Origin of the sequence: Uliginosibacterium aquaticum (assembly GCF_012972705.2) — a bacterium.
Classification (GTDB): Bacteria; Pseudomonadota; Gammaproteobacteria; order Burkholderiales; family Rhodocyclaceae; genus Uliginosibacterium; species Uliginosibacterium aquaticum.
Genome location: NZ_JABCSC020000002.1, coordinates 1 through 111,089, shown reverse-complemented (window position 1 = coordinate 111,089; position 111,089 = coordinate 1). Strand labels below are relative to the sequence as shown.

The 111,089-nt window shown below is 61.2% G+C and carries 113 protein-coding genes and 1 pseudogene (1 of these 114 running past the window's edge); 61 read left to right on the top strand and 53 right to left on the bottom strand.

The window, feature by feature from the left end:
- The 4 genes in view from HJ583_RS07960 to HJ583_RS07945 are tightly spaced (at most 38 nt apart) and all read right to left on the bottom strand, a layout consistent with a single transcriptional unit that may run on beyond the window.
- Positions 1–760, bottom strand: partial view of an efflux transporter outer membrane subunit gene (locus HJ583_RS07960; RefSeq protein ID WP_170021448.1) — the 5' portion only. 749 nt of this gene lie to the left of the window's left edge; only the first 760 of its 1,509 coding nucleotides appear in the window; its start codon is at positions 758–760; its stop codon lies beyond the left edge, outside the window.
- 18 nt (positions 761–778) lie between these two features.
- On the bottom strand, positions 779–3,979 hold the full coding sequence (locus tag HJ583_RS07955; protein ID WP_170021447.1) for an efflux RND transporter permease subunit: 3,201 nt from the start codon (positions 3,977–3,979) through the stop codon (positions 779–781).
- Positions 3,980–3,991: 12 nt separating this feature from the next.
- A complete protein-coding gene (locus HJ583_RS07950) occupies positions 3,992–5,152 on the bottom strand; it encodes an efflux RND transporter periplasmic adaptor subunit (RefSeq protein WP_170021446.1) in 1,161 nt (386 codons plus the stop codon).
- A gap of 38 nt (positions 5,153–5,190) precedes the next feature.
- Entirely contained in the window at positions 5,191–6,075 is an 885-nt protein-coding gene (locus HJ583_RS07945) for an alpha/beta hydrolase (RefSeq protein WP_170021445.1), read from the bottom strand.
- Between the two features lie 134 nt (positions 6,076–6,209).
- Between HJ583_RS07945 and HJ583_RS07940 the strand changes: the two genes are divergently transcribed.
- The 6 genes from HJ583_RS07940 (at position 6,210) to HJ583_RS07915 (ending at position 16,559) form a co-directional block, all read left to right on the top strand.
- Positions 6,210–7,217, top strand: a complete 1,008-nt coding sequence (locus tag HJ583_RS07940) for a LysR family transcriptional regulator (protein ID WP_170021444.1) — start codon at positions 6,210–6,212, stop codon at positions 7,215–7,217.
- Between the two features lie 229 nt (positions 7,218–7,446).
- A complete protein-coding gene (locus tag HJ583_RS07935; protein WP_170021443.1) occupies positions 7,447–7,938 on the top strand; it encodes a sigma-70 family RNA polymerase sigma factor in 492 nt (163 codons plus the stop codon).
- Entirely contained in the window at positions 7,929–8,903 is a 975-nt protein-coding gene (locus HJ583_RS07930; protein ID WP_170021442.1) for a FecR domain-containing protein, read from the top strand. Before HJ583_RS07935 ends, HJ583_RS07930 begins: the two co-directional genes overlap by 10 nt.
- A gap of 206 nt (positions 8,904–9,109) precedes the next feature.
- Positions 9,110–11,965, top strand: coding sequence for a TonB-dependent receptor plug domain-containing protein (locus HJ583_RS07925; protein WP_170021441.1), 2,856 nt, complete (start codon positions 9,110–9,112; stop codon positions 11,963–11,965).
- Between the two features lie 56 nt (positions 11,966–12,021).
- Positions 12,022–14,844, top strand: coding sequence for a M16 family metallopeptidase (locus HJ583_RS07920; protein WP_170021440.1), 2,823 nt, complete (start codon positions 12,022–12,024; stop codon positions 14,842–14,844).
- Entirely contained in the window at positions 14,841–16,559 is a 1,719-nt protein-coding gene (locus HJ583_RS07915) for an ABC transporter ATP-binding protein/permease (protein ID WP_170021439.1), read from the top strand. Before HJ583_RS07920 ends, HJ583_RS07915 begins: the two co-directional genes overlap by 4 nt.
- Before the next feature lie 194 nt (positions 16,560–16,753).
- Here HJ583_RS07915 and HJ583_RS07910 read toward each other — a convergent pair whose 3' ends face one another.
- A complete protein-coding gene (locus HJ583_RS07910; protein ID WP_268968156.1) occupies positions 16,754–17,626 on the bottom strand; it encodes an alpha/beta hydrolase in 873 nt (290 codons plus the stop codon).
- Positions 17,627–17,662: 36 nt separating this feature from the next.
- Here HJ583_RS07910 and HJ583_RS07905 point away from each other — a divergent pair, with 36 nt between their 5' ends.
- Positions 17,663–18,259, top strand: a complete 597-nt coding sequence (locus HJ583_RS07905; protein ID WP_170021438.1) for a BRCT domain-containing protein — start codon at positions 17,663–17,665, stop codon at positions 18,257–18,259.
- A 690-nt stretch (positions 18,260–18,949) separates the two neighbouring features.
- Here HJ583_RS07905 and HJ583_RS07900 read toward each other — a convergent pair.
- Positions 18,950–19,738 (bottom strand): NAD(P)H-dependent oxidoreductase, encoded by a 789-nt coding sequence (locus HJ583_RS07900; RefSeq protein WP_170021437.1) that lies wholly within the window; start codon positions 19,736–19,738, stop codon positions 18,950–18,952.
- Positions 19,739–19,792: 54 nt separating this feature from the next.
- Here HJ583_RS07900 and HJ583_RS07895 point away from each other — a divergent pair, with 54 nt between their 5' ends.
- The 4 genes from HJ583_RS07895 (at position 19,793) to HJ583_RS07880 (ending at position 24,355) form a co-directional block, all read left to right on the top strand.
- The gene (locus HJ583_RS07895; RefSeq protein WP_217423349.1) at positions 19,793–20,731 is read left to right on the top strand and encodes a LysR family transcriptional regulator; all 939 of its coding nucleotides are present in this window, start codon (positions 19,793–19,795) and stop codon (positions 20,729–20,731) included.
- A 148-nt stretch (positions 20,732–20,879) separates the two neighbouring features.
- On the top strand, positions 20,880–21,404 hold the full coding sequence (locus HJ583_RS07890) for a nuclear transport factor 2 family protein (protein ID WP_170021436.1): 525 nt from the start codon (positions 20,880–20,882) through the stop codon (positions 21,402–21,404).
- A 179-nt stretch (positions 21,405–21,583) separates the two neighbouring features.
- The gene (locus tag HJ583_RS07885; protein ID WP_170021435.1) at positions 21,584–22,672 is read left to right on the top strand and encodes a lactonase family protein; all 1,089 of its coding nucleotides are present in this window, start codon (positions 21,584–21,586) and stop codon (positions 22,670–22,672) included.
- Positions 22,673–22,732: 60 nt separating this feature from the next.
- On the top strand, positions 22,733–24,355 hold the full coding sequence (locus HJ583_RS07880; RefSeq protein WP_170021434.1) for a methyl-accepting chemotaxis protein: 1,623 nt from the start codon (positions 22,733–22,735) through the stop codon (positions 24,353–24,355).
- Positions 24,356–24,466: 111 nt separating this feature from the next.
- Here the strand turns inward: HJ583_RS07880 and HJ583_RS07875 are convergent, their stop codons facing one another.
- The 14 genes from HJ583_RS07875 to HJ583_RS07810 form a co-directional block, all read right to left on the bottom strand.
- Positions 24,467–24,937, bottom strand: a complete 471-nt coding sequence (locus tag HJ583_RS07875; RefSeq protein WP_235943782.1) for a cyclophilin-like fold protein — start codon at positions 24,935–24,937, stop codon at positions 24,467–24,469.
- The gene (locus HJ583_RS07870; protein WP_170021433.1) at positions 24,934–25,527 is read right to left on the bottom strand and encodes a nucleotidyltransferase family protein; all 594 of its coding nucleotides are present in this window, start codon (positions 25,525–25,527) and stop codon (positions 24,934–24,936) included. Before HJ583_RS07870 ends, HJ583_RS07875 begins: the two co-directional genes overlap by 4 nt.
- 4 nt (positions 25,528–25,531) lie before the next feature.
- Positions 25,532–26,539 carry an XdhC family protein gene (locus HJ583_RS07865; protein WP_170021432.1) on the bottom strand — a complete coding sequence of 336 codons (1,008 nt, stop codon included), beginning with the start codon at positions 26,537–26,539 and terminating at the stop codon, positions 25,532–25,534.
- Positions 26,539–28,743: a xanthine dehydrogenase family protein molybdopterin-binding subunit gene (locus tag HJ583_RS07860; RefSeq protein WP_170021431.1), complete on the bottom strand. Its 2,205-nt coding sequence runs from the start codon at positions 28,741–28,743 to the stop codon at positions 26,539–26,541. Before HJ583_RS07860 ends, HJ583_RS07865 begins: the two co-directional genes overlap by 1 nt.
- A gap of 13 nt (positions 28,744–28,756) precedes the next feature.
- Positions 28,757–29,215, bottom strand: a complete 459-nt coding sequence (locus HJ583_RS07855) for a (2Fe-2S)-binding protein (RefSeq protein WP_170021430.1) — start codon at positions 29,213–29,215, stop codon at positions 28,757–28,759.
- Positions 29,216–29,515: 300 nt separating this feature from the next.
- Positions 29,516–30,490 carry an AraC family transcriptional regulator gene (locus tag HJ583_RS07850; RefSeq protein WP_170021429.1) on the bottom strand — a complete coding sequence of 325 codons (975 nt, stop codon included), beginning with the start codon at positions 30,488–30,490 and terminating at the stop codon, positions 29,516–29,518.
- A gap of 192 nt (positions 30,491–30,682) precedes the next feature.
- The gene (locus HJ583_RS07845) at positions 30,683–31,087 is read right to left on the bottom strand and encodes a hypothetical protein (protein ID WP_217423348.1); all 405 of its coding nucleotides are present in this window, start codon (positions 31,085–31,087) and stop codon (positions 30,683–30,685) included.
- Between the two features lie 39 nt (positions 31,088–31,126).
- Entirely contained in the window at positions 31,127–32,503 is a 1,377-nt protein-coding gene (locus tag HJ583_RS07840) for an MFS transporter (RefSeq protein ID WP_170021428.1), read from the bottom strand.
- A gap of 161 nt (positions 32,504–32,664) precedes the next feature.
- Positions 32,665–33,288 carry a glutathione S-transferase family protein gene (locus HJ583_RS07835; protein WP_170021427.1) on the bottom strand — a complete coding sequence of 208 codons (624 nt, stop codon included), beginning with the start codon at positions 33,286–33,288 and terminating at the stop codon, positions 32,665–32,667.
- Positions 33,285–33,614, bottom strand: coding sequence for a DUF1330 domain-containing protein (locus HJ583_RS07830; protein WP_170021426.1), 330 nt, complete (start codon positions 33,612–33,614; stop codon positions 33,285–33,287). Before HJ583_RS07830 ends, HJ583_RS07835 begins: the two co-directional genes overlap by 4 nt.
- A gap of 46 nt (positions 33,615–33,660) precedes the next feature.
- Positions 33,661–34,158 carry a ferritin-like domain-containing protein gene (locus tag HJ583_RS07825; RefSeq protein ID WP_170021425.1) on the bottom strand — a complete coding sequence of 166 codons (498 nt, stop codon included), beginning with the start codon at positions 34,156–34,158 and terminating at the stop codon, positions 33,661–33,663.
- A 74-nt stretch (positions 34,159–34,232) separates the two neighbouring features.
- Complete coding sequence (locus HJ583_RS07820; RefSeq protein ID WP_170021424.1) at positions 34,233–34,910, bottom strand: type 1 glutamine amidotransferase domain-containing protein; 678 nt, start codon at positions 34,908–34,910, stop codon at positions 34,233–34,235.
- Between the two features lie 25 nt (positions 34,911–34,935).
- On the bottom strand, positions 34,936–36,354 hold the full coding sequence (locus HJ583_RS07815) for a coniferyl aldehyde dehydrogenase (RefSeq protein ID WP_170021423.1): 1,419 nt from the start codon (positions 36,352–36,354) through the stop codon (positions 34,936–34,938).
- Positions 36,355–36,403: 49 nt separating this feature from the next.
- Positions 36,404–36,829, bottom strand: a complete 426-nt coding sequence (locus HJ583_RS07810; protein ID WP_170021422.1) for an organic hydroperoxide resistance protein — start codon at positions 36,827–36,829, stop codon at positions 36,404–36,406.
- Between the two features lie 125 nt (positions 36,830–36,954).
- Here HJ583_RS07810 and HJ583_RS07805 point away from each other — a divergent pair, with 125 nt between their 5' ends.
- The 8 genes and pseudogenes from HJ583_RS07805 to HJ583_RS07775 all read left to right on the top strand — a co-directional run bounded on the left by HJ583_RS07805 (position 36,955) and on the right by HJ583_RS07775 (position 47,715).
- Positions 36,955–37,839, top strand: coding sequence for a LysR family transcriptional regulator (locus HJ583_RS07805; RefSeq protein WP_170021421.1), 885 nt, complete (start codon positions 36,955–36,957; stop codon positions 37,837–37,839).
- A gap of 3 nt (positions 37,840–37,842) precedes the next feature.
- Positions 37,843–37,983 (top strand): annotated as a pseudogene (locus tag HJ583_RS19070) (IS5/IS1182 family transposase); the annotation flags it as partial.
- A gap of 404 nt (positions 37,984–38,387) precedes the next feature.
- A complete protein-coding gene (locus HJ583_RS07800) occupies positions 38,388–40,226 on the top strand; it encodes an amidohydrolase (protein WP_170021420.1) in 1,839 nt (612 codons plus the stop codon).
- A gap of 92 nt (positions 40,227–40,318) precedes the next feature.
- A complete protein-coding gene (locus HJ583_RS07795; RefSeq protein WP_170021419.1) occupies positions 40,319–41,350 on the top strand; it encodes a DUF1214 domain-containing protein in 1,032 nt (343 codons plus the stop codon).
- Positions 41,351–41,385: 35 nt separating this feature from the next.
- Positions 41,386–43,080: an aspartate-alanine antiporter gene (aspT, locus tag HJ583_RS07790; protein ID WP_170021418.1), complete on the top strand. Its 1,695-nt coding sequence runs from the start codon at positions 41,386–41,388 to the stop codon at positions 43,078–43,080.
- A gap of 70 nt (positions 43,081–43,150) precedes the next feature.
- Complete coding sequence (locus HJ583_RS07785; RefSeq protein ID WP_170021417.1) at positions 43,151–43,960, top strand: transporter; 810 nt, start codon at positions 43,151–43,153, stop codon at positions 43,958–43,960.
- Between the two features lie 29 nt (positions 43,961–43,989).
- Positions 43,990–45,957 (top strand): amidohydrolase, encoded by a 1,968-nt coding sequence (locus HJ583_RS07780; RefSeq protein ID WP_170021416.1) that lies wholly within the window; start codon positions 43,990–43,992, stop codon positions 45,955–45,957.
- Between the two features lie 123 nt (positions 45,958–46,080).
- Positions 46,081–47,715: an EAL domain-containing protein gene (locus tag HJ583_RS07775; RefSeq protein WP_170021415.1), complete on the top strand. Its 1,635-nt coding sequence runs from the start codon at positions 46,081–46,083 to the stop codon at positions 47,713–47,715.
- Positions 47,716–48,101: 386 nt separating this feature from the next.
- On the opposite strand, the gene HJ583_RS07770 is transcribed toward HJ583_RS07775, so the two are convergent.
- Positions 48,102–48,860 (bottom strand): SDR family oxidoreductase, encoded by a 759-nt coding sequence (locus tag HJ583_RS07770; RefSeq protein WP_170021414.1) that lies wholly within the window; start codon positions 48,858–48,860, stop codon positions 48,102–48,104.
- 239 nt (positions 48,861–49,099) lie between these two features.
- On the opposite strand from HJ583_RS07770, the gene HJ583_RS07765 reads away from it, so the two are divergent.
- Positions 49,100–49,816, top strand: coding sequence for a 5'-methylthioadenosine/adenosylhomocysteine nucleosidase (locus HJ583_RS07765; protein ID WP_170021413.1), 717 nt, complete (start codon positions 49,100–49,102; stop codon positions 49,814–49,816).
- Positions 49,817–50,947: 1,131 nt separating this feature from the next.
- On the opposite strand, the gene HJ583_RS07760 is transcribed toward HJ583_RS07765, so the two are convergent.
- From HJ583_RS07760 to HJ583_RS07730, 7 genes are all read right to left on the bottom strand, one after another.
- Entirely contained in the window at positions 50,948–51,994 is a 1,047-nt protein-coding gene (locus tag HJ583_RS07760; protein WP_170021412.1) for a zonular occludens toxin domain-containing protein, read from the bottom strand.
- Positions 51,991–52,299 carry a DUF2523 domain-containing protein gene (locus tag HJ583_RS07755; RefSeq protein WP_170021411.1) on the bottom strand — a complete coding sequence of 103 codons (309 nt, stop codon included), beginning with the start codon at positions 52,297–52,299 and terminating at the stop codon, positions 51,991–51,993. Before HJ583_RS07755 ends, HJ583_RS07760 begins: the two co-directional genes overlap by 4 nt.
- Positions 52,299–53,522, bottom strand: coding sequence for a virulence factor TspB C-terminal domain-related protein (locus HJ583_RS19320; RefSeq protein WP_170021410.1), 1,224 nt, complete (start codon positions 53,520–53,522; stop codon positions 52,299–52,301). The genes HJ583_RS07755 and HJ583_RS19320 overlap by 1 nt, the downstream gene beginning before the upstream one ends.
- A gap of 414 nt (positions 53,523–53,936) precedes the next feature.
- Positions 53,937–54,143, bottom strand: a complete 207-nt coding sequence (locus tag HJ583_RS07745) for a major capsid protein (protein WP_170021409.1) — start codon at positions 54,141–54,143, stop codon at positions 53,937–53,939.
- A 64-nt stretch (positions 54,144–54,207) separates the two neighbouring features.
- Complete coding sequence (locus HJ583_RS07740; RefSeq protein WP_170021408.1) at positions 54,208–54,402, bottom strand: hypothetical protein; 195 nt, start codon at positions 54,400–54,402, stop codon at positions 54,208–54,210.
- 18 nt (positions 54,403–54,420) lie between these two features.
- Positions 54,421–55,371, bottom strand: coding sequence for a rolling circle replication-associated protein (locus HJ583_RS07735; RefSeq protein WP_170021407.1), 951 nt, complete (start codon positions 55,369–55,371; stop codon positions 54,421–54,423).
- A 75-nt stretch (positions 55,372–55,446) separates the two neighbouring features.
- Positions 55,447–55,746, bottom strand: a complete 300-nt coding sequence (locus HJ583_RS07730; RefSeq protein WP_170021406.1) for a hypothetical protein — start codon at positions 55,744–55,746, stop codon at positions 55,447–55,449.
- Positions 55,747–55,897: 151 nt separating this feature from the next.
- On the opposite strand from HJ583_RS07730, the gene HJ583_RS07725 reads away from it, so the two are divergent.
- Complete coding sequence (locus HJ583_RS07725; protein ID WP_170021405.1) at positions 55,898–56,380, top strand: helix-turn-helix domain-containing protein; 483 nt, start codon at positions 55,898–55,900, stop codon at positions 56,378–56,380.
- Between the two features lie 14 nt (positions 56,381–56,394).
- Here HJ583_RS07725 and HJ583_RS07720 read toward each other — a convergent pair whose 3' ends face one another.
- Positions 56,395–56,931, bottom strand: coding sequence for a nitrogen fixation protein NifQ (locus tag HJ583_RS07720; RefSeq protein ID WP_170021404.1), 537 nt, complete (start codon positions 56,929–56,931; stop codon positions 56,395–56,397).
- Between the two features lie 327 nt (positions 56,932–57,258).
- Between HJ583_RS07720 and nifV the strand changes: the two genes are divergently transcribed.
- The 8 genes from nifV (at position 57,259) to HJ583_RS07680 (ending at position 62,025) form a co-directional block, all read left to right on the top strand.
- Positions 57,259–58,398 carry a homocitrate synthase gene (nifV, locus tag HJ583_RS07715; protein ID WP_170021403.1) on the top strand — a complete coding sequence of 380 codons (1,140 nt, stop codon included), beginning with the start codon at positions 57,259–57,261 and terminating at the stop codon, positions 58,396–58,398.
- Complete coding sequence (gene cysE / locus HJ583_RS07710; RefSeq protein ID WP_170021402.1) at positions 58,395–59,210, top strand: serine O-acetyltransferase; 816 nt, start codon at positions 58,395–58,397, stop codon at positions 59,208–59,210. The genes nifV and cysE overlap by 4 nt, the downstream gene beginning before the upstream one ends.
- Positions 59,203–59,538 (top strand): nitrogenase stabilizing/protective protein NifW, encoded by a 336-nt coding sequence (nifW, locus tag HJ583_RS07705; protein WP_101943678.1) that lies wholly within the window; start codon positions 59,203–59,205, stop codon positions 59,536–59,538. The genes cysE and nifW overlap by 8 nt, the downstream gene beginning before the upstream one ends.
- A 6-nt stretch (positions 59,539–59,544) precedes the next feature.
- Positions 59,545–60,000, top strand: coding sequence for a hypothetical protein (locus HJ583_RS07700; protein WP_170021401.1), 456 nt, complete (start codon positions 59,545–59,547; stop codon positions 59,998–60,000).
- Between the two features lie 19 nt (positions 60,001–60,019).
- Entirely contained in the window at positions 60,020–60,343 is a 324-nt protein-coding gene (locus HJ583_RS07695; RefSeq protein WP_101943675.1) for a (2Fe-2S) ferredoxin domain-containing protein, read from the top strand.
- Entirely contained in the window at positions 60,340–60,837 is a 498-nt protein-coding gene (locus HJ583_RS07690; RefSeq protein WP_170021400.1) for a hypothetical protein, read from the top strand. The genes HJ583_RS07695 and HJ583_RS07690 overlap by 4 nt, the downstream gene beginning before the upstream one ends.
- A gap of 11 nt (positions 60,838–60,848) precedes the next feature.
- Positions 60,849–61,091 (top strand): FmdB family zinc ribbon protein, encoded by a 243-nt coding sequence (locus HJ583_RS07685; RefSeq protein ID WP_101943671.1) that lies wholly within the window; start codon positions 60,849–60,851, stop codon positions 61,089–61,091.
- A 301-nt stretch (positions 61,092–61,392) separates the two neighbouring features.
- Entirely contained in the window at positions 61,393–62,025 is a 633-nt protein-coding gene (locus HJ583_RS07680) for a glutathione S-transferase (protein WP_170021399.1), read from the top strand.
- Between the two features lie 36 nt (positions 62,026–62,061).
- Here HJ583_RS07680 and fdxB read toward each other — a convergent pair whose 3' ends face one another.
- The 7 genes from fdxB to HJ583_RS07645 form a co-directional block, all read right to left on the bottom strand.
- The gene (gene fdxB / locus HJ583_RS07675; protein ID WP_101943718.1) at positions 62,062–62,370 is read right to left on the bottom strand and encodes a ferredoxin III, nif-specific; all 309 of its coding nucleotides are present in this window, start codon (positions 62,368–62,370) and stop codon (positions 62,062–62,064) included.
- A gap of 57 nt (positions 62,371–62,427) precedes the next feature.
- On the bottom strand, positions 62,428–62,625 hold the full coding sequence (locus HJ583_RS07670; RefSeq protein ID WP_170021398.1) for a CCE_0567 family metalloprotein: 198 nt from the start codon (positions 62,623–62,625) through the stop codon (positions 62,428–62,430).
- A gap of 44 nt (positions 62,626–62,669) precedes the next feature.
- On the bottom strand, positions 62,670–63,146 hold the full coding sequence (locus HJ583_RS07665; RefSeq protein WP_101943665.1) for a NifX-associated nitrogen fixation protein: 477 nt from the start codon (positions 63,144–63,146) through the stop codon (positions 62,670–62,672).
- A 2-nt stretch (positions 63,147–63,148) separates the two neighbouring features.
- Positions 63,149–63,550 (bottom strand): nitrogen fixation protein NifX, encoded by a 402-nt coding sequence (gene nifX / locus HJ583_RS07660; RefSeq protein ID WP_170021397.1) that lies wholly within the window; start codon positions 63,548–63,550, stop codon positions 63,149–63,151.
- The gene (gene nifN, locus HJ583_RS07655) at positions 63,547–65,007 is read right to left on the bottom strand and encodes a nitrogenase iron-molybdenum cofactor biosynthesis protein NifN (RefSeq protein ID WP_170021396.1); all 1,461 of its coding nucleotides are present in this window, start codon (positions 65,005–65,007) and stop codon (positions 63,547–63,549) included. The genes nifX and nifN overlap by 4 nt, the downstream gene beginning before the upstream one ends.
- Positions 65,008–65,232: 225 nt before the next feature.
- Positions 65,233–66,633, bottom strand: a complete 1,401-nt coding sequence (nifE, locus tag HJ583_RS07650; protein WP_170021395.1) for a nitrogenase iron-molybdenum cofactor biosynthesis protein NifE — start codon at positions 66,631–66,633, stop codon at positions 65,233–65,235.
- A gap of 266 nt (positions 66,634–66,899) precedes the next feature.
- A complete protein-coding gene (locus HJ583_RS07645; protein WP_170021394.1) occupies positions 66,900–67,217 on the bottom strand; it encodes a hypothetical protein in 318 nt (105 codons plus the stop codon).
- Between the two features lie 277 nt (positions 67,218–67,494).
- On the opposite strand from HJ583_RS07645, the gene HJ583_RS07640 reads away from it, so the two are divergent.
- The 4 genes from HJ583_RS07640 (at position 67,495) to HJ583_RS07625 (ending at position 74,806) form a co-directional block, all read left to right on the top strand.
- Positions 67,495–67,920: a response regulator gene (locus HJ583_RS07640; protein ID WP_170021393.1), complete on the top strand. Its 426-nt coding sequence runs from the start codon at positions 67,495–67,497 to the stop codon at positions 67,918–67,920.
- A gap of 8 nt (positions 67,921–67,928) precedes the next feature.
- Positions 67,929–69,716: an ATP-binding protein gene (locus HJ583_RS07635; RefSeq protein WP_235943780.1), complete on the top strand. Its 1,788-nt coding sequence runs from the start codon at positions 67,929–67,931 to the stop codon at positions 69,714–69,716.
- Between the two features lie 45 nt (positions 69,717–69,761).
- Entirely contained in the window at positions 69,762–70,310 is a 549-nt protein-coding gene (locus tag HJ583_RS07630; protein ID WP_170021392.1) for a flavodoxin, read from the top strand.
- Positions 70,311–70,573: 263 nt separating this feature from the next.
- Complete coding sequence (locus HJ583_RS07625) at positions 70,574–74,806, top strand: EAL domain-containing protein (protein ID WP_170021391.1); 4,233 nt, start codon at positions 70,574–70,576, stop codon at positions 74,804–74,806.
- A 62-nt stretch (positions 74,807–74,868) separates the two neighbouring features.
- Here HJ583_RS07625 and HJ583_RS07620 read toward each other — a convergent pair whose 3' ends face one another.
- The 8 genes from HJ583_RS07620 to rsxA are packed head-to-tail and all read right to left on the bottom strand — an operon-like array spanning position 74,869 to position 80,620.
- Complete coding sequence (locus HJ583_RS07620; protein WP_217423347.1) at positions 74,869–75,237, bottom strand: Rieske 2Fe-2S domain-containing protein; 369 nt, start codon at positions 75,235–75,237, stop codon at positions 74,869–74,871.
- A 24-nt stretch (positions 75,238–75,261) separates the two neighbouring features.
- A complete protein-coding gene (locus tag HJ583_RS07615; RefSeq protein WP_101943652.1) occupies positions 75,262–75,543 on the bottom strand; it encodes an RnfH family protein in 282 nt (93 codons plus the stop codon).
- Positions 75,544–75,554: 11 nt separating this feature from the next.
- Entirely contained in the window at positions 75,555–76,256 is a 702-nt protein-coding gene (locus tag HJ583_RS07610; protein WP_170021390.1) for an electron transport complex subunit E, read from the bottom strand.
- Entirely contained in the window at positions 76,249–76,905 is a 657-nt protein-coding gene (rsxG, locus tag HJ583_RS07605; RefSeq protein ID WP_170021389.1) for an electron transport complex subunit RsxG, read from the bottom strand. Before rsxG ends, HJ583_RS07610 begins: the two co-directional genes overlap by 8 nt.
- Complete coding sequence (locus HJ583_RS07600; protein ID WP_170021388.1) at positions 76,902–77,969, bottom strand: RnfABCDGE type electron transport complex subunit D; 1,068 nt, start codon at positions 77,967–77,969, stop codon at positions 76,902–76,904. Before HJ583_RS07600 ends, rsxG begins: the two co-directional genes overlap by 4 nt.
- Entirely contained in the window at positions 77,966–79,486 is a 1,521-nt protein-coding gene (rsxC, locus tag HJ583_RS07595) for an electron transport complex subunit RsxC (protein WP_170021387.1), read from the bottom strand. Before rsxC ends, HJ583_RS07600 begins: the two co-directional genes overlap by 4 nt.
- Before the next feature lie 11 nt (positions 79,487–79,497).
- On the bottom strand, positions 79,498–80,022 hold the full coding sequence (locus tag HJ583_RS07590) for an RnfABCDGE type electron transport complex subunit B (RefSeq protein WP_101943643.1): 525 nt from the start codon (positions 80,020–80,022) through the stop codon (positions 79,498–79,500).
- Positions 80,023–80,032: 10 nt separating this feature from the next.
- The gene (gene rsxA, locus HJ583_RS07585) at positions 80,033–80,620 is read right to left on the bottom strand and encodes an electron transport complex subunit RsxA (RefSeq protein WP_101943641.1); all 588 of its coding nucleotides are present in this window, start codon (positions 80,618–80,620) and stop codon (positions 80,033–80,035) included.
- A gap of 341 nt (positions 80,621–80,961) precedes the next feature.
- On the opposite strand from rsxA, the gene HJ583_RS07580 reads away from it, so the two are divergent.
- The 6 genes from HJ583_RS07580 (at position 80,962) to fdx (ending at position 85,768) form a co-directional block, all read left to right on the top strand.
- Positions 80,962–82,173 (top strand): IscS subfamily cysteine desulfurase, encoded by a 1,212-nt coding sequence (locus HJ583_RS07580; protein ID WP_101943640.1) that lies wholly within the window; start codon positions 80,962–80,964, stop codon positions 82,171–82,173.
- A 71-nt stretch (positions 82,174–82,244) separates the two neighbouring features.
- A complete protein-coding gene (gene iscU / locus HJ583_RS07575) occupies positions 82,245–82,685 on the top strand; it encodes a Fe-S cluster assembly scaffold IscU (protein WP_170021386.1) in 441 nt (146 codons plus the stop codon).
- 11 nt (positions 82,686–82,696) lie between these two features.
- Entirely contained in the window at positions 82,697–83,047 is a 351-nt protein-coding gene (erpA, locus tag HJ583_RS07570) for an iron-sulfur cluster insertion protein ErpA (protein WP_101943637.1), read from the top strand.
- Between the two features lie 108 nt (positions 83,048–83,155).
- Positions 83,156–83,476: an iron-sulfur cluster assembly protein IscA gene (gene iscA / locus HJ583_RS07565; protein WP_101943635.1), complete on the top strand. Its 321-nt coding sequence runs from the start codon at positions 83,156–83,158 to the stop codon at positions 83,474–83,476.
- A gap of 85 nt (positions 83,477–83,561) precedes the next feature.
- Positions 83,562–85,439, top strand: coding sequence for a Fe-S protein assembly chaperone HscA (gene hscA, locus HJ583_RS07560; protein ID WP_170021385.1), 1,878 nt, complete (start codon positions 83,562–83,564; stop codon positions 85,437–85,439).
- Positions 85,436–85,768 (top strand): ISC system 2Fe-2S type ferredoxin, encoded by a 333-nt coding sequence (fdx, locus tag HJ583_RS07555; protein WP_170021384.1) that lies wholly within the window; start codon positions 85,436–85,438, stop codon positions 85,766–85,768. The genes hscA and fdx overlap by 4 nt, the downstream gene beginning before the upstream one ends.
- Before the next feature lie 181 nt (positions 85,769–85,949).
- Here the strand turns inward: fdx and HJ583_RS07550 are convergent, their stop codons facing one another.
- Entirely contained in the window at positions 85,950–86,381 is a 432-nt protein-coding gene (locus HJ583_RS07550) for a SoxR reducing system RseC family protein (protein ID WP_170021383.1), read from the bottom strand.
- 438 nt (positions 86,382–86,819) lie between these two features.
- Between HJ583_RS07550 and nifA the strand changes: the two genes are divergently transcribed.
- From nifA to HJ583_RS07530, 3 genes are all read left to right on the top strand, one after another.
- Positions 86,820–88,463 carry a nif-specific transcriptional activator NifA gene (gene nifA, locus HJ583_RS07545; RefSeq protein WP_170021382.1) on the top strand — a complete coding sequence of 548 codons (1,644 nt, stop codon included), beginning with the start codon at positions 86,820–86,822 and terminating at the stop codon, positions 88,461–88,463.
- Between the two features lie 45 nt (positions 88,464–88,508).
- Positions 88,509–89,669, top strand: coding sequence for a GNAT family N-acetyltransferase (locus HJ583_RS18950; protein ID WP_217423346.1), 1,161 nt, complete (start codon positions 88,509–88,511; stop codon positions 89,667–89,669).
- A 70-nt stretch (positions 89,670–89,739) separates the two neighbouring features.
- A complete protein-coding gene (locus HJ583_RS07530) occupies positions 89,740–90,246 on the top strand; it encodes a hypothetical protein (RefSeq protein WP_170021381.1) in 507 nt (168 codons plus the stop codon).
- Between the two features lie 895 nt (positions 90,247–91,141).
- Here the strand turns inward: HJ583_RS07530 and HJ583_RS07525 are convergent.
- The 6 genes from HJ583_RS07525 to HJ583_RS07495 all read right to left on the bottom strand — a co-directional run bounded on the left by HJ583_RS07525 (position 91,142) and on the right by HJ583_RS07495 (position 97,354).
- Positions 91,142–91,846, bottom strand: coding sequence for a hypothetical protein (locus HJ583_RS07525; protein ID WP_170021380.1), 705 nt, complete (start codon positions 91,844–91,846; stop codon positions 91,142–91,144).
- Positions 91,847–91,964: 118 nt separating this feature from the next.
- On the bottom strand, positions 91,965–92,399 hold the full coding sequence (locus HJ583_RS07520; RefSeq protein ID WP_170021379.1) for a hypothetical protein: 435 nt from the start codon (positions 92,397–92,399) through the stop codon (positions 91,965–91,967).
- Positions 92,400–93,280: 881 nt separating this feature from the next.
- Positions 93,281–93,847: a flavodoxin gene (locus tag HJ583_RS07515; RefSeq protein WP_170021378.1), complete on the bottom strand. Its 567-nt coding sequence runs from the start codon at positions 93,845–93,847 to the stop codon at positions 93,281–93,283.
- An 18-nt stretch (positions 93,848–93,865) separates the two neighbouring features.
- Entirely contained in the window at positions 93,866–94,312 is a 447-nt protein-coding gene (locus HJ583_RS07510; protein WP_170021377.1) for a hypothetical protein, read from the bottom strand.
- A 26-nt stretch (positions 94,313–94,338) separates the two neighbouring features.
- The gene (locus tag HJ583_RS18945; RefSeq protein ID WP_217423345.1) at positions 94,339–96,942 is read right to left on the bottom strand and encodes a SagB family peptide dehydrogenase; all 2,604 of its coding nucleotides are present in this window, start codon (positions 96,940–96,942) and stop codon (positions 94,339–94,341) included.
- Positions 96,920–97,354 (bottom strand): Ohr family peroxiredoxin, encoded by a 435-nt coding sequence (locus HJ583_RS07495; protein ID WP_101943611.1) that lies wholly within the window; start codon positions 97,352–97,354, stop codon positions 96,920–96,922. The genes HJ583_RS18945 and HJ583_RS07495 overlap by 23 nt, the downstream gene beginning before the upstream one ends.
- A gap of 288 nt (positions 97,355–97,642) precedes the next feature.
- Between HJ583_RS07495 and HJ583_RS07490 the strand changes: the two genes are divergently transcribed.
- The 19 genes from HJ583_RS07490 to HJ583_RS07400 all read left to right on the top strand — a co-directional run bounded on the left by HJ583_RS07490 (position 97,643) and on the right by HJ583_RS07400 (position 109,566).
- A complete protein-coding gene (locus HJ583_RS07490) occupies positions 97,643–99,226 on the top strand; it encodes a flavin monoamine oxidase family protein (RefSeq protein WP_170021376.1) in 1,584 nt (527 codons plus the stop codon).
- A gap of 208 nt (positions 99,227–99,434) precedes the next feature.
- Positions 99,435–101,060 carry a nitrogenase cofactor biosynthesis protein NifB gene (nifB, locus tag HJ583_RS07485; protein WP_254048267.1) on the top strand — a complete coding sequence of 542 codons (1,626 nt, stop codon included), beginning with the start codon at positions 99,435–99,437 and terminating at the stop codon, positions 101,058–101,060.
- Between the two features lie 51 nt (positions 101,061–101,111).
- The gene (locus HJ583_RS07480) at positions 101,112–101,315 is read left to right on the top strand and encodes a 4Fe-4S binding protein (protein ID WP_101943608.1); all 204 of its coding nucleotides are present in this window, start codon (positions 101,112–101,114) and stop codon (positions 101,313–101,315) included.
- 7 nt (positions 101,316–101,322) lie between these two features.
- Positions 101,323–101,730: a HesB/IscA family protein gene (locus HJ583_RS07475; protein WP_101943606.1), complete on the top strand. Its 408-nt coding sequence runs from the start codon at positions 101,323–101,325 to the stop codon at positions 101,728–101,730.
- Positions 101,731–101,747: 17 nt separating this feature from the next.
- The gene (locus tag HJ583_RS07470) at positions 101,748–102,320 is read left to right on the top strand and encodes a tetratricopeptide repeat protein (protein WP_170021375.1); all 573 of its coding nucleotides are present in this window, start codon (positions 101,748–101,750) and stop codon (positions 102,318–102,320) included.
- Positions 102,317–103,108, top strand: a complete 792-nt coding sequence (locus HJ583_RS07465; RefSeq protein WP_217423344.1) for a 4Fe4S-binding leucine-rich repeat protein — start codon at positions 102,317–102,319, stop codon at positions 103,106–103,108. The genes HJ583_RS07470 and HJ583_RS07465 overlap by 4 nt, the downstream gene beginning before the upstream one ends.
- On the top strand, positions 103,101–103,508 hold the full coding sequence (locus HJ583_RS07460) for a nitrogen fixation protein NifZ (RefSeq protein ID WP_101943604.1): 408 nt from the start codon (positions 103,101–103,103) through the stop codon (positions 103,506–103,508). Before HJ583_RS07465 ends, HJ583_RS07460 begins: the two co-directional genes overlap by 8 nt.
- Entirely contained in the window at positions 103,492–103,749 is a 258-nt protein-coding gene (locus HJ583_RS07455) for a nitrogen fixation protein NifZ (RefSeq protein ID WP_101943602.1), read from the top strand. The genes HJ583_RS07460 and HJ583_RS07455 overlap by 17 nt, the downstream gene beginning before the upstream one ends.
- A gap of 16 nt (positions 103,750–103,765) precedes the next feature.
- Positions 103,766–104,125: a DUF3024 domain-containing protein gene (locus HJ583_RS07450; RefSeq protein ID WP_170021374.1), complete on the top strand. Its 360-nt coding sequence runs from the start codon at positions 103,766–103,768 to the stop codon at positions 104,123–104,125.
- Positions 104,122–105,261: a cysteine desulfurase family protein gene (locus HJ583_RS07445; RefSeq protein WP_170021373.1), complete on the top strand. Its 1,140-nt coding sequence runs from the start codon at positions 104,122–104,124 to the stop codon at positions 105,259–105,261. The genes HJ583_RS07450 and HJ583_RS07445 overlap by 4 nt, the downstream gene beginning before the upstream one ends.
- A gap of 26 nt (positions 105,262–105,287) precedes the next feature.
- A complete protein-coding gene (nifT, locus tag HJ583_RS07440) occupies positions 105,288–105,503 on the top strand; it encodes a putative nitrogen fixation protein NifT (RefSeq protein ID WP_101943597.1) in 216 nt (71 codons plus the stop codon).
- Positions 105,500–105,766 carry a hypothetical protein gene (locus tag HJ583_RS07435; protein WP_216821767.1) on the top strand — a complete coding sequence of 89 codons (267 nt, stop codon included), beginning with the start codon at positions 105,500–105,502 and terminating at the stop codon, positions 105,764–105,766. The genes nifT and HJ583_RS07435 overlap by 4 nt, the downstream gene beginning before the upstream one ends.
- A 17-nt stretch (positions 105,767–105,783) precedes the next feature.
- Complete coding sequence (locus HJ583_RS07430) at positions 105,784–106,932, top strand: DegT/DnrJ/EryC1/StrS family aminotransferase (protein WP_170021372.1); 1,149 nt, start codon at positions 105,784–105,786, stop codon at positions 106,930–106,932.
- A gap of 33 nt (positions 106,933–106,965) precedes the next feature.
- Entirely contained in the window at positions 106,966–107,802 is an 837-nt protein-coding gene (locus tag HJ583_RS07425) for an SIR2 family NAD-dependent protein deacylase (protein WP_170021371.1), read from the top strand.
- A 19-nt stretch (positions 107,803–107,821) separates the two neighbouring features.
- Complete coding sequence (locus HJ583_RS07420) at positions 107,822–108,118, top strand: 2Fe-2S iron-sulfur cluster-binding protein (RefSeq protein ID WP_101943590.1); 297 nt, start codon at positions 107,822–107,824, stop codon at positions 108,116–108,118.
- A gap of 125 nt (positions 108,119–108,243) precedes the next feature.
- Positions 108,244–108,486 carry a hypothetical protein gene (locus tag HJ583_RS07415; RefSeq protein ID WP_170021370.1) on the top strand — a complete coding sequence of 81 codons (243 nt, stop codon included), beginning with the start codon at positions 108,244–108,246 and terminating at the stop codon, positions 108,484–108,486.
- 162 nt (positions 108,487–108,648) lie between these two features.
- The gene (locus HJ583_RS07410; RefSeq protein ID WP_170021369.1) at positions 108,649–109,023 is read left to right on the top strand and encodes a hypothetical protein; all 375 of its coding nucleotides are present in this window, start codon (positions 108,649–108,651) and stop codon (positions 109,021–109,023) included.
- A gap of 17 nt (positions 109,024–109,040) precedes the next feature.
- Positions 109,041–109,391, top strand: coding sequence for a hypothetical protein (locus tag HJ583_RS07405; RefSeq protein WP_170021368.1), 351 nt, complete (start codon positions 109,041–109,043; stop codon positions 109,389–109,391).
- A gap of 7 nt (positions 109,392–109,398) precedes the next feature.
- A complete protein-coding gene (locus tag HJ583_RS07400; RefSeq protein ID WP_170021367.1) occupies positions 109,399–109,566 on the top strand; it encodes a hypothetical protein in 168 nt (55 codons plus the stop codon).
- Positions 109,567–109,861: 295 nt separating this feature from the next.
- Here HJ583_RS07400 and HJ583_RS07395 read toward each other — a convergent pair whose 3' ends face one another.
- Entirely contained in the window at positions 109,862–110,176 is a 315-nt protein-coding gene (locus HJ583_RS07395; RefSeq protein ID WP_170021366.1) for a luciferase domain-containing protein, read from the bottom strand.
- Positions 110,177–110,575: 399 nt separating this feature from the next.
- A partial coding sequence (locus HJ583_RS18940; protein ID WP_217423343.1) for a bactofilin family protein occupies positions 110,576–111,089 on the bottom strand: 514 nt, incomplete at its 5' end.

Genomic DNA, 111,089 nt, shown 5'->3' with positions numbered 1-111,089 from the left:
CGGTGCGGGCGGTGGCTAGCTCCAGCTCGCTGATGTCTCCTTCATCGAAACGGCGCTGGAAGAGGCGGGTGCTTTGCTCGCGCAGCGTGACGGTGTCTGCATACAGCGCCGCCAAGGCGTCGAGTTCGCGCAGGGAGAAGTAGGCATTTGCGACATCGGCCTGGATGGCCAGTTGCAGTGAGTGGAACAGGGCTTCGCGCTGCGCACTGGTGGCCGCCGCGGCATCGACGCTGCTGCTCACCCGGCCGAACAGGTCGGCTTCGTAGGCAACGGTGCCTTGCGCCCGCCACAACGTCGAGATGCTGGTGTCGGCGTCTGCAGCTAGCCCTTGCGAGGCTGGCGAGGGACGTTGGCGGGTGGCTCCGGCGCCGATACCGATCTGCGGGAAGAGCGCCGAACGGGCGTTCTGTTGCAGGGCACGGGCCTGGCTCAGACGGGCAGCGCCGGCCTTGAGATCCTGGTTGGCCGCTGCGGCACGGCTTTCCAGATCGTTGAGTGTCGAATCGGCAAAGGCTTTCCACCATTCACCGCGCGGGACGTTTTCGGCGGGTTCGGCGGTCTTCCATTGCGCCGCAGTGGGTGCCTCCTTGAAGGCGGCCGGCGTCTCGACCTGCGGTGGCTGATAGGCCGGGGCCAGCGAGCAGCCGGCCAGCGTCAGCAGTGCCGCCAGTAGCGGGAACAGCCGGGTGGCCGTACCCCGGCTGCGGGGCCTGACCGCCGCCGGGGCGGCATGGAGGGCGGGCGAAGTGAGATGTTTCATGTTCATTTCTCCTGGGGGTCAGACCGCACGCTGAGGGGCGGTGTGAGCCGGGGTGATCGGAGCCTCATGCGGCGCTGCGGTGTGCAGCTTGTGGCGCTTGTCGAGGGTGCGCAGCAGCACATAAAAAACCGGGGTCAGGAACAACCCGAAGAAGGTCACGCCGAGCATGCCGAAGAAGACGGCAATCCCCATGGCATGGCGCATTTCGGAGCCGGCACCACTTGAGATGACGAGCGGGATGACGCCCATGATGAAGGCGATGGAAGTCATCAGGATCGGGCGCAGGCGCAGGCGACTTGCGTCGATGGCCGCATCGATCGGGGTCGCGCCCTGCAGTTCCAGCTCGCGGGCGAATTCGACGATCAGGATGGCGTTCTTGCACGCCAGGCCCACCAGCACCATCAGCCCGATCTGGGTGAAGATGTTGTTGTCACCACCGGTCAGCCAGACGCCCGTGAGCGCGGCCAGGATGCTCATCGGCACGATCATGATCACTGCCAGCGGCAGGGTCAGGCTTTCGTACTGTGCCGCGAGTACCAGGAAGACCAGCAACAGACTGATCGGGAAGACCCAGATGCCGGCGTTGCCTGCGAGAATCTTCTGGTAGGTTAGATCGGTCCACTCGAAACGCACGCCTCGCGGCAGAGTTTCTGCGGCGATGCGCTCGACGGCTGCCTCGGCCTGGGCCGACGAATAGCCGGGTGCCGGGCCGCCGTTGATATCGGCGGCGGTATAGCCGTTGTAGCGCACGACCATTTCCGGGCCGAAGGTGGAGTGCACCTTGACCAGCGAGGAGAGCGGCACCATTTCGCCCTGATTGTTGCGCGTCTTCAGTTGCAGGATGTCCTCCGGATGGGCGCGGAACGGTGCATCGGCCTGGGCGCGTACCTGGTAAGTGCGGCCGAAGCGGTTGAAGTCGTTCACATACAGCGAGCCGAGGTAGATCTGCATGGTGTCAAACACGTCGGTCACCGAAACCCCTTGTTGCTTGGCTTTGACGCGGTCGAGATCCACATCGAGCTGGGGCACGTTGATCTGGTAGCTGGAGAACATCGGCCCCAGTTCCGGCGCTTTGGATGCTGCTGCCATGAAGGCATTGGCGGCCGCATTCAGCTCGGCGTAGCCGATGGCGCCGCGGTCCTCGATCTGCATCTTGAAGCCGCCCACCGTGCCCAGGCCCATCACCGGTGGTGGCGGGAAGACGGCGATGAAGGATTCCTGGATCGCGGCGTATTTCTGGTTCAGCGCGCCGGCGATGGCGCCTGCCGAGAGCTCCGGCCCGTGGCGTTCATCAAAGGGTTTCAGGGTCACGAACACGATGCCAGCACTGGAGCTGTTGGTGAAGCCGTTGATCGACAGGCCGGGGAAGGCAATGGTGCTTTCAACGCCCGGTTGTGCCAGCGCGATTTCACCCATCTTGCGGATCACCGCTTCGGTGCGGTCGAGCGAGGCGCCGTTCGGCAATTGCGTGAAGCCGATCAGGTACTGCTTGTCTTGGGCCGGCACGAAGCCGCCAGGTACCAGATAGGAGATGCCCACCGTCAGCCCCAGCAGCACGGCATACACGCCCATCGCCGAGGCCTTGCGACCGATGACACCGGTGACGCCGCGGCCGTAGCTCTCAGAAGCGCGACCGAAGAAGCGGTTGAAGGCTGCAAAGAAGCCGCCGAACCAGCGGTTCATCTGCCGCGTCAGCCAGTCCGGTGTTTCGCCGTGGCCCTTGAGCAGCATGGCGGCCAGGGCCGGGGACAGGGTCAGCGAGTTGAAGGCCGAGATCACCGTCGAGATGGCGATGGTCATCGCGAACTGCTTGTAGAACTGGCCGGTGAGGCCGGTCATGAAGGCGAGCGGCACGAACACGGCCACCAGGGTCAGCGCGATGGCGATGATCGGCCCGCTGACTTCGCGCATTGCCCGGTAGGTGGCGTCGCGAGGTGTCAGCCCGGCCTCGATGTTGCGCTCAACGTTTTCAACCACTACGATCGCGTCATCGACCACGATGCCGATGGCCAGCACCATGCCGAACAGCGACAGGGCATTGATCGAGTAACCGAAACCGAGCATCAGCGAGAAGGTGCCGACGATGGAGACCGGCACGGCGAGCAGCGGGATGATCGAGGCGCGCCAGGTTTGCAGGAAAACGATCACGACCAGTACGACCAGCAGGATGGCTTCGAGCAGGGTGTGGACCACGGCCTTGATGCTGGAGCGCACGAACTGGGTTGGGTCATATTCGATGCGATATTCCACCGAGGCCGGGAAGTCTTTTGCCAGATCGGCCATCGCTGCGCGCACCTGGGAGGAAACCTCGAGGGCGTTGGCGCCGGGCGATTGCATGATGCCCATGCCGATGGCGGGTTTGTTGTTGAGCAGTGAGCGCAGGCCGTATTCCGCTGCATCGAGCTCGACGCGGGCGACGTCAGCCAGGCGGGTGACACTGCCATCGGGAGAGGTCTTGAGCACGATGTTGCGGAACTCTTCCTCGCTTTGCAGGCGGCCCTGGGCATTGACCGAAAACTGCATCGGCGTGTCCGGTGCGCTCGGAGAGGCGCCGATCACGCCAGCCGCAACCTGTACGTTCTGCTCGCGGATGGCGCCCACCACTTCACTGGCAGTCAGGCCGCGCTGGGCAACTTTCTGCGGGTCTAGCCAGACGCGCATGGCATAGTTGCCGGCGCCCCATACTGAGACTTCGCCGACCCCGGAGATGCGGGCCAGCCGGTCCTTGACGTTGAGCACGGCGTAATTGCGCAGATAGGTGGCGTCGTACTTATCGTCCGGCGAGATCAGGTGCACCACCAGGGTCAGCGTCGGCGAGCTTTTCACCGTCGTCACCCCCAGGCGCTGCACATCCTCGGGCAGGCGAGGTAAGGCCTGCGAGACGCGGTTCTGCACCAGTTGCTGGGCTTTGTCAGGATCGACGCCGAGCTTGAAATTGACCGTCACCGTCAGGTTGCCGTCGCTGTTGGCCTGCGACTGCATGTAGAGCATGTTTTCGACGCCGTTGATCGACTCCTCCAGTGGCGAGGCCACCGTTTCAGCAATCACCTTGGGGTTGGCGCCGGGATACTGGGCACGCACGACGACCGAAGGCGGCACGACTTCGGGATACTCCGAGATCGGCAGCTGGAACACCGCCAGCACGCCCGCGAGCAGAAGCAGGATAGAGAGCACGCCGGCGAAGATCGGCCGGTCGATGAAGAATTTTGAGATGTTCATGACGGTGAGTCCTCAGCCCTTGGCGGCAGCCGGCACGGCGGCGCCCATCGGGACGATGTTGGGGGTGACCGGGTCGCCCGGGCGTACCCGTTGCAGACCGTTGACCACGATGCGTTCGCCGGCCTTGAGGCCGCTTTCGACGACCCGCAGGCCGTCTTGCAGACTGCCCAGGCGAACTTCCCGGTAAGCGGTCTGGTTGCCTTCGCCGACCACCAGTACGAAGCGTCTGGCTTGATCCGTGCCGACCGCTTTTTCATCGATCAGCACGGCATCACGCTGGCCGGATGCGCCGAGCCGGATGCGGGCATAGAGGCCGGGCAGCAGCTTGCCGTCCGGGTTGTCGACCAGGGCCCGCAGGCGGATGGTGCCGGAGCTGCTGTCGAGGCGGTTATCCACCGAACTCAGCCGCCCCTGAAGCGAGTAGCCCTCGTCGTTGGCGAGGCCCAGATGGATGGGCAACGCCTTACCCTGGCTGCCACTGACTACCTTCAGGTAGCTTTGCTCGTCGACATCGAAGGCGGCATAGATGCGATCGGCCGAGACCAGCGAAGTTAGCGCCGGGCCATTGCCGGGAGCGACCAGATTGCCGACGGTGACTTCCGCACGCGAGACGCGGCCGGTGATCGGCGCGGTGATGCGGGTGTATTCGAGATTGAGCTGGGCGACATTGAGCGCGGCCTTGGCCGCCTGCAGGTTGGCCTTGGCTTCGCGCGCGGCATTCTGCTTCTCGTCGAAATCCCGGCGGGCGATGGCGTTTTCGGCCAGCAGGCGTTCGCCGCGCGCCAGATCACTGGCGGTGTAGGCGACGCGGGCTTCCATCGCAGCGAGCTGGGCTTCGGCGCGGGCCACCTCGGCGGCGAAGGGGCGCGGGTCGATGGTGAACAGCAGCTCACCCTTCTTGACCAGGCTGCCGTCCTTGAAATGCACGGCAGTCAGGATGCCGGAGACCTGGGGATGGATCTCGACCCGCTCCACTGCTTCGAGGCGACCGGAATATTGTTGCCATTCGGTGACTGCGCGGCCAATGACTTCGGCGACATCCACCGTGGCCGCGGCCGGCGCAGCGGTGGACGCAGCACCGGCCTGGCCGTGATAAACGGCGAGACCAGCACCGAGACTGAAGAGGCCGGCCAGGGCGGCGGCGAGGACAAAGTTTTTTTGGCGTAGGGGCATGATGATTCCTCTGGGGGTTTGAATAATGGGAGCGGGGCTTATCGGATCTCTGACGAGGGACTGGGGGGGCTTTGGTGTTCATTGCGCAGGCCGCGCTGACCCAGCGTTTCGGGCGGCTCTGTCGGAATCTCTTGCTCTCCAAGGCGGCGGCGCAGGAAATGGGCAATTTCAGCCAGTGCCGGGCGGTGGCTGGCCAGTGCAGCGTGCTTGAGGCCGGCCAGGCGCACGACCTGGGTGGCAACGCCGGCGGCGATCAGGGCTTCGGCATAGGTCTCGGCTTCCTTGTGCAGCACGTCGCATTCAGCCGTGATGATCAATGCCGGCGGCAAGCCTGCCTGGCGTACCGAAACCAGCGGCGACGCGTAGGGGTGCAGGCGCTGGCGCGGCTGGGGCAGATACTGGCGATAGCAGTCGGCGCAGGTCGCGGCGCTGAGATCCGAGTTCAGACGGGCGCTGTCACCGAGGCGGGTCATGCTCGGGTCGAGCATTGGTCCGACCAGCACCTGGGCCAGGATGGCCGGGCCATTGCGATCACGGGCGATCAGAGTCAGGGCGGCCGCCAGGTTGCCGCCGGCATCGTCGCCGGCAACCGCCAGCCGCTTAGGAGCGCCGCCCAGTTCGAGGGCGTGCTCAACGGCCCACTGCGCAGCGGCATAGGCATCCTCGGGGGCAGCGGGGAAGGGCCGGGCTGGGGCCAGGGCGTAATCGACGGCAATGACCAGGGCCGGCGTGTGTTCGGCGATGAAAGCGGCTGCGGTGTGGGCGTCGTCCAGGCTGCCGCCGATAAAGCCGCCACCATGGAAATAGAGCACGATGGGCAAGCCCGCCCGGGCGGTGCTGGGGCGGTATACGCGCAGTGCGAGCGGGCCGGCTGGACCGGGAATGCTCAGCTCTTGCGGCGGCTGCGGGGTGGTGGCTTGCATCACATCCAGGGCAGGGGGCTGCCAAAAATTGGGATGAAGCTATTTTCTGTGTTGTTTCTGGTTGGATAAATACGTTGTTTTAAACAATACTATTCATCATTAGCAAACAATCAAAGATCTCAGGAGATCGCAGGATGGACCGTTTCCAGGCCATGCAGGTATTTACCCGGGTGGTGGACGCCAACAGCTTTACCCGTGCCGCAGACATGCTTGGCCTGCCACGGGCGACGGTGACCACCATCATTCAGAATCTCGAGGCCCTGCTACGGGTACGCTTGCTCAACCGGACCACGCGGCGCATCAGCCTGACGCCGGATGGGGCCGCCTACTATGAGCATTGCGCCCGCATCCTTGGCGAGGTCGAGGAGACTGAGGCGTCGTTTCGGGATGTGGCACAGGGGCCCAAGGGGCGCTTGCGTGTCGATGTGCCTTCGCCGATTGGCCGCCTGGTGCTGATCCCGCGCCTGTGCGAGTTCCGCGCGCGTTACCCCGATGTCGAGCTGGTCATCGGCATGGGGGACCGTCTGGTTGATCTGGTACGTGAAGCGGTGGATTGCGTCATCCGGGCCGGTGATTTGCAGGATTCAACCCTGGTGGCCCGGAGGATCGGAGCGATCAAGATGATCACCTGCGCGACACCCGATTACCTTGAACGCTATGGCGTGCCGCATAGCCTCGATGACCTGAAGCAGCATGTTGCCGTGCACTATTTTTCGCATCGAACGGGCCGCAACTTCGACTGGGATTTCATGGTTGATGGTCAGGCGACGCCCTTGAAGATGCAGGGCAGCGTTTCAGTCAATGACATGGATGCCTACATTGCCTGTGCCTTGCAGGGGTTCGGCATGATCCAGCCGGCCCGCTTTACCGTTTTGCCCTTGCTTGAATCGGGGGCGCTGGTCGAGGTCTTGCCCGAACTGGCGCCAGCGCCAATGCAGATTTCGGTGGCCTACATGCAGAATCGTCATCTGTCACCGAAAGTGCGTGCATTTGTCGACTGGGTGGCTGAGCTGTTCGGCGCCTGTCCGCTGTTGGGTGGGGTGGATAGCGGGAGCGGCGAGTGCAGTTATGCCGGTGACGCCGGGTACAACACGCTGCGGAACGAGATCGCGTTTCAGAACGTACTTGAGCAGACGGGCTAGGCGAGGCGCTTTTCTGGCCCAGGCGGCAATACCTGGGGCAGTGGCACTTGAAAAGAGTTGCGCTGTACCCGCCGGGTGGAAGCGCTTGCAAGGTCTGGCCGAGGTCGGGAGAGGTCGGGAGAGGTCGGGAGAGGTCGGGAGAGGTCGGGAGAGGTGACGGCTCTTGTGCGAAGCATCTATATAAATGATAATCATTCTCATAAATACATAATGCTTCCCCTGACACACAATGCTTGCCCTGACTCACGAAGGCCTCTATCGCGAGCACCACTCCTGGCTCAAGGGATGGTTGCGCGGGCGTTTGGGATATTGCTCGGATCGGGCTGCCGACTTCGCTCAGGAGACCTTCCTGCGCATCCTGCAGGCGGGTGAGCGGCCGCCCGAGCTGGAACAGCCGCGACAGTATCTGGCCACCATCGCGCGCGGTTTGCTGGTCGATCATTTCCGTCGTCAGGACTTGGAGCGTGCCTATCTTGCCGAGCTGGCCAGCTTGCCGGAGGCCGCGCAGCCATCGCTTGAGGAGCGGGCCATCCTGCTCGAAACCCTGCTCGAGATTGATCGCATGCTGGATGGTCTGGGTACCAAGGCCAAGCGGGCCTTCCTGCTGTCGCAACTGGATGGCTGGAGCTATGCCGAGATCGCGACCGAACTCGGTGTGTCGGTCAGCAGCGTGAAGAAGTACATGCAGAAAGCGGTGCTGCAATGCCTCCAGTGTCTCTGAAGGCAGAGCAGAGCGGCGGTGTTGCCGTGCATCTGGAGGCGGCGGCAGCCTGGTATGTACGTCTGTGCTCCGGTGAGGCGAATGCTACAGACCACGCCGCCTGGCAGCGCTGGCACGATAGTTCCCCCGAGTGCCGCGCGGCCTGGTCGCGCGTTGAACGCCTGCAGGGCCTGCTGACCCAGGCGCCCGCCCAGACGCGCCGTGCGCTGGATGCAGCGGCGTCAGGCAAGCGCCGGCGCCTTGCCGCCTGTGCCGGACTCATGCTGGCGTGTGGCCTGGTCTTTCTGTTGATGCGTGCCTCGCCCGAGGCGCCCGTCGAATGGCTGGCCACCGCACAGGGGGAGCGCCGCGTGGTGAAACTTTCCGACGGTAGCCGGCTGCTGTTGGGCTCAGCGACCACCGTCGGCATCTCTTTTGATGCCCGGCGACGCGAGCTGCGTCTGAAAGACGGGGAATTGCAGGTGCAGAGCGGCCACGATCCGGCGGCCGGTACTTCGCCCAGACCACTCCTGGTGGTGGCGCGGGACGGGCAGGTCAGGCCGCTGGGAACCCGCTTCACCCTGCAACAAGACGAGTCCGGCACGACGCTGGCGGTGCAGGAGCATGCAGTCGAGCTGACCCAGCCGCAGCGGGAAGCCTCGCCGCTGCGTATCGCGGCCGGGCAGGCCGTGCGTTTCTCGGCCAGCGCAGTCGGTGTGCCGGTAGCGTCATCGGCGGCTGATGACGCCTGGACGCGAGGCTTGCTGGTGGTGTTGGACATGCCGCTGGCGCGCTTCACGACTGCACTGGCACACCAGTCCGGCAAAACCATCGAATGCGATGCGCGGATTGCCGGCCTGCGCGTGTCCGGCAGCTATCTCGTTGATCAGCCCGCTCGCTCACTGGAGAGCGTTGCCGCTCTGCACGGACTGCGTGTCGAGACCACAGCTGCCGGTGCCTTGCGTCTCTTGCCCCGGCGCGACTGATTCGGCTGGCTAGCCACAGGCGAGCAGGCCGAGATCCGGATCGTGTTGCTCATCAGCTGCGCGATCTGACGAAGGATTGGCTTTCACTCAGGGCAGGGGGGCAGACTCCGCACCACTGTGCGCAAAATAAATTGCGGCAGGGAGTGTCCTTTTTGTGCGCTCGTTCGGCCTACCGAATGAAACACTTCTCATTCGCAGGCTACAACATGTTTTTACTTCCCCAGCGCAGCCCGTTTTCTCCCCTCGCCACGGCGGCTTGCCCAGCGCGTCCGCGGCCGCTTGTCATGGCCCTGATGGCGGCCAGTCTGGTCATTGGTCTGCAGGCTGGTGCTCATGCCCAGGCGACGCCAGCCTCCAGCCTTCAGCGTCCGTATGCAATTGCCGCCGGTCCTCTGGCCGAGGCCTTGAACCGCTTTGCAGCCGAGGCCGGTGTGGTGCTGGCTTTTGATGCGGCCCAGCTCAAGGGGCTGCAGTCCAAGGGCGTGCAGGGCCGTTTCGGCACGGCCGATGGGTTTGCGGCGCTGCTCGCGGGCAGTGGTTTCGAGGCAGCACAGACGGCTTCGGGCAGCTTCGTGTTGCGCCGCGCACCCGCATCGGCACCCGCCCGCAAGGCCGCCACGGAAAATGCTGGCGAGGTACCGGAGCTTGCCGAGGTCAAGGTCGTTGCCCGTCATCTGGCCGGGGTGGATAAGCTCGATCGCCAGATGATCCGCAACATGCCGGCGATTAACGGAGATCTCACCAGTCAGCTCAAGCTCAATCCGAACATCCAGTACAGCGAAGCCCAGCTCTCTTCGCAGACGGCTGGCGAGATAGCACCGGCGGAGATCAGCATTCACGGCGCCAAACCGTATCAGAACGAAATCCTGCTAGATGGTGTGTCGATTGCGAATGATCTCGACCCGGGCAACAAGATCGTCACCACCAATCCTGAATACATTCCGGGCAATGCCCAGGCGCTGGCGATCGACAGCAGCATCCTGTGCGATGTGGAGGTCAAGGACTCCAACGTGTCCGCGGAATACGGGCGCTTCACCGGCGGTGTGGTGGACGCCAAGATCTGCTCGGCACGCAAACGCTTTGGCGGCAGCCTCGCGATTGGCTACACCTCATCGGACTGGACTCACCTCTTCATCGATCCGGCGAAACAGGAGGAATTTGAAAACTCCTCCACAGCAGACAATCAGCCCCGCTTCAAGAAGTGGACTTACAAGACCACCCTTGAAACTCGCCCGGATCCTTCCTGGGGCCTCCTGATGAGCGTGGTTCGCAAGCAATCCGACATTCCGCTCAACCGCTTTTCGACGACCAATGCGGGCACCACCGAGAGTCGCGAAGTCACCCAGCAGCGGATCCAGGACACGCTGGTGATCAAGACCGACTTTGCACCCGCCGGCAGCGCCCACAAGGGGGATGTTTCGCTCGTCTATGCACCGACGGAGAACAGCTACTTCATCGAGAACTATCGCAACAGCGATTACACGATCAAATCCGGCGGCCTCAATCTTGCGGGGCATCTGGAGTCGAGACTGGCACCCGCCACGCTCAGCCAGCAGATCTCGTTTTCCGAAACCGACCAGTCGCGCCGCAGCGATGCCGATTACTACCGCGACTGGCGCTGGTCGGCGGACAAGAACTGGGGCGATTCCAGCCAGAGCAATGCCAGCAGCGGCGAGGGGGCCTGGGGCGATGTCGACCAGAAGATGCAGAACCTGGGCTACAAGCTCAAGTCCGCTTTTCATGAACTCTCGCTGGGCGACACCCGGCACCGCGTCAGCAGCGGCCTCGAGTACCAGCAGAAGCATGCTGAGTACACCCGCCTGAGAGACACGCGCTATTACCTGACGGTGGCTGATCTGCCAACTTCCGGTGCGATCTCGCGCTGCCAGACCAGTACCGGTGCACTCGATAGCGAAGCCTGCTCCACCACGCCGACGAAGGGCAAGACGGTGGGGCAGTACTTCCGCCGCCTGATGACCTACAAGGCTGGCAGTTTTGATGTGGATGCCAACACCTGGGCGGCCTACCTGGAAGACGAGGCCAGCTGGCGCAATCTCAAGCTGCGTCTGGGCGGTCGTGTGGATCGCGATTCGCTGACGGCAGACACCAATCTTTCGCCGCGTTCGAGCCTCACCTGGCAAGCCAGTGAGCCGTTGTCCTTGAATGTCGGTGCCAACCGCTATTACGGCCGCAACCTGTTCGCTTATGCGATGCAGGAGAAAGTCAGCTCGCTCATCTACACCCAGACTCGCAGCGGCACCCTGGCCTGGAGCAGCGCGACCCAGACCAAACCCAGCAATCGCCTCGAGGATATGCGCAGCCCGTATGACGATGAGCTGACTGCCGGCCTGAACTACGACAGCGACTGGCTCAACGGGCCCCTGAGCCTGCGCTTCACCCGCCGTGACGGGAAGGATCAGATCGTCAAGCGCTTGCTGACCAAGCAGACCGATTGCAACAGCAACCAGTGCTACGTCTACACCAATGAAGGTGGCAGCCTGAGCAAGGATCTGACACTCAGCTGGAACAGCAACAAGGCCTTCAAGTCCGGCCCGGTTGCCACCCGCTTCTGGTTTGCCGTGAACAAGAGTGATGTGAAATCCAATTACTCGACTTATGCGGATGTCTATGGCACGGCCCTCGCTAATGACGAAATCATCCAGTACGACGGCAAGTTCATCCGTTACTCCGAGATGCCGGCTGACAACTACAACCGACCCTGGACGTTGCGCATCGGTGCCATGAGCAGCCTGCCAGCCCAGCAGCTGAGTTTCACCAACATCCTGCGTATTCGCGATGGCTATCGCCAGATGTTGCAGAACGGTGAAACCACCTACGAAGGCACGACGGTGGATGTGTGGGAGCAAACCTCGTTGCCGCGCTCGATCGCACTGGATACGGTGATCAGCTGGACGCCGCGCATCCACGCCGACCAGAGTCTCGAAGTGAAGCTCACGATCGAAAACATCACCGATCAGAAGAACAAGACTTCCGCCAGTTCCACCTACGCCACCTACGAGCGCGGTCGCAGCTTCGCACTCGAACTCGGCTACTCGTTCTGACCGCCCCCGTCATCACCCGTCTCGCCGCGCCCTCTCTGGGTGCGGCAGGAGTCTTCATGCCGTTCATCTCTCGTTTCTGTTCAGCCGCCTGGCTGCGGGCCTTATTCCTGCTGGTTTCTTGCGCGCTGCCGCTGCTGGCCAGTGCAGCGCCGGAGCCCGGTGCATTCCTTTGGGATCCCCGTATCGTGCGCGGAGAGCTGGCCAATGGCTTTCCCTACTACATCGTGCCAGTGAAGGATGGCTCGGCCCAGGTCTCGATGCAGCTTGTGGTGCGCGTCGGCTCGCTGGACGAACGCGACGACCAGTCCGGCGTCGCCCACATGGTCGAGCACATGGTTTTCCATGCATCGCAGAAACATCCCGAAGGCTTACGGGACTACATGACCAATCTGGGTTGGCAAGTCGGCAGGCACTACAACGCGCAGACCAACTTCGAGCGCACGCTCTACATGTTGGCACCGGAAAAGCGCCCTGAGCGGATGATGGCCGCACTCGACGTGCTGGCGGAGATCGCCGGCGGCGCACAGATCCCGGACTCCGGTCTGGAGAGCGAACGCAAAATTATCCTTGAGGAGTGGCGGACCAAGCTGGGCCTCACCGAGCGCATGGAGCGCCAGCGCCGTGCCCTGCTGCGTGCCGGCTCGCTCTATCCGGCTCGCCCCACCATCGGCAGCGAGGCCAGCATCCGCAGCCAGCCGACCAGTGCCTTGCGCCGCTTCTATGCCGACTGGTACCGGCCGGGCAATATGGCTTTGCTGATCGTCGGGGATGTCGATCCCGCCGAAATGGAGCAGAAGATCCGTGCTCGTTTTTCCGCGCTTGAGCCGGCGGAGCTACCTGCCCGCAATCGAGCTGATCCGGTGTTGAGCACCCAGCTGCGTATTGCGCGTGTACAGGATGCCGAGAGTGGTACGAGCCAGGTGGGTTGGGTGTTTCGTTTTAAGAGTGACCCGGAGCAGAACCGGGCCGGTTTTCGCAATCGCCTGATTGATCGCCTGGCCGAACGTTTGGTGCGCCATGCAGTGCGCCAGCAGGCGGGCGCACTGCCGTCTGCGGTGGAGTCTCTCACCAGCAGCCGGGGCGAGTTGGGCGGGAACGTGGCTTCGCTCGGTTTCGCGGCAAGTGTGGCGCTCGGGGGCCATCAGGAAGGGCTGCGCCAGATCCTGCTGGCCCAGGAGCAGTTGCGGCGTGAGGGCGTGGATCGCAAGGCATTGGCCGATGAGATGGCGGAGATCCACCGGCTCAATGACAAATCGCTGGATGTTCATGCCAGGCGTGACATCAGCACCTGGCAGCAATTGCTGGGGGAGGCCCTCGTGGAGAGGCGAATCCTGCAGGACCCACAGCAGAAGCAGGCCGAGGTGAAGGCCATCATGGCCAGTATCACACCGGCCGATGTGGAGACACGCGTGCGCGAATGGCTCGCCAGCCCGGACCAGCTGCTGTTCATGCTGGCACCCGGTCTCAGCCCACTACGCCTGCCCACCCAGGCCGAGGTGGAGGCCCTGCGCGCACGCATTGCGTCCGAGCCCTTGCCGGTTCCTCAGGCGGCGCCTGCCAAGGTGGTAGCGCGGGCGCCTGAGCCGGGCCCGGTCGGTCGGCTCATGGCCGAGGAGGTGGATGAAAAGAACCAAGTCATCCGATGGAAGCTTTCCAACGGCGATGAATTCATCTGGCATCGCACGCAGGACCCGCAGCTCCGCTTTGCCGCCCGCTCGGCAGCCGGCTATCGCCAGCCGGGAGCACCGGCCTGGCAGTGGCAGATCGCGGCCCAGCTCGCGCGCGAGGCCGATCCCGCCACCCAGCCGCCGGGCAGTTTGAGCCGCTGGGCGAGCGAGCAGAAGCTGAACCTCAATCAGGATCAGAAGGACGATAGCCTGAGCTACAGCGGGCAGAGCACGGCGGCCCAGCTGGAAGATTTGCTGCGGCTTTATGCGGCTCGGCAGACGGCCAGCCGCATCGATCCGCAGGCCTTGGGTGGCAGCCTGCGCCAGCTTGCACGCCAGATCGCACGCCAGCCGGCCAGTGTCAGCGCCGCGCTGGCTCGCGAAATGGCCGTACTGCGTTTCGCCGCTGCCGAGCTCGACGCTTCCCCCACCGCCGAAGCGCTGATGGCGCTGGAGGGCGAAGCGGGGCAGGCGCGCATCGAGGACTTGGCAAGGCAGCTGTCTGCCGCGCCAGTGCGCTACTTCCTGGCCGGCGAGATCGAGCCTGAGGTGCTGCGTGGGTTGCTGGGCCGGCATCTTGCAGGCATTCCGCGCGACCCCGCAGCGGTGGCCGCCGAGCCCTTGCTGCAGCGCGCGGGCCGACATGAGTCGCGGCTGGCCATCGGCATTGAGCCGCAGGCCAGCGTGCGCGCCATCGGCAGTCAGTCCATGAATTGGTCACCCGAGCGCGCGGTGGGCGTTGCCATCCTCTCCCGCGTGGCTTACCGCATGTTGCGTAGCGAGCTTCGGGAGGCGCAGAACGGCATCTACCGCCTGAACTTCACGATGACGCTCGACCCCGCGAGCGGGCGTCTGGGCAGCGAGCTGTATTTCACCACCGACCCGGCGCGCATCGATGAGCTCTGGGGCCGCGCACACAAGCTGCTGGCCACACTGCCAACTCGGCTCGACGATGCCCTGCTCGAGGCCGAGATCCGCAACATGAAGGCCGCCGAAGGACGGCGGCGCGAGGATGCGGCCTCGCGCTTCGCCCGCCTCCAGCTGAGCTATGCGCGCTGGGGCGATGCCCGCTATCTGGCGGACAGTCAGCACCTGCTCGATGGCATGAATGCGCGGACCCTGCGCGCGCTCGCTGCCGAGCTCGCCCTCACGCGGGATATGGCCAGCGTGATCCTGCTGCCGGCGGCGGAAGGCAAGGGGGCCGGCCAATGAGCGTGCTGCGTGATTTCTGGGCGCTGGCGCGTCCGTTCTGGGGCACGCGGCACAGCCGCCTCGCCTGGCTGCTGCTGGCGAGCGTGATCGGCATTGGTGTGCTGCTGGTGCAGCTCAACGTGTGGTTCAGCTACTGGAACAAGGATTTCTACGATGCGCTGGCGGTGGTCGATACCGCCCGCATCTATCCGCTGCTGGGCAAGTATTGCGGGCTGGTCGCGGCCGCGGTGGTGATGGCGGTGTATCTCGACTGGCTGCGCAAGCTGCTGATCTTGAAGTGGCGGGCTTTCATGACCGAGCAGCTGATGGCGGACTGGTTGCGCGACAACGCCTTCTACCGCCTCGGCCTTGCCGGCGAGCCGGACAACCCCGACCAGCGTATTGCTGAAGACGTGAACCTGCTGGTGACCGACAGCCTCGACATCCTGCGCTCCTTCATCAGCGCGGTGACGCGAATCGTGTCTTTCGCCGGCATGTTGTGGGGGCTCTCCAGCGATCTGGTGCTGCCTTTCGTGGACCAGTCGGTGCGCATTCCGGGCTACCTCGTCTGGTTTGCGCTTGGCTACGCGATCTTCGGCAGCTTCGTGGCCGAGCGCATCGGCCATGTGCTGCAGTCGCTCAACTACGAACAACAACGGCGCGAGGCCGATCTGCGCGCTGAGCTCTTGCGCCGGCGCGATCATGCCGAGCAGATTGCTTTCTATGGTGGCGGGGCGCATGAGCATCGCCGGCTGATGCAACGCTTCGGCGAGATCGCAGGGAACTGGCGCGCCCTGATGAATCGCGAGCGGGCGCTGGGTTTTTTCTCGGTCAGTTACAACCGGATCAATGGACTGGTTCCAATCTTCGCCGCCTTGCCATCTTTCATGGCCAAGTCCATCACGTTGGGGGGACTGATGCAGATCAGCACCGCCTTTACCCAGACGGCCTCAGCGCTCAGCTGGTTCATTCAGGCGTATGACGAGATCGCTAAGTGGAAGGCCAGCGTGGCACGCTTGACCCAGTTCCGGCTGGCGATTGAAAACACTCGGGTGAGCGTGCGCAGCCTCGAGCAGGCCGAGCGCCTGGAAGCGCTGGGCATGAATGTGAATCTGCCGGATGGCCGCGCCTTGCTGGAGCAGGTGAGTTTCCGGGTGGAGCCCGGCAGCTGGGTGCGCCTGGCCGGGCGGAGCGGGCTGGGCAAGTCGAGCCTGCTGCGCTGCCTCGCAGGGCTGTGGCCTTACTTCGAGGGCGAGTTGCGGCTGCAGCGGGGGCGCAGCCTGTTCCTGCCGCAGCATCCCTATCTCGCCACGGCCAGTCTGGCCGACATACTGTCCTATCCCGCGGTCCATCCACTGCCGGAGGCCGCCATGCAGCAGGCCCTCGTGTTGAGCGGGCTGGGGGCCTTGCAGACACGTCTGGCGGAAGAAGCGGAATGGTCGCGGGTGCTCTCCGGCGGTGAGCAGCAACGTCTCTCGATCGCCCGGGTGCTGCTGCAGCGGCCGGATTGCGTGTTCATGGACGAAGCCACCAGCCAGCTTGATGAAAGCGCGGCAGTGGCATTGCACGAGATGCTGCGGCGTGAATTGCCGGGCATGACCCTGGTCAGCGTGAGCCACCAGAGCCGGCTTGCGAACCTGTTCGATCACGCGATTCAACTGGAGCAGGGGAGCGAGCCGAAGTCTGTCCAGCCCCACGGGCAGGAATCGGGGTTAAGCCCCTGCTACGCGACTTGAACCAGGCCTGTCCGGGCGAGCCCCGGCCAAATCGGCGGATGCATTCGGCCAGAGCGCTCGTCAGGTGCAGGCATGGAATCCCTCTCAAGCGTGGAGGCAAGCCTCGAGCATTTTGAAGGAAAAAAAACTCATTTCAGGGCGTGAGGCCTGTGAGCCGGCTTGCCATGCAGGCGCACCGGCTCAGCTCTGGGGCATTACTTCAGATGCTTGCTGAAGAAGTCTGCGATGCGGCCATAAGGAATCTTGCCCGCCTTGTTGTCGTAGAGATCAACGTGCGAGGCTCCCTTCACGATCAGCAGCTCCTTCGGCTCCGCAGCGGCCGCATAGGCGGTTTCGCTGAAGTAGCGCGAGTGCGCGTTCTCGCCGTGAATGAAGAGCACTGGGCGCGGCGAGATCTCCTTGATGTAGGTGAGGAGCGGCATGTTCATGAATGACAGGGGCGTGGTCTGCGTCCAGGCATTGCCGGAGTTGACCGCGCGCTTGTGATAGCCACGCGGGGTGCCGTAGTAGTCGTAGTAATCCTTCATGAACTGCGGTGCGTCGCCGGCCGGCTGGCTGTTGTAAGCCGGCTGGTAAGCGGGGCTGCCTTTTTCGGCATCCACCCAGCGCTGGCGGCTCATCTGCTCCAGCGCTTGCGTGCGTTGCTCCAGGGTCATGCTGTCGTTGTAGCCCTTGGACATCACACGGGTCATGTCGTACATGGTGCTGGTCACAACCGCCTTGATGCGCTTGTCTACCGCCGTGGCATTGAGCGCCATGCCGCCCCAGCCGCAAATGCCGATGATGCCTATGCGCTCGCGGTCCACCGCAGGGTTCAGGCCGAGGTAATCCACCGCGGCGCTGAAATCTTCGGTATTGATGTCGGGGGAGGCCACATTGCGCGGTTCGCCGCCACTCTCGCCGGTGTAGGAGGCATCAAAGGCCAGCGCCGCAAAGCCGCGCTCGGCCATGGTCTGCGCATAGAGCCCCGAAGACTGTTCCTTTACCGCGCCGAAGGGGCCGCCTACGGCCAATGCGGGCAATCGCTTGTTGCCGCGATCCTTGGGCAGGTAGAGATCCGCCGCCAGCGTGATGCCATACGCTCAACCGGCTATTACGATGAAGTGACGGCTGATCTGCAAAGGTTGCATGCAGTCGTCGGTGGTATTGCCTCTGATGGCGAGATCTCCGTGGCTGAGTTGCGCGGACTTCAACTCTGGCTCGATGATCATCAGCACCTCGCGCGATGCTGGCCGTATGAGGAGGTTGGAAGCCTGGTGACTTCCGTCCTCGCGGATGGGCGTGTGTCTCCCGAAGAAAGCCAGACCCTGCAAGCGTTCTTCAGTGAGTTTCCGGCGGTGCTGGACAACCGAACTATCACCTCCCCCGATGTGCTGCAGGGAGCGACTATGGTTGGCTTGTGCGCAGTGTGCCCGGACATCGTGATTCCGGGCGCGACGTTCTGTTTTACCGGTAAATCAAACCGATACTCCAGATCCAAGTTTTCTCAGGTGATTGGAGCGATGGGTGGTGTTGCCATCGACGCGGTGACGCGAGACCTCAACTATCTGGTTATCGGCGCAGACGGAAATCCTTGCTGGGCCTATGCGTGCTATGGCCGGAAGGTCGAGCGGGCTGTTGAGCTGAGAAAGGCTGGGCATTCGTTGATGATCGTGCATGAAAACGATCTGCATGACGTGATTGCGGATGCAAGGGCGTGATTTGAACTTGGCAACAATTAATTGCACTGACATACGCCGTCACAGTTATGCCCACTTCCCGTTCAAGCACGGCTGCTTAGGTCGGATATCCAGCCTAGTAGGGTGCGCACCGCGCACGCGGACCCCACGACCATCCGCGCACCCGGCTTCTTGAGCGGCCCTTGTTGTGGTTGATCCGGCGAGAGGGTGCGCAATGCGCACCCTACTTTTGCCATCCGAAAACAAGCCCGGATGAAGGTATCGCCGTAATCCGGGGCTTTTGTCTGGAGTGCCGAGCCGGTCCCCGATTCCGCTGTGCGTCACCTGAACTACGCCCTGCGCTACGGTATTCAACTGACCTCACCGCGTACGGCGGGGTAATGATGGGGTACCCGATTCAAGGGTGAGGTGCAAACCCCAGCGGAAGATTGATCGCTTCTTCCTGAATCGTAAAACCCGCATTGCAGTCTTTCAGCTTCGGGCCAGCGTGATCGCTTGCTCGGGGCAGGGCCGTAGTGTGCAATAACCGCAGGGAATTGCACCGGATGTTTCTGCACCGCCCGGCAGGGCGGGTTCGCGAAGCAACCCACCGTCAATGTGACACCCCAGGCGGTGGGTTGTTGCGCAGCTCCGAATCCACCCTGCAGTGTCACTCCACTCGCCCAATCACCAACACCATCTTTCCCGGCGCTTTGATCACACCGCGAACGTCTATTCGCGCGAGAAGTATTTGTCGGTGAGGTGAGACTGCAGTCCGGTCTGTCCGATGGCCACTTCGTCAGCCAGCACGTGGCTGTCAGGATAGTCGCCGCCGTTTTGCCGCCGGAACGGGATGGGGGCTTCGATGAAGAGTTGCGCGAGTCGGGCACGCCAGGCTTCTGTTGCGGCAGCAACGCCGGCTTCGTCGATGCGTCCGGTACCGTAGACGGCATGCGTGGGCAGAACGTCCATGCCCGTGTAAAAAAGACTGCCATGGGTCACGGGAAACAGCAGTTGCTCCAGTGGCCCGTTGATGCCACGCGGGGAGTAGTCGCGCTCGGGCCCACCGACCATCACTGACAGCAATGCGCGCTTGCCCTTCAGCATCCCATCTCCATAACGGTAGCGATTGCCTTCAGCTTTGTAGCCATAGGCGAATCCGTAGGCAAAGACCCGGTCTATCCAGCCTTTGAGCATGGCGGGCAAGCCAAACCACCAGAGCGGGAACAGCAGGATGACGGCGTCGGCCACCAGTAGTTTTTGTTGCTCGGCGTGCACGTCGGTGGTCTGCTGCCCGGTCGAGTAAGCGTGGTCGGACTCGTTGATGAATGACAGGCGATGCGGGTCTGCCCGCGCCGGGAAATCCTGCGCGTCGAAGACCGCTTTCCAGCCCATGCCGTAGAGATCGGACATCATCACTTCGGCGCCTTGTGCGTTGAGCGTCTGCGCGGCTGTATCGGCGAAGTGGCGCGTGAGTGAAGTCGTTTCAGGGTGTGCAAAGACGATTAGAACCTTTTTCATCGGAGCCTCCGGCAAGTGGGTACTGAAAGGAGTCTGGCGACGCGTACGCTATTCGTGAAATCGCAATATTTTTCCTCTACTATCCAGGAGATGGATAGCAAAAAGCTTGACCTCAATCTGCTGGCCACGCTTGAGGCTTTGCTGGCGGAACGCAACGTCACGAAGGCCGCCGCCCGCCTGCACTTGAGCCAGCCGGCAGTGAGCGCTCAATTGAACCGACTCCGGTTGCTGTTCGATGATCCCTTGCTCATCCCCGCCCATCGCGGCATGACGCCGACGGCCAAGGCGATCGAGCTGCTGGGGCCGGTGCGCGAAGCGCTCAACCAGTTACGCAGCACGCTCGCCAGCCATGCAGATTTCGATCCTGTGCAAGCCCGCATGAGCCTCAGTATTGCCTGCACCGATTATCTGCAGGCGGTTGCGGTGATCCCGTTGGTGAAAGCGCTCAGGCAACTTGCTCCAGGCATTCGGGTCGGCATATGTCATCTCTCGCCGGAATTGCTGGCAGCGCAGATGGAGCGCGGCGATGTGGACCTCGCGCTGATATCGCCCGAGATTGCGCCGCCCAATCTGCATACCCGGCACCTGTGTGACGAGCGATACGTTCTCATCGGCCGCCGCGATCATCCGCGCTTGAGTGACGCCGTCACGCTCGCAGAGTACGCAAGCTTCGAGCATGTCGTCGTGTCGCTCAGTGGTGGTGGATTCGTCACGCCAGTCGATGAAGTGCTCGCCAGATTCGGCTACACGCGAAATGTGGTGCTGTCAGCTGCGTCGTTCCTGCTCGTCCCGGAGATCATCGCGCAATCCGATTTCGTGGCCCTGGTGCCGGAACGCCTCGTGCGCGCACAGACCGACAGGCTCAAGCTGGTCAGCGTTTTCCCGCCTGTTGAAGACTTCACGGTAAGCATGGTGTGGCATGAGCGTAACCACGGGCACCCAGGGCATCGCTGGTTACGCGAGACGATGAAATCTCTTTTCTCAGAGCCCTAGGGCGGGTTCGCGAAGTAAGCCTTCGCCTTCCGTTGCGCAAGAGACGGTGGGTTGTCGCGCAGCGAAGAACCCATCCCGACACATTAGGCTGTGCCACGTGCGCTATCTTCGCGGAGAGCGGCTTCGGGGTGTTGTTCGGGGAGTAGTCATGGCTTCATTGAATTGGAGGGTTGGGGTGCGCATTGCGGGTCGATTTGTGGTGGCGTTGTGGGTTGTCGGGGGGCTGTTCGCCGGCTGCGCGTGGGGCAATGGCATGTCCGAGCGGGCGGCGATTCTCGACGCTGCGCGCCCAATGGCGGCCGAGAAAGCGGGGCAGGCGGTACGCATCAAAGTCGACAAGCTCAACATCGACTCGGGCTGGGCGATGCTGGTCGGGCAGCTTGTTGGTCCGCCGGGCAAAAGGATCGATTGGGCGAAGGCCGACGACTGCGACGCTGAGCTCGACAAGATGCTCTGGGTGGTGCTGCGCAATTCCCAAGGCGCATGGCAAGTGAAGCACATGGAGATTTGTGCCCCGGAGCCGCCTTATTGGTACCTGGAGCAGTACGACAGCTCAGCTTGGCCATGCGGCGTGTTTGCCGGGTTGGAGGCGGGTGTCGGCGAGACCCTGGAGGCACTGTGCCGCCGGGAGCGCAAGGCGCCCGCGCGACTACCTCTTTCCGCGGTTCCTTGAGTCGTTCAGAAAAGTCTCGGAGGGTGGTCTTCGGGATCTGCCGTGCGAGGGATGGGCGCCGGCGGAATCTCCCTCTCGCATCTGTGTAAAAAGCACACGCGTGATCTCAAGAAAGCGGCGCCTCTGCCGTATTAGGGGAGTTCGTACCACTTTCTGCCTAATCACTCAGGGACGTCACGATGCGCGCACGCACACTCAATCCAGGCCTGTTCAGAAAATTGATTTTCAGCTTGCTGGCCTTTTCTGCCAGCGCAGTACAGGCAGCGACCGTGGTGTATGTCGCCAATGCGGAGTCCAAGGACATCTCGGTTTTTTCCCTGAGCCGTGATGGCCAGCTCGTTGCCCTGCAGACAATGCCGGTGGGCGGCACCGTGATGCCGATGACGATCTCGGCGGACAAGGCGGTGCTGTATGCGGCCCTGCGCTCAAAGCCCTACAGCGTTGTGGCCTTGCGGATTGATCCCAAGAGCGGCCAGCTCAGCGAGCATGGCTCGGCGCCGCTGCCCGAGAGCATGGCCAATATATCGCTGGATCGCAGTGGCAAATTCCTGTTTGCCGCTTCCTATGGCGGTAACCAGGTCAGCGTGAGTCCGCTGGATGAAAACAGGGTGCCGCTGGCCGCCACCCAGATCCTGCCTACGCCACCGATGGCACACCAGATTACGGCGCAGCCCGATAACAAGATCGTGTATGCCAGTTCGCTCGGTGGGGATCAGTTGCTGAGCTTCAGCTTTGATCCGGTGAAGGGGGCACTGACGCCGAGCAGCGAACCGGCGCTGAGCTTGCCGGCCAAGTCCGGCCCTCGGCACTTTGTTTTTTCCAAGGACAACCGCTTCATCTACCTGCTGGATGAACTTGATGGCCGCCTGCATGTGTTGCAGCGCGCGAGCAATACGCCGCAACTGAAGTTGCTGCAGACCACCAGCGTCATCCCCGCTCAATTTACCGGCACACCGGCTGCGGCGGATCTGCATCTGACACCAGATAGCCGTTTTCTGTATGCCTCCGAGCGTGGCTCAAACACCCTCAGTGGCTTCCGCGTGGATGCCAAGAGTGGTGAGTTGAGCTTGATCGGCAGCTGGCCGACCGAAACGCAGCCGCGTGGCTTCAACCTTTCGCCAGACGGAAACTTCCTGCTGGCCGTGGGGCAGAAATCCCATCAGCTCAGTCTCTATCGCATCGACTCGCAGAGCGGTCAGCTGACGCTGCTTGCGCAATATGCCATGGGCAAGAATCCGAACTGGGTCGAAATCATCGAGCTACCTTGATTAACGCCATCGCCCGAGGCTGAAGCTCGGGCCGAAAGACTTTCGCTATAAGGGAACACAATGAAGCTCAGTATTGTTCAAAGACTCTGGTCCATCGTTGCCCTGGCTGTCGCAGCGGTAATCTTCGTGGGGGCTGCGGGGCTCTACACCGCATCGAACGTGAAGGGTGATCTGGATAACATCCGTCAGGATCTGTTTCCGAGCGTCTACAAGCTCAACCAGATGACGCGCGCCATCATCAACATCCGGCTCGCCGTGCTGACGCACGCCACCAGTGATTCGCCCAAAGACAAAGCGGATCAGGACAAGCGTTTTGCCGAACTCAAGACGCAGCTGATGGAGCTGACGGACGACTACGAAAAAACCCTGGTCACCAATGATGTGGACAAGCAGATGCTTGCCAAGGATCGAGAGCTTTTCAAGGAGTACCTGGAGCAGGCTGAGAAGGTGCTCGCCGCCTCCAATGCCAACAACACCGAAGCTTCCAAAGCGGAGCTGAAAAAGCTGCGTGAAGTGGCGGTACGCGTCAATCAGCAAGGTGTGACGCCACACGTCAAGCTCAATGATGAGCAGGTCGATGCTGTCAATAACCATGCTGAGCAGGTCATCAAGAATGGCGTGACGACCAACACCGTCATCATCATTGCCAGCGTTGCGCTGGTGGTCATGCTTGGCTGGTGGATCGTTCGTTCGATCACGCTGGGCATCAACACGCTGGAAAGTACGGTGGAGCATATCGAGCAACGCCTGGATCTCACGCGTCGCGTCAATTACCAGAGTGACGATGAGCTGGGGCGGATGGCAAAGTCCTTCAACCGCTTGCTTGAACGGCTGCATAACAGCTTCAAATCGGTTTCCGGCTCGGTGCATCAGGTGACGGCGGCTTCGGTTAATACCGCGGAATACTCCAGGCAGGTTGCCAGTGCGGCTGAAGACCAGAGCAGTTCAGCGACCAGCATCGCCGCGAGCATCGAGGAGCTGACGGTGAGCGTCAGCCACATTGGTGATCACGCCAGTCAGACCAGCGAGCAGGTCAGCCAGGCCGGCAAGCTGGCCATGAATGGCGAGCGCATCGTTCAACAAACCGTGGCGGATATCCAGAAGATAGCCTCGCTTGTGGATGATTCGGCCGGCCTGATCGAACAGCTCGAAACCCAGAGCAGCAAGATTGCTCAGGTGATCAGCGTGATTCGCGAAGTGGCCGATCAGACCAATCTTCTGGCCCTGAATGCGGCGATCGAAGCGGCGCGGGCAGGGGAGCAAGGCCGTGGCTTTGCCGTGGTGGCCGACGAAGTTCGCAAGCTGGCTGAGCGCACGGCCAGCTCCACGCACGAGATCACTGAAACCATCAACACCATGCGCAGTCAGGCACAAAACGCCTCGCAGAGCATGCGCAACGCGGTGACCGAAGTGGGTGGCAGCGTGCAGCGCGCGAGCCAGGCCAGCGAGGCCATTCGCGAAATCAGCAGCAGTGCGCAAGCTTCCGTGCATCTGGTGAACGAGATCAGCGATTCAATCCGTGAGCAAGGTGCCGCCAGCACCTCAGTGGCCCAGGCCGTGGAGCGCATCGCGCAGATGACCGAGCAAAGCACCCGGGCAGCCCGCTCCGGTGCAGGGGCTGCACGCGAGCTCGATGAACTCGCGCGGAAGATGCAGAGCGAAGTCTCGGCCTACGTCTTGTGAGTGGGGGCTGGTCAGCAGGAAGGGGCGCCAGGCGCCCCTTCTGCGTTTGGTCATTTCCGAGCAGCGCGTGAGCCCTGATTACGGCCTCACCGTAAGACGGTAAACAGCTTCTTACTCCACCCGCTCTACCACCACGGTCATTTTCCCCGGCTGCCTGAGCAGCGCTACACCCGACTCGATCTTTCCCAGACTCACCAGCCCGCTGGAATAGCGAAAGCCCTTGTGGAACAGCGCGAGGTTGCCCCAGGGCGCGTAGTAGGTGATGTCGCCCACTGCGGGGGCGTGGCCCTCGGGCGCAGCGGTGGTGTCGAGCTTGCGTGGTGGGTAGCCGATTTTCTCTGTGGCGGCGTAGTCTTCAAGCGTCAGCGTGAGCGGCAGCATGGTGTAGAAGTCGCGGGCGCTGGAGTTGTCGTAGAGCGTGGCGGGGATGACTTGGCCATGGATGAGCAGACGTATTTTCATCGGTTGGGTGTCCTTGCCTGGTGCAGTGACTGACTGAGCGCAGGCAAAAAGCGGGGCTGCAAACAGTGCGGTAGCGAGCGCCAGGATGTGCAGGCGGTGGCGTGCAGAGGCGTACGTCATGCGAACCCTTGAGTGGATGACAACGCCTGCAGATCGGCAGGCGTGTCGATATCCAGCAGGCAGCCGGCGTCATCCACCGGCACGCGCACGATTGCATTGGCCTGCTCGCGCAGGATGTTGCGCGCGCCGGTATCGCCGGTCAGCACGCTAAGTGCTTCGCCCCAGCGGGCGGCGAAGCCAACCGGGTGGCCGCGCTGGCCTTCATGGAAAGGCGCGGCAATATCGGCCCCCAGACGGATTGCCTTTGCGACGGCGCGAACGGTGTCCGGCTTGATGCGGGGCATGTCGCCAAGCGCTACCAGCCAGCCTGCAGCCTCGTGCGTGGCTTGCACGCCGCTAGCGAGCGTGACGCCCATGCCTTCGTCTGCGTGCATGACTTCGATGCATTCGATACCGAGGTTTGCGAGCGTGTGGCGTAGCTGTGGCTGATCAGGGCGGATCAGGGCGATGCAGCGGTCTGTGCTGGCGGCCAGCGTGCGTGCGCTGGCGGCGATGATCAGTTCGCCATCGGGCAGGCGTTGCAGCAGCTTGTTGCCGCCAAAGCGCCGGGCGCTGCCCGCCGCCAGGAGAAGGCCTACGATCTTGTTCATGTGATCAGGCGATGCTGCAGGCGAGGGCGTCGGAAGCTGTTGCGGGGGCGGCGCTCCATCGCGGCTGGGAGACGCCGTTTCGCACGGCGACCATCTCGGCCAGGATGGAAACTGCGATTTCGGGCGGGGTGTGGCTGCCGATCGGCAGGCCGACCGGACCGTGCAGACGCTGCAGTTCCTCTGGCGAGAAATCGAAGTGGCTCATCAGGCGTTCGCGACGTTTTTCGTTGTTGAACCGCGAGCCAACGGCACCGACGTAGAAGGCGGGCGAGCGCAGGGCTTCGAGCAGCACCATGTCATCGAGCTTGGGGTCGTGAGTGAGGGCGACGACGGCGCAGTGCGCGTCAGGCTTCATCTCCAGCAAGCAATCGTCGGGCATGGTAGTGACGAGTTTCGTACCGGGCACATCCCAGCCGGGGCTGTATTCTTCGCGCGGATCGCACACGGTGACGGCGTAATCGAGGGCCAGGGCCATCTGTGCGAGATAACGCGAGATCTGCCCGGCGCCAACGATCAGGAGTCGCCATTGCGGGCCGTGCACGGTGATGAGGCGTTCGCCATTCCAGCGCAGGGCATCGCCGCGTTGTGCTTCGCTCAGCGTGGTGCGGCCGCTGGTGAGGTCCACATGCTTGACGACCAGTTGCCGTGCGGCCAGGCGTGCGGCGAGTTCATCGAGCATCACCGGGTCCGGGCAGGGCTCGACGACGACTTCCAGCTTGCCACCGCAGGGCAGGCCGACGCGCTCTGCCTCTTCCTTGGTGACGCCATAAACCAGCGGGAAAGGCCGCTCCACGCCGAGGCGCCCCTCGCGCATGCGTGCGATGAGGTCGTCCTCGATGCATCCGCCGGACACCGAGCCTTCGACCAGACCGTCCTCACGAACGACCAGCCAGGCTCCCGGCGGGCGGGGCGCCGAGCCCCAGGTGTGGGCGACCGTAACCCAGGCAAAGCGCCGGCCCTCACGGGCCCAGCGCTGTGCAGTGGCAAGTACCTGCAGATCAACGCTGTCCATCAGGCTTTCAGTCCTTCGGTCTTGAAGGGCAGATCGCGCAGGCGTTTGCCTGTTGCTGCCGCGATGGCGTTGGCCAGGGCCGGTGCCAGCGGCGGTACGGCGGGCTCACCAATCCCGGTGGGCTTCTCGCCGGACGCGACGATATGCACTTCGACTTTCGGCATTTCGTTGATGCGGATCGGCGGATAGTCGTGGAAGTTCGATTGCTCGACCACGCCATCCTTGAAGGTGATCGCACCATACAGCGCGGCAGACAGGGCGTAACCGATCGATCCTTCGACCTGTGCGCGGATGATGTCCGGGTTGATCGCGATGCCGCAGTCGACCCCGCACACGACGCGATCCACGCGCAGGCTGCCATCGGGATTGATGGTGAGCTCGGCGACTTCGGCCACGAAGCTGCCGAAGGATTCATGCACCGCCACGCCGCGTGCCCGGCGATCGCCTTTTTCGCCCGGTGCGAGGGGCGTGCCCCAGCCGGCTTTGTCGGCCGCCAGCTTCAGCACGCCGGTATGGCGCGGGTGGTTTTTCAGCAGATCGAGGCGGTAGGCCACAGGATCCTGACCGGCTGCCACGGCCAGTTCGTCAATGAAGGTTTCGGTGGAGTAGGCGGTATGTGTGGAGCCTACCGAACGCCACCAGTGCACCGGCACTTGGATGTCGCTGGGTGTGTGCAGATCTACCTGGATGGCAGGGATGGCGTAGGGCAGGTTAGAAGCGCCCTCGACCGACACTGGATCGATGCCGTTCTGCACCATGCCGGCGAAAGGTGAACCGGTCAGGATGGACTGGCCGACCAGACGATGGCGCCAGGCGGTAGCGCGGCCTTGTGCATCCAGCGCGGCTTCGATGACGTGGTGGAAGGCCGGGCGGTAGTAGCCGGCCTTCATATCGTCTTCACGGAACCAGACCATCTTCACCGGCGCGCGACCCTTGATGGCCTGGGCGATGGTGACAGCTTCCAGTGTGTAGTCAGAGTCCTTGCTGCCGCGTCGGCCGAAGCTGCCGCCAGCGTAGAGCATGTTGATCTTGACCTGTTCGACCTTGATGCCGAGCAGCGCGGCAATCGCCATCTGATCGCCGGTCTGCATCTGCTCGCCGTTCCACAACTCGCATTCATCCTTGCCGAGCCGTACCACACAGTTGAGCGGCTCCATGGCGGCATGTGCGAGGAAGGGGAAGTCGTAGCTGGCACGCATCACTTTTGCAGCCTGCGCGAAGGCCGCATCGGCGTCACCCGTCTTGCGTGCGACGGCGCCCGGCTGTTTGGCCAGCTCATGGTAGCGCGCAAAGATCTGCTCGCTGCCAAGCTTGAAGGCGCTGGATTCATCCCACTGGATGCGCAGCGCATCGCGCCCCTTCTTGGCGGACCAGGTGTCCTTGGCCAGCACGGCGACACCGTTCGGGATCTGTACGACTTCGACCACGCCCTTGATGGCCTTGGCCTTCGATGCATTGAAAGACTTTACCTTGGCACCAAAGCGCGGCGGGTGGGCCACCACGGCGGTCAGCATGCCGGGCAGATGGATGTCCTGCGTGTAGACCGCTTTGCCATTGATCTTGTCCGCTGAGTCCTTGCGTGGCGCGTGCTTGCCCACCAGCTTGAAATCCTTGGGGTCTTTGAGCTTGATGTCGGCCGGCACACTCTGGTCGGCAGCCAGCTGTACGAACTCGCCAAACTTGCCCGAGCGGCCGGATGCGGTGTGACTGATCACGCCTTCGCTGACGGATATTTCCGCCACCGGCACTTGCCATTGCTGGGCTGCTGCAGCCGTCAGCATGGCGCGTGCTGCTGCACCGGCCTGACGCATCTGCATCCAGGAATTGGCCATTGCGCTACTGCCGCCGGTGCCCTGGAAGGGGCCCCAGAGTGTATTGGCGTAGCGTTTGGCGTCGGCTGGCGCGCCTTCCACGCGGACCTGCGACCAGGCAGCATCGAGTTCCTCGGCAATGATGGTGGCGATGCCGGTGTAGGTGCCCTGGCCCATTTCGATGTGCTTCGAGATAACGGTGACGACGTTGTCTGCACCGATACGCACAAAGGCGTTGGGCTCGAAATTCTGCGCCACCGCAGTAGCGTCGGGTGGGAGGCCGGGGCCCGTCGCGGCAAGCGTGCCGGGAAGATAGATCGCCAGGCTCAGCCCTGCCGCACCGTGAAGGAAACGGCGGCGGCTCTCGTTCTCAATGTGGGGGATATGGCTCATTTCATGTTCTCCCTCAGGCCAGAGCCTTGGCTGCTTCATGGATCGCGGCGCGGATGCGCACGTAGGTCGCGCAACGACAGACGTTGCCGGCCATGGCGGAATCAATGTCCGCATCGCTCGGCTTGCGGTTCTCGGTTAGCAGCGTGACGGCGCTCATGATCTGGCCGGACTGGCAGTAACCGCACTGCACCACGTCCAGGCGCTTCCAGGCTTCCTGCACGGCCTGCGCTACCTTCAGGCGATCCACGCCTTCGATGGTGACGATTTTCTTGCCGACGGCCACGGATACCGGCGTGGTACAGGAGCGGATCGCTTGTCCATCCATATGTACGGTGCAGGCTCCGCAGAGCGCCATGCCGCAGCCAAATTTGGTACCGGTCAGCTGAAGGCTGTCGCGCAGAACCCAGAGCAGCGGCGTGTCGGGTGCCACGTCCACGCGCGTGGATTTTCCATTGATGTTCAATGTGATCATTCGAGTCTCCGTTGGGGGCGCAGATCTGCGCTTTTGCATTCTGGGAAGCGAAAGCCGGATGCGCTAGATCATTTCCCCGAAGTTCTTGCCTGATTCTCCAGGCCGGAAAACGAAGGCCCTGGAGGCGCTTCAGGCAAGCGCCGGGCGACGGCTGTTGAAATCGCCGCGGCGGGGGCGGTGTCATCGATGATCGTGAGCTTCGAGAACGGCTGGCCGTCCGGCGTTCGCTCACGATGCCGCCGTTCAAAGGCGAGATCAGCTTGGCAAGTGATGAAAGTGCTTGCTCGCCTTGCTGCGCGCTCAGGCCGGAATGCTGTTTGTGGCCTCGGACATCTTTCGTGCTCCGGCACGCCCGTGGCGTAAATCTTCGATATCGCGCTTGGGGGGCGCACCGAACAAGCGGCTGTATTCACGGCTGAACTGGGAAGGGCTTTCATAACCGACGTGAAAGGCCGCGCTTGCCGCGTCCAGGTGTTCGTTGAGCATCAGGCGTCGCGCTTCGTTCAGGCGCAACCACTTCTGATACTGAAGGGGGCTCATCGCCGTCAGCTGACGGAAATGGAAGTGCAGGCTGGAAGTACTCATCTGGATGCGCGCGGCCAGCTCTTCGATGCGCAGCGGTTCGGTGTAGTGTGCTTTCAGCCAGTCGATGGCTTTGGCGATCCGCTGGCTTTGGCTGCCCAGCGAAACGATCTGCCATAAGCGCGCAGCCTGATCACTCATCAGCAGGCGGTAATGAATTTCGCGCAGGATCAGCGGGGCAAGCACCGGTATGGACGCGGGCTCATCCAGCAGGGCCAGCAGACGCTGAAATGGCTCCAGCAATTGCGGTGACAGGCTTCCCCGGGCAAGCCCCCTGTCTGCGGGGCGTTCTGTGGGGGGCGTAAGACCACCTTGCGCGATCAGTGCTGCGAGGATGCTCAGATCCAGTTTCAGGACCAGTCCGACGCAAGGTTTTTCAGGGCTGGCTTCAATCACCTGGGAGCTCGCCGGTAGATCAATCGAGTTGATCAGGAAGTGTTCCGGGTCGTACGGGAAAGCTTCGTCACCCACGAGCATCTGCTTGGCGCCCTGAGCTACAAACACGACGCTGGGCTCAACCATGCAGGCACAGGGTTCTGTAAGTTTCTCTCTCCGGAAAAAGAGCAGATCGGGAATTTCTGTGCACCGGTCCTCGTCACCACTTGTCCTGCCTGCGATAGCGTGAGCTAGTGTGGTTTGCAGCGTGCTGATCTGTGTTTTCAGTGCAGGGGCGTGAGTCTGCTGGGAAGTCATGCCGTTCTCCAGATGGTTCTGCTTTGAACTGTAGCCGGATCAATCCAGCCGCGGCTTGCCGCAGACTATCTGGTCGCAGGATCAGGCAAGAAAAACATCGGAATGAGCATGATTTCTCCGCTACTCCGGGGTAATCACTTGATCAAGGGGAGGGGGCACCGGGGACCCGATTGCAGTAAAGCCCCGTGTTTTCTACTCATGAGCTCTTCGTTTGAAGAACAGGAACAAAAACAGGAGCATGAACAGAATGTCGTTCACCCCGTAAATGCTGAAAAAAATGCCGGCCATGGCATCCTCGGCATACACGTTTGCGACGCTGTGTCTGGACATCCAGTCCAGCCAAACCACTGCATAAACCGATTTTTCAATCGCAAAAGCACCCGCAATCCATTTCGACTTGATGCTTGCGGCTGCGCCAATGTAAGCCAATCCCCACACAACGATCATCAGGAGGCCGAAGTTAGACATCACGACGGGATCTGCCACATTGATTGCAGTGTTTGTGAAGAGTCTGGAAAAAAACAGGACCCCGCCAATGTTCATGCTGGCGGCTGCTAAATAAATCCTGGTTTCCATGCTTGGGGTATGGAGCTTCATTTTTTTTCGGGTGCTTTCAGGGGTTGGCTGTTTTGAAACTTAGCGCAAGCGTTTCTGAATGAGTACGAGAGCTGCGCCCAGCACGCAAACGCATGCCAAAAAGATGAGAATTTCTTGCCCTACCTGGAGCGTGATCGGAGTGTGGCCCGATGTACCGGGACCGAAGGCGGGGACGAATGGCTGCTGGTTGCTGATATTGATCAGCCAATACTGGCTGACCAGGCCTGCGGAAAACGCACTGGCGATCAGACGCACGATGTTCTTGAGCGCATAGGCATGTGAGAAGTCTTCATGTGGAACTTCCGTGTAGGTGAGCCCCGCGATCTGAATGACCCCCAGGATCGGGAAAAGCGCCTTGAGTGCCATGGGCCCAAGCAGGCTTGGCCAGGAGGCCTCGCGGCTTGCCGCGAAGCTCAGCCAGAGCATTCCCGCACCTGCACAGGCGAAGCCCCAGGCGATCAAGCGTCTGCGATCTCCGAGTCTGGAAGCGAAGCGAAAATAGAGCGGCAGGCAAACGACGGTCACGATTGCAGAAAAAGACTGTAAAGCGCCTGTTGTGCTCAGCCCCAGGCCCAGCGCTTGATCGAACAGGCGAGGATAGAGATAGCTGGTGGCGCCATTGACGATGTAATACAAACCGTAAAACCCGAGGCCTACTAAATAGCGCCGCCCGTTGAGCACATTCAGGCGCAGGAGTGGATCAGGGTGCTGCCGAGAGCGCCAGATCGTAAAACCAAGGCAGGCCATGGCCAGACTGAGCACGGAGAGTTGGCCCGCCCCGAAGCGTGCCAACTCCAGGCCTTCCAGACCGTGGAGCAAGAGCATCATGCCCAGCGCGAAGCTCAGGCTCGTCAGCCAGTCGAGTGTGCCCAGAGAGCGAGGGGTGTGGCGCTCCGCGCGAAGCTGCAGGAGCACGATGATCAGCATCAGCAGCGCGAAAGCCGCTTGCAACAGGAAGCTCGCGCGCCATCCCCAGGCCTGGACGAGCGCGGCTGTAAGCCAGGGCAATGGGGCTACGCCGCCCAGCAGGCCGAAGATGTAGGCCCTGAGTTGGGCCGGGCGTTCGGATTGCGGTGTGACCAGTTGCAAGTACACGCGGGACATCGTGAATAAGCCCCCGCCACCAAGGCCTTGCAGGAGGCGCGCGGGAATCATCAGCCAGAGCGAGCTGCTCATGGCTGCCAGCAGGGCGCCTGCGAGATAGAGTGCAATGCCGCTCGCGATGAGGTTCCTGTAATGCCAGCGGCGGCTGGCGCGCTCGATCAGGGGCAGGGTGGCAATGCCGGAGCCCGCGTAGAGGGTGATGATCCATAGGAACTCACTGGGGCTTGCCTGCATGCCCGCTTGTATTTCCTCTGCCGCCAGCAGCACGCTCAGAGACGACCAGAAGTCCACGGCCGTGACCAGACCGAGCACGTAACCCAGCGCACGTGGCAAATGCTCCCGCGGTAAAGGCTGATGCGAGAGCGAGGCTGTCTGCTGAACAGCTGAAGTGGCGGGGGCGTTCATGTCTGGTTCTGTCTTGCGAGCGAGTCGGGTAACGAATGCTGTGGGGTGCGCGGGTGGAAACTTCCCCTTTAACCCGGAAGCTCCCCTGTGGCCTGGACGGCTCTTTTCCATGCTTCGCGGCTCTGGATGCGCTGGATGAAATCACGCAACCGGGGCCAGCGTTCGGCCTCGGGCTGCAGGGTAGCGAGCGTTGCGGGGAAGCTCAGCATCACATCGGCCCCTGTCCAGTCATCGCCCACGAAGTGGCCTGAAGCTTGCAGCTCGTTTTCCAGATAATCGAAATGCGCGATGAGCTGCTCATTGATCCGTGGGTGAAGGGGCTGAGCGGCTTCGCCCAGCCTCGCAACGTAGAGCCTGAGCAGTATCGGCGTCATTGCCGAGCCCTCGGCGAAGTGCATGAGCTGAAGGTGGCGCAGCGCATCTTGCGAGCCTGCGAGAGGCAGGAATCGCCCTTGCCCATAGCGTTCGCAGAGGTATTGCACGATGGCGCCCGACTCCTGGATCAGGATGCCATCGTCTTCAAGCAAGGGCGATTTCCCCAGCGGGTGAATCTTCTTGAGTGCTGGCGGCGCCAGATTGGTCGTGAGGTCGCGCTGATAGTGCTGAACGCGATAGCTCAGCCCCAGCTCTTCGAGCAGCCAAACAATCCGTTGCGAGCGGCTTTTGTTGAGGTGGTGAATGACGATGCTCATGGCTTGCGAACCTCTTCTGCGGGGCTTGCCGCAGCGCTGACGACTCCGTTAACCAACAGAACGGAATAGTCGGCACCTGCATTACGATGAGGCTTGGCCTTCTGGTACGCGGGGCTTTCATACCAGTTGCGCGCCGCAGCCATATCCGGAAATTCAAGGACTGCCACACTTTCCTCAGGCTGACCCTCCAGAACTTCGATTTCGCCGTAATACGCGATTGGCTTCGGGTTATGGCCAGCTCGTGCCAGTTTGGCAAGCGAGGCGTAGGTATCAAGCTCGTCGGGATTGAGTGTGTGATGCTTGATGAGGATTACGTAAGCGCTCATGTTTTTTCTCCTGAAATCGGGGGGCCTAGGAATGCCGAAGGGATGATCAAGCTGGAGTAGCACTGACGCGCACTGACAGGTAAAGCGATTCACCCAAGCGATCAAGCAAGCTCAGTTCATTTTTAAGCCAGGAAAGATGTGCCTCTTCACCTACAAGCACGTCCTCAATCATTCTTCGAGTCGTGGCGTCGCGCAGTGCCACCAAGGTTTCAATGGCTTGATTGAGTACCGGCAAGCCCGCCTCCTGAACCTGAAGATCCGCCTCCAGAATGCTTCTGAGCGTGTGCCCGATGCGTGGCTGAGCAACGGTGAATTCAGGCGTCCCACCGATGTCGAGCAAACGATCGGTCAGTGTTTTCAGCGTCAGCGGCTCATCGCTGATATGCGCCTGCATTTGATTGCTCAGATTTGTCAGGCCCAGCGCGCTGATCAAAGCGAGATGTGTCTGATGCTGGATGCTTGCACTCCAGAAGGCTCCGATGAGTTCGTTGAGTAACTGATGGGCAGGAGCCGGCGGGTTACCGCCAGTATTCTTTTCAGTCATGAGGCGCTTTCTATCCGTTGTTTGAAGGTGCGTTGCAGATGCAGGCTAGGCGCACTGCATCTGCGGCCCTGTGCTCAGGCGAGCAGTTTGATCAAGGCCTGTGCGACGCCTTCAGAGCTTGCGGGGTTCTGTCCGGTCACGAGCGTTCTGTCGCTCACGATGTAAGGCGCCCAGTCCGGGCCTTTCTCATAGAGGCCGCCCAGTGCCTTGAATTCATCCTCGATCAGGAAAGGCACGACATCGCTGAGCTCAACCGCATCTTCTTCGCTGTTGGTAAAGCCGGTGACCCGGCGGCCCTTGATCAGCGGCTCACCATTGGCGGCCTTCACATGGCGCAGTGCGGCGGGGGCGTGGCACACGAAACCAACAGGCTTGCCGGCACGTTCGAAGTTTTCGATCAACGCAATCGACACGGCTGATTCGGCCAAGTCCCACATCGGCCCATGACCACCGGGGTAGAAGACGGTGTCAAAGTCTTCGGCTTTGACGGTATCGAGCTTGACCGTGTTGGCCAGGCGTTCCTGTGCGGCAGGATCTGCCTTGAAACGATGGGTCAGTTCGGTCTGGAACTCTGGCAGGTCACTCTTGGGGTCGAGCGGAGGCTGCCCACCTGCCGGTGAAGCGAGCACGATCTCGGCGTTTGCATCCAGGAAGGTGTAGTAGGGCGCGGCAAACTCTTCCAGCCAGAAGCCGGTCTTCTTGCCTGTATTGCCGAGTTGGTCGTGCGAGGTCAGTACCATCAGAACTTTCATGTTTCTCTCCTTTTGAGGTGTGTACTTACGCGGATAAGGCAGATTCAAGTGCAGCCAGCTTGCTGGCGTAGGGCGCGCGCAAACGCAGATTGGAAGCGCCATCTGGGCTTTGCAGAACAACGGCCTTGTTGTGGGTAAAGCGCATGAAGCCGTGGATGCCGTGGTAGGCACCGATACCTGAAGCACCAACGCCACCAAATGGCAGAGTTTCGATAGACACGTGGCTCATGATGTCGTTGATTACCAGTGCGCCGGAGGTTGTGCGGGACGCGAAATGAGCCTGCCCCTCTTGCGTATCGCCGAAGTAGTAGGCCGCCAGGGGGCGCGGATGGGCATTGATATACGCAACGGCTTCCTCAGCACTGGCGCAGACCATGACGGGCAAGAGCGGCCCGAAGATTTCTTCTTGCATGATCTTCATGTCATCCGTCACGTCGAACACCAGGTGCGGAGCAATCTTGCGGGAGACCGGGTCGTGAGCAGCTTCGTCAGACGGCGCCAAGCTGACAATGCGTGCCCCTTTTTGGGCCGCGTCTTCAAGCAGGCCGAGCAGGCGCTCGTAGTGTTTCTGCGTGATGATGGAGGTGTAGTCCGGGTTGCTCTGGAGTGAGGGGTAAGCCTCCGCCATCAACGCCCGTGCAGCTTGCTCCAGTCCCGCCTGCTGTCCTGGCGGAACGATCATGTAATCCGGGGCAAGACAGATCTGCCCCGCGTTGAAAGTCTTTACCGTCAGTGTGCGGGCCGTCGCGAGCCCGATGTCAGCGTCTGCACTGACGAGCACAGGTGACTTCCCGCCCAGCTCAAGCGTGACCGGTACAAGGTTTTCCGCCGCGGCACGCATCACATGCCGGCCGACTGTGGTACTGCCGGTGAAGATCAGGTGATCGAAGGGCAGGCCACTGAAGGCTGCGCCTATGCTGGCGTCGCCGAGCACCACGCCCAACTCCATCGGATCGAAATAGCGTGCGATCAATTCGGCGAGCAATTCAGAGGTGTGCGGTGTCAGCTCGGACGGCTTCAGAAGTGCGGCGTTGCCCGCGGCCAGAACGCCCGCAAGGGGGCCGAAGGCTAGATTGATGGGGAAATTCCAGGGGCTGATGATGCCCACAACGCCCAGCGGCTGGCGTTCGATCCGTGCTGTCATGCCCGGCGCGGGAGCGGGAAGTGTTTCCGCCTGCATCCATTCCTGCACATGCTGGGCTGCGTAGTTGAGCATCCCTAGCGTTGTCGCGATATCCGCCGCCAGTGACTGGTAAATGCTGCGGTGGCCGAAGTCTGCACTCATCGCGTGTGCCAACTCATTGCGATGCTCGCGCAACAGGCGTGCTGCGCGGAGAAGGCGGTCCCGGCGCAGTGCGCCATCGGCCGGCCCCGCCGCAATGTGCCGCTGTTGCATGGCTTTGAGAATGGAGCGAAGGTCTTCCGTCTGTGGGTGGGGGTGCATGTTGTTCTCTTTTCCTTGCGTCGCCAGATCAGGCGCGCTGTGAGCGATTTCAGATGATTTCGAGTGCGACATCGACGTTGCCGCGTACTGCGTTCGAATAGGGGCAGACTTCATGGGCGTCTGCCACGAGGGCTTCAGCGGCGTGGCGTTCGATGCCAGGAAGCTGGATGCTCAAGGTGATCGCGAGGCCAAAACGACGCTCGTCCTTGGGGCCGACACCGACTTTTGCCGTGACCGTGGCGTGCTCCGGGATGCGCGGGTGTTCGCCGCTGCGAGCCACATTCTTCATGGCGCTGAGGAAACAGGCTGCGTAGCCGGCGGCGAATAGTTCCTCGGGGTTGTTGCCGAAGCCGTTGCCGCCCAGTTCTTTAGGCAATCCAAGCCAGACGTTCAGTGAGCCATCGGCCGTGCGGGCGCGACCATCACGACCACCGGTTGCGGTAGCTTCGGTCTGATAGAGGACTTTGGTTGGCATCTTGCTCTCCTGTTGTGCGGGTTGAAGCAGCATTGCTGCATGGCCTGGGCATCTTAGGAGAAGGGCATGATTGCCCGCCAACTAGGCGAGTTTGGGGCTCCCATAAATAATGTTATGGTTAGGCTATGTCGCTTATCCGTTTGCGGACCTTCGTCGAGGTCTATCGCCAGCGCTCCATCAGTGGGGCTGCCCGCAATCTCAATCTGACCCAGCCTGCTGTCTCACAGCACATCGCCGGGCTGGAGGTTGCGATCGGACGTCCCTTGTTTGAACGGCAGGTGCGGGGTGTGACACCGACCACGGCTGCGGATGAATTGGCCGCGGATATCGGCGACAAGCTCGATGCTGTCGAGGCCGCCATGTCTTCTGCCCGTGCCCGCTCGGTGGAGCTGACCGGTGCTTTGCAGATCATTGGCCATGCGGATTTTCTGGCCGAAGTCGTTTCTCCCCATTTGCTTCCTTTGCTGGAAGTAGGGATCCGTGTGCGCTTGCAGACGGGGAGCAGTGACTTCGTCAATCAGATGGTGATCGAGGGCCACTGTGACCTCGGTATCACTGCCTTTCCTACCAGCGACAAACGTCTGCACTGCGAGTTGATTCGCAGCGAACGCGTGCTTGCGGTGGCTGCGCCCAGCGTTGCCGACCGGATCACGCAAGCCGCTTCGCTGGAAAAAGCCCTCGCTCAAGAACCCTTGCTGGCGTACAACCTCGAGATCCCGTTGATTGACGCCTGGGCGGCAAAAAACAAGCTGAATCTGGGGCCGCTTGTACCCGCCTTGATAGGACAGGACTTGCGCGCACTGCGGAGCTTGTTGTGCCGTGGCTTTGGCTGGACGGTGCTGCCGGAGTACTTGTGCCAGGATCATCTTCAGCGTGGTGAGCTGAAAGAAGTGCCCGCATCAACGGGGGCGAGCGCACTCAACTACTACCTGGTCTGGACCCCGAGCGCACTCAGGCAAGCGCGCGTTGCGCACGCCAGACAAGCCTTGCTCTGGCATCTGAAAGCTTGATTCAAGCGTTTTTCTGTCGAGACTAAGCAAACAGTCAAGTTGCTTGGCGAGCCCGTCATGGCCCGCGACTTCGTTCGGCAGATGGCAGAGCTGAAAATTCTCGCTTTGCTGCTCAACCGTTTCACACAACTCGGTATGTCTTAACCGTGGGCGTGGCATGAAGTCGTCTGGGGGCAGGGGAGTTATTGCATCGGGGCTATTCGTGCAACAAAGCTGATTCGAGCTCAAACGGCAAAACGACGTAGCAGACGAAACACCGCTTTGGTCAAGAAGCGTCATGCCCTTTTGGGTGTAAATGCCAAGTGCATTAAGTGGTGAGCGAAACATACTTGAAAGTATGGGTTTAAAGGAGTGTTGCTTGAGTTCTTTAAAAGCAGCACTACGCAGAAAATCCGGAGGCGGCTTGTTTAAATCCACCTCCAAGACTAATGTCGCGCATCAGCGTCGGGCTCTTCTTGGGGGCAGAAATTTTATGCCTTCCTGTTATGCCTTCCTGCTTAGTGCCTATAGCTCCATTCGTCTTGTTGCGCTTTGAACCGGAGATCCACATGTCCCGAATTCGCACGATCATTCATGGCTTCGCCCTCAGCACCCTGGCATGCTCGATCTCATCAATCAGCCAGGCCGCGCAGCCCGTCGCAGACGTGATCTATGTAGGTGGCAAGGTGGTCACCGTCAACGATCTCCAGCCGGAAGCCGAGGCCGTCGCCATCAAGACGGGCAAGATCATCGCGGTGGGCTATCGCGACGAGGTCATGAAGCTCAAGGGGGGGCAGACAAAACTGATCGATCTGGCGGGCAAGGCCATGTTGCCCGGCTTCATCGACCCGCACGGCCACGTCTTCAACACCGGCATCCAGGCCATTTCGGCCAACCTGCTGCCCGCGCCGGATGGTGCCGTCAATGACATTCCGGCACTGCAGGCGACGCTCAAGGACTGGGCTGCCCGGAACGACAAGCTCACGGGCAAGTACGGCTGGATTGTTGGCTTCGGTTATGACGATGCCCAGCTCAAGGAACAGCGCCACCCGACACGCGAAGACCTCGATCAGGTGTCCACGGAATTGCCGGTAGTGATCGTTCATCAATCCGGCCACCTCGGGGTGATGAACAGCAAGGCGCTGCAGATGCTGGGGCTTACTGCGGCAAGCAAGAATCCTCCCGGGGGCAACATCCGTCGCAGGGAGGGGGGGCAGGAGCCGAATGGCGTGCTTGAAGAGAACGCTTTCTTCGGGCCTTTCTTCGGCCTGATGAGCAAGCTCGGGCCGGATGCCAACAAGGCACTGTTTGCCGCGGGCGTGAATCTCTACAAGAGCTTCGGTTACACCACCGCACAGGAAGGCAAGGCCTCGCTGGGTTCGGCAACAACCATGGAAGCGGTGGCAAAGAGCGGCAAGCTGGATATCGATGTGGTGGCCTATCCGGACATCACGGTCGGCGCGCAGGCCATGAAAGCGCCCTGGCTCTCGCGCAGCTATACGCAGCATTTCCGCATCGGGGGCATCAAGCTCACGCTGGATGGCTCGCCGCAAGGCAAGACGGCCTGGCTCAGCAAGCCCTATTACAAGGCGCCGAGTGGTCAGAAGGCGGACTATCACGGCTATTCGGCCTTCACCGACGAGCAGGTGAATGGCTTTGTCGAGCAGGCTTTCCAGAAGAACTGGCAGGTGCTGGCCCATGTGAATGGCGACGCGGCCATTGATCAATTCATCGCTGCCGTGCGCGCTGCCGAAGCCAGACATGGCATGGCAGATCGCCGACCTGTGGCCATTCACGCCCAGACCGCGCGTGAAGACCAGGTTCAGGCCTTCCATGATCTGGGCATCATGCCGTCCTTCTTCCCGATGCATACCTATTACTGGGGCGACTGGCATCGTGACTCGGTGCTCGGGCCGGAGCGCGCAGTCAATATTTCGCCGCTGGGCTGGGCCATGCAGCGCAACATGATTTTCACCTCGCACCACGATGCGCCCGTTGCCATGCCGGACCCGATGCGGGTCATGCACGCCACGGTCAATCGAGTGACGCGCAGCGGTCAGGTGCTTGGGCCGCAGCACCGGGTGTCGCCGCTGGTGGCGCTCAAGGCACACACGCTGTGGTCGGCCTACCAGCACTTCGAGGACAAGAGCAAAGGCTCGATCGAAGTCGGCAAGCTGGCGGATTTCGTCATCGTGGACCGCAGCCCGCTGGACGGCGACCCGATGACGATCGACACGATCAAGGTCATGGAAACGATCAAGCAGGGCAAGAGCGTTTTCAAGCGTGAAGCAACGCAGAAGACGGCCGATAACCAGCGCAGCTGCGCCGAATCGGAGCCCTGCATCCGGGTGGCGACATTGGCCCTCAACATGGCCGGCGTGATTGACATTCACAGGCACGACGACTGATTCAGCTTCTCAAAAAACGGTCGGCCCGATTTTTTGAAAATCGGATGCATCAAAAATGCACGCGCAAACGGCATATCAAGAAAGGGTTGGGCATGAGTAAAAATATATTTGTCGGTTGCGCCATGATGGTTTTGGGCACTTTCTTGCATGTGCCAATTGCTCAGGCTGCACCTGTCGAAGTGAAGCCGATTCCCGTCACAGTCGACACCTTTGTACGTGCAGAGACAGATCGCTACTTCAAGCAACGCTACGAACAAGGCGCATTTGGCAAGTTCCACCATGAGCGCGGTCCGGTGGATGTGGACAAACAACTTGTGATCCGCATGAACCGGGACACCCCTTACAGCACGGGGGTGTTCGATCTGACCCAGCCGCTCACCATCGTGAAGCCGGATACGCACGGGCGATTTCAGTCAATCCTGGTCTTCAATCAGGACCACTACATTCAGCGTGTGATTTATGAGCCGGGTACTTACACCTTCACCCAGGAGGAAATGGGGACCCGCTACATTCAGGTAACCGTTCGTACATTGGTGAACCCGAATGATCCGGCGGACATTGAGGAAATGCGCAAGGCGCAAGATGCCGTCCAGGCCATTCAGTCGGACCCCGGCAGTTTCGAGGTGCCGAACTGGGATCAGAAGAGTTTGTCCGCGCTTCGCAAGGCCATCCTGACCATGACGCCCTGGGTTCCCGATAGCCGCAGGATGTTCGGGACCAAGGCCGAGGTAGGCGAGCTGCGCCATTTCATTGGTACGGCAGGTGGCATCTTCGGCAATGCCGAAAAGGATGCGATCTATATGGTGGAGGTGCCGAAGAAAAATGATGGCAAGACGCCGTTCAAGCTGACGGTCAAAGATGTACCAGTCGATGCATTCTGGTCCATCACCGTGTACAACAAAAACGGATTTTATGAGCCGCCCACCAATGCCATATCGCTGAATAGCTATACCGCCAAGCCGAATGCTGATGGCAGCATAACGGTGAATTTTGGTGGTGATCCGAAAGCAGGCAACTACCTCAGAATCATGCCGGGCTGGAACTACCTTGTCCGGCTCTATCGTCCAAGAGCAGAAGTTCTCGATGGAAGCTGGACTTTCCCCAAAGCGATGCCAATCAAGTAGTCGCTCTTGAATGATCCAGGAGCCCGGAGGGGGTAATGCTTGATTTCGTGATCGGTGCGCTACGGCACAACCCGGAAGTGGCGGTCTTTCTCTCCATCTCTTTGGGTTGCCTGGTCGGGCGTATCCGCCTTGGCAAGTTTCACCTCGGCCCCGTCGCGGGCTCATTGCTGATCGGTCTGCTGATCGGGCAGATCGGGCTTGAGGTGCCGCACGAACTCAAGTCGGTGTTCTTTGCCCTGTTCATCTACGCGGTCGGCTTCAAAAGCGGCCCCGGTTTTTTTGGCAGCCTCAATCGGGGCACCCTCAAGCTGGTCATTTTTGCGACCGTGCTATGCGTGACCGGCCTGGGCGTGATTCTGTTGATGAATCACGTGTTCGGCTTCGATGCCGGCTTTGCCGCCGGACTCGGTGCCGGGGCGCTGACGGATACCGCGATGATGGGAACGGCATCCAGCGCATTGGGGCAACTCGACCTCGATCCGCAGAGCATTGCCGACCTGAACAGTCACATGGCCATCGCCTATGCGATTTCATATCTTTTCGGCACGGTCGGCCTGATCATCTTCGTGGGGAACATCGCACCGCGTCTGCTGGGCGTGGACCTCAAAGCCTCGGCCCGCGAACTTGAAGCCCAGTTGGCCGGTGCTCAGGGCGAACAGCGTTCGTCCGGAGAGATCACCCCCTACACGCGCATCGTGGTGCGGGCGCATCGCGTTGAGCTTGGGAAGCTGGCTTGCGGGCTGAGCATCGAAGCGCTCGAGGCGCGCCGGGAAGCTCTGAGCATAGAACGCGTTCTGCGCGGTGAGCGCGTGCTGGAGCGCGAGCCGGGTCTTGTCCTCGCTGCGGGAGATGTTGTCGGCATTACCGCCAGTCGCGATGCCGTTGGAAGCCTGGCGGCGTGGATCGGCGCGGAGGAGGACTGCCCGGCAGCCTTGTCCTATCCGCACAAGCAACTCGAAGTGGTGCTCACCTCTGCCGAGTTCGCCGACAAGACGCTTGGCGAGATCAAGCATCTGATCGGTCCGGTATCGCGGCACGGAGTCTTCCTGAACAAGGTCACGCGTCAGGGCTACGATCTGCCGCTGCTGACCAACACGGTGTTCCGGCGTGGTGACGTGGCTCAGATCTCCGGCCGCTCTGAAGCGGTCGACGTGCTCGCTGCGCGTTTCGGTCGCGTCAAGACCAGCAATTACAAAAGCGACATCGCGCTGCACACCGCAGGCATGGTGCTGGGCTCCCTGCTCGGGCTGCTTTCGGCACATGTCGGTGTGGTGCCGATCGAGTTGGGGGTGGGCGGTGGTGTTCTGCTGGTTGCCCTGATCCTTGGCTGGCTGCATTCCCGTTATCCCGCCGTGGGCGATCTGCCACCCGCAGCACAATGGGCCTTCTCGGAGTTGGGGCTGACAGCTTTTGCGGCGGTTGTCGGGCTGCTGGCCGGCCCCAAGGCCGTGCACGCCATGCAGGAACACGGCTTGGCGCTTGTACTGGCCGGCGTGGTGATTACGCTCGTGCCCCCACTCGTGGCTTTTTACGTCGGGCGCTATCTGCTCAAGCTCCATCCCATGATCCTGCTTGGCGCGCTTGCCGGCGCCCAGACCGAAGCCGCGTCCATGAACGCGATCATCGAGGAGTCACAGAGCCAGACCCCGGTCATCGGCTTCACCGTCTGTTATGCCGTCTCCAACGTGCTGTTTGCCGTGTGGGGGCCAATCATTGTCGCGCTTGCCTGACGCGGGGGCGCACCCTGCCAGATCGTATTCCGCAAGCGGATTTTCCAACTCTCAACGAAAGCCTGAAATCATGAACACACGCCTCCTTCGTACGAGCCTGATCGCAGCAAGCTTCGCCACCCTCTTCACGGCAGCGGCCCGCGCTGAAGACGATGGCCACGATCTGGCCAAACAGCTCGCCAATCCGGTTGCGGCCCTGATCAGCGTGCCCATGCAATTCAACTACGACCACAAGATCGGCAGCGCCAATGGCGAGCGTTCGGTGCTCAATATCCAGCCTGTGGTGCCCTTCAGCGTGGGGCAGGAGTGGAACCTGATTTCACGGACCATCCTGCCCCTGATCGAGCAGAAGGATGTCGCCGGGCAATCCGGCAGCCAGTCCGGCACCGGTGACATTGTGCAGAGCCTGTTCTTCTCGCCCAAAGCCCCTACTGCCGGCGGCATGATCTGGGGGGTGGGGCCGGTCTTCCTTCTCCCTACCGCCAGCGACAAGCTGCTGGGCACCGAGAAGTGGGGGGCAGGCCCCACGGCGGTGGCATTGATCCAGAGCGGATCCTGGACCTACGGTGGCCTCACCAACCACATCTGGTCCTTTGCCGGCAAAGAGTCCCGGTCTGAAGTGAATGCCACCTTCCTTCAGCCTTTCGTCAGCTACATCACGCCGACCAAGACAACCTTCTCGTTCTTTACCGAATCGACGTATGACTGGACCAGCAACAGGTGGTCCGTGCCGATCCATGCGGTAGTCAGTCAGCTCGTGAAAATCGGCGAGCTGCCGCTGCAGTTTACTGTGGGTGCGCATTACTGGGCCCAAAGCCCGGAAACCGGCCCGCAAGGCTGGGGCGGGCGCGCCGTCGTGACCCTGCTGTTCCCCCGCTGAATCTGGAATGACTTGCAAGGAGACTTCTCATGAAGCCACAACACTTTCGTCTGGCGCTCGGGCTGAGCGCCGTACTGGCCAGCCTTGCGGCGCATGCTGACGGTGCTGCCAATGCCCTGATCATGCCGGCCGAGGCCCCGGTCACGCAGCAGGCCGAGATCGTGATTTATCCCGCCAAGCGCGTTATCACCATGGAGAAGAAGCAGCCCGAGGCGGCGGCTGTGGCCGTCAGCGGCAAGCGCATTCTCGCGGTCGGCACGGTGGAAGAGCTCAAGCGCCAGGCGGGCACGCGCAGCGTGCGGGTGGATGAGAGCTTCAAGGACAAGATCATCATGCCGGGCTTTCTCGATCAGCACTTGCACCCGGTGCTCGGTGCGCTGACACTGGCCACCGAAATCATTGCGCCGGAAGACTGGGCACTGCCGGGCCGCACCGTCCTCGCAGCCAACAGCGAAGCCGAGTATCGCAGCCGCCTCAAGGCCGCCGATGCCGCCCTCAAAGACCCGAACGAGCCGCTGATCAGCTGGGGCTACCACAAGCTCTGGCATGGCAAGCTGGATCGCGCCACGCTGGATCAGATCAGCAGCACGCGTCCGATCATCATCTGGCAACGCTCCTGTCATGAGTTCATCGTGAACACCGCTGCGCTGAAGTATCTGAACATCACCGAGGCGGACGTGACCGGCAAAGGTGACGCCAGCAAGATGGCGAACTTCGCCGAAGGCCATTTCTGGGAGCAGGGCCTGAATCTCGTGGCCGGCAAGATCCTCAAGGTGATGGCCTCGCCTGAGCGCCTGAGCTTTGGCCTCAGGCAGATGGTGGCCTATGAGCACTCGCACGGGGTCACGGCCTACAACGAGCCGGGCGCGATCGTCACGCCAGACATGTGGAAGCTCTACCAGCAGATCCTCGGCGCCGACAGCGTGCCGATGTACACCACCTTCCTCGCGGATGGTCGCGCCATCATTGATCGCGTGGGCCTCGATGCCGGTCTGGACGAGGTCGAGAAAACCATCGCCCTGGCGCCCGAGGACGCGGGCGGCAAGGTGATGTTCTTCCCGAAGCAGATCAAGCTGTTCGCAGATGGCGCCATCATTTCTCAGCTGATGCAAATGAAGCAACCCTATACCGACGGCCACCACGGTGAGTGGATCATTCCGCCGGCCGAACTGGAGAAACGCGCCAAGCTGTTCTGGGATGCCGGCTACCAGATCCATGTGCACGTGAACGGCGACCTCGGGCTGGAGGTGGTGCTGGCTACCCTGAAAAAGCGCATGAAGGAAGCGCCGCGGCAGGATCACCGCTTTGTGGTGGTGCACTTCGCCAACTCGAACGAACAGCAGATTGCCAAGATCGGCAAGCTCGGCGCCATTGTCAGCGCCAATCCGTATTATCCGACCGCCTTTGCCGACAAATATGCCGATGGCCTTGGCAAGGAACGTGCGGACAAGATGGTACGTGCCGCCTCGGTGCTGAAGGTGACGCCGCATTTGTCCTTCCACTCCGATCTGCCGATGGCCCCGAGCGACCCGCTCTACCTGGCCTGGACCGCGGTCAATCGCATCACCCAGAGCGGCCGCGTGGCGGCGCCCGAGCAGCGTATTTCGGTGGACGCAGCCTTGCGCGGCGTGACAATAGAGGCCGCCTATTCCTGGCGCAAGGAAGACCTGCTCGGCAGCATCAAGCCCGGCAAGATCGCCAACCTGACCGTGCTGGAAGCCGACCCATACAAGGTCGACCCGAAGAAGCTGAAGGATATTCCGGTGTGGGGCACGGTGTTTGAAGGTCGCGTATTCCCTGTACCAGCCGCATACCGGGCAAAGCCAGGCGGTGAGATGCCGAAATTTGGGGGAAGAAATACGACAAATGCTGTGCTTGGCAAGCGGGTCTCAGAGTCGTTCCAACATGCTCATGATGATGGTGACGAGGCCTGCCATCTGGCAGAGCTTTCACAGCTTGCTGTACTCGCGTACAGCGAGAATCTGGCCGGCCGTTGAATCATTCAAGGGCTGCAGTAGAAACGGCCCGCTCACTGCGGCTGTTTCTGCTGAGAACGCGTCTCTGCGGTTCCAGAGTGGTGCGCGCACAACAGGTATGAATAAGCATCAAGGAGCGGAGAGATGGCTTCTCTAGACAAGAAACTGTACCGAGGCTGGCATGCCCGTGCGGCCGGTATCGTGGTGGGGCTGGGTGTGGCCCTGCTGGTAAGCATGCTGGGCACGCTGGGGATTCTGGCTAACGAGCGGCGTCAGGCTGTTGCCGTCCAGGCGCTTACGGCGGATCGTCTCAAGCAGGTCGTTGTCGAGCTGAACCAAGCCTTTTCCAGACTCGAGCAGAGTCGCCTCGAGCGCTGCAGTGAAGAGACTCTGACCCATTTGAGAGGCTTGCTGCTGCAATATCGTTACTTGCGTGACGTAGGGATCGTCGATGCGCGTGATCGCATTCTGTGCACGACCAGTGGAGGACTGCTGAGCGAGCCAACTCCCTTGCCGACCCCCACCAATGTAACCAGAACCGGCTTCAGGAACTGGCTTAATTACAGCGTCGGTTTTGGTGAAGGCCGTGTCGTCGTTTCGCTCACGGCGCGTGGGAATTTCATGCTTATGGTGGACTCGCATGCGAACACCGAACTCATGCAGCACTCAGGTATTGACTCGATCTGGATGGACTCTGAAGGGGTCTCTCCGGGCAAAGCGAGCCCCGTGTGGCGCGCCCCTCGCGTTCAAGAAACCGAACCCTGGGCACCGCTTCATTCCGAACTGGGTTTTTCGAGTCAACAACAGTTCTGGAGCCGAATCGACTGGCGCCGCGGCGTGCTGGCACTGGAAAGCAATGTTCCGGGCACAGGATATTTCATTCAGAACAAGATCTCTCTGCGAGAGCTCTTCCGCAATAACTCCCGCATATTTTCCGGGCTTGTCCTGCTTGCGTTCCTGACAGGAGGATTGGCCGGCGGCCTGGCACATCAACGAGCCAGACTTCTGAGGACTCTGCCGTACCGGATTGCGGATCTTTGCCGGCCGGAGAACATCATTTGCATGTACCAGCCGATCATGGAGCTTACGACCGGCCGGGTTGCGGGCTGTGAAGTACTCATGCGCCTGCGTGATGGTGGGGAGGTGATTTATCCCGACAAGGTGATCCCACTGATTCTTGAGCGTAGCCTGGGTTGGCAACTGGATCAGGCGGTCTCTCTGCGCGCACTGAGAGAGCTGGCCGATGCGCTGCCGAAAAATCCGGTTTCTACGGATGCGCGTCTCTTTAAAGTGGCGATCAATTTTTTCCCTGAAAACATTCGTTTCGAAAAACTGACTGCACTGCTCACGCCGATAAGGCCGGAAGGCGTGAGCTTGAATGTTGAGGTGACCGAATACGGCATGAGCGATGATTTGTTTGAAGAGGTCAGGTGCTTGCGGGAGGCTGATTACCTAATCTCTGTAGATGATTTCGGTACTGGCTACTCCAACCTCGGTACGGTCAAGTGCCTCTCGCCGGACTTCTTGAAAATCGACAAATCTTTCGTGTTTGATATGGAGGATGATTCCCTGCGCTCCAGCCTGATACCGGAAATCGTTGCAATAGCCCGAGCGGTCAATGCTGAGCTTATTGCCGAAGGGGTGGAGAACGAGCAGCAGGCGAATCGGTTGAGGGATATGGGCGTCCAGTATGGACAGGGGTATTTCTTTGCTCGCCCCTTGCCTATTGAAGAATTCATGGAGTTTCTGGCGAAGGCTACATCAGGAAAAAGTGCCTAGAATTTTGTCAGGGGGCAGAGCCCTTTGCGCTGACCGAGTGAGCATCGCTCGGCGATTGACGCAGGAAGCAAATGCCCCGGCATTGCTATCGGCTGAGTTCCTGGTCTGCTGGAAGACATAAGAAATTGTTTACTGGTGCCGGACTGCTGCTGCCACGGCAGATTTCCGCCATGTGCCCAATGTGTCCAAATTGTTTGAGGGCTCCTTGACCACCCGCAGCAGCGTGGCGGGCATAAAGACAGGCACTACTGAGCGCTGCCGGCAACAAGATTGAGTGCGCTGTAGATCGTCTTGCTGCAGCGCCTGCGTATGCCCTGGTGCCAGCGCTACGGCAGAGGAGCTCAGGCAGGGCTTTGCGCCGGCTAAGCCCTATCCCTGGCAGGCGTTCAGGCCTGTTTATTACGCACGATGTTGAAAGGCCCACTGGCCTGGCTGCCGGGCATCAGCTCGATGAAGTTAATATTCACATGGCGTGGCAGGCTGGTGCTCCAGTAAACCGTTTCGGCGATGTCGTCGGCGGTGAGGAAGTCCGTATTGGCATACACGCCGTCGGCTTTGGCCTGATCGCCATGAAAGCGCACGGTCGAGAATTCGGTGCCACCGCACAGACCGGGGGCGATGTCGGTGGCGCGCACGCCTGTGCCAGCCAGATCCGCACGCAGGTTCAGGCTGAACTGCCGCACGAAGGCTTTGGTGCCGCCATACACGTTGCCGCCCGGATAAGGGTAGTGGCCGGCCACCGAACCAAGATTGACGATGTGGCCGCGGCCCCGTGCCACCATGCCCGGCAATAGGGCATGGGTGACATAGATCAGCCCCTTCACATTGGTATCGATCATGCGCTCCCAGTCATCCAGCGAAGCCTGGTGGGCGGGGCTGACGCCGAGCGCCAGGCCGGCGTTATTGACCAGGATGTCGACTTGCGCAAAATCGGCCGGCAGATTCGCGATGACCTCCTGAACCGCCTGCTTGTCGCAGACATCCAGCACGGCGGTATGCAGCGGCAGGCCAGGAAACTCGTCCTGCAGGGCTTGCAGGCGCTCGGCGCGGCGGCCGACGGCAATCACCTTGTGGCCTTCGCGCAGATAACGGCGGGTAATCGCGGCACCAAAACCGGCGGTGGCGCCAGTGACAAATACGATCATCGGAATACTCCTGTAGTTAAATGTCCAATGGAAGGGGGGCGGTAGTGCGCTGTCAAAACAGAAACCAGAATGGCAGGCATCATTTTGGCCTCAGCAAGGCACTCATGACACTTATTCTTGATGCCTCATGCAGATCAAGCCTTGCTGCTGACATCTGATATAGCCTTGGCGTATTAACGGGCAGTGGAGTCGGCATCGTCAGCGTCTTTGCCGGCAACAGATTTACTGGGGAGAACATCTTGATCGTCATTCTTGGGGCCATGGATACCGAGATCGCCGAATTCCTGTCGGTGATGGAGGCGCGCGACACTTCTGTCTGGCAAGGCATTGAGGAACATCGCGGGCTGATCGACGGGCATCGCGTGCTGGTCAGCAAGACCGGAGTGGGCAAGGCCATGGCTGCCATGCGTACCCAGCACTTCATTGACAAGGTGGCGCCACAGGCATTGTTGTTCACTGGACTGGCAGGTAGCCTGAAGCTGGATATCCGGATTGGCGACACCGTGATTGGCCGCGATTTGGTGCAGCACGATCTGGAAAGCGTGGTGCTGGGGCTACCGCGCGGTCAGATCCCGTTTTCGGACATCCGCTTCCTGACCCCCGATCCGGCCTTGTTGGCCTTGGGGCAGGGCTATCAGCCGGTCGAAGGCCGGGTGCATTTGGGGCGTATCTGCACTGGCGATCAGTTCATCACCCATCGTGAGATGAAGAGTCATGCTTATCTGCACAGCGAGCTGGCTGGTGACGCGGTGGAAATGGAGGGGGCAGCCGTGGCGCTGGTGTGCTCGCTGAACCGGGTTCCTTATCTCGTGGTGCGTACGATCTCGGACATGGCCGATGAGGACGCGGTCTCGAATTTCGAGGAGATCCTGCCTCGCGCCAGTCAGAACAGCCTGGCTTTCGTGCGCCATGTGCTGGCCGGTATCAGCGTTATTCCGGTGGCAGGCAACTCCTGAAGACAGACTTTGGGGCGCTGGAGTGTTGCGCGTATTTCAGTCATTTGCGCAACACTTGCAGAACAACCAAAAGTGCGCATAATTTTTATTATGTTAAGTTGGCACTACAGATCAAGGCGACCTTGCGCAAGGTACTGCGCACACTTCAAGAGTCGCTCACTCTTCCGAGGTTGTGCCAGATATAGGCAATACAGCCGCAAGGCTTCCCGATCCACTCCAAGCGCCGCAAGGCGCTTTTTTTCGGCCCTCGCTACCCGATACCACCGGCGAGCTTGCCGAGGCCACCTAGAGGCTCTGATACGCCAGTACGCGGAGCGCAAACGCCAGTAGGGTTTGAATTCTTGATGCACGAGCCTGAAGGCCCAATGCTGCATGTGTCCAGGCACGACAGCCCGAGGGGTTCTAGATTCCATGGGCCCGTGATGATATCCGGGCACGTCCTAGACGGTGCGTTGGTTCTGATGTGTCCTAGTTATAAATCTAGGCGGCTTCGCCGCCCGGACCGCTTCGCGGCCGCCCGCCCGGGCTCGCAAGCTCACCCGTTGGGGCTATCCGCTACGCAATATCCTACTGGCATAGCCATAAGAGCGATGAAGTCACCGCCTACGCGCAAGCGCTACGGCATACAGGTGGAATCTAGCGATTCCACAGGCCCGAATCCAAGCGGCCCCGTATCACGGTCTGCCCGTTCGCTTCGCCTCCGCTGCACTCTAGCCGAACGTTACGCAATGGCCGCCCGCCTGACGGATTAATCCGACAGATCGAGCAGACCATTGCTTCACTTTTCGGCCCGTTGCGCTACGGGCGAAGGCGACGGGCAGACGGCGGATCTTAAAGGGAGGTCCGCCCGGATTCGGGAAGTGAAAAACACGATGGGCTCCAACTCGGGGCTCCGGTCAGATGAAAGGCAAAAACCATGGCGAACAGAGCGTACATGCAAAAGGCGGAATTTCTCGCTAAGCAGCTTTGCTTTGACTTCGCCATCCGCGCACGCAAGACCGTTGCAGCAGTTCTGCCAGTCCTAAAAGCACTCAGGGCACACCTGAAGAGATGCGCCCCGAAAGCCGAGCAATACACGCCAAAAAACGATCTTCAAAAACAGTTCTTTTTCATGTACCTATTTTTCCCTACTCAAAGGACACGCTTTTGACCGTTCCAGTCATGACCACCCTGCCCCGCAGCCGGCGCACCTTGAACGATAGGCGCGTCACTTTTCACCACTTGACCACGGTCAGATTCCCAATCGACGAAATAGCCCTTGTCGGCAATCTCTTTGCATAGGTCCGGATCAATCGCAAACGGCGTGGCTTGTTGCGTATAGCAGCGGCAAGGCTTCGTTTTGGTATAGACACACGCGGCAGGCCGGGGAGCAGTCTTAGCTTGCGTGAGCTGGTCGTACCTGGGGGCAGTCTGAGGCATGTTAGCCATACGCGGCACAGTCGTAGCGGCGTACTCCTCAACAGTCATAGGAGCAGGACCAGACGAAGGCCTGCTACCACCGTTTGAGCCGGCAGCAGACTGACCAACAGGCGCGGCAGTCTTTGATTCAGCAGATGCACCATGCGATGCCGGATCGATATTCCGCTTAACGACAAAAAACGCGCCCACAGCGAGCACCAAGAAGATCGCAAAAACATAGACGTACTTTGGAACAGCAAGCGGGGTCTTTGTATGCACCTCGGCAGACTTGTAGAGATCGAAAGCTTTTTTCGGAAGAGCAACCTTCTTTCGAGCAGAAAGCTCACGACTACGAGGCTGGTCCGGATTCCCGACCTCGGACCACTCTAGCTGCTCACGACCTCGCCACGTACGACGGAAGTGCACATGCCGAGTAATCAAACGTCGAATGTTGCCATCCAGCAAATTGGGATGTTGGGTGATCAGCCAGAAATCGAGACCGCGATGGCGGTGCACTTCGAGCTGAGCCACAGCAGGCGGGACAGCAGCAGACGACGCACGCGGTCGGAAAAACTGCTGGCACTCGTCAATAACAATGAGCGCGCCATCTGGGGCCCAATCCGGCCAGCCCATGACATCTGGCGCAACTTCATGCGGCACAACCAAGTCGCGAATGCCATGTACGAAAACAGGGCGCTTGCCCTGTTCAAGTTCTGACAGCCATTTGACGACATGCAAGGTCTTGCCAGTACCGGGCACACCGGTGATTAACGTGATCATTTTGCGATGTACTCCAACTTAGAGGCGGCCATCATGGCTGCGCGGGCAACGAAGGCAGAGAGGACTATACCGATTGCTTGAGGAATTCCACCAAGGCCGAGCAACTGAGCAATATTCGCGGGCAATTGCCCGTAATAGCCGACCACATAGCCGGTCACAGCATCGGAGAGTGACGACAACGCGGCATAGGACACCGCACCAATGCCGACGGCGATCAGAGCGCGTTTTACGAGGCCAGCGAAGTTATCCGCAAGCCATGTGACGAGCGCGCCAACAGCGATGGCGCCAAGGGCTGGAAGGGCCATTAGGTTTTAGCTCCAAAGACGATGTACGCAGCAGAAAGCCACGCTAGCGCGAGAATGAGCGGGCGCAAGGCAACGACAAAATCACAGGCAGGCAAGAAGATATTGACGGACTCGCCCAACACATTAAGTGAGCCACCAGAAGGACAACCGGAGGCGCTGGAAACAAAGATAGGCGTGAGATTCGCAACGCCGGCTTTTTCTGTCTTCAAATCAACATCGCTAATGTTTGTGTACTTGGCCGCGCTTTGGCAGTCATCGGCTTTTGGGTTTGTAGAGCACAACTCGGCTTGCCCGGTTTTAGATGTCGCCGCGCCGGAAGCCGAAGTAGAAGTAGCGCTACTACCAGAACCGCCAATAACAGTCCCAGGAACAGTTCCTGAAGACGTAGCAGCACCAGACGTTGCAGCCCCGGACGTGGCGGCACTTGAAGTGGCAGACCCGGAGGACGCGGCAGAGGAATCAGCAGAAGACGCAGAGCCGGAAGCAGACGAGGAAGCCGAGCCAACGCACCTAGGCGAACCATTGATGCTGGTCAGAGTTTGTCCAGCGGCGCATGTATCAGGCGGTACAGCAGCCATCGGATTACCGACACCAGCACCACCCGTGCATGTCTCGCCGTTATACCAATACGCGCCATAGGCATAAAAAACGCGTTGGCCATTTTGCATGCCGTACTTGGCCGGCACAGAGCCGGTCGAACCGGACGCGGTACCTCCGAACGTAGCGGCGCAATTGTTATTACATGCAAAAAGGGGAAACGATTGATAACAGGCTTCAGCAGAACCGCCGCAGGAATATAGACCGCTATTTGCAACAGTCCCTTTTAATGGAGCACAACCGGGCGCGGATGATGCAGCAGAGGACGAAGACGAAGAACACGAATCAGCCGCGACTTGTTGAGCGCTAGCAGCGACACCATTACAAACTTTCGCGTAATAAGCGAAAAGATTAAAACAATCAGAGCAAACCAAAGACTTACCGTAATAACATTTAACTTGACCAGATCCAATAGAAGAAGCAGCCAGATTTTCTGATCGGTTAAAGTCAGAAACAGAAGCCCCAGCGTAAGGCGTACTTGATGTAACCATAGCCTTACAAACCTCGGCACCAGATGAGTAGATATAGCTACTACCGTTTGTAGAATAGCCAAGAGGCAAAGCAAAAGATGCACTGGAAAAAAACAGGACAATAAAAATAAGTAAATACTTCATGATCTTGGCCACGAAACAATCAGGGCGAAGACGACCAGGGGCACAAATGACACCCAAAATCCGGGATCGTAAAAACTCATTTAGCGGCCTCCCCCATCATTCGGTAGCAGGCCACACAGATCAAGGCCGACGCGAAGCCCCAACCGATGGCTTGACCATCCCAGAAGCCTTCAAGCGGGTCGCACGAAGAGAACGCAGGCGCTTGCGCAGCTTGAGTGGTGGCGGCAATAAGGCCACCAGCAGTATCAAAATGCTCGACACGACGACACCACATAGACTGAGAGTCGAGAGCGGTACAGGGAACATACGAGGTCTCCAAAGTGTCACCAGAAGGCAGCAAGGCGGCTGCACGAGGCTGGGCGCTGAAGTGCTTGCTTAGAGCATCCTCAGGAGACATACAGCGCCCATCCACGCGCAGCCCGTCCATTACTTGGCGCCCTTCTTCATGTACATGTAAGAGGCAACCAAGATGCCGACGATCAGGAAGGCCGCAGCAATCTCGAGGGTGTCGGTCTTCATATCGCTCACAGCGGTCTTGACCTCAGCAGGCACAGCAGCGGAGGCAGCGCCAGCGATGGTCAGAGCGCCGACGGCAACCACGGAACGGATAGCATTGATGCGATTTTTGAACATTTGAAACTCCGAGCCCAAGGTTTAAGCCGCGCCAGCTAGGGCAATCACTGGCGTGACGGGAAAATCAATCGAAAATTTCGGAAACGCTGAAAGCCCAAGAGCCGTATTCGCAGCGATAGCGAAAAATCCCAAATACATAGGCGCCAAGCCAGAAGCCGAAAACAACAGAAATCAAGACGGTGACAAAAGCCAGCCCCATCCCGAGAACGCCGAGAAAGAAGTCGAGACCAGAGACGTAACCAGAAACAAAAGAAGACATTAAGCAGCCCTCAAAAAGTTAAAAAGGCGGTTCTTCGCCGTCATGCTCAACATCAATTTGCACAGTGTTTTTGCCAGACACCCAAAACGTGGTTCCATCCGGGCTTAGCCACATGTCGAACTGCGCACCTACGAGGCCGTAGAAGGTCTGCAAAACACCGATTGCTTCCGGACATGCTTCAATGACATCAACAGCGCCAAGCCAGACGCGATGCACGGTCGGCTTTTTGGCATCCGCGCTATGCCAATAGCGTTTCTTTTCAGCGTCGGTCAGATCGTCGAAAGTCTTTTCCATGTACTTGACGATATAGCCGCTGAGCCTGCTGCTATCCCATTGACGCCCTGCCCCACCCATGCCCTGTTTTGCCCTGGGGGAAGTCACATCAACTTGACCCGGGGTCTCAGCGCCTTTTTCGTCACCCCTGCCCCCAAGGGCCTGATACCAGCAGCGACGAATCACGCTATAGGGTTGCCACCCCTTAACGGCCAGATGGATGTGGAACGCGCCCCGGTCTTGCAACTCAGGGACCGCCACATAAGGCCACGGACGGCCCTTGAGTTCTTTCCGGAGAAGGCGAACGAAGCGCTTGAAGTCGTCGTAGAGCCTTTCCCGGTCCTGCATGTTTTCCCGGTAGGTCAGCGTCAGCAGCCGATCGGCTGAAATTTGCTTGACGAGCCAACGGGCGGATTGCTTGGCGCGACGCACTGCGCGCTTGTGATTACGTTCCCTCTTTTCGGCCTCCTCCTCATCAGTGAGAGGCTTTGCGCCGAAGCCGGGGGCATGAGTGCCGGAGCTTTCAAAACGATCCTTCATGGCATCCATTGCCATGGGCCGGACGGCTTGAACACAGCCCTCCAAGGTTCCGTTTTGAAAGGTTCGGATCTTCATAAAATAGTTTCTTTCGGGCAGTTCGAAGGGAATGCTTTCGTCATCATTGACAAAGTGTTCAGCAACAGCTAGGTTTGTCATCAGTTCCCCGCAAATCAGACTTGTGTGGAATAGAAAGCCCGGATACCTCGCCAAAGGTTCCGGGCTTTTACTTTATTAGGCAGCAGGGGCTTGAGCAGGCTTCGAAGCGGCACCGCGCGGGGCAGGATTCAAACCCACCAGACGAGGAATCAACTGGCCGGCGTTATCGCCGAAGCCCTTGCCCCAATTGAATTCAGCGAAGTAGTCGCCGGGCTGGATGGGTTCCTTAGCCAGATCGCCATAGACGCGGATTTCACCGACCACGAAAGTTTCGGCATGCAGGCCGCATTGCAGAACTTGATACTTGCGGGAGGCATCCTTCTGGGAGGCCTTGATTTCAGAGGCGAACACTTGCAAGCGATAGACGTTGGACATTTCAAACCCTTTCGGTAAGTAGCGCCTCGCGTTAGCGGGCTTGTTAGTTGCCAACTGACAACGTAATCGAATGTTAGAAGCCGACTAACTCTTTTGTCAAGCGTAAGCGAACGACTTACACTTAGATCAGATCAAGAAAGGAGAAGGAACGATGAAACCGATCTACATGTACATGGACGAAGCCATAGAGATGGGGGCCGTAAAAAACGACTCAGAACTAGCGGCAAAGCTAGGCCTATCAAGGGCAAGCGTATCGGCGTGGAGGAACGGGAAGACCGCACCAGACGACGAGCAAGCCATTGCACTTGCCCGACTGATCGGAAAGCCAGAAATTGAACTGATGGCAGAAGCAGCAGCCCACCGAGCGAAGACGTCGGAAGCTCGCACCTACTGGGAGAGGATTGCAAAATACTCAGCGACCGCCACAGGCGTGGCCGCAACATGGGTTTTGAGCCTGTTTGCAGTGGCGATGATGGCAGGGTATAGCCCAAGGTCAGAAGCCAAAACTTTTGACACCTACCCCACCGAAAGCCGCACCACGCCTAGCAGTAACCACTCAGCCAGTTTTTATTATGTAAAGTTGCGGGGTAGAAAAAGCCAAGCTAGAGAAAGGCGTTGGCCCCTCATCTGTTGATGCACTGGCAAGCCTTACTCTTCAGGGCCGAAGCAGATCGCATGATCGATGCAATCGGCGCAATTGGGCGATTTGCAGATTGGTACACCTGCCCGCCCGCAAAGCTGGCGGTAGAAGAATTTCTTCCACTTCATGTCGCCAACGTTCAGTGTGGCGAGGGTCGGGAAACGCTGACGCAGGACAGCGTTGAGTTCGCGGCGTGACGGCAGGCCCATGTCCTGCCACAGATGATTGTCACGCTGGGCCGCTGTGGCAATGGTGGCCGCAAGCCAGATTCCCATCTGGTCCAGCGGCGCGGCGTGATCAAGGAGGAGCTCAAACAGATCTTCGAATTCGTCGAAGCGATCCGCTGCAGCACCGTTCTCTAAATCCTGCTCAGGTGCACACAGCGCACGCAAGCCTTCGAAGGATGTTGGACCAAGGCCGCGAATCAGCGGTTGCGCTCCAATGCGCCGGGACTCAGCCAAGCCACAGCGAATGACCAGCAGATCCAGTGCGTCGAGCGGCTCCAGCAAGGCAAGTTCGGGCGCAATCAACTCAGGTGCATTCATGGTTCGGTCCTCCGCATTTTTCTTCGCAAGGAACAGGCCAGTTTGAAGCCACCAGGAGATGCTCTGACGTGGATGCGCCGGGCCCTCACCGGAAGCTCGCAAACATGGGCATTTCGCGGTTTTCCTCGCCCTTTTTTAGCGCCGCATGCCAGCTATGCCGACGCCGAAGACGCCAAGATGGACACGACAAAGTGCACATTGCTCACAGCTAGGTCAGGTGGATAGCGAAACGGATTGCGACGAGATCCTCTCTATCTGCATGAAATAAAATAGAAAACCAATTCGGCACGGTAATTGCTGAGCTCGTTCCGAGAGGAGCGTTACGCCATGCAAACCGCTTTTACGATCAATGACACCACTCTGCGCGACGGCGAACAGACCGCCGGAGTTGCCTTTACCGTCGAGGAAAAGTGCAGCATCGCAGCTGCCTTGGCAGCTGCCGGGGTGGCTGAGCTCGAGATCGGTATTCCGGCCATGGGCGCTTCAGAGATCGAAGCGATCAATGCCATCGCCATGCTGGGCCTATCTGCCCGCACGATGGTGTGGGGGCGCATGGTGGCGGCCGATGTAGAGGCGGCCAAGCGCTGCCATGCAGACATTGCACACCTCTCAATTCCGGTTTCGGATATTCACATCGACGCCAAGTTGCGCCGCGACCGGGAATGGGTGCTGGCGCAGATCCAGCCCGTGGTGACCTTGGCCCTTGAGGCTGGCATGGAGGTCAGCGTCGGTATGGAGGACGCTTCCCGGGCCGATCCGGCATTCCTGTGCCGGGTCGCTGAGGTGGCTCAAGCGGCCGGCGCACGCCGGATCCGCTTTGCGGACACCCTGGGCATCCTGGATCCCTTTGCCACTTTCGAAGTGATCAGCCGTCTGCGCCCGGCCGTAGATATCGAAATCGAGATTCACGCCCATGATGATCTGGGGCTCGCTACAGCCAATACCCTAGCCGCTTTTCGCGCCGGCGCTACCCATGCCAACACCACGGTGAATGGCCTGGGGGAGCGTGCCGGCAATGCGCCGCTGGAAGAGGTGGTGATGGCCATGCGCCATACCCACGGCGCCGATCTCGGCGTGGATACGCATGCCCTGCTGGATATCTCACGCCTGGTGGCACGGGCTTCACGGCGTCCCGTCGCAGCGAACAAGAGCATCGTTGGCGAAGCGGTGTTTACGCATGAATCCGGCATTCATGTGGATGGCTTGCTGAAGGATCAGCGCAACTATCAAGGCTTTGACCCGGATGAGCTGGGGCGCGTGCATCAGCTCGTATTGGGCAAACATTCCGGCTCGCATGCCGTGCAGATGGCTTGCGGGCGCCTGGGGCTGAGTCCCACACCGCGGCAGATGGCACAGATCATTGAGCGCATCCGTGATTTCGCTATGGCGACCAAGCGCGAGCCCGGTTCGGATGAGCTCACCCGCTTCTATCTTGAAACTGCATTGCCCGCTGGAGAAGCAGGATGAAGGCTGAAGCCGAACTCCTTCGCCAGCTTGCTCCCCCTGCCCCGCTGCCGGGCCTCCTGGCGATGCTGCGAGAAGATGTGGCCTGCGTGTTCCAGCGAGATCCGGCTGCGCGCAGCACGCTTGAATTGCTCACCATCTATCCCGGCATCCAGGCCCTCGTATTGCATCGTTTTGCACATGTGCTGTGGCGCCGGGGCTGGCGTTACCTGCCCCGACTGCTGTCCTTCCTGAGCCGGTTCCTGACCAATATCGATATCCATCCCGGCGCTACCCTCGGCCGGCGTTTCTTCATCGATCACGGCGCGGGAGTGGTGATTGGCGAAACCGCCGAAGTTGGTGAAGACGTCACGCTCTATCACGGGGTCACCCTCGGCGGCACGACCTGGCGCGCCGGCAAACGCCACCCCACGCTCGGTAACGGTGTGGTGGTCGGTGCGGGCGCCAAGATTCTGGGAGCCATCAGCGTGGGAGATCGCGTGCGGGTTGCGGCCAACTCGGTGGTGATTGACGACGTAAAGCCCGGGGTAACGGTGGTCGGTATTCCGGGTCGTGCCGTGTTGCCCAAGGAGCAGCGCCGTGTGATGCCGGGCGGGATCGGCATCGATCTTGATCACCACCAGATTCCTGACCCGGTCGGCAAGGCCATCAGCTGTCTGCTCGAACGCATTGCTGATCTGGAGCGTGAAGTGCAGCGCCTCAAGGGCGATCCTCTGCCCGAACAAGCGGCCTGTCGCGCCTGTGACGACAGCTGTTCCCAACCTGAATTCGATAGCGGCCCGAAAGAGCCAAAACAAGGAGCAAAAAATGGATGAACTCACCCAAAGGCTGGCCAGCCTTTCTTCGGCCGAAGACTTCCTGGACTTCTTCTCGGTACCGTACGAGCAGAGCGTTGTGAATGTGAGTCGCCTGCACATTCTCAAGCGCTTCTACCAGTACCTTCGGCGTGATACCGAGATCTCCGGTGGGCTGGGCGAAGGTGCTCTGTATGCCCGCTACCGTGCCCTGCTGGTCCAAGCCTATGAGGATTTCGTGAACTCCACACCGGCCCAGGAAAAGGTTTTCAAGGTGTTCCAGGACAGCGACGGCAAGCAAAGCGTCACCCTCGACAGCCTGCGCGCCACCCTGCCCTCCGCGGCGTGAGTGCTCATGAGCGAGCATGCCCGTTTCCTCGCCAACATGATCCTGCTGGAAGAGGAAACGGCCAGGCATTGCAAGCGCCTGGCGGATGTAGCGCTGGCGGCTGGTGACGAGGAGCTGGAGGCCTTCTTCCTGAGTGTGGTGGAAAGCGCGCATCTGGATATCGCCGATGCGCTTGCCGAGGGGGCTGAGCGCCGCCACGCCACACTGGAAGTGCGGCCGATCAGTGAGTGCCTGCTGAGTCTGCCCGGCCGCCAGCCACGCAGTGGCCATGCCGCGCTGCTAGGCGTGCACTGCGCGATGGCCTGCGCACTGAGCCTGGTGCGGCGCAGCCACGCCTACTACGCCAGCATTGCGGTGATGGCCGAGGATGCGAGGCTGCGCCAGCGCGCTGCAGGCTTCGAGCGCGAACACAGCGCCCACATTGGCGCGATGGAACACTGGATCAATCGTTTGACCACTTGAACAACAGAGAGAAGTCACCATGAGCAAACCTGCCCGCCATGTTTTCGTATGTTCCCAGAACCGCCCTGCCGGCCACCCGCGCGGTGCCTGCCAGCACAAGGGCGGCAGCGATGTGCTGCAAGCTTTCTGGGGCGAACTGCAGAACCGCAACTGCTGGGACAAGGTTGCCATCACTTACTCTGGCTGCCTCGGCCCCTGTGATCGCGGCACGAATGTACTGGTCTATCCGGAAGGCGTGATGTACAGCCAGGTAACTCCGGCGGACGTCAGCGAAATATTTGATTCGCATTTGCTTGGTGGCATCCCGGTGGCACGCCTGCGCACCCCGGGAGAGATCTGGTGAATCTCTTCACCGGCTCATCCTCCGACGAATTCTTCGGCGGCGAAGTGCCGCCGCAGGTTCGACGCCTGCTCGACGAGGCGCGTAACGCGCCGCCGCGCCAGATGGAGTCCCTGTTATGGACCGCGCAGATCTGCTCGCCGGAATGCCTGCCGGTGTATTACCTGCTCTACAAGTTTCACGCCCGCCTGCGCCAGTATCCGCAGGCTGAGCAGGCCGCCCTGAAAGGGATTGCAACTGCCGGTGCCCAGGCCGGACTGGCGAAGGACTGGCGTGAGGTGGTGGTCAGCGATGCCGATTTTGCTGCCACCGGCCCTGCCCGCTTCTGGCTATTCAGCCTCAAGGCGCTGGCCTTCATCTATCTGCGATCAAGCCGCCACGAAGCCTCACGCGAATTGATCGCCAAGCTCGCTGAGCTTGATCCCGGCCACGGGCTGGGCGGCGAAGTCATCGCCGCCTTGCTCGAGGGCTCAAACACCACCCGTCCTCCCACCTGAAGGAGCTTGTCATGCCGCTCTACGACTTTCACTGCGAAGCCTGTGACGCCACCAGCGAACTCATGGTGCGCGCCAGTGATGCCTGCGCCCCGGCTTGTCCGAAATGTGGCAGCAGCCAACTCAGCAAGCTGCTGTCCCTGCCCAGCGCACCGGGCAAGATCAAGGGCTTTCTTGCACGCCAGCGTGCCCAGGCCAACAAGGAAGGCCACTTCAGCAACTGCTCGGCAAGCGAGCGGGCCAGCCTGCTGAAGTAGCAGCGCACACGGGGGCTGGCCGGTATTGCATTGGGTTTGTAGGGCCGGCTTCAGCCAGCGGGGCCTGACTCTCAGATTGGGCGGATGCGGCTAAAGCCGCACCTACGAGGAGCACCCGGCCGGCACCGCAAGGGCTTGTAGGGCCGGCTTTAGCCGGCGGAGCCTGATTCTCAGATTGGGTGGATGCGGCTGAAGCCGCACCTACGTGGGGGACTGGGTCGCTCCTGTGCGACACAGGCACACCGTGCTGCATCCAGGCTAGGATTGCGACTCTTGCACTCATCAGCTCTCAGGAGACGCCATGAAGCTCATCGGCATGCTCGATTCGCCCTATGTCCGGCGCGTTGCGATCTCACTACAGTTGCTCGGCTTGCACTTTGAGCACCGGTCCCTCTCGGTCTTCCGCACTTTCGAGGATTTCCACCAGATCAATCCGGTGGTCAAGGCGCCTACGCTGGTGTGTGACGACGGCGAACTGCTGATGGATTCGACCCTGATCCTGGCGTATGCCGAGGCCTTGGCGCGGCCGCGCAGCCTGATGCCCAGTGAGCTGAAAGCCCTGCAACGCGAGCTGCACTTGATCGGCCTGGCGCTGGCTGCATGCGAGAAGAGTGTGCAGATCGTGTATGAACGCGAATTGCGTCCGCCGGAGAAGCTCTACGAGCCCTGGCTCGAACGCGTGAGCGGGCAAATGCGCACCGCCTATGGGCTGCTCGAGGCCGAGCTGGCACGCCAGCCGCTCGCTTCCGGCGAGGGCCTGAGCCAGGCAGGCGTGACGCTGGCCGTGGCCTGGCATTTCAGCCAGCAAATGCTGCCCGGGCTACTGCCCGCCGAGCACTATCCGCAGCTCGTGGCTTTCTCGGCTGCTGCCGAAGCCCTGCCGGCCTTCAAGGCGGCGCCACACGGTGATGGCACTTTTCATCAGGCGGAGTGAGGGCTGGCGGCCGCAGGCGGCCACTTGCGCCACCGCTCAGACTTCAGCCGGGGCGTGCGTGTAGCACTTCTTCGGACAGACCTTGGAACAGGCCTGGCAGCCTATGCAATTGGCCTGAGTGGCGATGGTCATGACCTTGCGCTCGAACTCATCGTCGTCGTCCTCATTCTCCGGATCGACCAGCACGATATCGCCGTCTTCAGTCATGCCGGCCAGCGCCAGCACATTGTTGGCGCACACCTTCACACAGCGTGCACAACCAATGCATTTGTTCTGATCGAGTTCGGCGACGAAGTGCGGGGTCCATACCGCGCCGCTGGGCAAGGTGATCGAATAGGTACTCATGTCAGGCTCCAGACGCAGCGCGAACAACTCATAGCCGGCGCGCTGCGTACTCCGGGTTCAGGCGGTGGCGCTGGCCAGCGCCTGGCGCGCGGCGATCAGCGATTGATGGGCGTCGTAAGCGATCTGCGCCACTACAAGGATCTTCTCCCAGTTGGTGGGAAGGTCTTCCGAGAGGTCGTGCAGATCCATCTTGGCCTGGGTGGCTTGAGCGTTGAGCTTCTTTACCCGGGCCTTGAGCGTATCCAGGTCATCCATGGCTATCTCCTTGGTTTCGGTATACAGAGTGATGGACGCGGCGCTCAGCCCCAGTCCGCCACTTCACGGAATTTTTCGATCATCGCCACCCCATCCTCGACATGCTTGGTGCCGGCTTCAGCCAGCTTGGCGAGTGAGGGAAAACCGAAGCGATGCACATCGCGCAACTGCTTGTTCACTACCACCAGACGCCCAGCGATGAGCACCTGACGGCCAAAGCCTTCGTGCGACATCTTCATCATCGGAGTGACCATGGCCTTGGTGCGGCGCTCGATGCACAGGCCCACGGCGCTGAAGAACTGCTCCACGCGCCAGAGGGTTTCCGGGTCCGGGTCGCCCATGATGGGCAGTGCGCGACGCGCTTCGGCGGTCAGGATGAAGGGCTCGAGCAAGGTTGCGTCGCTCTTGCCATCCCATACGCCGTGGGTGTCCTGCGCGCGGAACTGCTTGGCGAGCTGGATCAGGTAGGGTGTTGCCAGGGCGGCCGCATCTTCGGCAGTGCTATCCAGAATTTCAGTCATTTTCAGGCCTCGTCTTCAAAATCGAACTCGCGCGTCTGGTCCTTGGTCATGACCTTGCGCAACCACGGGGGCGGTGTGCCCTTGAGCACATCCTGCAGCTTTTCGAGAATGTCCATGATCGGTTCCGGCTGGCTCACCTTGATCGGATGGATCTTGCTGGCCACCACGCGGGCAGCGGCCGAGCCGCCGATGGCAGCCACGTACACAATCGCTACGTCATGGATGGCTTCGAGCTTGGGCGCGAGCTTGTCTTCATCGCCATCCTCGTCGAGCTTGCCGCCGAAATCGAAGGTCTCGATGTAGCTCGAGCCCTCCTTACCGACTTCGTAGATGGCGATGTGCTTGGCCCAGCCGAAGTGGGCGTCCACACGCTGTTTGTCTTGCGTTGCAAAGGCGACTTTCATGGCTGGAGCTCCTGTGAAAGGTGAGTCTCGGATTGCTCGTGGGAGGGGCTGGCGGCGCAGCCGCAGCCGCCACTGCCACAACTGCTGGCTGGTGGGCTCATGCCCCGGGCGGCAGCCAGGCTTTCGGCGTTGAGCGGCCAGTCTTCCGGTTTGGCCTGATGTTCGGCCTCCAGCAGGCTGTTGGCCCAGTGGGTGATCAGTTCGCGGGTGCCGCGATAGCCCACCATCAGTACATGTGAGGCGCCTAGGCGATCGAACATCGGCAGGCCGGTGCGCAGCAGTGGAATGGCAAGGCGCTCGGCAGCCTGGCGGCCATGCGAATGGGTTAGCAAGATCTCGCAGCCGCTGGCCTTGGCGCGGGTTTCGAGGTCTTCCAGATCGCCGATCAGCACTTCTGCACACGGCAGGCCAGCGAGGACGGGTGACGGGGTGGTGGTCACCGCGGCCAGTACCTCACCGCCCATTTCATAGGCCGTCCAGGTGAGCGCAGCGAGCAGGTCCGGCTCAGCCCCGATGGCGAACTTGCGGCTGCCGATCCAGAAATGCGCGTCGAGCATTGCATCCTGCAGCTGGCCGCGCTGGCGACGGTATTTTGCGGCGACCGGCTGGCCCGAGAGCTCGCTCAGGTAGCCCATCAGCTCGTCCACCGCGCCAAGCCCGGTGAGTCGCTCGAAGACGCGGTAAGGCACGCCGCTGCGCTCTTCCAGCGCCATGGCCGCCGCACTCATGTGGCTGCCAATGGCCAGCGTGGCGACCGAGGCGCCCATGCGCTGCATTTCCGCCAGCGTGGTGCCACCCAGCGTGGTCGGTGTGAAGTTTTCGGGGATGTGGCCGTCAAGTGAGCCCGAGATGTCCGGCAGCACGATGGCCTTCAGGCCGAAGGAAGCGATGATCTCGCGCAGCTCGTCGATATCTGCCGCGGTGAGATGGCAACCAGGCAGCAGGTTGATCTGCTGCGGGTCACGTGCCTCGCAGGGTTCAGCAAAGGCATCAACGACACAGGTCACGGCTTTCGCCCAGCCATCCTCGAAAGCGCCCACGTAATCGGGCGTGGAAACGTACACGATCCGGGTGCCTGCCAGTGTTTCACCATGCTTGCGGTGGATCAGCTTGAGATAGCCATCCACATCATCGCCCTTGGTTTCGGTCAGCCCGGTGGAGGCAATGGCGATGAAGGAGGGGTTTGCGCGCTTCTTGATGTTAAGCACCGCCTGCTCGATATTCTCCAGGCCGCCAAGGATGGTGCTGACCTCGTTCATGGCCGTGGTCTGCAGCGGAATGGCTTCCTTGAAATGGCGCACCAGCAGCACCAGGCCAAAGGAAGTGCAGCCCTGCGAGCCGTGCATCATGGGCATGCAGTTGTCCATGCCCATAAAAGCAAAGCAGGCGCCCAGAGGCTGGCTCATCTTGAGCGGATTGACGGTACAGGCCTTCTTCGATTCGCTCACGCTTGCCATGATGCCCCTCCCCTTTGCATGCGACCCGCGACAGCGGGAGTTCGGCGTCTCTCTGCGGCCATCTCCGCCACCGGACTCCCGCCCGGCTGTACCCAACCCGCAGCGCGGCGGATGACGAGCACCTCTCTCTCCATCACGATCACGCGCAGGCCGGGCAGACCGGCACTGCCTGCAAGCAGCAAGGCAGCAAAGAGCAGGGTGACAGGCTCATTCATGGCCGGCTTCTCAGATGCTGGCCGTGGCAAGTTCCCACGGAGCCGGTTTGCGCACCTGTTCCCAGATCGGGTTGTAGAGCGCCTTGTCGATTTCCTGCACCAGCTCGACCATGCCTTCATACCCGGCATAGGCGTGATGCCGCTCTTGATTGATGTCCAGCCAGGGCATCTTCGCTTTCAGCGCGATGAACTGGCTTCGCCCGCCTGAAAGCATGATGTCCGCCTGCGCATCCTTGAGCATCTTGTACATCTCGCGCGGGGTCATGTCGTCGATCATGTGGGCGTCCTGCCCCATGATCTCGAGGATCTTTTCCTTGTCTTCCTTGGTCGATTTCTTGACGCTGGTGCCCACCACTTCAAGCCCGGCCTCCTGCAGCGCGGCCACCACTGACCAGCTCTTCACGCCACCTGTGATCAAGAGCACCTTCTTGCCTTCGAGGCGCGGCCGGTAGGCGGCGATGCGTTCGAAGGCACGCTTCTCCTCGATGGCGATCAGGGCCTCGGTGCGATCACGCAAGTCCTCCGGTGCACCCTTCTGGATCAGCAGGCGGGCGATCTCGCGCAGGGTCTCGCTCATGTCGCCGATGCCGTAGAACGAGCCCTCGAAGAAGGGGATGTCGTAGCGCTCTTCCATCTTGCGCGCGATGTTGATCATCGACTTCGAGCACACCATCATCGAGGCCTTGGCGCGATGGCTGTAGGCCACTTCCTTGTAGCGCCCGTCGCCCGAGATGCACGAGAGGATGCGCACGCCCAAGGCATCGAGGAGCGGCTTGATCTGCCACAGCTCACCGGACAGGTTGTACTCGCCGATGATGTTGATGTCGTAGGGCGTGGTGTAGTCCGGCTCTTCGGTGCCGATCACGTAATCGAGCAGCGCTTCTGCGCCGAGCTTGTTACCAAGGTTCTTGGGGCCGACGAAGCCCGGCGCGTTCACCGGAATCACCGGCTTGCCGAACTTCTCGCTGGCCTTCTTGCACACCGCCTCGATGTCATCCCCGATCAGGGCGGTGACGCAGGTCTGGTACACGAACACGGCCGGCGGATCGTATTTCTCGATGATTTCCTTCACCGATTTGAACAGGCGCTTCTCGCCACCGTAGATCACGTCCAGCTCGTTGATGTCGGTCGTAAAGCCGGTGCGATAGAGCTTCGAGCCGCTCGAGAACGATGTGCGGTTATCCCAGGAATTGCCTTCGCAGGCGATCGGGCCGTGCACCAGGTGCGCTACATCTACGATGGGCTGCAAGGCAATCTTGGCACCGTCAAAAGCACAGCCCCCCGCGGCCGCGCCGGGCGAGAGCTGCTTGGTGCAGCCCTTCTTCTTTTCCTTGGCGGACTTGTTCTGGTTGTGCTCGCAGGCCGGTTCTTCGAACACGTCCTGAATCTTGGCTGACACTCGCGCATCCATGCTGCACCTCTCTTTGCGCCTGCTGGCTGAACTGCTTTCAGCAGGATTGATGCCATTCGCTTGCAAGGCCCGCTGGGCGGACTTTTCCGGATTTCGGCCGCTGTCATGACCAGCAGTTGCTGCGCGCTTTGAATGCTTTGTCGTGTTCCGTTTTGTCCGGATTGGCAGACTGCTTCATCAGACGCAACAGCCAGCACAGCAAGGTCCTAAAAGTGGCGCGGGCAAGGCGGTAGCAACGCCGCAAGCGGCATTTTTTCGGGCCTTACCTATTCGACGCCTTCCATCTTGGCCCGGTGCATCATCACGTCCTGCATGCGCCGGTGAAGCGCGGCGGGCGAGAGATCCAGCTCGCGCCGCGATTCAGCCAGCAGGTCCTGTACCTGGTTGGCCTCCTCCATGGTCAGCGCGAGCCGCCCGGCCATGTGCGTGGCGCGTGGCAGCACGCGCAGGATGGCCTGGCAATTCGGGTGTTCGATCAGAGCCACCAGTTCGCGTGTTTCCACACGGCCGTCAAGGCAGACGGCACCGTCGATGACTTCGATGCGGCGGCCATCCGAGGTGATGCGGATCAATGTGCCGGTCATGTTCTTCTCCTGGCAATAAGACGGGGTTGGGTGAGCTGACTTAGCAGCTTGCGTGCCGCTTCACAGTTCCGCTTGCTGCAGCAAGTAGCGCTGCGCGCAAGGCACCCGGCCGGGGCTTCGAAATCGACAGCCGCCCGGACATTCCGGACAGCACGCGCGACAAAGCGGACAGTCAAACCCGCCCTGATCCGCACTTGGTCCGCGTTTGGCGGGCAGGAACGAAGTTTGCTGAGCAGGCCTGAAGACTTTCTTTCGACCAGGCTTTGCGAGGTTCCCCATGCAGATCGGCGTAGATACCCAGCGTGCGGTTGAAAACCGGCGTGTGTTCGTCATCGATAGTGACGATGTCGTCAGTGCCGGCCTGCAATTCATGCTGGCTGACGAGATGGAAACCCATGTTTTCGCCAGTAGCGCAGAGGCGCTCGTCAAGGCCAGGAGTTGGCCACCGGAGCTGGCCATCGTGGGGGCAGCACTGCTTGAGCAGGAAGGCGCTGCCGTGATCAGTCAGTTGCGTGAAGCCTTGCCGCAGCTACGCATTCTGGTGGTGTGTTTCGATTCCGACGATGCCCTGGTGAAGGAAGCCCTGGCGCTTGGCGCCGCCAGCACCCTGCTGCGTCCGCTCAAGCTGGAGAACGTGCGCCGCAAGGTGGATGCCCAGCTTGGCCGGCGCACGGCGCTCGAAATTCCGGTTGTCGTGCGCTGAGGTTCCCGATGTCATCCTCCTGTTCAGCCATGCTCGAAACACCCCTGCCGCGCACCAGCAAGGCTCCCTTGCCGCCGGTCGACAAGGCTTCGTCCGTGAAGATCACCATCGAGCGCAAGTACGCCGAGATCCTGATCGCTCGCTTCCCGCCGCTCGCCTCGCTGAAAGACCAGCTGCGCCTCGCCGAGCGCGTCGAGATCGGACTGGGCCAGCTCTCCAGCGAGGCACTGGATGATTTGGCTGAGCTCTACGCCCAGGGCGGTGCTGCGACGCGCGAGCACGCCCTGCGCTTATCCACCTTGCGCGATACGCTGGCCGACGACGGCCCTCGCCTTGAGGATGGCGCCCTTGAATCGGCCGTTCCGGCAATCGCTCGCTACATCGCGAAGAACGCGATTCGTGGCTGGCTGTTTGCTATTTCACTGAGCCGGCACGCCCTGCCCTATGTGATCACGCGCCTGGATTACACGCCGCAGAGCAATGAAGACATTGCCAAGGTGATGATCGAAATCAAGGCCAATGCCAAGGGCACGGTCAGCATCCAGACCATCCGTCTCTACGCCAGTGACGTAGCCGGAAAAACGGTGGCCGAGATCTTCGCCAGCAAGGGCTTCATCAAGGAGACGCCGGGGCTGATCGAGCAGTACGACCGCACCGTCAACACCTACTACGACTGGCGTGGGCGCTATGGCGAGCAGTTCTCCGGCCAGGGCACCGGCTTCTATGCCGACGACCCGAATGCCGCCCGCCGCGATACCGACTGGGCGCGCAAGGATGTTGTGGTGCTCTCCAGCAGCGGCGGCCAGGCTCGCCTCGTCAATGATGAAGGCATCATCACCACGCGCACCCTGACGCTGGATGCGCCCGGCGACATCCTCGGCCCTTACTTGCGGCGCGCGGCGCGCAGCGATAAGTACGAGGCGGGTGACGAAACCGAACGCGAGCGCGCAGCCCTGCCGCCGGATCTGTTCTCGCAATTGCCGATCCATCCCTACATCCTGATGTTCCACCTCGAGTTGCATCACTACCTGTGGGTGCACGTGGCTGATATCCAGCCCTACGCCTACCAGCCCGAGCTCAAGGAAAAGCTGGTGCTGCCGGGCGAGCAGACCGAGCTGATCGACCTGCTCACCGCCGAGATGGATGTGCTGATGGACGATATCGTGGCCGGCAAGTCCGGCGGCACCACGGTGTTGTGTGCCGGCCCGGCCGGTGTGGGTAAGACGCTTACCGCCGAGGTCTATTCCGAGATCATCGGCCGCCCGCTCTACCGCGTGCACTCGGGCCAGCTCGGGCTCAGCGTATCCACCATGGAAAACGCCCTCAAGGATGTACTCACCCGCGCTCAGCGCTGGGGGGCGGTGGTGCTGATCGATGAAGCGGACGTGTATATCAAGCGGCGCGATAACGACATGACCGCCAACGCGGTGGTGGGCGTTTTCTTGCGCGTGCTGGAGTACTTCAACGGCCTGCTCTTTCTCACCACCAATCGCATGGACGATATCGACGAGGCGATCATTTCGCGCTGCATCGCGCTGATCAAGTACGCCCCGCCCGATGCGCTGGCCCGCCGCCGCATCTGGCAGGTGATGTCAGGCCAGTTTGGCCTGGCGCTCGATGACGCGATGCTCGATCAGCTGACCGACCAGTTCCCGAGCGCGACCGGGCGCGATATCAAGGGCCTCGCCAAACTCGCGGCGAAATTCTGTCGCCACAAGCAGCTTGCCCCGAGTACCGAAGTTTTCTCACGCTGCGCGATCTTTCGCGGCATGGATATCCAGCTGCTTCCCGGCTGAAGCCGTCTCCCCACTCAACCTCAACACCCGACAAAGGAAAAAATCATGGCACGCATCGGCATCTTCTTCGGCACCAACAGCGGCAGCACCCGCAAGATCGCCAAGCAGATCAAGAAACGCTTCGACGACGACACCATGGCCGACCCGGTCAACATCAACAAGGCCAGCGCCGAGAGCCTGCTTGCCTATGACTACCTGATCCTCGGCACGCCGACCCTGGGCGATGGCCTGCTGCCCGGCATCGAAGCCGAGTGCGATGAAGAAAGCTGGGCCGAGGCGCTGGACAAGCTCCAGGGCGTGAGTTTCGCCGGCAAGACCATCGCCTTGTTCGGTCTCGGCGATCAGGAAACCTACGGCCACGAGTTCGTCGATGGCCTGATCCTGTTGCACGATTTTTTCCAGGATGCGGGCGCCAAGATGGTGGGTTACTGGCCGACAGAGGGCTACAGCTTCAGCGTTTCGCAATCGGTGATCGACGACAAGTTCGTCGGCCTCGCACTCGACAACGACACCCAGCCGGACCTCAACACCGAGCGCCTTGATGGCTGGCTGGCACTGATCGCTCCGGAGTTCGGGCTGACCGTAGCAGCCTGAGCAGGTCACCTCTTCGATCGGCCTCAAGGGGCAAGGCGCGCGCCTTGCCCCTTTTCTTTGTACGCCAGGATTCCTGCCTGGTTATGGCTTCGCCTTGCCCAAGGGGGCTGCCTTTGCAGACAGGCAGTCCTGCCGAACTAACTTTAATGAATCAAAAAAACTAAGGCTTGAGCGAAACTTGCCGATGAGCTTCTGATACTTGGCGAAGCTTCTTCCGCACGTGCGCAAGTCTGCTCTGTCCTGACTCTGTGGAGTGACGAGAAGTGCCGTCCGCGAGGCCAACCATTCCTTTGCCCGAATATCAGCGCCTCTTCGATGCGGCGCCGGGCTTGTACCTTGTGCTCGATCCAGAGCTGCGGATCGTGGCCGTCAATCAGGCCTACGCCACGGCCACCATGACCCGTCGCGAGGACATTCTCGGCAAGGGCATGTTCGAAGTGTTTCCGGATAACCCGGATGATCCCGAGGCAGAGGGAGTCAGGAATCTGCGCGTTTCTTTGCTGCGCGTACTGCAGACCGGCCAGGCCGACGCGATGCCGGTGCAGAAATACGACATCCGCAAGCCGGTAGAGGAAGGTGGCGGTTTCGAGGCGCGCTACTGGAGCCCGCTCAATAGCCCGGTACTCGGCGATGACGGTCAGCTCGCCTACATCATCCATCGCGTCGAGGATGTCACTGAGTTCGTGCGTCTCAAGCAACAGGGAATCGAGGAGAGTCGTCTCAACGACACCTTGCGCCAGCAGGCGCTACGCATGGAAACCGAGGTCTTCGCGCGTGCTCGCGAAGTGGCCGAGGCCAGCGCACAACTCAAGAGCGCCAACGAGGAGTTGGACCGCCTGTATCACAAGACCCGCGAACTCGATGAACTGAAGACCCGCTTCTTCGCCAATGTCAGCCACGAACTGCGCACCCCACTGACCCTGATTCTGGGCCCACTGGTGAGCCTGCTCGAATCCTCACGCCTGAACGATGTGGAGCGGCGCAGCCTGCAGGTGGTACAACGCAATGCGCGGCTGCTGCACCGCCAGGTCGATAACCTGCTGGATCTCGCCAAGCTCGATGCCGGCCACATGAGCCTGCATTACGCCGAGTTTGATCTGGCTGGCCTGCTGCGGGTGTTTGCGTCCAATTTCGATACGCTCGCCGCCGACCGCAAGATCCTGTACGAGCTGGATTGTCCGCCACAGCTGAAAATACAGGCCGACGTGCAGAAATGTGAGCGGATTCTGCTGAACCTGCTCTCGAACGCCTTCAAGTTCGTGCCCGATGGCGGCATCATCCGGATCAGCCTGCATCAGGCTGCAGACGAAGTCGTGCTGGAAATCCGCGACAGCGGCCCCGGCATTCCGGAGGACATGCGTGAAACCGTCTTCGAGCGGTTCCGTCAGCTTGAAGACAGTGCCGAGCGGCGGGTCGGCGGCACCGGGCTGGGCTTGTCCATCGTGCGGGAATTCGTCGCCCTGCAGCATGGCTCCGTCACCGTGACGAGAGCGCCCGAGGGCGGAGCGGCCTTCTTGGTGCGCCTGCCGGATCGGGCGCCGCCGGGCAGCGTGATGATTGCCCGCTTGGCCGCCAACGAGGCCAGCAACAGCGCTCTGCTGGTCGAGGAAGCCCGCCCCCCGCGCCAGCCATCCGAGCTGGCGAGCGGGCAAGCCGATGCGCCGCTGATCCTGGTGATCGAAGACAACCCGGACATGAACGCCTTCATCAGCTCGGCGCTGGCCGGGCGTTATCAGGTGGCGAATGCCTTTGACGGCAACACAGGCTTGCAACTGGCACTAGACCTGTTGCCCGCGTTGATCCTCTCGGATGTGATGATGCCCGGCATGAGCGGTGACCGGCTGGTCGACATCATCCGCCAGCATCCTGATCTCGACGACACGCCGATCATCATGCTCACGGCCAAGGCCGACGACGCACTGCGTGCCAAGCTCTTGCGTCACGGTGTGCAGGATTACATCCAGAAGCCTTTCACCGTAGACGATCTGCAGGCGCGTATCGCCGGCCTGCTCAAGGAGCGCCGCCGGGTCGGACGCCAATTGCTGAGCCTGGAAGAACGCTTCCGGGCGACCTTCGAGCAAGCCGCCGTCGGCATCGCTCATGTGGCGCCGGACGGGCGCTGGCTGCGGGTCAATCGCAAGCTGTGCGAAATCGTCGGCTACAGCTACGCCGAGCTGCTCAAGCTCACCTTCCAGGACATTACTCACCCGGACGATCTGGATCTGGATATCGGACTGGTCGGCCAGGTGCTCAGCGGCGAGCTGGGCAGCTATGAGTTGGAGAAACGCTACATCACCAAGAGCGGGCAGATCGTATGGATCAAGCTGACGGTGGCACTGGTACGCAACGAAGACGGCGCGGCCGAGTACTTCATTTCGGTGGTCGAAGACATCAGCCCGCGCAAGGCTGCCGAACAGGCCTTGCAGGAGAGCGAGGAGCGCTTCCGCCTGATTGCCGCAACGATTCCCGAGGTGATCTGGTTGATCGAATCCTCGCCGCTACGCTACGTCTATGTCAGTCCCGCCTATGAAAGCATCTGGCAACGCCCGCGCAAGGCGCTCTACGAAAACCCGCTCGCCAAACTGCAGGCGATCGACGAGGCCGATCGCGAACGGGTCGGCCAGATCAAACAGCAAGCCATGGACGCGGGGCGCCCCTTCGAGCTGGAGTATCGGGTTGTGCGCCCTGACGGCAGCCGCCGCTGGGTGCATGAGAGCAGCCGTCCGGTCGTCACGCGGCACGGCCCGGTGGGCCGCTATGTGGGCATAGCCCACGACGTGACCGACAGCCGCCAGGCCGACGAGCGCCTGCGCCAGGCCGCGACCGTCTTTGAAAGTGCGCGCGAGGCCGTGATCATTGCAGGTCTGAGCGGCGAAATCTTGGCAGTGAATCAGGCCTTCACCGACATCACCGGTTATGCCGAAGCCGAGGTACTGGGTCATAACCCCCGCATCCTGCGCTCAGACCGGCACGGGCCGGAATTCTTTCAGGGCCTGTGGGCCAGCCTGCGGCGCACGGGGCAATGGCAGGGCGAAATCTGGAACCGTCACAAGAGTGGCGAAATCTATCTGTGCCGCATGACCATCTCGCCGGTGCTCGACGAAAATCACCAGGCCAGCCGCTACGTGGCTCTGATGACGGACATCAGCCAGCAACGCCGCAGCGAGGAGCAACTGGCCCATCTTGCCCACTATGACCCGCTGACCGATCTGCCCAATCGCCTGCTGCTGCAGTCTCGCCTGGAGCATTCGCTCAGCCAGGCCGCACGTTCGCGCCGCCGCGTGGCAGTGCTGTTCGTGAATCTGGATCGCTTTCAGACGGTCAACGACAGTCTCGGGCACAAGGCCGGCGATCAGGTACTGGTCGAGGTGGGCGCGCGCCTGCGCCAGCGGGTGCGGCGCGAAGATACCCTGGGGCGCCTGGGGAGCGACGAATTCATGCTGATTCTGGAGTCCATCGGCGGCCCGGAAGCTGCCGCCGAAGTGGCGCACGCGATTCTCGCCGCCCTCGCGGCGCCCTTCAACCTGCCAGACAGCGCCGAGCTCTACATCGGCGCAAGCATCGGCATCAGCATCCATCCCGATGACGGCATGGATGCCAATGAGCTATTACGCAACGCCGACACCGCCCTGCATCAGGCCAAGGCCCAGGGGCGCAATCGCTTCTGCTTCTACGCAGCTGCAATGAACGCCGAAGCCCTGCAGAAACTGGAACTTGATGCCGCACTACGCAAGGCCATCGAGCGGCAGGAATTCGTACTGCATTACCAGGCCAAGGCTGAGCTGCACAGCGGCTGCATCTGCGGTGCCGAAGCCCTGATCCGCTGGCGCCAGGCTGACGGCAGCCTGGTGTCGCCGGGCGAGTTCATCCCGCTCGCCGAGGCCACCGGCCTGATCGTGCCGATCGGCGCCTGGGTGATCGACGAGAGCTGCCGCCAGCTGCGTGCCTGGCATGATGAAGGCATGACGGAGTGCCGCCTCGCACTGAATGTTTCGGCACGCCAGTTTCACGCCGGCAACCTGCCGGCGGTGGTGGAGGAAGCGCTGGTGCGGCATCGCCTAGACGCCGGCAGTCTGGAGCTGGAGCTCACCGAGAGCATGCTGATGGATGACCCGCAACACACCATCGAAGTGCTTCAGACCCTCAAACAGCTGGGCGTACGCCTGTCACTGGACGACTTCGGCACAGGTTACTCCAGCTTCGGCTACCTGCAGCGCTTCCCGATCGATGCCCTCAAGATCGATCAGTCCTTCGTCCGCGACATCAGCAGCGATCAAGGTGCCGCCGTGATCGCTGCCGCCATCATCGATCTGGCGCACCGCCTGGGGCTCAAGGTGGTCGGCGAGGGGGTCGAAACTCAGGCGCAACTGGAGTGTCTGCGCGCCCAAGGCTGTGACGAAATCCAGGGCTACTACTTCGCCCGCCCGCTCCCCGCCACTGCCTTTGCCGCGCTCTATCAGGAGGGCAAGCCCTTGCGCAAGGAGCCCCCAGAGTAAGCATCGGGGGCCGCGCGTTTTCCAGGTCGCAAATACGCCCCCCGCAGCTGGCGAGCTTCCGTTCAGGCCGGCTCGGCGCCCTCATCATCCAGATCGACTTCGATATGCTCGCCAGCCACCCGGATCGGGTATTCGCGAAGCTCACAGCCCGTGGGTGACAAGCCTTCGCCGCTATGGCTGTCGAACACCCAGCCGTGCGCACTGCAGATCAGCATATTGCCTTCGAACACGCCCTGCAGCAAAGACACATCCTCATGCGGGCAGCGCGCATCGAATGCCCGCGGCCGTCCACGTTCGGGCCAGAGCACAACGATTTCCGTCGAACCCAGCTTGCAAGGCAGCATTTCGCCTGGGAACAACATGCTTTTCTTGCAGAGTGTCTGGTAGCTCACGCCCCTGCCCTCCTGGATGAGCGATTCGTTCTGCTCCATACCGGAGCTGCGCTGATTTTGCGGCTACTCATCATCATCGTCGTCTGCGGCATTCTTGCGTGGCACCTTGGCCGGATCGCAGACGATGGGGCGATAGATCTCGATCCGGTCGCCCGGATGGAGGCCGGCATCGAGCTTCACCACCTTGCCGAAAACACCGACCTTCTGGTTCTCGAGCTTGATATCCGGGCAGATGGCGAGGATGCCCGAGCGCTCAAGGCCTTCGGCCACCGTGCAGGTGTCCGGCACCTCAAGACGCAGCCAGTATTTCTTGAAGGTGTTCGCATAGGCCACGGCAATCTGCATGGCATTTCTCCTCAGTTGGCGAGTACGGCGGACGTGGAAGCGCTGGCGGCGGCGCGCGCCTCCAACCCGTCCTGGATGCGGCGGCGGGCAGCGATCAGCAGGCCGAGAGTCAGGAAGCCCCCGGGTGGCAGGATCATGAACAGGGTGCTGGCCGCTTCGGGCAGAACTCGCATTTCCAGAAAGGCGAAATGCGCACCGAGCAGGATGTGGGCATTTGCAAAGAGAGTGCCGGCACCAAGGATCTCGCGGATGCCCCCCATCACCACCAGTGCCAGCGTGAAGCCCAGGCCCATCGCCGTGCCGTCCAGCGCCGAGGCTGCGACCGTATTGCGCGAAGCAAAGGCTTCTGCACGCCCCAGAACCGCACAGTTCACCACGATCAGCGCAATGTAAATGCCCAGCACCTTGTAAAGCTCATGTAGCCAGGCATTCAGGCAAATATCGACCAGGGTCACCAGGCCTGCAATGAGGGCGATGAAAACCGGGATGCGCACGGTATCGCTGACCCAGTTCCTGATGCTGGCAATCATGGCGTTCGACACGATCAGCACCACCATGGTCGCCAGCCCCATGCCGAGGCCGTTGGTGGCACTGCTGGTGACTGCCATCACCGGGCACATCCCGAGCATCTGGCCCAGCACCACATTGTTGTCCCACAGGCCGTCACGCACGATGGCCCGGGTGTCCGGCCCTTTGTCCTTGCTGTCACTCATGGCTGGGCTCCTTGGCTTTTCCGGCTGAAGTGGCCGGGTTATCGAGAAGTTGGGCACGATGGTTGGCGAAGAACTCCAGACCACGCTTGACGGTAGCCACCACCGCACGCGGCGTGATGGTGGCACCGGCGAACTGATCGAACACGCCGCCATCCTTTTTCACCGCCCAGGCTTTTTCACCTGGCGCGACCAGCGACTTGCCTTCAAAGGAATGGATCCAGTCATTCTTGGCTGCTTCAATTTTGTCGCCAAGGCCTGGTGTCTCGGTGTGGGTTGTCACGCGCACCCCCTGCACCACCCCTTCGGCATCCACCGCCATGATCAGCTTGATCACGCCGCTATAGCCCTTGCCACGTTGCTCGAAGAGCACGGCGCGCACGGTGCCGCTCTTGCGTGCGCGATACACGGTGACAGCCTGTCCCTCCGCATCCGTGAGTTCGAGGCTGTCCTTGAGCAGATTGTTATCGGCGTAGCCAGGCGGCAGCACTTGCTCCAGGGTCTGGCGCGTATCGCTCTCCACCGCCGCAGCCACTTCTTCACGGGTGCTGGTGTAGGCCGCGGCCAGTGCGATGGTGATGCCCACCACGATGATGCCCAGCGACACCCCTTGGTACCACACTGCATTCAGGCGTTCGGCGTGTGTGCTCATGACAAGCCCTCCTCTACGCGCCGCGCGGGCAGCGATTTACCGGTGAGGCTACGGCCAAAGATGCGCGGACGCAGCCACAGGTCCAGCAGCGGTGCGATGGCATTCATGAGCAGGATGGCAAACCCCACGCCCTCTGGATAACCGCCCCAGGTGCGGATCAGCCAGCTTAGGAAGCCAGCGCCGAGGGCGAATATCCATTGCCCGGTCGGTGAGCTGGGGGAAGTGACGTAATCGGTAGCAATGAAGAAGGCGCCCAGCATTACCCCGCCCGAGAGCAGATGAGTAGCGGCCGGAAGATAAGTCTGCGGCGCAAGTCCGTGCGCGATTAGGGCGGGTACTGCTACGCCGAGCAGAAAGCCTAGCGGGATGCGCAGACCGATGATGCGCTTGGCGGCGAGAAACAAACCGCCGGCGAGAATCAGCAGCGCCGAGGTCTCACCGAGACTGCCGGCGCGCGCACCACTCCAGGCCGAATCATTGGCAAAGGGCTGCAGCGAATCGAGCAGGTCGATGCCGCGTCCGATTTCGGTTTTCACATGCCCGAGCAACGAGGCACTGGTCAGTGCATCCGGTATCGGCAGGCCCTGGAAACTGATGGCCAGGGCCTCACTGAAGCTCATTGCGTTCGTCAGCGCATGCGGATTGATCCACTGCGTCATGTGCACCGGGAAAGACACCAGCAGGATGGTGCGCCCCACCATGGCCGGATTGAAGAGGTTGCAACCGAGTCCGCCGAAAACCTGCTTGGCCAGCACGATGGCGCACACGCTGCCGAGCATCGCCAGCCAGGCCGGGAGGTAAGGCGGCAGCGACATGGCGAGCAGTGTGGCGGTGAGCACTGCTGAGCCATCCCACAACACGGGCAGTACCGGCTTGCCGCTCCAGTGGAGACAGGCCGCTTCACAAGCAAGGCAGCTCACAACGCACACCAGCCACAGGATGAAAGCGGGCCAGCCAAACTGCCAGAATCCAGCCAGCACCGCCGGAGCGAGCGCAAGCAAAACCAGGCCCATGATCTGGCCAGTGGTGCGACTGGTCACGGCGTGGGGGGATGCGTGGATCATGCTTCGGTCTCCTTTTCAGCAGCCCTGGCGGCCTTGGCGGCTGCTTCTGCCGCCTGGGCGCGCTCACGTTCGGCTTTGCGTCGGGCGTGAATCTCGGCCTTCTCACGCGCTTCACGCTCGATGCGCGCGGCCTTGGCTTCAGTGAGCTCCTTGATTGTGTCGAGCCGCTTCTGCTCCCGGCTGCGCGAGGCGAGCTCGCCTTTGGCGTGCTGGAAGTACTGCACCAACGGAATCCGCGACGGACAGATGAAGCCGCAGGCGCCGCAGGTGAGGCAATCGTCGAGACCGATCTCCTCGGCTTCGCCCAGTGCATTGGCATGAATGCGGGCGGCCATTTCCAGTGGCAGCAGCCCTACCGGGCAGGCCTCCACGCAGCTGCCGCAGCGGATGCAGGCACTGGCCTCGCGCTCGCCCACCTCCGCTGCCGCGAGCGCCAGCACGCCGCTGGTGCCCTTCACCACGGGCGTATCGAGGTTCTGTACACCGATCCCCATCATCGGGCCGCCGCTCACCACGCGCGCAGGCGGCACGCGCAGACCTCCGCAGCGTTCGAACAGATATGCCATGGGAGTTCCCAGGCGAACCCGCAGATTGCGCGGCGCGCTCACGGCGCCTCCCGCGACGGTCACGACCCGCTCAGTCAGCGGTTCGCCGTAGCGCAACGCGCGATAGACCGCATAGGCAGTGCCCACGTTATGCACCAGCACGCCCACATCCGCGGCACGTCCGTCGGCAGGTGCTTCAATGCCGGTGAGCATCTTGATCAGCTGGCGATCCGCTCCCATCGGATAGCGGCTCGGAATCTTTACGATGTGCACTTCCGGGAAAGGCTTGGCCGCGAGCTTCATGGCCAGGATGGCTTCGGGCTTGTTGTCTTCAATCCCCGCCAGCACCCGCGTGGCGCCGGTTGCCTTGAGAATCAGGCGTGCCCCTTCGATGATGGCGTGGGCGTTTTCCTGCATCAGCCGGTCGTCACAGGAAAGATAAGGCTCACACTCGCTGCCGTTGAGCATCAGGGTGGTGACCTTGCTGCGATGGCCCAGTGAAAGCTTTACCGCTGAAGGGAAGCTTGCGCCGCCCATGCCGACGATACCGGCATCCTCCACGCGATCCGAAATCTCGCGTTCGCTGAGGTTGATCGGGTAAAGCTCGCTCTTGAGCGGGATCCATTCGTCGAGCCCGTCCGGGCGCAGATGGATGGCCACATCGGTCAGCGCGGCCGGATGTGGCACCACGGCTTCGTCGATGGCCACGATGGTGCCGGAAGTTGGCGCATGCAAGGGCGCCGAGATCTTGCCGCCGGTGGACGCGATCAGCTGGCCGCGCAGTACGCGCTCGCCCACTTCCACGATCACCTTGGCCGGAGCGCCAACGTGTTGCGACAGTGGCAAGCGCAGCATGTCCGGCAGGCCGGCGTCTTCTATATCGAGCCCGGCAGCCGGGTACTTGTGGCTGTCCGGATGCACGCCCCAGCGTTGGAGCAGGCGGCGCAGCGGCGGGATGACGATGGTAGGCATCTCTCGAGTCCTCAGGAGTAACGAGCCGGCTGCGGCATCACCCAGTTATGGATGCTCTGCGGCAGCTCCAGCATCTCGATGGCGCCAGTCGGACACTTCTCGGCACACTGATTACAGCCGGTGCAGGCCTCGTCCATCACGATGTGAAGCTGTTTGGTGGCGCCGATGATGGCGTCCGAAGGACAGTTCTTGATGCACTTGGTGCAGCCGATGCACAGGTGATCCTGGATCAGGGCGATGGTCGGGCGGATGTCCTCTCCTGCCGCCAGCGTGATGCCCAGATGATCAGCAATGGCCTGGGCTACCACCTTGCCGCCAGGTGGGCAGCAGGTCGGTGCGGCGCTGCCATCCACGATGGCCTCAGCCGCGCCGGCGCAACCAGGGAAACCGCATTGCCCGCAATTGGCAGCCGGCAGCATGGCTTGCACCTCTGCAACAAGGCTGTTGCCTTCGACATGGAACTTGCGTGAAGCCAGCCCCAGCGCGAGGCCCAGACCGGAACTGATGGCGGCGAGACTGATGACAGCGGTAAGCATCTTTCCTCTCCTAATGCGCGGCCGGAACCAGGCCGGCGAAGCCCATGAAAGCCAGCGCCAGCAAACTGGCCGTGATGTAGGCAATCGGGGCGCCACTGAATGTCGCCGGCACCCGAACCAGCGCCAGGCGCTCGCGCAGGCCGGCAAAAATCACCATCACCATGATGAAACCGAGGCCCGACGCGAAGCCCTGCACCACACTCATGACGAGGCCTGCGTTGCCCTGCGCGTTAAGCAGCGGAATGCCCAGCACGGCACAGTTGGTGGTGATCAGCGGCAGATAGATCCCCAGTACGCGATGCAGCTCCGGAGAACTCTTCTTGATCACCATTTCGACAAACTGAACCACAGCGGCAATCACCACGATGTAGGTCAGGATGCGCAGGTAGCCCAGATCGAAAGCCTGCAGCAACAGATGCTCGATGGCCCACGCTGCGGCGCAAGACAAAGTCATGACGAAGGTGGTGGCCAGCCCCATTCCTACGGCGCTGTCGACTTTGGTTGACACCCCCATGAAGGGACACAAGCCGAGGAACTTCACCAGCACTACGTTATTCACGAGCACGATGGCAACGATGGTCAAAAGCATTTCACGCATGGCACGGTCTCCTGTCTGGCCACGCCGTTGCATGCTTCGTGCCATCGGCTGGAAAGCCCTTGTGGCAAGCGCTTTGGCTCAGTTCAAGGGATTTCGCGGGAGGTCGCTTTTGTCATTCTTGAAGTGCCGGAATGTCCACAACGGCCGGTGCAGGCCGCGCCGCCAGGGTCCGAACACAACTCTGACAGTTGCTACATTTGCTTCAACATTTCTGACAGCTGCACACCGACCAATCACCGCAAGCTAGCCGCAAACGCCGATCTGGCGGGGTATTCAAAAACTGGTTCGATATTTGCTGTAGCTCCTGCAAGCCCCCACAAGCCAGACGCAGGAGAAGCAGCATGATGCCCCGCCCCATATATCTGGATTACTCCGCGACCACGCCGGTCGATCCGCGAGTGCTTGCAAAAATGATTCCCTGGCTCTCCGAAAATTTCGGCAATCCGGCCAGCCGCTCGCATGCCTATGGCTGGGCGGCAGAGGAAGCGGTGGAGATTGCCCGTGAGCAGGTGGCCTCGCTGATCGGGGCAGACCCGCGCGAGATTGTGTGGACCTCCGGCGCCACCGAATCCAACAACCTCGCCATCAAGGGGGCTGCGCGCTTTCACTCAGCGCGCGGCAAGCATCTGATCACGGTGAAGACCGAACACAAATCGGTGCTCGATACCTGTCGCGAACTGGAGCGCGACGGCTTCGAGATCACCTGGCTGGATGTGCAGGAAAACGGCCTGATCGATTTCGACGTGTTTGCTGCCGCGATCCGCCCGGACACCATTCTCGCTTCGGTGATGCTGGTGAATAACGAGATCGGCGTGATCCAGGATATCGCCCGGCTCGGCACGCTGTGTCGCGAAAAAGGGGTGATCTTCCATGTGGATGCCGCCCAGGCCACTGGCAAGGTAGCCATCGATCTGGCCAGCCTGCCGGTAGACATGATGTCGCTCTCGGCGCACAAGACTTACGGCCCCAAAGGCATCGGCGCTTTGTATGTCAGCCGCAAGCCGCGCGTGCGGATCGATGCACTGATCCATGGCGGCGGCCATGAGCGCGGCATGCGCTCAGGCACCCTGCCCACCCACCAGATCGTCGGCATGGGGGAAGCCTACTGGATCGCCCGCGAAAACATGGGTGCCGACAACGAACGCGCCCGCTGGCTGCGCGATCGCCTGATGCAAGGCCTGATGAAACTCGACCAGGTGTTCGTGAATGGCGACATGGATCAGCGCGTGCCACACAACCTGAACCTGTCCTTCAATTTCGTCGAAGGCGAGTCGCTGCTGATGGGCATCAAGGATGTCGCCGTGTCCTCAGGCTCGGCCTGTACCTCGGCCAGCCTTGAGCCCTCCTACGTGCTGCGCGCACTGGGCCGCTCGGACGAACTGGCACACAGCTCGATCCGCTTCTCGATCGGCCGCTTCACCACTCAGGACGAGATCGATGCGGTGATCGAGAAGATCAGCGCCTCGGTCAGCAAGCTGCGCGAGCTCTCACCCTTGTGGGATATGCACCGCGACGGCATCGATCTCTCCACCGTGCAGTGGGCCGCTCACTGAGCCCGCAAACGGAACAAACCCCAGGCTGAAGCCCCCACGACAGCCCCCAACCCACACAACGGAGAATCATCATGGCATACAGCGACAAGGTTCTGGACCACTACGACAACCCTCGGAACGTCGGCTCGATGTCGGCCGGCGATGACGATGTCGGTACTGGCATGGTCGGCGCACCGGCCTGCGGCGATGTGATGAAGCTGCAGATCAAGGTCAATGCTGAAGGCATCATCGAGGACGCCAAGTTCAAGACTTATGGCTGTGGCTCGGCCATCGCCTCCTCTTCGCTGGTCACCGAATGGGTGAAGGGCAAGAGCCTGGCTGAAGCGCTCGAAATCAAGAACACCGCGATCGCCGAAGAACTGGCCCTGCCTCCGGTGAAGATCCACTGCTCGATCCTCGCCGAGGATGCCATCAAAGCAGCCGTGGCTGACTACCGCGCCAAGCAGGGATTTGTTGAAGAAACCGAAAGCGGCGCCTGCCCGGCCGTCGTCGTCGAAAAAGCCGCCGCCTGAAAGGAATCATCATGAATGCACCAACTGAAATCCCCTCCCCTGTTTTCTTCTCCGACGCGGCCGCGGCCAAGGTGGCCGAGCTGATTGCCGATGAAGGCAATCCCGCACTCAAGCTGCGCGTGTATGTGAATGGTGGCGGCTGCTCGGGTTTCCAATACGGCTTCGCCTTCGAGGAAGAAGACAAGGAAGACGATCTGGCCATCGAAAAGGGGGGCGTGAAGCTGGTCATTGACGGCATCAGCATGCAATACCTGATGGGCGCCGAGATCGACTACGAGGACAGCCTTGAAGGCTCGCGCTTCATCATCCGCAATCCGAACGCCACCTCCACCTGTGGCTGCGGAAGCTCCTTCTCGGTTTGAGAGCTGAGAGAACGCCTCTGGCCTTGTGGTGGCAGCGCTTCGCCCCGTGCGGCCAGAACACTGCGATTAATTTTTGTGCAAATTCATCTGTGTAGTGAGGACAAGACCATGATCACCGTCAGCGAAAAAGCTGCCCGCCATGTGCAGAAGAGCCTCGCCAAACGTGGTGGCGGCATCGGCCTGCGTCTGGCCGTCAAGACCAGCGGTTGCTCGGGCCTCGCCTATTCCCTGGAGTTTGTGGATCAGCCCGAAGCGGAAGACCAGCTCTTCGAGAGCAATGGCGTGACCATCGTGATCGATCCGAAGAGCCACGTCTTCCTTGATGGCACCGAGCTGGACTTCGTACGCGAAGGACTCAACGAAGGCTTCAAGTTCAACAACCCGAACGCCAAGGCAGCCTGCGGCTGCGGTGAGAGTTTCGCGGTCTGAGTGAACGCCGCCGTCATGCTTGCGCATGCAGGCATGACACGGCGCTGGAAGCGTCGCGCCAAGGGCGCCTCGATGGAGATGAATCATGGCCTTGCTGCAAATTGCTGAACCCGGCCTGAGCGCTGCCCCGCACCAGCATCGTCTGGCTGTAGGCATTGATCTTGGTACGACCAATTCGCTGGTTGCCAGCGTGATCAGTGGGGTGACTACGGTCATGCCTGACGAGGCCGGCAAGATGCTCCTGCCCTCAGTGGTGCGTTATGGTGACGAGGCCGGCGCCATCACGGTGGGCTATGCGGCCCAGGCCGAACAGGTCACCGATCCGCGCAATACCATCGTTTCGGTGAAGCGCTTCATGGGCCGCCAGTTGGCAGATCTCACGGCCTCCGGCAGCACGCCTTACGAGCTGCTGGACACGCCGGGCATGCTGAGTCTGAATACGCGTGCCGGGGCCAAGAGCCCGGTCGAAGTCTCGGCCGAGATATTGAGAGCCTTGCGCAACCGTGCCGAGGCCTCACTGGGGGGCGAACTGGTCGGGGCGGTGATCACGGTGCCCGCCTATTTCGATGATGCCCAGCGTCAAGCCACCAAAGATGCAGCGAAGCTCGCCGGCCTGAACGTATTGCGTCTGCTCAACGAGCCTACTGCGGCGGCGATCGCCTATGGGCTGGACAACGCATCCGAAGGCACGTTCGCGATCTACGATCTGGGCGGCGGCACCTTCGATATCTCCATTCTCAAACTCACCCGTGGCGTGTTCGAAGTGCTCGCCACCTCGGGCGACGCTGCCCTCGGTGGCGACGATTTCGATCATCGCATCGCTGACTGGATGCGCGCCGAAATCGGTCTGGAGACACAGACCCCGCAGGATACCCGGCTGCTGATGGCGCTGGCACGGCGCGCCAAGGAGTCGCTTTCGAATGCTGCCAGCACCGTCATTCGCGGCGAGCTGGCCGATGGCCGCGCCTTCTCGCTGGAGCTCGCCAGAGCTCAGTTTGAAAGCATGACCCGCGATCTGATCGGACGCAGTCTCGCGCCGGTGCGCAAGGCCCTGCGCGATGCGGGCGTGACGGCCGAAGACGTTGATGGCGTGGTGATGGTGGGAGGCTCCACGCGCATGCCGCAGGTGCAGGAAGCCGTGGCGAAGCTGTTCGGCCGCGCGCCACTTAACAATCTCAATCCGGACGAAGTGGTGGCCCTTGGCGCTGCCGTGCAGGCCAATATCCTCGCCGGCAATCGCGGCACCGGAGATGACTGGCTGCTGCTCGACGTGTGCCCGCTGTCGCTGGGCCTGGAGACCATGGGCGGGCTGGTTGAGAAGATCATTCCGCGCAATTCCACCATCCCCACGGCGCGCGCACAGGAATTCACCACCTTCAAGGATGGCCAGACCGCCATGGCCATTCATGTGCTGCAGGGCGAGCGCGAGCTGGTGGCGGACTGCCGCTCGCTGGCGCGCTTCGATCTGCGCGGCATACCGCCCATGGTGGCGGGCGCAGCGCGCATCCGCGTCACCTTCCAGATCGACGCGGATGGCCTGCTGTCGGTGGCAGCGCGCGAGATGATCTCCGGTGTCGAGGCGCAGATCCAGGTCAAGCCCTCTTACGGCCTCAGCGATGAACAGGTGGCCGGCATGTTGATGGATGCCTTCGGCAAGGCCGATACCGACATGGCCACCCGCATGCTGCGCGAAGCCCAGGTGGATGCACGCCGCCTGCTCGACGCCACCGAAGCGGCGCTGGCCGAAAACGGCCATGCCCTGCTCAGTCACGACGAGTACGCCAGGGTGCAGCAAGCGCTGTACGCACTGGCCGAAGCGCTCGAGAGCGAAAACGATACGGCCGCCCTCAAGCGTGTCACCGAAGGCCTCAATGCCGCCTCGACCACCTTTGCCGAGCGACGCATGGATGCCAGCATCCGCAGCGCACTCGCCGGCACCTTGCTGACGGAGCTATCCGCATGAGCACCATCACCCTGCTGCCACATCCGGAACTGTGCCCGACGGGCGCCCGTATCGAAGCCCGCCATGGCAGCAGCCTGTGTGATGCCCTGCTCGGCGCCGGTATCGAAATCGAGCATGCCTGCGAGAAAGTCGCCGCCTGCGCCACCTGCCATGTGTATGTGCGCGCCGGGGGAGCCAGCCTTGCAGCCCCGAGTGATGAGGAAGAGGACCAGCTTGACGACGCCTGGGGGCTGGAAGCGAGCTCGCGTCTGGCCTGTTGCGTGAAGCTGGGCGAGAGCGATCTCACCGTGGAATTGCCGGTGCATACGCGCAATCACGCCCGCGAGTGAGGCTCCCGGAGCCGGCTCGGGCAACTGCAGCGCTGGCTGCATGGACTTCCTTAAGCTTTTGGGCCCGGCCGGCTTAAGCCGCCCCTACAGAATCCCTGTACACAGGCTGGTCCCCCGGCTGCAGATTCAGCCGCACAGGCCCCATCACCCTTTCAGGCCTGACTCTGGGAAGGCAATCCCCTCAACCTGCACAGCCAGTGCGCGCAGCGCCTTGCACCGCTCGCACCTCGTGAAGAACGGTGCGCGCCTTGTGCCCGAGCAGGCGGGTCAGGCCCAGGCCTGTACAGAACCCGATCGCCCCGCTCAGCGCAGTCAGGCCATCACTGCCGCTGGCACTGCCAATCAACAGTCCCGCCAGTAAACCCGCCAGCGATGGCAGATAAGCGCTCATGGCCATGCGCAGCAACTGGCCGGAAGGCAGGCTCACGCTGATCGTGTCCAGCACTCTCAGCGAAGCCATCTGCTCCGGAGCTACCCGGATTTCATGCGGCGCGCCGGCGTCCTGCCCGCACTGCTGCTTGCTATGGCAACTGCCGCAGGCCGAAGCCGCGCTGCTCTCCACCAAGAGGGTGTTGCCACGAATGGCCAGAATGCGAACTTGCTGGGAAGCCATGATGTTCTCCACCTGAATCTGTCCGCCTTAGCGCAAGCCTTGTGCCAGGCCGTGTTTGCCCCCCGTGAGGCGGTCTTCGGGCATGTAAGCCGACGGTCTGTTGAGTCCGTGCCGGATTGTTGTGTCCACAATGTCACTTTTGGGTTACCAGAAAAGCGTTTGGCCTGTTCAAGAGCAGAGGACGAGGACCATCCCGGTGCGTGTTGCCCCGCTCTGATGCATAGCCCTGCCCGGCTGCAGCGCTGACGCGAAACGTGCGTATCCGGCGTGAAGCCCGTCACACAAGGCCTTAGGATTTATAAGGTCATTTTCCAGCCCTTTCGGCACATCATTTGCTAGAGATTAGTCACCGGATCCAGGCACGTTTTCTTCCAGACCTGCACCGGAAAAGAGACAGCGCCAGCCCCCAGCTGTCTCGCCTAGCAGAGGATCGCCCCCATGATTGCGACGACAGGAAACCTGGTGGACAAACGAGCCTCGCTCGAGCTGGTCACCATCTATGAGATCAGCAAGATCCTCAGTTCATCCCTGGATGTCAGCCGGACCTTGCGCGAATCCCTTAACGTGCTCCAGTCCCTGCTCGGGTTTCGCCGCAGCATGGTGCTGCTCAAGGATGACGAGGCCGAGGATCTGGAGCTGGCGGTCTCGGTCGGCCTCACTGTGGCCGAGGCGCAGGCTGCGCGCTATCGCCCCGGCGAAGGGGTCATCGGGCGGATCTACTCGCTTGGCTCGCCCAATGTGATCCCGGATATTTCACAGGAGCCCCTGTTCCTGAACCGCACCCAGTCGCTCAGCGAAACCGATGTGGTGCCGACAGCCTTCATTGGCGTGCCGATCCGCGCCACCACCAATGTGATCGGCGTGCTCACGATCGACCGCAAGGACGAAGACGGTAACGGCGGTTTCGGCCGCGATGTGCGCCTGCTCAGCATGGTGGCCAATCTGGTCGGTCAGGCCGTCGCCCTGCGCCGCATCGTCACCGAAGAGCGCGAGCGCCTGGTGCTGAAAACCGAGCAGGAGCGAGACGCCCGCCCGGCCGGCTTCACGCTCGACAATGTAGTGGGCGCTTCCGATCGCATGCAGCAGGTTTTTGCCGAAGCCCACCTGGTCGCACCTTCACGCTCCACCGTGCTGCTGCGCGGCGAGAGCGGCACCGGCAAGGAAGTGATCGCCCGCGCGATCCACGAGCTGTCCCCCCGCAAGGATCAGCCCTTCATCAAGGTCAACTGTGCGGCGCTGTCCGAAACCCTGCTCGAATCCGAACTCTTCGGCCATGAGAAAGGCGCCTTCACCGGTGCCGCCGGCGTGCGCAAGGGGCGCTTCGAGATGGCCGATGGCGGCACCCTGTTCATGGACGAGATCGGCGACATCTCCGCTGCGTTCCAGACCAAGCTGCTGCGTGTGCTGCAGGAGCGCGAGTTCGAGCGGGTGGGCGGCAGCAAACCGATCAAGGTCGATGTGCGCCTGATCTGCGCCACCAACCGCAACCTTGAAAAGATGGTCAGCGCCGGCACCTTCCGCTCCGACCTGTATTTCCGCATCAACGTGATCAGCATCTTCCTGCCCGCCCTGCGTGAGCGCCCGAACGACATTCCTGCGCTGGCCAGTCACTTCATTCAACGCTTCAATGCCGAGAATGATCGCCACATCGCGCTCACGGACTCAGCACAGTCCGTGCTGCAGCACTGTTACTGGCCAGGCAATGTGCGCGAGCTCGAAAACTGTATCGAGCGCGTGGCCACCATGACCCGCAACGACCGGGTCGACATGCAGGATTTCCCCTGTACCCACAACCGCTGCCTGACGCAGGTTCTGCACTTCGTGAAGAAGGATGACGCTGTCGCCCCGGCGGAAACCGAGATGATCAGCTACGAAGCACCGCAAGCGCCCGGCCAGGCAGGCGCACGGCCCGCCGAGCCGGCCGTCGGCGACGGCAAGCCCGAGGGCGAGCGCGAGCGCCTGATCTGGGCCATGGAGCAAGCCCGCGGCGTGCGCGCCAAGGCCGCGCGCCTGCTCAACATCACCGGCCGCCAGATGGGCTACGCGCTGAAGAAGTACGACATCAACGTGCCGCGCTTCTGATCGGTTGCCGGCAAGCCGGGCACGTCAGGCAGGCTCGGTCTTCAGATGAACTGGCCGCCTGCCGAACTGCGTACGCCGCGCCTGCTGCTACGCAAGCCCCTGCCGTCCGACGCCGAAGCCGTCTTCGCGCGCCTTTCAGGCGAAACTCAGGTGACCCGCTACCTGGGCTGGACGCCACACGCCGAGCTACGCCAGACCCGCCAGCAGATCAGCCTCGATCTGCTGCGTTGGGATCGTGGGGCCGGCTGGAGCTGGCTCATCGAGGAAGACGGCTCCGTCATCGGTCTGCTTCAGCTCGCCCGAATCGAGCCCCACCTGCTGCGTCTGGGCTGCATGCTCACCCCCACTCACTGGGGGCGCGGTCTGATGAGCGAAGCCTTGCGCGCCCTGCTCGCCACAGCCTTCCGTCAGCCCTCCTTGCAACGCATCGAGGCGCTATGTGATGTGGATAATCTCGCCTCGGCGCGCATGCTCGAGAAAGCCGGACTGCGCCAAGAAGGGCGCCTGGCAAGCCACACCCTGCACCCCAATATTTCGAGTCGGCCACGCGACATGCTTCTGTACGCGATCACCCGCAGCGACAATGGCGACCCGCCCCTTTCGTATCCGAAAATGAATCATTCCAGACCCGACGCGCCCTCTGTCGCCCGCAACCGCGAGCCCATTCTTGAGGTGCTGCGCGAACACTTCGCCGCTTGCCGCAAGGTACTCGAGATTGGCAGTGGCACCGGCCAGCATGCCATCCACTTCGCCGCAGCCCTGCCGCATCTGGCTTGGCAATGCAGCGAACGAACCGAAACCCTGCCCGGCATCGAAGCCTGGCTGGCCAGTGCAGCTCTGCCTAACACTTTGCCACCACTACAGCTGGATGTGAGCAAGCCCTGGCCGGCCAGCGGCTATGACGCTGTGTTTTCATCCAACACGCTCCACATCATGGCCTGGCATGAGGTGGAGCAGTTCTTCGTCCGCCTGCCGGACGCGCTGGAGCGCCCTGCTCGCCTCGTGATCTACGGCCCATTCAACTACGGCGGCCAGTACAGCAGCCCCAGCAATGCCGAGTTCGACCAGTGGCTCAAGGCTGGCGGTGCGCATCGGGGCATCCGTGATTTCGAAGCCGTCTGCGCCCTGGCGGATGCACAGGGTCTGACACTCATTGAAGATCGGGCCATGCCGGCCAACAATCGCTGTCTGGTGTGGACCTTCTGAGCCGCCAAGGCTGTAGCCCGACGCGGTTCGGATCTTGCTAGAAGAAGGCATCTCTCACAGGAGCCGCACCATGCCCAGCATCGTCACCGTACAGGCCATCGAAAACGCCACCGGCGTACATCTCTACGCTTTTGACCAGGATGACAATTGTGTGCTGGCCATCGACGGCCTTCAGGCGCAGGCAGCAGCCTCCCTGGCGGCACTGATGCAGGCCTGTATCGCCGGGCGTGGCGAAACGCTCGGCCGCGCGGCCAGCGATCCGGTGCAGGACTACCAGCAAGTCACCGACGAAGCACATGCCTGGGAAATCATCGCCGAACTCGAGGGCGGGCAATACACCGCCTTCGAGGCCGACATGGGGCGCGCCGGCCTGCGTCTCGCAGGCGCAGGCTATGTGCTGGGCCTGCTGCACCGGCAGCCCGAGGGCAACTGGTTCGAGCACGCTGGCGAAGGCAGCATCTGGCAATACGTTTTTGCCAGCCCGGTCGCCGCCGAACAGGTGCTCGACGAAGTAGGCCTGGACTGCGAGATTCACGCCATCCCGCGTCTGCTCGAAGCAGGCTGTCAGCTCATCTGAAACGCCGAACGGTCCCAAACCCAGGGTCAACGGTGGCTTCATTGCCCTAGTGCGCAATTGGGTCATCCGCGAGCGCCTGCAGGGCTCACTGGATGACCGCGCTGGCGGTATCTGCGCACTCCGCTGAGCAGCTTTCGACCCCGTGCGGACGCTCAGTCTCTCGGAAAGCAGACGTTCAACGTTGGACGTAACGGGCGCCGGAGCGCAGCGGAGGGAACCAAACTGCGCAGCAGTTTGGCGTCCCGTTGACGGACTTGTTATGCGATTGTATTTCTCTTGGAGAGGCCAGACAGACCCATTCGAATTTGATCGGCATTTATCAAGATCTCAAATCTAGCTGCAATTGTGTCCTCTAGTCGTACGCAGATGCGCAAATCGTTGTCCGCGCAAAATAAGAGGGCCTTGTCGTAAGTCACAGTATCTCTATCGCCGAGAATGTTTTCGTCCTCGGAAGTTTCCTCATATATTTCAATCGACCTCAGGATTGGTGAGGCGGAGCCATCTTTGTGTACAACATGTAGAAAAGACCAAGACTGCTCCTGAGGTGTCTCAGGCTTCCACGATTCTTCTGTGACTGTTATGTCGAAATAATTGAGCAGCACGTTCTGCGTTACGAAATAATTTTCGTTCTTTATCACGAGAATACTGCGTTCAGAAGCTGGAATACCAACCCAGAATGACCGAAGAATGCCTTCTCGGGAGTCGACTTCAAATGGACTGGCATAGATGCGCCAAAACTCTAAACCGATAAGGCGAGAGAGTTGTTTGACGTGCTGCTTTGATATTTCGGCGGATCGAGTATCGCTAGGCATAACGTTTGACGTGAGGGGCGGCCGGAGCCGCAGGCGGAGGGAACCGCAAGCGCAGCTTGCGGACGTCCCTCTCGACGAAATGGTTAGGCTCGATAGTCATTTAAAGCCTCTATACGCATAGAAATATCTGCAGCAAAATCATCTGCGCTTCTATTGAGACCGGCAAAATTTATCTCTTCCGCAGCCCCAGAGATGCTTAAATGAATTATTAATAAATCAGGCTCGCAAGAACCAGGCTCGTATGAAATCGGGGTCGGGTCTTTTGGCGGCACAAATAAGTCATTAATGTCAGACAGGTGGATTGTCTTTCTATTTCTTTTCGGTCTAAATATTTTTATTTCATTTCTTGTAAGCTCTATGGATGTTCGACAGTTAATCATCGCACAGCCCCCTAAAACCCCAGGAAGGAATGTTAAAAAAACAATTAAATATATCTCGGGTGTTGGTGCATCAGCGAGTGATAAGCCAATCATTTCTGGATAAAACAAAATATATGCAAGTATTGCAGTTATAACTGGGCCACCTATTGCACCATCCAAAGGATGTCTTATTTTTATAGTTTTATTAATATCCTTGTGATCTCGAGTCGGCATCCCTCTCGACTCTCGTATTCTTTTGCTGGACAGCATGAAGATTAATCTAAATAGAAAAAATACTATCAAAAAAATAATTGATAAATTTCCAATATCAATGATTGGAAATATTTCATGGATTACGTAAGCCACGGAAATGGACAGAAAAACAACAGCACTTCCTTGCAGGAAAGAAAGTTCATTATTATGTTTCATTGTTTGAATTCGTGGTATGCACTTGGCCTGGCCTAACGTAGAGCTAACCGGCGCTGCGCGGCTCTATCGCGCAGCGTCCAGCGACTGAAAGGAGCGGGGTTGAGCGCCATGTTAGGGTTCATGTGCCCCACGCCTCATATAAGGCAGAAGGATCGGCATCAGCACTAACAACTAGGGGTGGGTCACCTGCATCGCAAATAAGAACCAACGGCCCGGTGAAACTGCTGATGAGATGCATGATTTTCACGATCAGATCAGGCCAGCCTTTCTCAAAGTAGAAGTCATTGGGGCCATCGGTTACCTGGATGATGCTGAGAAGTGTCCAGCCATTTTCTTCTGGCCCTTGCGTGCTCTCTAGGAGGGCCTGCCAGGTCTTTCCGACCTCGGCAGTGAGGGCTTTGATGGAATAGCCTTCGAGTTGGGCGAGTGCAGATTGTATTTCCGCAAGGTGCGGATTGCGCCCTTCTGGACTTGGCGGGTACTCGACAGACATTTCATCAAGCCAAGGCTTGATTTCCGCGGTCAAGGGATAAACCGAATACATGGCGCCCATGCTTTGAGCCCTAACGTTTGAATTCACCGGCCTGCGCGGCTTTTCGCGCAGGTCCGGTGGAATGATGGGTTGGGCCTCGATTGCTTTGCTTACGGGCCATGGTAAGTAACTAGAGCGAACGCAATAAGGTAGAAGATCGCAGATGCGGCCAAGACACGCCCCACCCAGAGATTTGCGATAGCCCGCCAAGGAGGCAGCGGACGAGCAGACTTCCGCGACAAGAGTATTGCGACAGCGCCAATTGCAAGAAACACTGCCTGAGCTTCGGAAATTAGCCACCCAACTTGGCCCAACTCGACAGGGTGGCCGAATGTAAAGGACAGCCCGAGAACGAGGACGGCAACGATAGTCGGAAAGAACGTAAGTAGGGCAAGCATGATTACCGGGGTGCCCTTGTCGGAGCTGTGGAGCGTAGGCAAACCAAAGTCAGCCGTGGTGACACGGCTACCGAAGAACACGACCAACGAAGAAACTGCGTCATAAGCTCAAGAGGCCCAACGTGTTATAGGGATCAGTTTTGCCGCCTAACATCGGCGCGTGCTCCCTAACATGGCACGACCGACCAGCGAAGATTGGCTTCCAGAGCGGCTCTCCACGATTCCGCTGTAAAGATGAACAGCATTAACAGAATCGACAAAAACCTCACTCTACAGATTTCAGTTTCGGTGCGTTGAACGGCTGCTTTGAAGCCGCAAACCTGATCGTCCGCTTGTGGCCGATTGCCGCCGACTGATCATGGCATCCAATACGCTGAGATCATATCAACAGCAGCGTGAGCATGCTATTTCAGAACGGGTGATCCACCATCAATTGATGGCGCATCAAGCCCCTTGCTGCGGGCTTGATCACTCTTTGATTTACCTTGCCTCAAATAACGCGTGCTAGTTCGTCATACCCTCAAGCGCAATCTTCTCCAGCAGCAAGGGCCTCAACTCTTCCAGCCAGGCCGCGAGGCGCGTATCGGTGAGCTGGCTCTGGGTGCGCTGATCAAGAATCAGGCCGAGAAATTTTCCATCTTCCACTGAAGCCGAATGCTCGAACACATAGCCTTCGGTGCTCCATTGGCCGACGATTTCGGCACCCCGCTTCTTGAATGCGTCATGCACGAGTCGCAGCGAACTCGCGAAACGCTCGGCATAGCGTTCCTGGGCGCCGAGCGCGAAGAAGGCGATCCGCTTGCCGGCGAGGCTAAGGTCCTCCGGCAGCTCGGCGAGAAACTCTTCCCAGCTCGATTCGAGGCAGCCCGCGCTGCGCCCGGGAATCTGCCCCACGCCATAGCTGGGTGTGCCAAGCAGCAAACAGTCGTACGCCAGCATCTGGGCAGGCGCTATCCGATTGACATTGAGCGGCTTGTCGGCGATCTCGTCGCCCAGCAGTTTGTGAAGTTTCTTGGCAATCAGGCGCGTCGTGCCGGTTTCGGTGCCGAAGAAAATGCCGATTCTGCTCATGATCCAGCCCCTTGCTGATTAGGTCGTGGCGCGCTGGGCGCCGCCGACCAGGATATTGAAAACCTCGCGCAGCAAGAGTAGCTCGCTCATCGCGGCGCCGCGCAGGGCACTGATGGCGCGCATGACACCGCCCTGCTCTGCGATCAGCTCCACCGGCGCTTCGAAGCCGGTAAAGCGCAGCACATGCACACGGATCAGCTGGCCCTCTTCCTGATACCAGGCATCGAAATCCTCCATGCGGGTGACTTCAGCCGGATTCAGACCGTAATGCACGATTGCAGCTTGGAGCACCGCCGCGCCTTGATGCTCAGGCGCGATCTGTGCGGGAGCCGCCGCCGGCGTTGCCGTGACTGGCAGTGCGGCCGGACCCAGCAGGCCATGCTCCCAGCGTGCGAACAGCAAGGCGGCGCTGTAGGAATCGAAATGCGCCAGGATCACGCGGTTGGTTTGCAGCAAGTCACTCATGGTGCTTCTCCTTGCGGTACTGCGTATCAGGTGGGCAAATCGGCGGTATGGCGCAGCAGATTCAGGCACTCGAGGCTGGCACACAGATCCACGGCACGCGCATCGTCAAAGTTCGTCACCATTGGATCGGCGCCAAGCTCGAGCAGCAGAGCCAGCATCGCGGGCTTGGCACTGGAGGCGCAGTACATCAGCGCGGTAGCACCGGTGTCGTTACGGCTATCGAGCTGCGCGCCGGCTTCGGCCAATGCGCGCACAGCCTCTTCGCTCGCCGCCACACAGGCCAGCCAGACAGCGGTGTTGCCATCGGCATTACGGCACTGCACGTCGGCACCCAGCGCGATCAGCTCGCGGAGCAAGGCCACCTCCCCGCGCCAGGCGGCATGCATCAGTGGCGTAAGCCCATGTTCGCGGGCTTCGTTGAGCTTCTCCGGTGTGAAGCCGCGGGCGCTGAGAAAATTGCGCAATGACGCGCTGAGCTCACCGGGCGGGCCTGCTGGTACGGGCGCTGCGGGCTGCGCCAGCGCCGCCGCCAGCGCATCGTGGCCGCCATCGACGCTATACACCTCGGTGTAGCGGAAATCCGCGAACATGCCGGCCCAGGTCTGGCTGGCATTGCCACGGAAGCAGTACAGCATGATCGGTGTGCTGCGCGGCAGGCCGGCCATGATCTGGCCAAAGCTGGCGTCACTGAGAAACTGGGCGCCGGCAATATGACCCGCGTCGAAGCTCATGCGATCACGTGTATCGAACAGTGCCAGGGTCGGTGGGCTGGCCTGGCGATGGCGCTGGATCAGCTCGGCAGCGCGCTGGGCGCTGATGCGCTGAAATCGGGGGGACATTTCCGGAGAGGCTTCTTCCGTGGTGCTCATGATGGGCTCTGCTGTGACGTTGGGGGCGGTTGAAACGGCCGTTTCCCTGTCGGCATAGGCGGCGAGTGTCTCGATGCGCTCGTCCAGCCGTGGCTTGCCGACAGTGAAGTGGTAGAGGGATTGGTAATGCGTGTCTTCAAGGCCCAGCATCTCGTGCACCGCATCGTCGAAATAGCAGCCGATTCCGGTGCCACGCAGGCCCATAGCCTCTGCTTCGAGATACAGCACCTGACCGAGCAGACCCGCCTGGCGGAAAAGCTCCCGGTAGCTTGCGGGGCTGGCTTCCAGCGCCGGGTCGAATTCGCACAGCATGCCCAGCGCGAAGCTGGCGTGGGCGGCGATGTCCTGATGGCAATGCAGGCTGCGCGCGAGGCGCTGCAAAGCGGGCGCCTCCATGGCCGCGATGAGTTGCAGATCCAGGCCGGGCGGCAGGCCTGCGACTGGACTCAGGGTGTAGTGCTGGTTCAGGCGCTGCTGCAGGGCATTGCCGGCCTTCCCCCGGGTGAGCAGATAGGCTCCGCAGGGCAAATCTTCAACTCGGTGCACGAAAAGCAGCAGATGCATTTCCCATACGGCTGGCAGCACATCCCAGGGGGCCGCCGGTTGCGCCATGAGGCGACTCATCAGGTGCATGAAGGCGGTGCGTGGCATGCGGAAAGCCGGATCGAAGTGCTGCGCGCTGCGCCGCCCAAGCACCACTTCGGCAAAGCCCGGGCCCTTCCCTGAGGCCGCATCTTCGTGCTCACCGCCCTGCCCGGGCGGCAAGGCCAGGCTGCTCTGGCGTGCCGTGGTGCACAGGGCTTCGCGGGTCAGCGCTGCCACTTCCGCGATCACCGGCCAGTGATACATCGGGTGGCGATCGATGCTGCTGGCCGTTCCCATCCAAACCGCTGAACTGCTGGCTGCACGCAGGGCACGAGCCGTGGGCACTGGGGCGGGTGAGTTATCCAAGCCGAGGCTGAGCAGTACTTCGGCTTCCTCCAGTTCGGTCGCCTGCGCACGGCGGGCGGGAAAGTCTGCCAGCCGATCGAGGCCCAGTACGCTGGCCAGCAGGTGATTATCGAGCTGAGGCTGTGCGGTGAGGCTCCAGCCCATGGCAGCGCAGGCATAGCGCAGTGCCGCCATGGCGTGGCCGGTATCGAGCTGGCAATAGCGGAAGGCGCGCTCACCGTATTTCCAGGCTTCCCGCCACATCACCGAGCTCAGTGCAATATGCAGACCGGGTGGCAGGGAGCCAGTCGAAAGATGGCGGGCGCGGCACTCCAGCGCATGCTGCTCGGGTTCGTAGTGATAGAGACCATTGGCGAGGCCCGGCACGTCGCAGGCGATCAGGTAGGCCTCCACCGGATGCAGGTTGCCACTGGAAGGATTGGCGCGCACCGCCCAGCGATCCGGGCCATAGCGCTTCCAGGCCGTGATGCCCAGCGCCAGATGCAGACAAGCCCCCAGGCTGGCCAGATCAAACGGTACATGCTGCGTCACGGGCGCTGCAAAGGGCCGCCGCAAGGCCTCGCCAAGCGCGCCCTGCTGCGTCGGCTCAGCGAGTGGCAAGGGAATGCTTCGGACGCCCTCGAAATGGCGGAAAGCAGCCGGCTGATCGTCCCAATCCAGCGTTTCCGGGCCGGCGGCATAACGCTCGAAGCGATGCTTGGTGCGGCGATGATAGGCCCGCACGAGATCCGCCACGCTGGGTGGCGGCAGGTCGGGCGGGAGTTCGGCGGGCGGCGTGTCCTGCATCTCAGGCGGTTGCGGGGGCTTCAAGTACAGCCACCGCCTTCACGGTGATGTTGTTCTTGGTGGCATCGGTGTAGGGGCAGACCTTCAGCGCCCGCTCGACCAGCGAATCGGCCGTCACCTGATCAATGCCGTGCAGGATGGTGGCGAAGGACAGCGAGAAGCGGTAGGCATCTTCGAAATTCTTGTACAGCGACACTTCTGCTTCGACCATGCAGCCCTTCACCGGCAGGCGGTCGGCACGGATGATGTGGCGCACCGAATTCTCGAAGCAGGCCGCATAGGCCGCAGCAAACAGCTGCTCGGGGTTGGCCCCCGGCTTCTTACCACCCATTTCGGCGGGTTGGGCCAGATCCACCTTGAGCAGGCCGTCTTCACTCTGCACGCGGCCATTGCGGCCACCCTGGCTGAATACACGGGTTTTGTAGACGAGATCCATGACAGCTCCTTGGAGGCAAACAGGGGGTTGGATAAACGCGGCTCGCAGCTCTCCTAGCAAGACTCGTACGCAAGGCCCCTCCTTGCAGTAAAACAGGCTGAGCCTGGGGTTTCGTTCAGGCACGCCCTGCTTGTCTGAAAGATATGTTCCAGGGCGCTCAGCCGAAAGTGACAAAAGTGACGCAGCAACACCCTGCGCATGCCGCCGCTATACGCCAAACCGGAATCACCGGCATGGCATCAAGCTTGCAAGTAGCAGCCTGATGAACTTCACACGGGGAGCAGAATCATGCTGGATACGCTTGTCGTTGGTGCCGGGCTCTGTGGGCTGAGCTTGGCCGGAAAACTGCAGTCTGCCGGGCATGACTATCTGCTGATCGATGCACGACAGCGCCTTGGCGGGCGTATCGAGAGCGTGCCTGAAACCGCCACGGCAGCCGCCGCCGATCTCGGCCCGACCTGGTTCTGGCCCGCCACCCAGCCGCGCATCACGCGCCTGGTCGCCGAGCTGGGGCTCTCCAGCTTCCCGCAGCATGACAGCGGCACCATCCTGCATCTCGCCAAGGGCGACGGCAGCCCCGAGCCGCTGCCACAGAGCAGTGTGCACATCCAGGCACGGCGCCTTGGCGGCGGTATGGGCACGCTGGTCCAGGCCCTGGCCCAGCGCCTGGCACCCGAGCGCGTGCGCCTCGGGCTGGAAGTGAAGAAGCTCCAGGCATACCCGGATCACATCGAGGCGGAGTGCTGGAACGGCACTGAAGCGCTGCGCATCACCGCCCGCCATGTGGTGCTGGCCCTGCCGCCACGCCTTGCAAGCACCCGCATCGCTTTCGCACCTGAGTTGGCCTCGGCCCTGCACACCACACTGCGCGCCACACCCACCTGGATGGCCGCGCAGTGCAAGGCCGTGGCCCGTTATCCGCTGCCGTTCTGGCGCAGCAGCGGGCTGGCCGGCAACGCCTTCGTGACCCACGCCCAGGCCGTGCTGGGCGAAGTCTTCGATGCCTGCGGCGAGAACGGCAGCCCTGCCGCGCTGGGCGGCATCTCGGCCCTCCCCCCAGCGGTACGCATCGCCGTCAGCCGGGTACATGAGCTGATGGTCTTCAGCCAGTTCGCCCAGCTCTTCGGCCCGGCCGCCGCCGAGGGAGAGCTGTTCATGCGCGACTGGGCTCAGGAGCCTTTTACCTGCTCGGCGCTGGATATCGCCGAGCCTGCCGCCCATCCCCAGGATGGCGTAGCGGAGCTAGCCGCGCCCCAGTGGGGCGACAAACTGATCTTTGGGGGCAGCGAAACCGCCGGGCAATCAGCCGGCTATCTCGAAGGTGCGCTGGATGCCGCCGCGCGTATCTGGCAGCAACTCTCGGCGCCCACCGCTCTGCGCCACTCCTCGCGTGCCGACCTGCGGGACAACCATCTCGGGCTTGAAAAATTTGCGCGCATGGTGGCCTTGTTGCGCGAGGAGTCGATCGACAAATATGTCTTCGGTTTCAAGCAGGCATTGATCCGGCAGCAACGTGAAGACATCACGCAACTGGTGCTGACCGAGGTGGTTGCGGGCACCTACAAACAGGCCCTGGAATACCTCCATACGCTGCCGCTCGAACTCGCCGAAGCCGTTGTTGAAAATGGCCGTGCAAGTCTCACGCCCGCCTTGCTGGCGCCATTCATGGGCTTCTCGACCGATCTGCTGAGCCAGGCCCAGACGCATAACGCCAGCTCCTGCGCCATCTCCGGTTTTCCCCTGGAACAGACGCTGAACCACGCTTATGTACAAGCGATTCGCCGAGATCTGGCAGCGCTGTGGCGCGAATTCGCGCTGGCGCTCAACGAGGACTTGTTGCAACGCATGGAAGCTGCCAGCCAGCCGATCTGAAATCAGGAACCGCAATACGCCAGAGGCCGCCTTCGGGCGGCCTTCTCATTTCTGCTGCGGCGCAGATCGGCCAAAGCTGACGCATGCCTGTCAGCCCTGTTCGCTTTGTCGTCGCGATTGCCTGTTTTGTCGCGCCTGCGCAATTCCGACAAAACCTCTCAAGTGTTTGATTTAAAGCAAATAAAAGGCGTGGCACGGAACTAGCTATGTGGGAATCACCCGCCCCAATGCCCGCGTCAAGAAGATCAAGGAGTCCGCCATGCAAGCTGCCGCCAGTTACATCAACATCGCCGACCTGAAGTCCAGTGGCAATGCCCTGGCGGCTCCCGCAGATCTGCCCGCCACCGGCGGTGGTTGTGGCACCCATGGCGGTGAAGGCAAAGCCAGTTGCGGCTCCTCCGGCGGCCCGGATGACATGCCGCAGGAAATCTGGGACAAGGTCAAAAACCATCCCTGCTACTCCGAAGAAGCTCACCACCATTACGCCCGCATGCATGTGGCGGTAGCGCCGGCCTGCAACATCCAGTGCAACTACTGCAACCGCAAGTACGACTGTTCCAACGAATCGCGTCCGGGCGTGGTGAGCCAGAAGCTGACCCCCGAACAGGCGGTGAAGAAGGTGCTGGCCGTCGCCAGCGAGATCCCGCAGATGACGGTGCTCGGCATCGCCGGCCCGGGTGATTCGCTCGCCAGCCCGAAGAAGACCTTTGAAACCTTCCGCATGCTTCAGGAGCAGGCGCCGGACATCAAGCTGTGCCTCTCCACCAACGGTCTGGCCCTGCCTGATCTGGTCGACGAGATCTGCAAATACAACATCGATCACGTGACCATCACCATCAACATGGTCGATCCCGAGATCGGCGCCAAGATCTATCCGTGGATTTTCTGGGACCACAAGCGCGTCACTGGCGTCGAGGCCGCCCGCATCCTGCACGAGCAGCAGATGAAAGGCCTCGAAATGCTCACCGCACGCGGCGTGCTCACCAAGATCAACTCGGTGCTGATCCCCGGCGTGAATGACGAGCACATGATCGAGGTGAACAAGGCAGTGAAGGCCCGTGGCGCTTTCCTGCACAACATCATGCCGCTGATCTCCGAGCCGGAACACGGCACCTACTTCGGCCTCAACGGCCAGCGCGGCCCGAGCGCCCAGGAGCTCAAGGCGGTGCAGGACGCCTGCATGGGTGGCGCCAACCTGATGCGTCACTGCCGTCAGTGCCGTGCGGATGCCGTCGGCCTGCTTGGCGAGGACCGCAGCGAAGAATTCACCCTCGACAAGATCGAGGAGATGGAAGTGGTGTATGACCTTGACCGTCGCCGCAGCTATCAGGACAAGGTCGAAACCGAACGCCAGGCCCAGCACGCCGCCAAGGTCGAAGCACTGGCGTCGCAAGGCGAGCTGGAAGTTGATGACAGCATCAAGGTGCTGGTGGCGGTGGCTACCAAGGGCGGCGGCCGTGTGAATGAGCACTTCGGTCACGTCACCGAATTCCAGGTCTTCGAAGTTTCCGCAGCGGAAGCGCTGTTCGTGGGCCACCGCCGGGTCGATCAGTACTGCCAGGGCGGCTTTGGTGAGGACGAGCAATTGCCCTCGGTGGTGCGCGCGATCAACGATTGCCACGCCGTGCTGGTGGCCAAGATCGGTGCCTGCCCGCGTGACGAACTCAAGGGCGCCGGTATCGAACCGGTGGATGCCTACGTCGATGAGTTCATCGAGAAGGCAGCTTTGTCCTGGTTCGCCGATTACAGGAAGCGCATCGCCAGCGGCGAGATCGAGCACCAGGCGCGGGGCGATGCCTCGATCCGCCAGGGTGCTTACACCGCCGCGGCCTGAGCCAGCACACCCTCCCTCCCCCTCGTCGCCCCCCGAAAAGGAGAGATTGCCATGTCACTCAAGATCATCGCCGAGTTGTGTACCGGTTGTTCGGCTTGCGAGCCGGAATGCCCCAACGAAGCCATCAGCGAGCTGAAAAACTATTTCATCATCGATCCGGATAAATGCACCGAGTGCGAAGGGGATTACGACACCCCGCAGTGCCTGGCGGTTTGCCCGGTCGATGAATGCATCCTGCCACTGGTAACCGCCTGAGGAAATCATGACCAACGTCACGCTCACCCCTGCAGCAAACAAGTTCATCTCGCGCATGGTGCGCTTCTCCGGTCAGCCTGAAGGCGCCGGCTTCCGCCTGCATGTTACGGAAGGCGGCTGCTCCGGCTTCAATGCCGAATTCAGCGTCGAAGCCGCACCGCAGGCGGGCGACTCGATCGTCGAAGTCGCTGGCGTGAAGATGTTCTTCACCTCGGCCTCGCGCCTCCTGCTGGAAGGCGTGACGATCGACTTCACGGATACGCCGACCAAAAGCGGGCTGAGCTTCATCAACCCGAACCAGGCGCCCTGCGCCTGCAGCAGCAGCGGCCCGAGCGATCACGCGCATGGCCACAGTCATGGCGCCTCGGCACCGGCGGTGGCTACCGTGTCCATCGCCTCGATCCGGCGCAGCTGAGTCAGGGAGACGAAATCATGTCCGGCACTCAGGTGAATCACGAACTGTCTGGCGACGACCTGGATTTCGGCGGGCTGGATGCCGCCGTACTGGGCGCCGGGCTGCCGGCGCAAGCCGAGTTCCTGATCGCCCAGGCCGGCATGATTCGCCATCAGGTGGCGGAAGCCCAGGCTTTGCTCGAAGGCGCCCATCAACTGGCACCGCAGCACCCGGCCACCCTGATCGCGTTGTATCGCTTCCACTTCTACGGCAACCGCCTCGCGGAGGCGCGCGCAATTGCCCTGCGGGCGCTGGACATGGCCAGCGCGGCGCTGGGTGTCGCACGCGAATGGAGCACGGTTCAGCCTGACCCGCGCTTCACAGCACTCGAAGCCTTGCCGCGCTTCTACCTCTTCAGCCTCAAGGGCCTTGCCTATCTCTCCCTGCGTCTGGGCGAGATCGAGGCTGGCCGCGCCATGGTCGCCAAGCTCGCCGAGCTCGATCCGCGCAACAAGGTGGGGCACGAAGTGCTGGCTGGCGTGATCGCCCGTATCGGCCGTGAAGATGCCGATTACGAGGATGAGGACGAACGCAGCGAGGTGATCGCATGATGATCAATGGCGAATGGCATACCGACGACCCGGACATCCCGGTGCTCGACTGGGAAGGTGGCGAACTCGATTGCGCAAGCTGTCCGGTAGCGGAATCCACCGCGCGCTGCGAGCGCGGCCACGCTTGCGTGCATGATCGTTACGCCAAACGCATCGACCGCTTCTTCAAGTGGAACCCGGGCCTTGGCAACGATTACCTCGACCATCCCTACTTCGAGGTGCGTGCGATTGCCTGCCGCCATGCCGATGTGTTCCGCCTGCAGCACCTGATCGGGGATGAGGATGAGACCGTTCGCCTGTCTGTGGCGGTGCGTCTGCCGCTGAACCAGGTGGTGCGCCTGCGCCACGATCCACACCGCGAGGTCCGCATCCGGGTGGCGATGCGCCTGGAAGGCGGCGAGCTCCTGGCCATGGCCGATGACGAGGACTACTACGTGCGCAAGCTCGTTGCCCGTCGCCTACCCAAGGCCCTGCTGCCGCGCATGCTGCGGGACTCCGAATGGGAGGTTCGGCTGGAAGCGGTCAAGCGCCTAGAAATGCCCGAGCTGCTGCGCCTGTGCGACGACCGCGAACTGGCGATCCGGCGCGAGGTGGTGCGGCGCTTGCCTGAGAGTTTCCTGGAGCGCATGGCTGGCGATCCGGCCTGGGAAGTGCGCTGGGAGCTGGCACAGCGCGCCGGTGTGGCACTGGCCCGCCGCCTCGCGCTCGATCACGAAGAAGAGGTGCGCCACGCAGCCTGTGCGCGCCTTGAGGAACTGGGCATTCACGAAGGAGCCTGCCATGGGTGATATCAGCCGCGACAGCGATACGGTGGAACTCACCGCACCGCCCGAATTCAGTTATGGCGAGCGCGTGGTTACGCGCTACACGATCCGTAATGACGGTACTTACTGCGGCAAGGACATCGGTGAAGTCCTTGCCAAGAAGGGCGATGTTGGCTTCGTGACGAGCATCGGCAACTTCCTGCAGCAGTACTACATCTACGCCGTCGAGTTCATCGAAACCGGCAATCGCGTTGGCATGCGCGGGCGCGAGCTGGTGTCGATCGACAAGCTGCCGGAGCACGTCATGGAAGCGCTCGGTGAAGAGAAGATCGCCCGCCTCAAGAATCTGCGCCCCGGCGTGGAGGCGGCCGATGAAGAGAACCTTTCTGTAGAAGGAGCGCGCGATCATGTTCGAGCTGCGTGAAGCGAAATTCCAGTGGGGCCAGCGTGTCACTGCGCAGGTCGAGATCTTCAATGATGGTTCCTACCCCGAGGTGGAAGCCGAGGCGCTGCTGGTCGGCCTCGGCACCGAAGGCGAGATCGTTCAGATCGGCCATCACGAAGAGGCCAATATCCCGGTCTACATGGTTGAGTTCAGCGGCCACACGCCGGGCAATCGCCCCTGCGTGATCGGGGTGCTTGAAGAGGAGATCGCGCCTCTGTGAGGCGCGAGTCAGGCACATGGCCGTGGCCCGCTTGCCCAGCCTCCTCAAGCCGGCGAATCCACTCGTCAGCGAACGGGAGCTCACGCGCCGGCGCATCGCCCGTGCGCTGGGTGAGCGCAAGCGCTACCGCTATGTGAAACCAGCCGTCACCACCACCGAGGAAGGCTGGCTGATCACCAGCCCCTGTTGCTCGCGCAATGTGGATCCGGACGGGGGCGTGATCGATATCGCCCGCCTCAGCCGGCATGAGGGTGAATGGAGCCTGCTGGCGCGGGATGCAAGCCGCAGTGGCTGGCTCATCCACGCCACTGCCAGCCGGCTCGAGGCATTGCTGAAGATCCTGTGTGAAGACGAGGAAAGGGTGTTCTGGCCATGATTTATCTCGACAACAACGCCACCACCCGCCCGCTCCCCGAAGTCGTGGACGCCATGACCGCCGCGCTGGCCTGCTGGGGCAACCCCTCCTCCAAGCACGCCCTCGGCGAAGAGGCCAAGCGCCTCCTCGCCGGCGCCCGCGCCCAGGTGGCCGCACTGGTCGATGCCCAGCCGGTGGAGCTGATCTTCACCAGCGGCGCCAGCGAATCCAATCACCATGCACTGCTCGGCGCACTGCGCCGCCCGGGTGCGCCGCAACGCGTGATTCTCTCGGCCATCGAGCACTCGGGCTACCTGAAGTCCGCCCTGCAACTGCGCCAGCAGGGCGTGGAGGTGGTGTTGCTGGATGTGGATGGCGCCGGCCGGATCCGCCCCGAATCCCTCCAGCATGCGCTGCATGAAGATGCTGCGCTGGTTTCGGTGATGGCCGCCAACAACGAAACCGGTGTGCTTCAGCCGGTAGAAACCCTGGCCGAGCTGGCACGCGGTCGCGGCGTGCCGGTGCATGTGGATGCCACCCAGATGGTGGGCAAGCTGCCCCTGAGTTTCTCGCGCTGGCATGTGGATCTGGTGTCTTTCTCGGCGCACAAGTTTCATGGCCCCAAGGGCGTGGGCGCCCTGCTGATCCGCAAAGGCCTCAGCTGGCCGGTGCTGCTGGGGGGCCAGCAGGAGCGGGCTCGCCGGGGTGGCACTGAAAACCTGCCAGGTATCGCCGGCTTTGCAGCGGCCGCGCGCCACGCCATGGCCAGCCAGGTGGCCGAAGCTGCTCGCCTCGCCAGCCTGCGCGAAGGCCTTGAATCGGTGCTGGCAAGGATTCCCGGCTGCGTGATCCATGGCCGCGCCGCACGCCGCCTGCCTAACACCACCAGCCTCAGCATCGCCGGCCTGTCTGCCGAGAAGATCCTCGGCGAACTCGCCCGTGCCGGCATCTGCGCATCCTCCGGCGCCGCCTGCTCCTCCGGCGGCTCGGACCCCTCGCATGTGCTGCTGGCGATGGGCGTTGAGCCCGCACTGGCGCTCGGTGCGGTGCGCCTTTCGCTGGGCAGCGATACCGATGCCCACCAGCTTTCACGCCTTGCCGAAGTACTGCAGAGCATGTGCCATTCACAGCCCATGCCGGAAGCCGCCCTCGGCTAACACACTCACCACGGGAGCACGCCACCATGAAAGTCATGATCCGCAAGAACGCCAAGGGCGAACTCTCCCTCTACGTCCCCAAGAAGGACCTCGAAGAGCCCATCGTGTCGATGGAACGTCCGGAAATGTGGGGCGGCATGGTCACCCTCGGCAATGGCTGGGAAATGGCCCTGCCCGAGATGGCTGCAGACACCCGCCTGCCGATCACGGTGGAGGCCAAGCGCCTGTCGGGAGAAGCATGATGGCCATCACTGCCGAACAACTCACCCAGGTCGCCCGCCTCACCCTCGCCGCCGAAAGCCTCGGCGCCGCCGTGAGTGCGGTGCGCACCACGCTACCGGGCCTGCGCGTTTCATCGGTCGATGCCATGGACATGAAGCATGAAGAGCCCGCGCTGAACATCGGCGAGCGTGCCCTGTTCCTGATGGAAAGCGATGGCCACTGCTGGTCGGTAACGCGCGATCCGGCGCTCGCAGCCGGCATCGTCCTCACCCAGAAAATGTAAGCCCGAGGAGTCTGAGCATGGACAGCGACTGGATCCCCCTCTCGGTAGCCGACACCGCCGAGCGCGAAACGCAGCTGGTGCAGCACGCTCTGCTCTCGGGCCATCTGTCCAGTGGCAGCATGGTTGAAGCCTTCGAATCAGTGTTTGCCGATTTTCACGAGCGCAAGTATGCGGTGGCGGTCTCCAGCGGCATGGCGGGCGCCTGGATGGCGCTGCGGGCACTGGGGATCGGGCCAGGCGACGAAGTCATTGCCAGCGCCTACAGCTGGCATCACCTTGCGCACGCAATTGCCCACGTCGGCGCTACCCCGGTGCTGGCGGATATCGACTACTGGTCTGGCTGCCTATCGCCCACCAAGGCTGCCGAAAAGATCGGCCCGAAAACCCGCGCCATCCTGGTCAACAACTGCAACGGGCATCCGGCGGCGTGGAACGAATTCCGCGCCCTGGCCGATCAGCACGGTCTGAGCCTGATCGAGGACTCCTCCGAGGCCATCGCCTCGCGCTATTACGACGACATGGTCGGCAGCTTCGGCGACATTTCGATCTTCGATCTCTCACAACCGCTGGCGATCTCCTGCGGCGAAGGCGGCATGGTGCTCACCGACGATGCCCGCCTGGCTTCCGAGCTGCGCTATTTGCGCTCGCACTCGCTGGCCGACCGGATGTCCGTCTCGGTGGGCAGCCGCGTGCCGCTGCAGGCCTGCCTGAGCGATATCGCGGCTGCCGTCGGCATCGCCCAGCTCGAGCGCATCTACGAGATTCTGGCGCGCCGCAAGCAGGTCGAAACCCTCTACCACCAGATCATGCAGACCTTCGAAGGCATCAAGCCGCCCTACATCGCTGAGGGCGTCACCGAAGTGCACTGGATGCTCTATGTGGTGCACCTGGGCAAGCGCTTCACGGCCAGCGCGCGTACCCAGCTCATCGAGGATCTGGACGACGAGGCGGTGGAAGTGGCCGCCTACAGCCGGCCCCTGCACCAGCAGTTCCATTACGCCAGCTACGGCTACGCCAAGGGCCAGCTTTCCAACACCGAGCGCATTGCCGATCGTTCCCTGGCCCTGCCCTTTCACAGCTTCCTGAACGAGGACGAAATCCGTTTCGTCGTCGGCACCCTCAAGGATGCTGCCACCAACGTCGGCGCTGGCGTGCCGATCTATTGAGATCCGCCCTTCCATTCTCCCAAGGACACAGCCATGACGCTCCCTACCGAACTCGAAGCCAGCCTGCGTGCCGGCACCCTGATTCCCTACCTTGGGCCAGACGTGCTCTCGCTCGCACCGGACTACGCCGTGCCCAACACCCCGGAAGCCCTGGTGGCGCTCCTCACTGCCAAGGTTTCGGTGCCGCACAAGATCCGCACCCGGCTCACCCAGTCCGCCCAGTTCATCGAAAACTTCAAGCATCGCAAGACCCTGATCGACCAGATGAACGCCGCCTTTCTTGCCGAACCGGTGCCCTCACCCTTTCATCACTGGCTCGCCGCTCAGGGCTTCCCGCTGATCGTCGACACCTGGTATGACGAAGCCATGGCCCGCGCACTGCAGGACAAGGGGGTGAAATGGGGCGAAGTCCAGGGCCTGTCGCAGTCCGAACACTTCGGCACCTGGACCGGCTGGTACGACGGCAACGGCAATGCCGTACCCGAACGCGCGCCGGAATGGAAAACCCTGCTCTACAAGCCCATCGGCAGCAGCAACCCGGCGGCCAACTACCTCGTCTCCGATACCGATTACGTTGAAGTACTCACCGAGATCGATATCCAGACCCCGATCCCGGCCGAAATCCAGGGGCTGCGCACAGGCAAGAATTTCCTCTTCGTTGGCTGCCGTTTCAACGATCAGCTCACCCGCAGCTTCGCGCGCCAGATCATGAAGCGCTCCTCGGGTCAGCACTGGGCCGTGATGCCCGAAGAGCTCACCCGCATGGAGAAACTCTTCATCGCCGAGCAGAACATCACCCGTATTCCGCTTCCCCTTGCCGAGTTCGTCGCCCAACTCACGGCGAGCACGGCTGAACTTCAAGCAGCCTAAACCCTCAAGGAGCCCTGTCATGCCCGTTCTGACCCTCATGCCCTCCGGCAAGACCGCCGAAGTCCCCTCCGGCACCGTCCTGCTCTCCACCATCCTTGCCAGCGGTGAAAAGCTCGGCTGTACCTGTGGTGGCACTGGCGGCTGCGAAGCCAGCCACGTCTTCGTGCTCGAAGGGCGCAAGAGCCTCTCCAAGGCAGAGCGCCCCGAGCACGCCACCCTCGATGGCCTGGTCGGTGTCAGCTCCAAATCGCGTCTGGCCTGTCAGGCCAAGATGGGCGAAGAGGATGTAACGATCGAAATTCTCAGCTTCATGTGAAACGTATCCGGGAAGCTACTGCGCGACTCCATCCTGTGCTGCTCGACGCATGTGCGTCTGCGCTTCCCGGAAGCGTTCCGCCCCGCTGAAAACAAAAATACCAACCCCGACAGAGAGAACCCATCATGAGCTACGACGCCATCAAGGCCGATCGCCAACTGTGCACTGGCTACCGCAAAGGCGGCCAGGCTGCCAAGTGCAACGGCCAGCTGTATCGCTGTACCGCCTGCTCCACCATCGGCTGCCGCCAGACTTATGTTGAAGGCTGTTCCGAACAGGCCTTTGATGTGAACTGGAAGTGCACGAAATGCGGCGCCCTCAGCCAGAAGGAAGGCCCGCTGAATTTCGTCAATCGCATCGGTGCCTGAAGGGTTTGAAGGCCTGGCCTCATGCTTGCGCAAGGCCGGCCCTTGAACTCGATCAGAAGCGCTTTCAGCCGGCAGAGCCCGCACGTCAAAAAGGTATTACCGTCTGAAGCCGCAACGGCGGTCAAGTCTCGGCAGGATCACCTCACACCCGGAACCCGGATCATGAACGCCCCCGCCAATGCCCTCTTCAATGCCGCTACCCTCGCCAACATCGAAGAGGCCGGCAGCTCTGTGCTGATCCTGGCCGAAGGGCTGGAGAAGGAGGAGCTGCTTCACTCGCGCATCACCCGCGTCGAAGCCACGCGCCTGCTGCAGGTGCTGGCGGAATGCCTCGCGCAACTGCCCCCCGAACTGCATGAGGCCATGCCGGAGCTGGCCTGGGATGGCTGGCGCAGCACCGCCCGCCAATTGCAACAAACCGGCCAGCCTTGCGACGAAGCGCTGTGGTTTGCCGTGCTCTCGCTGGTCCCGGCCACCCTGATGTGGCTGCGTACCTATCGCCACAACCAGCCGGAGCTGTTCAGCTTCGCCGCCTGATCTTTCGGAGCCCACCGATGTCCCGCACCTGCCGCATCCGTCTCGCCAGCCTGCCTCCCCCTGCCGAGCTGCAGGGCGGCTTGAAAGCACTTGGCTACAAGCTGGATCTCGAAGGCCTGGACCTAGCCAGTGCCAGCGGCTTCCAGGGCTGCGTGCTCGATGGCGAAGATGCCGGCTTCTCGGTGAGCCAGGAAGGCGATGGCCTGAGCCTGCGCTGGTCAGGCGATCCGCGCGAGCACTGCGCCGCCTTGATGGTCGCCGCTGCCCTGCAAAACCTCAGTGAAGCCGAAATCAGCCTCGGCGCCGGCGCGCCACTCGACGCAGTGACACTCCAGAGCCGCGTGCGCGAGTTGCTGGACGAGATGTAAAGCGCACATGAACGTCCGCCAACTGCTCGCCCTGCTGCAGACCTATCCGCCGGAAGCCAGCGTGCTGCTCGAAGGCGACGCCGGCTACTCGCCCCTCGGCGGCCTCAGTCTGCAAGCCAACGAAGGCGGCCTGCCCGATGAAGTGATCCTGCATCCAGACATGACGCCGGATTGAAAAAATAGCCGCTATCGACCGCTGCTGCCGGTCGAAATATCCGGAAACAGACGTTCAGGCTTAGGGCGGGTTAGGCGCTGCTGTAACCCGCGCGAAATAGGTGTGTCCTGTCTGTCCGGAAGGTTTGTCCGCGCGGGTCAATTGACCTGCCCTGCCTGGCTAGTACGTGAGGATCGGTCTTGGCCGTAAGGTCTAACGTAGAGCTAACCGGTGTGCCTCCGGTTGACTGACACGTTAGGCAGCACGTATTGCCTGGGACTGCAGGATTGAAGGAATAGCTGGGTAGAGCTGATCATTACAACTGCGCTACGGCCAGTTTGACCAACTCTGCTGCTTGGAGTACCTCGCTGGAAGACTTGAATCGAACCTCAATCCAAGGCGAAGTGACCGAGCGAGTGGGATGATGAAACGAGCCCGGCGGGTGCGCCAGACCGAGCGAGGCGATGACCTTGCGAGTCAGGCGCAAGTCCAACTCATTGTCGTTGTGGAAGTGCCCGAACTCTTTGCTACGGAAGAACAGCGCGGTGCCTCCAGCGACAGGCGATGGCTCCGCCGTGACACCTTCGATGGAGGCGAGCAATGTAAGCAACTGCTGTTTGGGGGTGACCATGACGATCTTGTACCGGTTCTCGAAGCGAAGGTGCAAGGCGTGCGCGATGTGTGCGGCCTGACGTTTGACATGAGGGGCTGCCGGAGCCGCAGGCGGAGGGAACCCAAAGCGTAGCTTTGGGCTGTCCCTATTGAGCGAATTGTTAGGCGGATGGGTGAAGAAACCGGCATTTCACGCCCAACGAATGCGCCGCACAGCGAAGGCAACCACTTAGAAATAATCGCGGCTCGCCTGGACGCGCCACCGGTGAAACAACGTGCGGCGCACACAGCCCACACGGCACTGACCGCAAATTATCACAGGCCAAGTGACACGAGCGATCAAGCAAGATTTTTCGCCAACAAAATGCCGGGCGGTATAAGCGTTTGCAAAAAAAAACAGCAATCAAGACGCCTCGTATCACCGGATTTTGTTCTCTTCCCTGATTGGGATCGAAATTTTTCGGAGATTCTTCTGCTTTGAGCGCTTGTTGCCGATTAAAAATCCGTTGATATCTGCAAACTCGATGTGGCCTGTAATGTTTCCGATCACGAAGCCATTGACTATAAGTTTTGCATTTAAATCAACATGGATGTTCCCAATGATAAAGCCATCAACAGTGAGAGTTGAAGCAGGCGCAATTGCGATGTTTCCAATGTGAAACCCACTAATGCGTTGTGTTGTATTAATGACTTTGTTGCCAATGTAAAATCCCATTGCTGTCTCCTTGTGAGTTCGCCTAACGTGGAAGTAAGCGGACGCCGTAGCGCGAAGCGCGGAGGGAACCACAAGCGCAGCTTCAAACCGTCCCTCTCGACGGACTAAAAAGGGACTTCCCACAGTCGCCGGAGGCGTAAGCCTCGCCGGCATCAAAGTGCCAAGATTGGGGTTGCGAAACTCAATCTGAATGGCGAAAGGGGAAGTCCATATGAAT

Excerpts from the sequence above, each read along its gene's own strand:
- HJ583_RS07760 (WP_170021412.1), bottom strand. The coding sequence starts at position 51,994 with ATGATCACGTTAATCACCGGTGTGCCCGGTACTGGCAAGACCTTGCAT.
- HJ583_RS07395 (WP_170021366.1), bottom strand. The coding sequence starts at position 110,176 with ATGGTCACCCCCAAACAGCAGTTGCTTACATTGCTCGCCTCCATCGAA.
- HJ583_RS07460 (WP_101943604.1), top strand. The coding sequence starts at position 103,101 with ATGGGTGATATCAGCCGCGACAGCGATACGGTGGAACTCACCGCACCG.
- fdx (WP_170021384.1), top strand. The coding sequence starts at position 85,436 with ATGAGCACCATCACCCTGCTGCCACATCCGGAACTGTGCCCGACGGGC.
- HJ583_RS07915 (WP_170021439.1), top strand. The coding sequence starts at position 14,841 with ATGAGCGTGCTGCGTGATTTCTGGGCGCTGGCGCGTCCGTTCTGGGGC.
- iscU (WP_170021386.1), top strand. The coding sequence starts at position 82,245 with ATGGCATACAGCGACAAGGTTCTGGACCACTACGACAACCCTCGGAAC.
- HJ583_RS07600 (WP_170021388.1), bottom strand. The coding sequence starts at position 77,969 with ATGATCCACGCATCCCCCCACGCCGTGACCAGTCGCACCACTGGCCAG.
- HJ583_RS07455 (WP_101943602.1), top strand. The coding sequence starts at position 103,492 with ATGTTCGAGCTGCGTGAAGCGAAATTCCAGTGGGGCCAGCGTGTCACT.
- hscA (WP_170021385.1), top strand. The coding sequence starts at position 83,562 with ATGGCCTTGCTGCAAATTGCTGAACCCGGCCTGAGCGCTGCCCCGCAC.
- HJ583_RS07730 (WP_170021406.1), bottom strand. The coding sequence starts at position 55,746 with ATGTCCAACGTCTATCGCTTGCAAGTGTTCGCCTCTGAAATCAAGGCC.
- HJ583_RS07900 (WP_170021437.1), bottom strand. The coding sequence starts at position 19,738 with ATGAAAAAGGTTCTAATCGTCTTTGCACACCCTGAAACGACTTCACTC.
- HJ583_RS07925 (WP_170021441.1), top strand. The coding sequence starts at position 9,110 with ATGTTTTTACTTCCCCAGCGCAGCCCGTTTTCTCCCCTCGCCACGGCG.
- HJ583_RS07425 (WP_170021371.1), top strand. The coding sequence starts at position 106,966 with ATGACGCTCCCTACCGAACTCGAAGCCAGCCTGCGTGCCGGCACCCTG.
- HJ583_RS07430 (WP_170021372.1), top strand. The coding sequence starts at position 105,784 with ATGGACAGCGACTGGATCCCCCTCTCGGTAGCCGACACCGCCGAGCGC.
- HJ583_RS07580 (WP_101943640.1), top strand. The coding sequence starts at position 80,962 with ATGATGCCCCGCCCCATATATCTGGATTACTCCGCGACCACGCCGGTC.
- nifA (WP_170021382.1), top strand. The coding sequence starts at position 86,820 with ATGATTGCGACGACAGGAAACCTGGTGGACAAACGAGCCTCGCTCGAG.
- HJ583_RS07745 (WP_170021409.1), bottom strand. The coding sequence starts at position 54,143 with ATGTTCAAAAATCGCATCAATGCTATCCGTTCCGTGGTTGCCGTCGGC.
- HJ583_RS07445 (WP_170021373.1), top strand. The coding sequence starts at position 104,122 with ATGATTTATCTCGACAACAACGCCACCACCCGCCCGCTCCCCGAAGTC.
- HJ583_RS07400 (WP_170021367.1), top strand. The coding sequence starts at position 109,399 with ATGAACGTCCGCCAACTGCTCGCCCTGCTGCAGACCTATCCGCCGGAA.
- HJ583_RS07495 (WP_101943611.1), bottom strand. The coding sequence starts at position 97,354 with ATGGATCTCGTCTACAAAACCCGTGTATTCAGCCAGGGTGGCCGCAAT.
- HJ583_RS07435 (WP_216821767.1), top strand. The coding sequence starts at position 105,500 with ATGATGGCCATCACTGCCGAACAACTCACCCAGGTCGCCCGCCTCACC.
- HJ583_RS07480 (WP_101943608.1), top strand. The coding sequence starts at position 101,112 with ATGTCACTCAAGATCATCGCCGAGTTGTGTACCGGTTGTTCGGCTTGC.
- rsxA (WP_101943641.1), bottom strand. The coding sequence starts at position 80,620 with ATGCGTGAAATGCTTTTGACCATCGTTGCCATCGTGCTCGTGAATAAC.
- HJ583_RS07845 (WP_217423348.1), bottom strand. The coding sequence starts at position 31,087 with ATGAAGCTCCATACCCCAAGCATGGAAACCAGGATTTATTTAGCAGCC.
- aspT (WP_170021418.1), top strand. The coding sequence starts at position 41,386 with ATGCTTGATTTCGTGATCGGTGCGCTACGGCACAACCCGGAAGTGGCG.
- HJ583_RS07835 (WP_170021427.1), bottom strand. The coding sequence starts at position 33,288 with ATGAGCATCGTCATTCACCACCTCAACAAAAGCCGCTCGCAACGGATT.
- HJ583_RS07880 (WP_170021434.1), top strand. The coding sequence starts at position 22,733 with ATGAAGCTCAGTATTGTTCAAAGACTCTGGTCCATCGTTGCCCTGGCT.
- HJ583_RS07735 (WP_170021407.1), bottom strand. The coding sequence starts at position 55,371 with ATGACAAACCTAGCTGTTGCTGAACACTTTGTCAATGATGACGAAAGC.
- HJ583_RS07865 (WP_170021432.1), bottom strand. The coding sequence starts at position 26,539 with ATGGACAGCGTTGATCTGCAGGTACTTGCCACTGCACAGCGCTGGGCC.
- HJ583_RS07530 (WP_170021381.1), top strand. The coding sequence starts at position 89,740 with ATGCCCAGCATCGTCACCGTACAGGCCATCGAAAACGCCACCGGCGTA.
- HJ583_RS07850 (WP_170021429.1), bottom strand. The coding sequence starts at position 30,490 with ATGACTTCCCAGCAGACTCACGCCCCTGCACTGAAAACACAGATCAGC.
- rsxC (WP_170021387.1), bottom strand. The coding sequence starts at position 79,486 with ATGCCTACCATCGTCATCCCGCCGCTGCGCCGCCTGCTCCAACGCTGG.
- nifV (WP_170021403.1), top strand. The coding sequence starts at position 57,259 with ATGCAAACCGCTTTTACGATCAATGACACCACTCTGCGCGACGGCGAA.
- HJ583_RS07820 (WP_170021424.1), bottom strand. The coding sequence starts at position 34,910 with ATGAAAGTTCTGATGGTACTGACCTCGCACGACCAACTCGGCAATACA.
- HJ583_RS07405 (WP_170021368.1), top strand. The coding sequence starts at position 109,041 with ATGTCCCGCACCTGCCGCATCCGTCTCGCCAGCCTGCCTCCCCCTGCC.
- HJ583_RS07775 (WP_170021415.1), top strand. The coding sequence starts at position 46,081 with ATGGCTTCTCTAGACAAGAAACTGTACCGAGGCTGGCATGCCCGTGCG.
- HJ583_RS07590 (WP_101943643.1), bottom strand. The coding sequence starts at position 80,022 with ATGCTTACCGCTGTCATCAGTCTCGCCGCCATCAGTTCCGGTCTGGGC.
- HJ583_RS07520 (WP_170021379.1), bottom strand. The coding sequence starts at position 92,399 with ATGGGCGCCATGTATTCGGTTTATCCCTTGACCGCGGAAATCAAGCCT.
- HJ583_RS07470 (WP_170021375.1), top strand. The coding sequence starts at position 101,748 with ATGTCCGGCACTCAGGTGAATCACGAACTGTCTGGCGACGACCTGGAT.
- HJ583_RS07940 (WP_170021444.1), top strand. The coding sequence starts at position 6,210 with ATGGACCGTTTCCAGGCCATGCAGGTATTTACCCGGGTGGTGGACGCC.
- nifT (WP_101943597.1), top strand. The coding sequence starts at position 105,288 with ATGAAAGTCATGATCCGCAAGAACGCCAAGGGCGAACTCTCCCTCTAC.
- HJ583_RS07810 (WP_170021422.1), bottom strand. The coding sequence starts at position 36,829 with ATGCCAACCAAAGTCCTCTATCAGACCGAAGCTACCGCAACCGGTGGT.
- HJ583_RS07950 (WP_170021446.1), bottom strand. The coding sequence starts at position 5,152 with ATGCCCCTACGCCAAAAAAACTTTGTCCTCGCCGCCGCCCTGGCCGGC.
- HJ583_RS07465 (WP_217423344.1), top strand. The coding sequence starts at position 102,317 with ATGATGATCAATGGCGAATGGCATACCGACGACCCGGACATCCCGGTG.
- HJ583_RS07885 (WP_170021435.1), top strand. The coding sequence starts at position 21,584 with ATGCGCGCACGCACACTCAATCCAGGCCTGTTCAGAAAATTGATTTTC.
- HJ583_RS07415 (WP_170021370.1), top strand. The coding sequence starts at position 108,244 with ATGAGCTACGACGCCATCAAGGCCGATCGCCAACTGTGCACTGGCTAC.
- HJ583_RS07855 (WP_170021430.1), bottom strand. The coding sequence starts at position 29,215 with ATGATCACATTGAACATCAATGGAAAATCCACGCGCGTGGACGTGGCA.
- HJ583_RS07635 (WP_235943780.1), top strand. The coding sequence starts at position 67,929 with ATGTCATCCTCCTGTTCAGCCATGCTCGAAACACCCCTGCCGCGCACC.
- HJ583_RS07610 (WP_170021390.1), bottom strand. The coding sequence starts at position 76,256 with ATGAGTGACAGCAAGGACAAAGGGCCGGACACCCGGGCCATCGTGCGT.
- HJ583_RS07785 (WP_170021417.1), top strand. The coding sequence starts at position 43,151 with ATGAACACACGCCTCCTTCGTACGAGCCTGATCGCAGCAAGCTTCGCC.
- HJ583_RS07725 (WP_170021405.1), top strand. The coding sequence starts at position 55,898 with ATGAAACCGATCTACATGTACATGGACGAAGCCATAGAGATGGGGGCC.
- HJ583_RS07755 (WP_170021411.1), bottom strand. The coding sequence starts at position 52,299 with ATGGCCCTTCCAGCCCTTGGCGCCATCGCTGTTGGCGCGCTCGTCACA.
- HJ583_RS18950 (WP_217423346.1), top strand. The coding sequence starts at position 88,509 with ATGAACTGGCCGCCTGCCGAACTGCGTACGCCGCGCCTGCTGCTACGC.
- HJ583_RS07680 (WP_170021399.1), top strand. The coding sequence starts at position 61,393 with ATGAAGCTCATCGGCATGCTCGATTCGCCCTATGTCCGGCGCGTTGCG.
- erpA (WP_101943637.1), top strand. The coding sequence starts at position 82,697 with ATGAATGCACCAACTGAAATCCCCTCCCCTGTTTTCTTCTCCGACGCG.
- nifW (WP_101943678.1), top strand. The coding sequence starts at position 59,203 with ATGGATGAACTCACCCAAAGGCTGGCCAGCCTTTCTTCGGCCGAAGAC.
- HJ583_RS07420 (WP_101943590.1), top strand. The coding sequence starts at position 107,822 with ATGCCCGTTCTGACCCTCATGCCCTCCGGCAAGACCGCCGAAGTCCCC.
- HJ583_RS07720 (WP_170021404.1), bottom strand. The coding sequence starts at position 56,931 with ATGAATGCACCTGAGTTGATTGCGCCCGAACTTGCCTTGCTGGAGCCG.
- HJ583_RS07700 (WP_170021401.1), top strand. The coding sequence starts at position 59,545 with ATGAGCGAGCATGCCCGTTTCCTCGCCAACATGATCCTGCTGGAAGAG.
- nifX (WP_170021397.1), bottom strand. The coding sequence starts at position 63,550 with ATGAAAGTCGCCTTTGCAACGCAAGACAAACAGCGTGTGGACGCCCAC.
- HJ583_RS07510 (WP_170021377.1), bottom strand. The coding sequence starts at position 94,312 with ATGAGTGACTTGCTGCAAACCAACCGCGTGATCCTGGCGCATTTCGAT.
- HJ583_RS07875 (WP_235943782.1), bottom strand. The coding sequence starts at position 24,937 with ATGACGTACGCCTCTGCACGCCACCGCCTGCACATCCTGGCGCTCGCT.
- HJ583_RS07945 (WP_170021445.1), bottom strand. The coding sequence starts at position 6,075 with ATGCAAGCCACCACCCCGCAGCCGCCGCAAGAGCTGAGCATTCCCGGT.
- HJ583_RS07805 (WP_170021421.1), top strand. The coding sequence starts at position 36,955 with ATGTCGCTTATCCGTTTGCGGACCTTCGTCGAGGTCTATCGCCAGCGC.
- HJ583_RS07615 (WP_101943652.1), bottom strand. The coding sequence starts at position 75,543 with ATGCAGATTGCCGTGGCCTATGCGAACACCTTCAAGAAATACTGGCTG.
- iscA (WP_101943635.1), top strand. The coding sequence starts at position 83,156 with ATGATCACCGTCAGCGAAAAAGCTGCCCGCCATGTGCAGAAGAGCCTC.
- HJ583_RS07780 (WP_170021416.1), top strand. The coding sequence starts at position 43,990 with ATGAAGCCACAACACTTTCGTCTGGCGCTCGGGCTGAGCGCCGTACTG.
- HJ583_RS07525 (WP_170021380.1), bottom strand. The coding sequence starts at position 91,846 with ATGAAACATAATAATGAACTTTCTTTCCTGCAAGGAAGTGCTGTTGTT.
- HJ583_RS07410 (WP_170021369.1), top strand. The coding sequence starts at position 108,649 with ATGAACGCCCCCGCCAATGCCCTCTTCAATGCCGCTACCCTCGCCAAC.
- HJ583_RS07920 (WP_170021440.1), top strand. The coding sequence starts at position 12,022 with ATGCCGTTCATCTCTCGTTTCTGTTCAGCCGCCTGGCTGCGGGCCTTA.
- HJ583_RS07620 (WP_217423347.1), bottom strand. The coding sequence starts at position 75,237 with ATGGAGCAGAACGAATCGCTCATCCAGGAGGGCAGGGGCGTGAGCTAC.
- HJ583_RS07665 (WP_101943665.1), bottom strand. The coding sequence starts at position 63,146 with ATGACTGAAATTCTGGATAGCACTGCCGAAGATGCGGCCGCCCTGGCA.
- HJ583_RS07935 (WP_170021443.1), top strand. The coding sequence starts at position 7,447 with ATGCTTGCCCTGACTCACGAAGGCCTCTATCGCGAGCACCACTCCTGG.
- HJ583_RS07795 (WP_170021419.1), top strand. The coding sequence starts at position 40,319 with ATGAGTAAAAATATATTTGTCGGTTGCGCCATGATGGTTTTGGGCACT.
- HJ583_RS07670 (WP_170021398.1), bottom strand. The coding sequence starts at position 62,625 with ATGGATGACCTGGATACGCTCAAGGCCCGGGTAAAGAAGCTCAACGCT.
- HJ583_RS07515 (WP_170021378.1), bottom strand. The coding sequence starts at position 93,847 with ATGAGCAGAATCGGCATTTTCTTCGGCACCGAAACCGGCACGACGCGC.
- HJ583_RS07870 (WP_170021433.1), bottom strand. The coding sequence starts at position 25,527 with ATGAACAAGATCGTAGGCCTTCTCCTGGCGGCGGGCAGCGCCCGGCGC.
- HJ583_RS07450 (WP_170021374.1), top strand. The coding sequence starts at position 103,766 with ATGGCCGTGGCCCGCTTGCCCAGCCTCCTCAAGCCGGCGAATCCACTC.
- fdxB (WP_101943718.1), bottom strand. The coding sequence starts at position 62,370 with ATGAGTACCTATTCGATCACCTTGCCCAGCGGCGCGGTATGGACCCCG.
- HJ583_RS07630 (WP_170021392.1), top strand. The coding sequence starts at position 69,762 with ATGGCACGCATCGGCATCTTCTTCGGCACCAACAGCGGCAGCACCCGC.
- nifN (WP_170021396.1), bottom strand. The coding sequence starts at position 65,007 with ATGGCAAGCGTGAGCGAATCGAAGAAGGCCTGTACCGTCAATCCGCTC.
- HJ583_RS07770 (WP_170021414.1), bottom strand. The coding sequence starts at position 48,860 with ATGATCGTATTTGTCACTGGCGCCACCGCCGGTTTTGGTGCCGCGATT.
- HJ583_RS07685 (WP_101943671.1), top strand. The coding sequence starts at position 60,849 with ATGCCGCTCTACGACTTTCACTGCGAAGCCTGTGACGCCACCAGCGAA.
- HJ583_RS07740 (WP_170021408.1), bottom strand. The coding sequence starts at position 54,402 with ATGTCTTCTTTTGTTTCTGGTTACGTCTCTGGTCTCGACTTCTTTCTC.
- HJ583_RS07955 (WP_170021447.1), bottom strand. The coding sequence starts at position 3,979 with ATGAACATCTCAAAATTCTTCATCGACCGGCCGATCTTCGCCGGCGTG.
- HJ583_RS07800 (WP_170021420.1), top strand. The coding sequence starts at position 38,388 with ATGTCCCGAATTCGCACGATCATTCATGGCTTCGCCCTCAGCACCCTG.
- HJ583_RS07825 (WP_170021425.1), bottom strand. The coding sequence starts at position 34,158 with ATGACTGAAAAGAATACTGGCGGTAACCCGCCGGCTCCTGCCCATCAG.
- HJ583_RS07490 (WP_170021376.1), top strand. The coding sequence starts at position 97,643 with ATGCTGGATACGCTTGTCGTTGGTGCCGGGCTCTGTGGGCTGAGCTTG.
- HJ583_RS07815 (WP_170021423.1), bottom strand. The coding sequence starts at position 36,354 with ATGCACCCCCACCCACAGACGGAAGACCTTCGCTCCATTCTCAAAGCC.
- cysE (WP_170021402.1), top strand. The coding sequence starts at position 58,395 with ATGAAGGCTGAAGCCGAACTCCTTCGCCAGCTTGCTCCCCCTGCCCCG.
- HJ583_RS07830 (WP_170021426.1), bottom strand. The coding sequence starts at position 33,614 with ATGAGCGCTTACGTAATCCTCATCAAGCATCACACACTCAATCCCGAC.
- HJ583_RS07890 (WP_170021436.1), top strand. The coding sequence starts at position 20,880 with ATGGCTTCATTGAATTGGAGGGTTGGGGTGCGCATTGCGGGTCGATTT.
- HJ583_RS07860 (WP_170021431.1), bottom strand. The coding sequence starts at position 28,743 with ATGAGCCATATCCCCCACATTGAGAACGAGAGCCGCCGCCGTTTCCTT.
- HJ583_RS07640 (WP_170021393.1), top strand. The coding sequence starts at position 67,495 with ATGCAGATCGGCGTAGATACCCAGCGTGCGGTTGAAAACCGGCGTGTG.
- HJ583_RS07550 (WP_170021383.1), bottom strand. The coding sequence starts at position 86,381 with ATGGCTTCCCAGCAAGTTCGCATTCTGGCCATTCGTGGCAACACCCTC.
- HJ583_RS07695 (WP_101943675.1), top strand. The coding sequence starts at position 60,020 with ATGAGCAAACCTGCCCGCCATGTTTTCGTATGTTCCCAGAACCGCCCT.
- HJ583_RS07475 (WP_101943606.1), top strand. The coding sequence starts at position 101,323 with ATGACCAACGTCACGCTCACCCCTGCAGCAAACAAGTTCATCTCGCGC.
- HJ583_RS07645 (WP_170021394.1), bottom strand. The coding sequence starts at position 67,217 with ATGACCGGCACATTGATCCGCATCACCTCGGATGGCCGCCGCATCGAA.
- nifE (WP_170021395.1), bottom strand. The coding sequence starts at position 66,633 with ATGGATGCGCGAGTGTCAGCCAAGATTCAGGACGTGTTCGAAGAACCG.
- rsxG (WP_170021389.1), bottom strand. The coding sequence starts at position 76,905 with ATGAGCACACACGCCGAACGCCTGAATGCAGTGTGGTACCAAGGGGTG.